Source organism: Actinoplanes subglobosus (assembly GCF_042650585.1).
GTDB lineage: Bacteria > Actinomycetota > Actinomycetes > Mycobacteriales > Micromonosporaceae > Actinoplanes > Actinoplanes subglobosus.
On record NZ_JBHSBL010000017.1, the window covers coordinates 557,070 to 669,390 of the forward strand.

A 112,321-nucleotide genomic window follows, 5' to 3' on the forward strand; every position below is an offset into this window, starting at 1 on the left:
GTGGCGGCGATCGCGGTCCGTTGCGCTCTCGGCGGCGACGCGGCCACCGCGTCGGTGCTGTTCGGCGGAGCGGAGGCGGCCCGCGGCGCCCGGCGGACCGCCTCGTTCGGCGCCTTCTGGTCGTCGCAGCAGGCGTCCCTCCGGTCCGCGCTCGGCGACGCCGCCTTCGACGCGGCCTACGCCGACGGCGCCGGCCTCGGCTTCGACCGGATAGTCGCCCTGGCCCTGGCCGTCGAACATCCCGACCTCGAGAACGGCGCCGCCCGCTTCGCCCAGATAGTCAGATGATCATTTGGTACGCCGTCGGCCGCCCCCGACCGCACCCACTCCTCCCGTAGCCGCCCCGCGACGAGGGCGACCACTCCAGACCGCGACGCGACCGCCGGGCTGAATGCGGTGGCAGAGCGTGAGCCGTCACCCAGCCCGGCGGTCGCGCTGTCGGCCGGGAGTGGTCGCCCTCGTCGCGGTGTGGTGGCGGGACGGGAGAGGTGCGTTCGGGGACAGTTACCTGCGTACCGGATGATTCATGGTCTCGGCTGTAACCGGATCGCCTCGTAGTAGGTGAACGCGATCCCGTTGCAGAACGGCTGCGCGTAGAGACGGTGACCGTCGCAGATGCGGCGCAGGTCGGCGCGGAACACCTCGTCGATGCGTGCCTTGTGGCGGGCGAGATCATCGGCGTAGTTGCGGTATCCGAAGTCGTGGTGCCGGCACGCGTCGCCGAAGTCGAAGCCCGCCGGGGTGTCGGGTGCGTGCGTGCACACATCGCTCGACCAGTCGAAACGGTAGGCGGCCCAGCGATCCCGGTCCCGGCGGGCGGCCTGCCAGGCGGCGGTGCTCTCCGCGGTCGGTTGTGTCCAGCCGGCCAGGACCTCGTCCCGGGCGGCGGGAGCGGGAGCAGCGTTCGCGGGAGCCGCCGGGAGCAGGGCCGCGGCGAGGAGGGCGGTTACCGCCATGTGGCGCATGTGGGACCTCCGACGCGCGGCCGGTGACTGATGTGATGTCCTGGGATACGTCCTTCAGCTTGACCGTTAAGGTGATCGCGTGCGGGCGGTTCCATGATTCATCTACCTCTGGTCCGGCAGGGACCGCTGAAAGCCCTCGGGCTCCGGTTGTTGATGGCGACCTCGTTGGTCCTGCTGGCGGTCATGGTGATCTACATCGACCGGGACGGCTACCGGGACGTCAACGAGGACGGCCTCACCCTGCTCGACTGCTTCTACTACGCGGTCGTCTCCCTCTCCACCACCGGCTACGGCGACATCACGCCGCAGACCCAGTCGGCCCGCCTGGTGAACGTCCTGTTCATCACGCCCGCCCGGGTCCTCTTCCTGATCATCCTGGTCGGCACCACACTGGAGGTGCTGACCGACCAGTACCGCAAGGGCCTTCGGGTCAGCCGGTGGAGGCGCAAGTTGAAGGACCACGTGATCATCTGCGGTTACGGCACCAAGGGCCGGGCCGCGGTCGCCGCGCTGCTGGAGACGGGGTATGAGAAGTCCCGGATCGTCATCGTGGAGAACCGTGAGGTCGGTGTCCGGCAGGCCGCCGCGAGCGGATTCGTCGTCATCGAGGGCGACGCCACCCGGTCCTCGGTGCTGAACGAGGCGGATGTGAAGAACGCCAAGTCGGTCATCATCGCCACCGACCGGGACGAGGCGTCGGTGCTGATCACGTTGACGGTGCGCCAGTTGACGGCCGGCCAGGTGCGGATCATCGCGGCGGTCCGCGAGCAGGAGAACGCCGCACTGCTGAAGCAGAGCGGCGCCCACCACGTGATCGTGTCGTCGTCGACGGCGGGCCGGCTGCTGGGCCTGACCACGACGGCCCCGCCGCTGATCGACGTGGTCGAGGATCTGCTGACCCCGGGCCAGGGCATGGCGCTGGCGATGCGGTCCGCGGAGCGGGCCGAGGTCGGCCGTAATCCACGTGAGCTGTCGACCCTGGTGGTGGCCCTGATCCGCCGGGGCAAGGTGCTGCCGCTGGGTGGCGAGCAGACCGTCACGATCGAGACCGGCGACCTGCTCGTCTACATCCGCGATGACGAGACCGTGTCCAACGGGGTCAGCGTCTAGAGGATCGTCCAGGTGTCGCCGCTGCCGAGGAGACCGTCGAGCATCTCCTCGGGTGTGCCGCTGGCCTGCGCCCGGGCGTCGAGCACCTGCTTGCGGACGATCTCGTCGTAGGACGGGCGCCGCACGTTGCGGAACACCCCGATCGGTGTGGTGTTCAGGTCCGACCCGGAGAGCCGGCTGAGCGCGAACGCGTACGCCGGATCGTCCACGGTCGCGTCGTGGATGATCGGGGTGCCGCCCTCCTGCACCTTCAGCCCGAAACTGCCCTCAGGGTGCACCACGTTGAGGTTGCCGACGGTGATCGGCTCACCCTGCTCCAGCCGGATCAGATGGGCGTCCCGCGTGTCGGAGTCCTTGATCAGGTCGAAGGCGCCGTCGTTGAAGATGTTGCAGTTCTGGTAGATCTCCACGAACGCCGAGCCCTGGTGCTCGGCGGCGGCCCGCAGCACCGACTGCAGGTGCTTGGCGTCCGAGTCGATGGTCCGGGCGACGAAGGTGGCCTCGGCGCCGAGTGCCAGGGAGAGCGGGTTGAACGGGGTGTCGGCCGAGCCGGTCGGTGTCGACTTGGTGACCTTCCCGATCTCGGAGGTGGGCGAGTACTGACCCTTGGTGAGGCCGTAGATCCGGTTGTTGAAGAGCAGGATCTTCAGGTTCACGTTGCGCCGCAGCGCGTGGATCAGGTGGTTTCCGCCGATCGACAGCGCGTCGCCGTCGCCGGTCACCACCCAGACGTTCAGGTCGGGGCGGGACGTGGACAGGCCGGTCGCGATCGCCGGGGCCCGCCCGTGGATCGAGTGCATCCCGTAGGTGTTCATGTAGTACGGGAAGCGGGACGAGCAGCCGATGCCGGAGACGAAGACGATCTTCTCGCGCGGGATGCCCAGCTCGGGCATGAACCGCTGCATGGCCGCGAGGATCGAGTAGTCACCGCAGCCGGGGCACCAGCGGACCTCCTGATCGGACTTGAAGTCCTTGGCGGTGAGTTTCAGAGCGACCGTCTCAGCCATTCTTGACCACGTCCTCCAGCATGTTCTCCAGCGTGGCCGCGGTGAACGGCAGCCCGCTGATCTGGTTGAACGGAACCACGTCGACCAGGTATCTCGCCCGGATCACGGCGGCGAGCTGACCGAGGTTCATCTCCGGGACGACGACCTTGTCGTAACCGGCCAGCACCTCGCCGAGGTTCGCCGGGAGCGGCGACAGGTGCCGCAGGTGCGCTTGCGCGATGGTGAGGCCGCGCTGGCGCAGCGCGCGGCAGGCGGCGCCGATCGGGCCGTAGGTGGAGCCCCAGCCGAGCACGAGCACGCTCGCGGCCTCGGACGGGTCCTCGACGTCCACATCGGGCACCGGGATGGCGTCGATGCGGGCCTGCCGGGTGCGGACCATGAACTCGTGGTTCGCCGGGTCGTAGGAGATGTCGCCGGTCTTGTCGGCCTTCTCCAGACCCCCGATGCGGTGCTCCAGGCCCGGCGTTCCGGGCACGGCCCATGGCCGCGCCATCGTTTCCGGATCGCGGAGGTACGGCAGGAAGCGCCCGTCCTCGGTGTTGGGCGCCGTGGCGAACGTGACCCGCAGGTCGGGCAGTTCGTCGACGGACGGCAGCAGCCACGGCTCCGACCCGTTGGCCACGTAGTTGTCCGACAGCAGGATCACCGGGGTGCGGTAGGTCAGCGCGATCCGTGCCGCCTCCAGTGCCGCGTGGAAGCAGTCGGACGGTGACTTGGGTGCGATCACCGCGAGCGGGGCCTCGCCGTGCCGGCCGAACAGTGCCATGTTGAGGTCGGCCTGCTCGGTCTTGGTCGGCATGCCGGTCGACGGCCCGGCCCGCTGCACGTCGACGACGACGAGCGGCAGCTCCAGAGCGATGGCCAGCGAGATGGTCTCGCCCTTGAGCGCCACGCCGGGACCGGAGGTGGTGGTGACGCCGAGCGCCCCGCCGTAGGAGGCGCCGAGCGCCGCCCCGATCGCCGCGATCTCGTCCTCGGCCTGCATCGTGGTGACGCCGAACCGCTTGTGCTTGGAGAGCTCGTGCAGGATGTCGGAGGCCGGTGTGATCGGGTAGGCGCCCAGGAACAGCGGCAGTCTCGACCGGACCGCCGCGGCCACCAGCCCGAGCGCGAGCGCCTGGTTGCCGGTGATGTTGCGGTAGGTGCCGGGCAGCATTTTGGCGGGCTTGATCTCGTAGCGCACCGAGAAGGCCTCAGTGGTCTCGCCGTAGTTCCACCCGGCGCGGAACGCCGCCTTGTTCGCCGCGACCAGGTCCGGACGCTTGGCGAACTTACGCTCCAGGAACCGCAGCGTCGACTCGTAGGGGCGCGAGTACATCCAGCTGAGCAGCCCCAGCGCGAACATGTTCTTGGCCCGCTCGCCGTCCTTCTTCGAGACGCCGCTCTCGGCCAGCGCGCCTAGGGTCAGGGAGGTGAGGGCCACCGGGTGGACCGCGAACTCGTCGAGCGAGCCGTCATCGAGGGGACTGACGGCGTAACCGACCTTGGTCAGGTTGCGGCGGGTGAACTCGTCGGTGTTGACGATGATGTCGGCACCGGCCGGCAGGTCGGCCACGTTGGCCTTGAGTGCCGCCGGGTTCATCGCCACGAGCACGTTGGGCGCGTCGCCGGGGGTCAGGATGTCGTAGTCGGCGAAGTGCACCTGGAAGCTGGAGACACCCGGCAGTGTCCCGGCTGGTGCGCGGATCTCCGCGGGGAAGTTGGGAAGCGTCGAGATGTCGTTGCCGAGCTGAGCGGTCTCCGACGTGAACCGGTCACCGGTGAGCTGCATGCCGTCACCTGAGTCACCGGCGAAACGGATGACAACCCGGTCCAGTTGCTCGACTCGCTTCGCGGGAGCGGCCACGATTCAACCTCCAAAAGGCGCGGTCCGGCAGCATGAGGGTGTCGATGAGCCGGCCCGCTGATCGTCACTTCCACACTACGTCGCCGCTCCTTACGAAGGGGCCGCGGACCGTTGCCCACAGTAGCTATCGGGTGCCGGAGCGAGCTAGTGCTCTTCGGTAGGCTGCACGATCGTGGAGGGATATCTGGGCTCGTATGCCGTTCTCGGTCTGGTGCTGGCCGCCGGTGTCCTGCTGTTCGTCGCGGCGTTCGGTGCGAACCGGCTGCTCCGGCCGGGCCGACCGGCTGAACCGGCGGGTAAGCGGATCTCCTATGAGAGCGGCATCGATCCGGTCGGGGGCGACTGGGCGCAGGCACAGATCAGGTATTACGTCTATGCGTACCTTTATGTGCTTTTCGCAGTTGAAGCCGTATTTCTCTTCCCGTGGGCGGTGATCTTCGATCGTCCCGGGTTCGGCGGGCTCTCCATCGCGGAGATGGGCATCTTCGTCGCCGTGCTCGCCCTCGGCATCGTGTACGCCTGGCGCAAGAAGATCCTCAACTGGACCTGACGCCGGACGGCCGGCCGGATGATCCGGACGGGTGGCGGGCTCGCCCTCGGAAAGCGGACATGTCAACATCGTGCGCATGGGTCAGCTTCTGCTCTTCATTGTCGTGGCTCTGGTCGTCGCGACGATCGTCTTCGGCGTGACCGTGTTGCTGAGCGGGGGCGACCCCGGACTGACCCCGGTCGAGCCCGACGGCCGCGCGGTCCCGTTGCCCGGCGACCGTCCTCTCGGCGAGGAGGACGTCTCCCGGACCAGGTTCGACACGGTCTGGCGGGGATACCGGATGGCGCAGGTCGACCAGGCTCTGCAGCGTGCGGCGTACGACATCGGCTACAAGGGTGAGCTGATCGGCGTGCTCGAGGCCGAGGTGGCCGCGCTGCGCGAGGGCCGTACCGACGACGCCGACGCGCTGCGCAAGGCCCGTGAGGCCGCGCTCGCCCCGGCCGCCGCCGTCCCGCCCGCCTTCGAGACACCGGTCATCCCGATGGAGCCGTCCGTCGATGCCGACCGCCCGGCGGCCGAGGCGCAGGAGCCGGTGGAGAAACGATGAGCAGCGACTCGGAGGCGGGCCCAGGTGAGTTCACCGCCACGGTGATCGTCAACGCTCCCGCGCCCAAGGTCTTCTCCGCGTTCATGGACTGGGAGAAGCAGTCCGACTGGATTCCGTTCACCCGGGTCCGGGTGGTCGAGGGCGACGGCGGCGAGGGCAGTCTGGTCGAGGCGGTCACCGCGCTCGGCCCGGCGACGCTGCGCGACGAGTTGCGCGTGGTCAAGGTCAACGCGCCGTACGAGGTCCGCGTCGTGCACTGCGGCAAGGTGCTGAAGGGTCCCGGGGCGATGCGCTGCACCGCGATGTCGGGCGACCGGACCCAGGTGGTCCTGCACGAGTGGTTCCAGTTGCCCGCAGGCGCCGTCGGCAAGATCGCCTGGCCGGTCCTGTGGCCCGGCTCGAAACTGGGCTTCACCGGCGCTCTCAAGCGGTTCGCGCGCCTGGTCGAGCAGGGTCGCCTCCCGTGACCGACATCGTGATCGGCGCCGACGGCCGGGCCCGCTGCTTCTGGGGCGGCAGCACACCCGACTATGCGCCCTACCACGACGAGGAGTGGGGCCGGCCGGTCCGCGGTGATGACGCCCTCTTCGAGCGGCTCACCCTGGAGGCGTTCCAGTCCGGCCTGTCGTGGATCACGATCCTGCGCAAGCGCCCGGCGTTCCGGGCCGCGTTCGCCGGGTTCTCGATCGAGAGGGTCGCCGAGTTCACCGAGGCCGACGCCGTCCGCCTGATGGCCGACCCGGGCATCGTCCGCAACCGGATGAAGGTCGACGCCGCCCTGCACAACGCCCGGGTGGCGGCCGGGCTGGACCTGACCGGGCTGCTCTGGTCGTTCGCCCCCGCGAGACGGGACCGGCCGAAGACCCGCGCGGACGTCCCGGCGGTCACCCCGGAGTCCACGGCCATGGCCAAGGCGCTCAAGAAGCAGGGCTTCAAATTCGTCGGACCCACCACGGCGTACGCGTTGATGCAGGCCACCGGCATGGTCGACGACCACCTCACGGACTGCTGGGTGCCCGTGATGAGATGACACCATGGCTCAGTTCGTGGTGATCATTCCGGAAGGGCAGTGGGCGACCGAGCGGTTGTTCCAGCACGACGCGGTGACGGTGCCGTCCTCATCGGGCGCGTCGGTCGGTGACGAGGTGCTGCTGGTCGCCGAGGAGCAGGTCGTCGCCCTGGCCCGGGTGGAGAAGGCAGACGGCGAGCTCGCCCTGACATACCTGCGCCGCGCCTTCGACGAGCCGGTTCCGGTCGCTCTCTCCGAGGGGCCGGTCGACGAGGCCACGTTCCGCCGGTTCGCCGAGCGGCTCGGTGCCCCCGCCGATCGGAAGCCGTGGCTGGTCAGCGTGGCCATGCCGATCGAGGCGGCGAACCCGGCGGAGGCGGTGCGCCAGTTCTGGTCGCACGTGCTCGAGCTGGGCCCGGCCGAGCTGCCGACCTACGTCTGGCCGTCCGGCGACGAGCTGGCGATGCAGGCCTTCGTCCTCGGGGCCGAGGCGAACCAGGACCCCGAGGAAGAGGACGAGGACGAGTAGGGCTCAGCGGCCCTGGTACTCGGGTTTCTGCTTGTTGAGGAAGGCGTTGACCGCGGCCGAGTGGTCCGCGGTCGCGCCGCAGATCGCCTGGGCCTGCGCCTCGGCAGCCAGGGCGTCGGAGAGGGTGCCGGCGTCGCCGATGGACAGCTCCCGCTTGATCGCGCCGTAGGCGATCGTCGGGCCCGCGGCCAGCCGTGCGGCCAGCTCCTGCGCCCGCGGCAGCACCTGCTCGTCGTCCTCCAGCAGCTCGGTGAGCATGCCGATGCGGGACGCCTCGTCCGCCTTCACCGGCCGGGCCAGGAGCAGCAGCTCGACCGCCCGGGCGTGCCCCACGATCCGCGGCAGCGACCAGGAGATGCCGCTGTCACCGGCCAGGCCGACGTTGGCGAACGCCATCAGGAAGCTGGTCTTCGGCCCCCCGATCCGGAAGTCGGCCAGCAGCGACAGCGACGCGCCGGCGCCGGCGGCCATCCCTCGGACCGCGGCGACCACCGGTTTCGGCATGCTGGCCAGCCGCTGGGCGATCGGGTTGTAGTGCACCTGGACGGTGTTCAGGTCGGTGGAGCCGGCCTGGAGCAGCGTCGCGTGCTCCTTGAGGTCCTGGCCGCCGCAGAAGTTGCCACCGGCGCCGGCCAGCACGATCGCCCGGCACGACCGGTCGCTCTCCAGCTGGGCGAGGGTGTCCCGCAGCGCCTCCTTGAGGTCGACGGTGAACGAGTTCATCGCCTCGGGGCGGTTCAGGGTGAGGGTGACGACCGCGTCAGTGCGGTCGACGAGCAGCGCGTCGGTCATGCATCTGAGAATCCCACACGTGCTCCACGCGTGGCCGATTGCAGGCAACGTTCCACGTGCCGGTCGGCCGCCGGTCGCAGCCTGGTGGCGTGCTTGTCGAAGAAGAGCGCGGCCTTGACACCCGGCCAGCCCGGTGGCAGCAGCGCCGCCGGGAGCTGCGGATCCTGGAAGAGGAACGAGCGCCACGCGTGGACCAGGCGGAAACGGGCGGCGTACGCCTCCTCATCGGTGCTGCGTGGCGTGATCGCCTTGACGACGGGGTGCAGCGAGCCGACGAACTCCTCGTACGACTGTCCGATCCGGCTCAGGTCCCAGGCCCGTCCGACGATGTCCGAACCGGAGGTGTGGGTGGCGCTGAACCGGGCGTGGTCCACGTCCTTGAGAGCCGCCTCGACCTCCTCGGAGGCCTTGGGTGCCACCCATACCTGATCGCTGAGCGGCCCGTAGCCCAGATAGGTGAGACGCAGCGCGTCCTGCCGCCTGAGGGGCTCGTGGAGAAGGATCATGTCGAAGCGGCCGTCCCAGCCGCCGCGACCGGTCCGGTACACCCGGGCGGCCGCCTCGTCGAGCCTGCGCGCGGCTTTCGGGGTGAGCAGATAGCCCGGTCCGGAGGCCAGGCGTAGCGGATGCAGCCATCCCTGTCGCACCATTCGCGACACTGCGGTACGGACCGCCGGGGCCGCGATGTCGAGCGGGGCCAGCAGTCTCACGAGGGCGGCTACCGGGGCTCGGGAACCGCGAGCGCGCAGGTAGTCGCCGTACAGGTCGAAGAGTGCGGACCGCGCCTGCATGACCGCACATTGTGACAGCCCGAAAGACGATATGCTAGACGCTGTCACATCCGCCCGGGCTGGGTTTGGGTTCGCCGGTGTTCATCAGGGAAAATGTTTGATCGGCACGGTGGGCCGCAACGCGTGAACACGTGAAACGGCCTGAGCGGGCCGCCGGTCGGAAACGAGCACCGCGTCACGTGGGGCTGAGCACGTGACGAGGCTGCTGGCATTCCAGGAGCAAGTGGCTGTGGGGCAACCCACCGACCCTGACGTAGGTCTGAGGGGAGACAAGATGGCGGCGATGAAGCCGCGGACGGGCGATGGTCCGCTGGAGGTCACCAAGGAGGGTCGTGGCATCGTCATGCGCGTCCCGCTGGAGGGTGGTGGCCGTCTCGTCGTTGAGATGACTCCGGACGAGGCCAACGCGCTGGGTGACGCGTTGAAGTCGATCGCCGGCTGACGTTTCACGCGAGCCCGCCGGTACGGTACCGCCCGTACCGGCGGGCTTTCCACGTCTTACGGAAAGGTCATCCTCCCGTGTTCGACATCCGATTGACGGACGTAAACGACGAAACGTCCACCTGGGTCGTCCCGGTCGGGCCCGAGCTGGACGCCGAGATGTCCGCACTGGCCAGTGCCACCGAGGACGCCGGAGCCCCGGGCCGGATCACGGTGTTCCCACGTCCGCTGCGGAGCCCGTCCCGAGTGCTGCTCGCCGGTACCGGCGACGGCGGCGAGACGGACTGGCGTGCGGCCGGTGCCGCGGCGATCCGGGAAACGGCCGACGACGAGGACCTCGAGATCCACCTGCCCGCCGGTCTCGCCGCCGCCTCGGTGCGCGGCCTGGCGGAGGGCCTCTGGCTGGGCGGGTACCGATACCGCGACGCGCCCCGGGGCCCGCGCACGCGGGAGGTCCGGATCTGCGGCACCTCCCATGCGGCGAGCCTCGCCGAGGCGCGGGTCGCCGCCCGGGCCGCCTGGCTCGCCCGGGACCTGACCAACACGCCGTCGTCGGTGAAGAACCCGGAGTGGTTCGCCGCCCAGGTCGTCGCCGAGGCCGCGACACGCCCGGGCGTCACGGTGACCGTCCGCGCCGGCGACGAGCTGCGGCGGTTCGGCGGCCTGCTGGCGGTCGGCGGCGGCTCGGTGTCCCCGCCCCGGTTCGTGGAGCTGTCCTGGAATCCGCCGGGCGCGACCACCCACGTGGTCCTGGTGGGCAAGGGCATCACCTTCGACACCGGCGGCATCTCGATCAAGCCGCGCGACGGCATGAAGCTGATGAAGAAGGACATGGGCGGGGCTGCCGCGGTGGTCGCCGCGACGCTCGGCGCCGCCGACCTGGATCTTCCGGTACGGGTGACGGCCCTGACCCCGCTGGCCGAGAACGCGGTGAGTGGCTCCGCCTTCCGTCCCGGTGACGTGATCACCCACTACGACGGCTCGACCAGCGAGAACACGAACTCCGACGCGGAGGGCCGGATCGTGCTGGCCGACGCGCTCGGCTACGCCGCCGACGTGCTGCGCCCCGACCTGGTGATCGACCTGGCCACCCTGACCGGGGCGAACGCGGTCGCCCTCGGCAAGCGCACGGCCGCCCTGTTCAGCCCGGACGACGAGCTGGCGGCGGCACTGACCGCGGCCGGGACGGCGGCCGGCGAGCAGATGTGGCGACTGCCGCTCTCCGACGACTACCTGGACAATCTGCGCAGCGACATCGCCGACCGGATCAGCGCCCCGGCCGGGCCGGGCTCGGTGATGGCCGCCCTGTTCCTGCGCGACTTCTTCGGCGACGCCCGCTGGGCCCACCTGGACATGTCCGCCCCGAGCTGGGCCGAGGCGCACGACCTGGAGCTGACCAAGGGCGCCACCGGCTGGGGCGCCCGGACCCTGATCAGATATCTGTCAGCGTTTGACGGCGGCCAGCAGGCCGGCGCCTGACGAGATCACCGCGGGGATCCAGTCGTCGGACTCGCGGATCGCCTTCACCGTCGCACGGACGGTGAGGGTGTCCACGTCACGGGCGGACGGGTCGGTGATCCGGCCGTTGGCGTGCGCGCCGTTCACGATCAGCACCCCGCCCGGCCGCAGCAGGCGCAGGGCGGCCTCGGTGCAGGCGGCGAACTCGGTGGTGTCGGCGTCCACGAAGATCAGGTCGTAGGCGCCGTCCGAGAGCCGGGGCAGCACGTTCAGGGCCCGGCCGCTGATGATCCGGGTCCGGGACGACGCGTACCCCGCCTCCTGGAAGATCCGCCGGGCGATCCGCTGGTGCTCGTGCTCGACGTCGATGGTGGTGAGGACCCCGTCCGGGCGCATGCCGCGGAGCAGCCAGATGCCGCTCACGCCGGTGCCGGTGCCGATCTCGACGACGGCCTTGGCGCGGCCCGCGGCGGCCAGGAGGCTCAGCACGGAGCCGGCGCCGGGGGAGACACAGGGCAGGCCGAGCTCGTGCGCGAGAGCACGCGCGGTCTGCAGGACCGGGTCCTCGGTGGCGAAGGTCTCGGCGAACGGCATTGACTGCGCCGCCGGCTGACCGAATGAACGAGCAGGACCGATGATGACGACCTCCGTACGGCGATGGATGCCCGCGGCGAAACGCGCACATCGGATAAGAGAGTAGAGCGATGTTCTCCGGTGATGCACTGCGCCGTCGATGGATAAACAGCGCACTCGGCGCAGGTGCGAACCCGTGGCAAGGTGTGAACCGGTGAATCCGTGTCATCCTGGAGGCGCGGAGCCGGGCTAGACGGAGTGGAGGCACCGACGTGACCGACGGCTGGAACTGGAGCCGGCCACCGACGTCCTCTGCGCACCCGGCGCCCGGTGAGCCGCAGCAGTCGTCACCATGGTGGTCCGGTGGGCAGGCCGATCCGTGGCGTGACCCCTATGCCCCCTCGGCGGTGCTCCTGCCGCCTCCGCCGCCGGGTGCCGGCCCTCCGCTGGAGAGCCCGCCCAACCCCGACGAGCCACGGCGCCCGCTCGGCCCGATCCTGATGATCTGCCTGGTCACGGCGCTGCTCGCGGGCGGTGTCGGCGGCACGCTGGGCTTCCTCTTCGCGGTCAAGGGCGGCTATGCCGAGAGTGGCCGTACGCAGCTCGGAGCGACCGGCCAGAGCGTCCCGGAGTCGGCCCAGCGGCCCCCGGAGTCGACGAGTGGTGTGGTCGACCGGGTGCAGCCGAGCGTCGTGACGGTCCGCGTCAGCGGGGCGATCGGCTCCGGTTTCGTGGTCTCCACGGACGGTTACGTGATCACCAACGACCACGTGGTCGAGGGTGGCGACGACACCCTGTCGGTCTCCTTCCACGACGGCTCCACGGCCACCGCGAAACTCATCGGGCGCGACCCGGAGTCCGACATCGCAGTGATCAAAGTCGCAAAAGAGGGCCTGATCCCGGTCGCGCTCGGCAACTCCGACGAGATCGCCGTGGGTGACCCGGTGCTCGCTTTCGGTTCACCGCTGGCCCTGGTCAACACCGTGACCCAGGGCATCGTGAGCGCTCTGGACCGCACCATCCAGGCCGGTGAGGAGAGCGGGACCCGGCGTTACTACGCGGCCATCCAGACCGACGCCGCGGTCAACCAGGGCAACTCCGGCGGCCCGCTGGTCGACGGCGCCGGCCGGGTCATCGGGGTCAACTCGGTGATCCGCTCGGTCGGTGGCACCACGGCCGAGGCCGGCAACATCGGTCTCGCCTTCGCCATCCCGATCAACCAGGCCAAGCGGATCGCCGAGGACATCATCGACACCGGCAAGGCCCGGCGCACCGTGATCGGCGCCGAGGTGATGACCGGCGAGTCGGCGGCGGGCGCCCGTCTGCGCAGTGTCGAGCCGGCCGGTCCGGCCGCCGCCGCGGGGCTCAAGGCCGGCGACGTGATCACCAAGCTCGACGGGCATCCGCTCGACGACGGGATCAGCCTGATCGCCATGGTCCGGAAATACGCTCCTGGCTCGGTCGTCGCCGTGGAGTACCGCCGCGGCGGCAAGATCACCTCCGCGTCGGTGACACTCGCCGCCGACACGAACTGAAGCCGTCGGATGATGCCCGCCTCTGGTACGAACTGAGGCCGTCGGATGATGCCCGCCTCTGGTACGAACTGAGGCCGTCGGATGATGTCCGCCGTGGATACGAACTGAAGGCTCCGGGCGGGCTGCGTTCGCACAGGGAGCGTGCGTAGGCTTGGCGCGGGAAGCCTGGGAGGCCGGACGTGTTCGAGAATCTGAACTGGTGGGAGATCGGCGCGCTGCTCATGCTCGCGCTGCTGATCTTCGGTGAGCGCTTGCCCAAGGTGATCGGCGACGGGCTGAAAATGCTGCGTGGCCTGCGCAACATGGCTCAGGGCGCGACCGCCGACCTGAGCCGCGAGCTGGGCACCGACATCCAGCTGGAGGATCTGCACCCGAAGGCGTTCATCCGCAAGCATCTGCTCAGCGAGGAGGACGAGCAGGCGCTGCGCAAGCCCCTGCAGAACCTCTTCGACGACGTCAAGCAGGACCTCAACGGGGTCAAGTCGGAGCTGAACGACGTGGCCGCCGCCGTCGACATCCGGAAAGGCGTCGCGCCGGCCGAGAAAGCCCCTGAGGCTCCCCGACCGGCGCAGCGTTACGACCTCGACGCGACGTAGGACCGATCCGCGGCAACTCGCCTTGTAACCGCCGAGACGGCGAGTGGATCAACCGCGTTTGGCGTTGACCATGAGGCCCAGCGGCTTGCCGACCAGCGACTCGCGGCGGATCGCCAGTTTGTCGGCGACGCCGTCGAGCGCCCTGGCAGCCGGGGCCTCCGGGTCGGCCAGGACGATCGGCGTGCCGCCGTCGCCGGCCTCACGGACCCGGGTGTCCAGCGGGATCTGACCCAGCAGCGGGACCCGGGCTCCGATGGTCTTGGACAGCGAGTCGGCCACCGTCTCGCCACCGCCGGCGCCGAAGACCTCCATCCGCGAGCCGTCCGGCAGCTCCAGCCACGACATGTTCTCCACCACGCCGACCAGGCGCTGGTGAGTCTGCAGCGCGATCGCGCCGGCCCGCTCGGCAACCTCGGCGGCGGCCATCTGCGGGGTGGTGACGACCAGGATCTCCGCGTTGGGCAGGAGCTGGGCCAGCGAGATGGCCACGTCACCGGTGCCCGGCGGCAGGTCGAGGAGCAGCACGTCCAGGTCGCCCCAGTAGACGTCGGCGAGGAACTGCTGGAGCGCCCGGTGCAGCATCGGGCCGCGCCAGACGACCGCGGCGTTTCCCGCGGTGAACATGCCGATCGAGATCACCTTCACACCGTGCGACTGCGGCGGCATGATCATGTCCTCGACGCGGGTCGGCTTGCCGTCGACACCGAGCATCCGCGGCACCGAGTGGCCGTAGATGTCCGCGTCGATCACGCCGACCGACAGGCCCCGCTTGGCGAGCGCCGCGGCCAGGTTGACGGTGACGCTCGACTTGCCGACGCCGCCCTTGCCGCTTGCCACCGCGTACACCCTGGTCCTCGAACCGGGCTGGGCGAAGGGGATGACCGGCTCCGCGGCAGCGCCACCGCCCCGCAGGGTGGTCTGCAGCGCCTTGCGCTGCTCCTCGTTCATCACGCCGAAGTTGATCTCGACCCGATCGATGCCGGGGATCTTCGTGACGGCGGCGGTGATGTCGTTGTTCAGCTTGTCCCGCAGCGGGCAGCCGGCGACGGTGAGCAGCAGGTCGACCTTGACCAGGCCGTCGCTCACGGTGAAGCCCGAGACCATGCCGAGGTCGGTGATCGGGCGGCGGATCTCGGGGTCGTCCACGGTCGCCAGAGCGGCCTGGATGGCGTCCTCGAGCGTGGATGCAGGAGCGGACATGCAGCCCATGCTACGTCGAGGTCAGGAGCGCTCCTCCTCCCGGTGAGGCTTGTTCGCGACGGTGGAGACCAGGTGATTCACTCCGGATGAGCGTGGGTCGAGGTAGGTCGCGAACAAGCCTCATCTGTTCGTGCCCGCTTCTCCCGCCGCAACGCCGCCTCATCCAGTTCGTCGGCCAGCCGGGACAGCTCGGAGCGAAGGAAGTCCCTGGTCGCGACCTCGCCGAGAGCGATCCGCAGAGAGGCGATCTCCCGGGTCAGGAACTCGGTGTCGGCCTTCTGCATCGCCGCACGACGACGATCCTCGTCCATGGCGAGCCGGTCGCGGTCGGCCTGCCGGTTCTGCGCCAGGAGGATCAGCGGCGCGGCGTACGACGCCTGGAGCGACAGGACGAGGGTGAGGAACTGGTGGGGGTAGGCGTCGAACTGCAGAGGTCCCGGCGGCGCCAGGAGGTTCCACGCGAACCAGGCGGCGATCACCACCGTCATGTAGACGATGAACTTCGCCGTACCCATGTACCGTGCGATGCTCTCCGACCAGCGGCCGAACGCCTCCGGATCGAATTTCGGCAGCTGCACCCGCCCCGGCTCGCGCGGTTGGTCGAGCCGGTCCCTGCGCTCGCTCACGGCGCCTCCTCGTCGTGGGCGTCCCGATCACGCCAGTCCCGCGGCAGCGAGTGGTCCAGCACGTCGTCGACCGTGACCGCACCCAGCAGCCGGTTCGTCGAGTCGACCACCGGCATCGCCACCAGGTCGTACGTCGCCATCCGCCGGGTGATCTCGAGCAGCCCGGTCTCGGTCCGCAGCGGATCGATCCCGCTGTCCACCAGGCCGCCCACGATCGACGCCGGCGGCTCCCGCAGCAGCCGCTGGAAGTGCACCATGCCCAGGTACTTACCCGTCGGCGTGGCGGCCGGCGCCCGGGCCACGAAGACCTGGGCGGCGACCACCGGCGACAGCTCCGGGTTGCGGATCCGGGCCAGCGCCTCGGCGACCGTGGTGTCCGGGGTGAGGATCACCGGCTCCGAGGTCATCACACTGCCCGCGGTGCCCGGCCGGTAGCTCATCAACTGCCGCACCGGGGCCGCCTCGTCCGGCTCCATCAGGTCCAGCAGCACCACCTGCTCGGTCTGCGGCAGCTCGGCCAGCAGGTCGGCGGCGTCATCCGGGTCCATCCGCTCCAGCACGTCGGCGGCGCGCTCCCGATCGAGTCCGACCAGGATCTCCACCTGATCGTGCTCGGGCAGTTCCTCCAGCACGTCGGCGAGCCGCCGGTCGTCCAGGGCGGCGGCCACCTCGTTACGGCGGGCGTCCGGCAGGTCCTGGAGCGCGTTGGCCATGTCGGCCGGCCGCATCTGGTCGAGCAGCGCGATCAGGTTGGCCGTGCCCTGCGTGTCGGTGGGCCCGATCAGGCCGTGCACCCGGTCGTACTCGGCCTGGTAGACGTGCCCGCGCCGGGTCAGCCGGCTGTGCTCCCGGACCGCCACCCGCGTGATGATCCACTCGGTGTTCCGGTTCAGCTCCATGCCGATGTCCAGCACGGTCCCGGCGTGGCTCACCCCGTCGTCCTGCTCCGGCAGCACTGTCACCCGCCGGTCCAGCAGGTCCTCCAGCACCAGCAGCTCGTTCTGCCGTTTCTCGAACCGCCGCAGGTTGAGCGAGCCGGTGCCGAGCACGACCGCCTCCGCGTCCATGCTGGTGATCCGGCCGATCGGCAGGAAGATCCGGCGTCGCAGGGCCATCTCGGCGACAAGACCCACGACCTGCGGCGGACGGTTCGTGGTGCGCAGCCGGACGACCGCGTCACGAATCCGCCCGACACGATCGCCGTTCGGGTCGAACACCGGAAGACCGGCGAGGCGAGCCAGATAAACCCTCGTCCCCATGGTCACGAACTCAGATTAGGTTAGGGTCCGGACATGTCCACCGTGGCGTACGAGATCGTCGACGTGTTCACGGATCGGCCGTTCGCAGGCAATCCGCTGGCTGTGGTGTTCGGGGCGGACGATCTGGCCACCGATCAGATGCAGGCGCTGGCCCGCGAGTTCAACCTTTCGGAGACGGTCTTCCTGCTCCCGGCGGTGACGGCCGGGGCCACCCACCGGGTCCGGATCTTCACGCCGACGGCCGAGCTGCCGTTCGCCGGTCATCCCAGCGTCGGCTCGGCGGTCACCGCGATGCGGCACGGTCTGCTCGACGCCGGTGAGGTGGTCCAGGAGTGCGGCGCCGGCCTGCTGCCGATCACCGTGACCGCCGGGGGTTCGGCCACCCTCACCGGCGCGTCGCCCACCCTCGGCGATCCCCTCGACCCGGCGCCCCTGCTGGCCGCGGCCGGCCTCACGGCCGCCGATTTCGCCGGCGATTTCCCCGGGGTGGCTGCCCCACGCACGGCAGGCTGTGGTCTCGATTGGGTCTTCCTTCCGGTACGGCGGGAGGCGCTCGCCCGCGTCCGGGTCGACCCGCGGGCCGCCGAGGAGGCCGGCTGTGCCGACCTGAGCGTGTTCGCCTGGTCGGGTACCGAGGCGCACGCCCGCGTCTTCTCCTCCACGTGGACCGTGGACGAGGACCCGGCCACCGGTTCGGCCGCCCTGGCTCTCGGCGTCTGGCTGGTCGCCGCCGGCTGGCTCCCGCCCGACGGCCTCGCCACCTACCGGATCCACCAGGGTGTCGAGATGAAACGCCCGTCCCGTCTGGAGTGCACGGTCACCGCCGCCGGGGGCGCGGCCGTCTCGACCACCGTGACCGGCCACGTCCACCCGGTCGCCACCGGCCGGATCGCCGTCCCGCCATTCATCGGCTGATCCCGCCGGCCCCCGTCCACGGTGACGACCGGCCGGGCAAGGCGGTCAGCGCTTGGTGACCCGATGGAGGCGGAACGGGCGGCGGGTCTCGACCCGGGCGGGCGTGTCGCGGGGAGGCGATGCGTGCGACCCGGACGGCAGGTCTGCGGCACCCACCGCGGACTCGGTCACCGGGGTGAGCCGGACCAGGGCGCAATCGTCGGCCACCCAGCGGGCGACCAGGTCCTCGGCCGAACCGCTGGCATTGAGACGTTTGCCGGCGAGCTGTGGCGCGATCTCGGTCCACTCCTCGGAACCCGGGACCAGCCGGGAGACCACCGCTTCGGACTGCACGATCAGCCCGCCGTGATCACCGCGGAGCCGGACGACGGCCCGCTGCGCCTCGGCCAGCCCGGGAGCGAACTGCTCACCCGGCCCGCTCACGACGACCAGTGACGCCTCCGCCGGCATGCACCAGAGTGCCCAGGCCGGCCCGTCCCCGACGGAGATCCAGGCGATGGCCGCCTTCTTGATCGCCTCATCCAGCACTCCAGAACTCACCGAGCCATCCTCCCACGCGTCCGGCCGTGACTCGGTGCTGTCCGGACGCGCGCGGGCCGGGCGGATCCCGGTGACCACGCAACCAGCCCGGCGGCCGCGCCGGGCGCCGGGACCGGGCAGCCACCTCGCGGGGTGGCCCCGGCACTCCGTGGACTGCGGTCGGCCGGCCCGTGGCCGTACCGGATCAGAGAAGTGCCGGGACCGGGTCCAGGAGGGCCAGGACCTCGGTGAGGGAACGCACCGTCCGCCCGGCGAAGTTGGTGTCGGCGTCGAAGACCAGGTGGTTGGCGAGATCAGGAGCGGCCAGCCGGACCGGGGTCATGCCGACGGCGGCGGCGCCGGTGAGTTCGTGGCTGCCGCCGTCGCCGACGTAGAGGCAGTCCTCCGGATCGACACCGAGCCGATGACACGCGGCCAGGTAGATCTCCGGATCCGGTTTGCAGACACCCAGCTCGACCGAGTAGATCTGAGCGTCGAGCAGGGGAGCCACCGGGAGACCGGGCAGGAAGGCGGGGAGTTCGTGGGTGCAGTCACTGACGACCGCGGTGCGCACGCCACGACTCCGGATGGCGGTCAGCGCACTGATCGCTTCCGGTCGCAGCTGCGTGTCGGCGCGGAGCGCGTCGACCCGGGCCGGCATGGCGGCGCGGATGGCTCCGGGGCGTGGCCGGCCACCGGCCTGTTCGATGACCCAGCGCAGCGTGGCCTCGGCGGAGCCGTAACGGCCGCACGCGCGGGCGCGGAAAGTGCGGTCGAGGACGCCGGTGACGGCCTCGGGATCGGCACCGAGAGACCTCGCGATCGCCGCGTGCTGGGGGCCACGCTGGACAGACCGGGTCAAAGTGCCGAAAAAGTCAAACACGACCGCACGGTACGCGGGCATGTAAATCGTCCTCCAGGACATCGAGGGATGGAAACGGGCGGTAAGCCGTCGGTGACTGTAGCGAGTCCATCACTGTCAGCCAATAGACAGTTACCAAGTGCACTGGTCGGCCGCGCAAGAAGCGATGGCCGGGGATGAATGTGCGCTCATCGGCTCAAGTGGCCGTGCCGACGGCGGCCGCGCTGACCGTCGCGGTGCTGGCGGTCTCCTCGTCCGCGCCGCTCATCGCGTTCGCGGCCGCCCCGGCCCTGGCGATCGCCTTCTGGCGCAACAGCCTCGCGAGTCTCGTGCTGACCCCGATCGCGCTGGGCCCCCGACGGGCCGAGGCGTCCCGGGCGGTCCGCGGCCCGGCCGGGATGTTCTGCGTGCTTGCCGGTGTGGCGCTGGCCGCACACTTCGCGACGTGGATGCCGAGCGTCCAGCTCGGTTCGGTGGCCACCGCGACCGCGCTGGTCGCGACCCAGCCGGTGTGGCAGGGCCTGATCGCGGCCGCGCAGGGGCGACGCCCGTCGACGGCCGGGTGGATGGGTATCGGGCTGGCCGTGGCGGGCGCGGCGTGGGCGACCGGCGCGGACCTCGGGGTGTCGTCGCAGGCGGTGTTCGCCGACGTGCTGGCGCTGCTCGGGGCACTCGCCGCGGCGGTGTACACGGCGCTGGGCGAGCGGGCCCGCACCGAGCTGAGCACCACCACGTACACCTGGATCTGCTACGGCACCTGCGCGGTCCTGCTGCTTGCGGTCTGCCTGGCCTTCGGCGTGGACCTGGCCGGCTACGACGGGCGGACCTGGGCGGCGATCCTGGCCCTGGTCGCCGGAGCACAACTGCTCGGGCACTCGATGTTCAACTATGCGCTCGAGCGCACCTCGGCGACGACGATCAGCATGCTGATCCTGCTGGAGGTGCCGGGTGCCGCGTTCCTCGCCTGGTGGTGGCTGGGCCAGACGCCGCGGGCCGAGTCGCTGCCCGGCCTGTTCCTGCTGGTCGCGGGTGTCGCGGTGTTCATTCTCGGCCAAGCCTCTTTCAAGCTAATTCGCCGGTGATGTAACGGATCCTCCCCGTCGATGGCGGAACGTCGACAGTTGCCGCTCGTTGTCCCGGGCGGGTATTGAAGGGGGATGCCATGCATCGCGAACGAGTGGTCCGGCTGCTCCTCGCCGGGACGCTCGTCATGACGGCTCCCGGCTGCGGCTCCGAGGACGGCGCCGATCCGTCGCAGCCGTCCGCTCCGACCGGCGGCTGGCGGACCGCGGGCTGCGAGTTCAGCCGTGCACCCCATTTCACGACGGTGGGTTCCCGGCGGCTCCCGGCGACGCCGCCGCGGCTCGCCGCCGCGATGGAGAAGATCGACCGGGGCGGGCGTGAGCGGTTCGCCGACAGCTTCGCGGGCCTCGAGGTCGATCAGGGGAGGGTACGGGCTGTCGTGTACCGGGTTCCCTCGGAGGCGTTCGACGACTTCATCCGGTACAGCGCGGAGGACAACTGCGTCGTGGTCCGTGACGCGGCCCACGCCGTGGCGGAGCTCACCGAGTGGCACGACCGGGTGGTGGCCGACCTGCCCTACTGGTCGGCCCAGGGCATCCGGATCACCTCGGTCGGCAGCCGGCACGACGGGGCCGGAGTCGAGATCGGCACCCGCGATCTGGAGGCGACCCGCCGCGGATTCCGGTCCCGATACGGTGACGGCGCCCCGTTGGTGCTGGTCGAGGAGGAGCCGGTCCGACCGTTGAGCACCGGCCCCTGACCGCGGCTTTTGCCGTGTCGGATGGCGGTCGTCGGGAACGCCACAGTGACGCGATGTTTGCCCCGGCTTGCCGGAGCAGGCAGGATCGCCGCATGGTCTTCGACGCCCGTTCCACCGGGGGCAGCCCGTCCCGGCGCGACACCACACGCCCCGCCGCCGGCCGACCACCTCGCTCCGGCACGCCCGGCGCCGACACGGATCGCCCGTCCGGCTCCGACATGCAGGACCTGGTCGAGGCCGAGCTGGTCGAAGTGTCCGGCGACGCGCCCGTAACGCTCCGTCTCGACGGTAAGGTCGCGCTGGTCACCGGCGCCGGCAGCCCCGACGGTATCGGGTATGCCACGGCCCGCCGCCTGCGTGATCTCGGCGCCCGGGTGGCGATCGTGTCCACCACCCGCCGCATCCACGACCGCGCCACCGAGCTCGGTGTGACCGGCTTCGTGGCCGACCTCACCGACGAGTCGGAGGTCGGCGCCCTCGCCGACGCCATCTCCGACCAGCTCGGCGACGTGGAGGTGCTGGTCAACAACGCCGGCCTGGCGAGCCGGGCCAGTCCCGAGGTGCTCCGCCCGGTCGCCCAGCTCACCTACGACGAGTGGAAGGCGGAGATCGACCGCAACCTCAGCACCGCGTTCCTGTGCAGCCGCGCGTTCTGCGGCAGCATGTCGGAGCAGGGCTGGGGCCGGATCGTGAACCTCGCCGCCACCGCCGGTCCGGTGAACGCGCTGCCCACCGAGGCGGCCTACGCGGCGGCGAAGGCCGGCGTGGTGGGTCTCACTCGCGCGCTCGCGATGGAGCTGGTCGCCGACGGCATCAACGTCAACTGCGTGGCCCCTGGGACGATCTACACGGCCGCCTCCACGGTGACCGAGATCAAGCAGGGCCTCGGTACGCCGATCGGCCGCCCCGGCACCCCCGACGAGGTGGCCGCGGCCGTCGCGTTCCTGTGTTCGCCGGCCGCGTCGTACATCACCGGCCAGATGCTGGTCGTCGACGGCGGCAACAGCGTCCGCGAGGCCCAGTTCCGCTGACCGGCGCTCAGGGGACCGGCCCGTCCGGTCCCCTGACATCCCGCTCAGCCTGCTGCGGCACCGTGCCTAGGCTGGCGTCGTGCCTGCTCCGGCACCGTGCCTAGGCTGGCGTCGTGCCTGCTCCGGCACCGTGCCTAGGCTGGCGTCGTGCCTGCTCCGGCACCGTGGCGGTCCCAGTGCCGCGGCGGTCCCGCTCAGCCTGCTCTGGCGTCGTGCCTGCTCCGGTGCCGTGGCCGTCCCAGTCAGCTCGGTCCTCGGGCGTTCGTATCCTGTCCGGCGCCGTGGCGTTCCCGCGCAGCCGGGCGCCTCGGCTTCACGCCCGGCCGGCCCTCCGGTGTCGAGGTCGGACCGGCCTTCCCACGTCGCGCTCAGCTGGCCTTTCCACGTCGCGCTCGGCTGGCCTTTCCGCGTCGCGCTCGGCTGGCCTTTCCGCGTTGTGCTCGGCTGGCCTTTCCGCGTTGTGCTCGGCTGGCCTTCCCGCGTCGTGCTCAGCTGGCCTTTCCGCGTTGTGCTCGGCTGGCCTTCCCGCGTCGCGCTCAGCTGGCCTTCCCAAGTCGTGCTCAGCCGGCCTTTCCGCGTTGTGCTCAGCCGCTGGTGGTTCCGCTGTTGTTGATGGCGAAGACGACCGCGATGACCCAGACGACGCCGAACGCCAGGCCGATGATGGTCAGCAGATAGCCGACCCACAGACCGGCCGTGGCGAGCCCTTCACCGGCCTCGCGGGTCTCCCGGATCTGCTTCTTGGCCAGGTGGCCCAGCACGATGCCGACCGGCGCGCTGATGCAGGTCAGAACGCCCGCGATCGAGCACACCAGGGACGCGATGGCCAGCGCGTTGGTGTTCTGCGGTGCCCCGTAGGGCGAGTACGGCGCCCCGTACCCGGGAGTCCCGAACGGCGACTTGTCCGGCGGCGGCGGGTATCCCGGCGGCGGGCCGTAGCCCGGAGCCCCATAGGGCGGGGGCGACGGCGTGTAACCCGCACCAGACGACGGCGGGTAGCCCGCTCCGGACGACGGCGGGTAGCCCGCTCCGGGCGGCGTATAACCCGGGGCCGGTGGCGTGTAGCCCGCTCCACTGGACGGCTCCGGACTCGCCGGCGTGTAGGGCGGCGGATACGGCAGCGTCGGGTCGACTGGCGGCGGTTGTGACGGCTGATAAGGATCCGAAGGCTGGTAGGGATCCGACGGCCGGTTCGGGTCCGGCGGCTGATACGGATCCGGTGTGCCGCCGGCCGGGGGATATGTCATGGAACGTCCTCCTCGAGTCCTCGCACCGTACAGCGGGGCGAAGACGCAGACAGCCTACGAGCGCGTGTCACCTGCAATTTCGGCCCCCAGCGGATCCAGGTGAGTCTGAGGAGTCCCAGACCGGCCACTCCGGTCCTGATCCGGTCGGCTCAGCCTCGGTGCAGGTCGGCTCAGCCTCGGTCCGTACGGCCGGGAGAGCTACCGGGCGGGTGCCCGATCAGCATCCGCGCCGCCGCTCAGAGCCAGGGGCCGCTGGCGGGTGTCAGAGCCGACCGACGGTCAGCGACAGCGCGGCGGGTGATCACACAGCGGCGGGTGAGCCAGGGCGGCGGGTGAATCAGGGCGGCGGGTCGCTTATGAGGCGGGTCGCTTACGTAGCCGGTCGCTTGCGTAGCGGGGTCGCTTGCGTAGCGGGGGTTGCTTGCGTAGCGGGGGTTGCTTATGTAGCGGGTCAGTCTCGGCGGGTCGGACTCAAGGGAGCCGGGTCAGGCGGCCCACCGCACGCTCGACGGCGAGGCAGCGGTCCTCGACATAGTCGATTCCTGCCTCCTGAGCGATCCGGCGCGCCTCGGCCGAGACGATGCCGCTCTGCAACCACACTGCGGGCGCCTTGATCGCGACCGCCTGCCGCACCACATCCACAGCGTCACGCGCCGGCCGGAAGATGTCCACCAGATCGACCGGCTCGTCAAGATCAGCCAGAGTGGGCACCGCCCGAATCCCGAAGACCTCGTCGACGAACGGATTGACCGGCAGAATCCGCCACCCGTGCCGAATCATCTGCAACGGCACGGTGTGCGACGGCTTGTATGGATCCCGAGACGCTCCGACCACCGCGATGACCTTCGCCTCGGCCAGGATCTGCTGGGCACTCCGCATACATCAACTCTATGCCGATCACCACCGCCCACCGGAGGCCCAGCCGAGCGGCGCTCCTCACAGGAACCGGCCCAGCACCACGGTCAACGACCCCCACCATGCCACGCGCGGTGATGGTCGCCGGCGTCGTGGGTCGGGTGCCGCGGGTCGATGGACCGACCCTGCCGCGCGACGCCAGCTGCCCCGGCCGGATGGGTGTCGCTGGTCGGGTCGGGTGTCGCTGGTCAGATGGGGTGTCGCTGGTCGATGGACCGGCTTTGCCTCGACGCCGGTTGCCGGTGGTCGGCTCGGGTGCCGGCGGTCGGGACGGGTGCCGCTGGTCGATGAAGCTGCGCCGTGCGACGTCGGCGGCCCCAGGCTGGGCCGGGGACCGCCGATCGGGCCAAGTGTCGCGGGTCGATGGACCGGCTCTGCCTCGACGCCGGTTGCCGGTGGTCGGCTCGGGCGCCGGTGGTCGGGACGGGTGCCGCTGGTCGACAGACCTGCCCTGCCCTTGCACTGCCGTGCGACGCCGGTCGCCGGCGTCGTGGGTCGGGTGCCGCGGGTCGATGGACCGACCCTGCCGCGCGACGCCGGTCGGTGGCGGTTGGGTTGAATGCCGGCGGTCGGCGGAGCCGGCATGTCTTGCGGTGTTCGGCTCCGCCCTCGTGCCCCCGAGTCGTCCGTCAAAGCAGGGTCAGCTGGTCGGAGACGGCCGGGGCCGGGTCGGACGCCACCTGGCGTGCGGTGACCGGGGACGGGTTGTGCAGGCCGTGCCGACGTGCCGCCATCCGCACCCGGGCGCCGATCTCGTCCTGGTAGGCCCGTGGCAGGTATGAACCGTTGCCGAACAGCTCCCGGTAGCGCGGCAGCAGCTGTGGATGCTCCCGCCCGATCCACGATGCATACCACTCCCGGGCGCCGGGGCGCAGGTGCAGCGGGAGGGGTGTGACACCGGTGGCTCCGGCTGCCGCGATCCCCGCCACGGTCGCGTCGATCGACTCCTCGGTGTCTGTCAGGCCCGGCAGGATGGGCGCCATCAGCACGCCGACCCGGAAGCCGGCGTCGGTGAGTTTGCGGACCGCCTCCAACCGGCGGCGCGGGCTGGGAGTGCCCGGCTCGACCGATCGCCAGACAGCCTCGTCCACGAAGCCGACCGATAGCGACAATCCGACCCTGGTCACCTCGGCGGCCTGTCGGAGCAGGTCGAGGTCGCGCAGGATCAGCGTGCCCTTGGTGAGGATCGAGAACGGGTTGGCGTGGTCGCGCAGTGCCGCCAGGATCTCCGGCATCAACCGGTAGCGCCCCTCGGCCCGCTGGTAGACGTCGACATTGGTGCCCATCGCGATCGGCGCACCGGACCAGCGGGGACTGCCCAGCTCCTGACGGATCAGCTCGCCCGCGTTGACCTTCACCACCACCCGGGTGTCGAAGTCGTGACCGGCGTCGAGGTCGAGGTAGGTGTGGGTGTTGCGGGCGAAGCAGTTGTGACTGACCACCCCGTCGGCGATGAAGTCGCCGGTGCCGGTGGAGATGTCGAACAGCGGCAGGGTGAGCCCGAGGTCCTCGATGTCGGCCACGGCGAGTCGGCGCTCCCGGCGCACCCCCACCCCGGACGCGTCGAGCGGCTCCATCGACGCGCCGGTCAGATGCCGGAAGCGCAGTGCCGCCTCGAGGTGCCGCTCGGTCTCGACCCGGCCGGTCCCGCCGGGCCGGATCACTCCGGGGCCTCGGGCGACCAGGCCAAGATGGATCAGCGCCTGCGCCACCCGCCGCAGGTACGGCGCGTCGCCGCACTCGAAGGTCACGGCCAGCCGGTCGGTGCGGCCGACCGCGCCGAAGGCGCCGGCCAGGAAGCCCCGGAACCAGTCAGCGCTCGGCAGCTCGGGCCAGCGCACCGCCTCGGTCAGGGAGACGTCGTCGAGATAGCCGTCGGCCCGCACCCAGGCGTCGCTCTCGACAGCCGTGCCACCGTCGGCGGCGTCACCCCGGACCAGGCCGCAGACGAACCCGGCCTGATAGTCGGGCGACTCCTTGGGCGGATCGGCGAACCGGCCCACCCCGAACATCAGATCGCCGACGGCCAGGGCCGGCTGGTGCGGCTCGGCCGGGCTGATGTGCCGCCAGCCCCGGTCGGTGAGGAACCGGTGGTCTCCGCTGCCGACCAGCCGCGTGCCGTCGGCCAGGGTGACCCGGAACGCCGGTTTGGTCGTCTGCCAGTGGTCGAGCACCGTGGTCGGCACGTAACGGCGGTGCGCCCCGGCGCCCATGGTGCCCATCACCGCGTCGCCGGGGCGGATCTGCGCCAGTGGCCGTGTGGAACCGTCGGCGAGCAGGATCGGCGTGTCACCGGCCAGGCAGTAGGTGCAGGCGTGGGAGCACCCGCGATAGGGGTTGACGGTCCACTCGAACGGCACCCGTGACCCGCCTGGCACCCGGTTGATCAGGGATTTCGCCCGGACCTCGTAGAAGGTCATGCCCGCGAACCCCGGAGTGTCGAAGGTGCGGACGGTCGCGCCGGGCAGCGCCAGCGGCAGGGGTGGAGCCGCCGGCGCCGCCCTGTCCAGGAGCGTGGCGTCACCGGGCCGGGCCGACAGATGGGACCATCGCATGGCGGATATTCGAACACACGTTCTAGGTCGTGTCCATGACCTTCCTCGAACAGGTGTACACAACGGAGCGTACGCCGGAGGCCCGCGGATCGGGTGATCCGCGGGCCTCCGGGTTCAGTTCGGGGTCAGCTGCGGGCTGCCGTGGCCTCTTCCTTGGCCGGCTCCTCGGCGGGCTCTGCGGCCTTCTCCGCCTGGGGCTTCTCGGCGGTCTCGCCGTGCGCGCCCTTGCGGTGTGCCGCCATCTGCTCGCGCACCTCGTCCATGTCGAGCTCCTGAACCTTCTCGATCAGGCTCTCCAGGGACGACTCGGGAAGCGCGCCGGGCTGGGCGAAGACCACGACGCCGTCGCGGATCGCCATGATCGTGGGGATCGAGCGGATGTCGAACTTGGCCGCGAGCATCTGCTCGGCCTCGGTGTCGACCTTTCCGAAGGTGATCTCCGGGTGCTTCTCCGAGGAGCGCTCGTAGGTCGGCGCGAAGCGGACGCAGGGCCCGCACCAGCTGGCCCAGAAGTCAACCAGGACGATGCCGTCCTTGTTGGTGACCTCGTCGAAGTTAGCTGTGGTCAGCGTAACCGTCGCCATGATGCCTCCGTCTGCGGGAATCGCTTTCGTCGGGTGAAACTCCGGGTACCCGTTAGTCATTCCCGTACTCGGCGCCGCGACACGTGGCGTGCAGCACCTTCCGGGTTTCATACCCACAAACGACACGGGCGCCTCATGGTAACTGAAAGTAGGCGCTTGGTGTCTGGTTGCTGACACGATCGAGGTGGCGTTTCGCTGCCGGATCGAGTGATCTAGGTGATTTGCCCAGGCTGTGCGACGACAGTGGGAGCGATCCCGCGTGTGGAGCGAAATAGTTAACTAACCTAAATGTGAGCTGCCTCACAAACGAAAGTCCTTCACATGGATACGGACGGTGAGGCAAACTCTTTCCCAACAGAGCGTGGGCGGCGGGTGCCGGGGAGGGCCCCGCCGCTCATTGCGTCTCCTGCCGATTAGTCCGGCATTCTTTCTCGTCTATGCGGATTTCCGCGGACTCTCGTCACGGCGCTTGATCACCTGTCGGCGGCCCGTGGCCGAATCGGTAGCCTAACGCCCCATGACCGCGGGCGAGGACCAATCCACCGAGGTCGGCGTGGGCCCGTGGGCGGGCGAGCGGCCGGCCGGCGACCACTGGGATCCCGAGTTGCTGGAGAACGGCGACCGGCGCAACGTGGTGGACCGGTACCGCTACTGGAGCCGAGAGGCCGTGGTGGCCGACCTCGACACCCGCCGGCACGGGTTCCACGTCGCGATCGAGAACTGGCAGCACGACTTCAACATCGGCACCGTGGTGCGCAACGCCAACGCCTTCCTCGCCGCCGAGGTGCACATCGTCGGGCAGCGCCGCTGGAACCGTCGCGGCGCCATGGTCACCGACCGGTACCAGCACGTGCGCCACCACCCGACGATCGAGGAGTTCGTGGCCTGGGCGGCCGCCGGGAAGCTTCCGATCATCGGGATCGACAACCTTCCGGGCTCGCGCCCGATGGAGACGACGACGCTGCCGCGCCGGTGCGTGCTGCTCTTCGGCCAGGAGGGCCCCGGCCTCTCCGAGCCGGCGCGGCGTGCCTGTGCCGAGCTGTTCTCGATCGCCCAGTACGGATCCACCCGCTCGATCAACGCCGGGGTGGCCAGCGGGATCGCCATGCACGCGTGGATCCGGGCGCACGCCGGAGCGCCTCCGGACTGACCTGGATCGGCCCGTCTTCGGCCGATTCGCTTGACGGCGCGCCGCCCGACCACCACGGTATGGAGTGTGGGTGTCACGGTGAGTTGCCCTAGGTGTGCTGCGCAGGTCCGCAAGCCGGATCTGATGCACAGCAGCTGGCGGTGCGACAACTGTGGCGACGTTCCGCCGTTCCACGTCGCCGAGCACATCAGCGCGGAGATAGTCGGAACGGTGCTACGGGAGTCGGCGTCGAGTGCGGAGCGGATACCGCTCTGGTGTCCCTGGCCGCTGCCGTCCGGGTGGATGGTCACCGGGGCGGGCTGGTCGGGTGACGACCGGTTCGGGGTCCGTGCCACGGTCCTCGCGTGCAGCGGCCCTGAGCCGCTCGGCGGTGGGCCGGCGGATCTGGTCCTGATCGCCGAGCAACCCGGCGTCGGACTCGGCACGCGGTTCGCCGGCATCCCCGGGATCGACCCTGGGCACCTGCTCTCCGAGGCGCTCGCCGATCCCGGTTCCCATGCTGGTCCACATGCGAAGATCAGGGCGGCGGGGCACCCCACTCCACTGTGGTGTGTCAAGTCACCCGAGGATCGCAGCGCGTACGTGAGTGAGGCAAAAGGAATGTGGCTCTATGCGGTAGCGTGGCCCGCGAGCGCGGGCTATCTTCTCGCGGAGCATGTCGTCCTGCACGACCTCTCCGAGGGCGTGCCGTCCGAGCTCGTGTTCGGAGCGCCGTCGCCCTATCTGCACGGTCGTGCCTGATCTCCTAGGCGTGACCTGCCGCTATGGCAATCGACTTTCTGGCCACTTTGTTCACACGAAGCGACGAAGCTGATACCGTCAGTGTTGCCGCGGAGCTGAACGTAACCCGCACCGGAGGAGAAGGCCCCCATGGTCAAGAAGGTCCTCACCTGGCTTGGTATTGCATTCTTGATCTTCTTCATCGCCTTCAACCCGAGCTCGGCCGCGGCGGTGTTCGAGTCACTCGGAGGCACGATCGCCGACATCGCCGAGGGCTTCGGCACTTTCTTCACCGACCTCGTCGCATAGCATCTCTACATGGATCCTGGTGAGCCGCGCGACCCGCGAGGTGAGGGCGCTCGTCGCCCTCAGGACGACGACAGTTTCGGGTGGCGTGACCCGTTGCTCGACGGCGATCCTGATTACCCGGACGACGAGGCCTATGAGGACGACCCGGCGTACGGTCGTCGTCGGCACTCGCCTGACGACCGCTTCGGCGAGACGGACGAGTATGAGGCGCCCAGCTTCACCGCTGAGGAGCTCGAAGGACTCGACCGTGGCGGCGGCCCGCGCCGTTTCCTCCCGCTGGAGGACGAGCCGACCACGCTCGTCGCCCGATACCTGTTCCCCACCGAGCGCTATCGCGGTGAGTGGAAACGGCACTGGATCCACCTGGCCAAGCCGATCGGCATCGGTGCCGCCGCGACGCTCCTCCTCGGCTATCTCGCCGGCTTCCTGACCAAGCAGAACATCAACGGTCTCGTCACCGTCGCCGTGCTGATCTGGCTCGGCGTGATCAGCTGGGTGGCCTGGGAGGTCTTCGACTGGTATTTCGACCGGTTCATCCTGACCAACAAGCGGGTGATGGTGGTCAACGGGATCATCACCCGCAAGGTGGCGATGATGCCCCTCCTGCGGGTGACCGACATGAAATACGAGCAGTCCGCCCTCGGCCGCATGCTCAGCTACGGCACCTTCGTCCTCGAGTCGGCCGGCCAGGATCAGGCGTTGCGCGAGGTCAAGCACCTGCCCAACCCCAACGAGCTGTATCTGCGCGTGGTCGAGGAGATGTACGAGCCGCAGGCCGTCGAGGCCCGGCTCGGCAAGGACGACGAGGGAGACGACGCCTGACCTGGGCGCCGCCCGGTGCGGCGCCCAGCGGTAGCGTGACGGTGATGACCGGAATCGACCTGCACTGTCACTCGACCGCCAGCGACGGCACGCTCACCCCGGCCGACCTGGTCCGTGCCGGGGCGGCCGCCGGGCTGGACGTCATGGCGATCACCGACCACGACACCACCGGCGGCTGGGCCGAGGCCGCGGCGGCCCGGCCCGACGGCCTCGCGCTGGTCCGTGGCGCTGAGCTGTCCTGTCGCTGGCACGGTGCCGAGCCGGGCATCCCGCTGCACCTGCTGGCCTACCTGTTCGACCCGGCCGAGCCGGTGCTCGCGGCCGAGCTGGCCAGATTGCGTCTCGACCGGGAGCAGCGCGGCGAGCGGATCGTCGACAAGCTGCGGGCCGACGGCGTGCCGATCACCTGGGACGAGGTGCGGGGATATGCGGCCGGTGGCTCGGTGGGGCGGCCGCACATCGCACAGGCACTGATCCGGGCCGGCCTGGTCGCAACCACTAACGAGGCCTTCGAGTCCGCGTGGTTGGGGGCCCGTTACTTCGTACCAAAGTCGGATCTTGATGTTTTTGATGCGGTCCGTGCGGTGCGGGAGGCCGGTGGCGTCGCGGTCTTCGCCCATCCGCGGGCGACCAAACGCGGCCGGGTGGTGCCCGACGAGCTGATCGTCGCCCTGGCCGAGGCCGGCCTCTTCGGCCTGGAGGCCGACCACGAGGACCATTCACCCGCCGAGCGGGCCCAGGTCAGGGCGTTGGCGGAGCGGCTCGGGCTCGCGGTCACCGGATCGTCCGATTTCCACGGTACGCACAAGACCGTCCAGCTCGGCGCATTCCGGACCGACCCCGAGATGTACGAGAAGATCGTCGCCGCCGCGGCCGGAGCACCGGTCCTGGGGTGAGTTCGTGGGGCTCCGTTCCCGGCCGGGGTGACGCTCGCCGCACCCGACTGCGCCGGAGAGGGACGGCCCATAGCCTGCACGGGTGAATGTCAAGCTGTTCGGCGAGTTCTTCGTGACGCTTCTGGTGATCGTCGACCCGCCCGGCATGGTCCCGGTCTTCCTCGGCCTCACCGGATCCATGCCGGCGAAGGCGCGGAACAGGGCCGCCACCCAGGCCGTGCTGCTCGCCCTCGGCGTCATCGTCGGGTTCGCCGTCGCCGGGCAGACCCTGCTCGACTACCTGCACGTCCAGCTCCCCGCTCTCCAGGCGGCCGGCGGTCTGCTGCTCGTCCTGGTGGCGTTGCAGCTGCTCACCGGCAAGACCGACGAGCCCGCCGAACAGGGTGGCACCAGCAATGTCGCCCTCGTCCCGATCGGCACTCCGCTGCTGGCCGGGCCGGGCGCGATCGTCGCCACCATGCTGTACGTGCAGCGTGCCGAGAGCGCCGACGAATACCTGGTCCTGGCGGCCGCGATCCTGGCCGTGATGGCCTGCGTGTGGCTCGTGCTGCGGTTCTCCGGTGTCATCGTGCGGCTGCTCCGGCCGGCCGGCATCGAGGTGCTCACCCGGATCGCGGGCCTGCTGCTGGCGGCCATCGCGGTCCAGCTCATCGCCGACGCGATCAACGCTTTCGTGAAGTCGTACGCCGCTCTGCCCTGACGGAAGGTGTCGGGGGGTGCTGGCAGGATGGGAACGTGCCCCCCACTCGACGTGCCACCAAGCCTGTCGTCCCCGAGCAGCTCGGTTTCGCCGGCATGCCCGAGAAACTGTTCGTCTGCACACCGAGCAAGCTCGGGGCCTACGCCGACTGCCCACGGCGGTATCGGTATTCGTATGTCGATCGGCCCAGCCCGCCCAAGGGCCCACCCTGGGCGCACAACTCGCTCGGTGCCAGCGTGCACAACGCCCTGAAGGACTGGTACATGGTGCCGGCCGAGCGGCGCGGCACCGAGTCGCTGCCCACCCTGCTCAAGGCCACCTGGGTGCGTGAGGGTTACCGCGACGTCGACCAGGAGCGGGCCACCTACCAGAGGGCGCTGGACTGGCTGGAGAGCTACGTCGCCACCCTCGACCCGGAGGACGAGCCGCTCGGCGTCGAGCGTGTCGTCGCGGCCAAGACCGGCATCCTCGCGCTCAACGGGCGGGCCGACCGGATCGACACCAGGGTCGGGCCGTCCGGGCCGGAAGCGGTCATCGTCGACTACAAGACCGGCAGGTCCGGGTCGTCACCCGACGACGCGCGCGGCTCCCAGGCGCTGGCGCTCTACGCGTTCGCCGCCGAGCGGATGTTCCGGCGACCATGCCGCCGGGTCGAGCTGCACCATCTGCCCACCGGGACGGTCGTGTCGCACGAGCACACCGAGGAGTCGCTGGCCCGGCAGGTGCGGCGGGCCGAGGAGACGGCCCAGGACATCATGGCCGCGGAGAAGGCGGTGGCCGGCGGTGCCGATCCCGATGCGGAGTTCCCGGTCAATCCCGGGTCGCTCTGCGGGTGGTGCGATTTCCGCAAGGTGTGCCCGGCGGGGGCGTCGGCGCCGGTCAAGGAGTCGTGGACGGCGGTGGAGCACCTGACCGCCTGAGCCCGCGTTCTTCGGTCCTTCGCCGCTTTGCCTTCGCGCCGGGTGTTCGTTTTCGGCCGGTGATCGGTCTGCGGCCGGGGATCGGTCCTCGGGCGGGATCGGTTCAGCGTGCGGCCTCCTCCGGTCTGAACAGGCCGGCAGGCACACCAGCCCGCCACGCTCCGGTTCAGGAGGTGCGGTCGGCGCTACGGCGGGCGCGGCAGGCCGGACACAGACCCCAGAAGGTGATCTCGGCCTCGTCCAGCTCGAAACCGTGCAGATCGGACGGCATCAGGCAGGGGCGCTCACCCACCGCGCAGTCGACGTCGGCGATCGCCCCGCAGCCACGGCACACGATGTGATGATGATTGTCGCCGGCCCGGGCCTCGTACCGTGCGGGACTGCCGGCCGGCTCGATCCGCCGGGCCAGCCCCGCCCTCGACAACGCGCCGAGCACGTCATAGATCGCCTGCGTCGACACCGAGTCGAGACGACCCCGCACCCGGTGGGCGATCTCGTCGACCTCCAGGTGCCCGCCCCCGGTCAGGACATCGAGGACGGCCAGGCGCGGCCGGGTGACTCGCAACCCGTGCTCACGCAGCAGTTCCTCACCGGTCGACATCCGTCCATGACAACACGCCCGACCGGATTCACCAACCCGGATGGTGATCACATTCGTACCGCAGCCGCAGGTAGCCGCTGTTCACCACCGGGTTTCCGGGCATCGGCCGGGCGCGGTCCGAGCATCTGGGGACGCGTTTCGATCACGACTTGGCCGTCGGGGGATGTTTGCGCAGTCAGAGAACTCCTAAGCTGACCTTCACCCGGATCGCCACCGCCCGGAGCACCGCCGGGATCGAGGAGGAATGGTGTTAGACCAGGTCAACGGATTGCCGGTACACGTACTCGTGCTCCATGCCGCAGTCATCTTCGTGCCCCTGCTGGCTCTCGGCGCGATCGTCTACGGTTTCGCCGCGCCCTTGCGCCCCCGGATCGGCTGGGCCGTCGCGCTCCTCGCCGTCGTCGCACCGGTCGCCGCCCTGATCACGAAGCTCTCCGGCACCGAGTTCTACAACCGTCTGCTCAGCGAGGAGCGCGTCTCCCCACCGGGCAAGGTGATCCTCGACGGGCACATGTCCAACGGCACCACCACGTTCTGGCTGACCCTCGCCCTGGGCGTACTCAGCCTGATCCTGGTCGTCCTCACCACCCGCAACCCCCGCGCCCTGCCGAAGATCGCCGACCTGGCGTTCGCCGTTGTCCTGCTGGTCCTGGGCGGCCTGAGCGCCTACTACCTCTACCTGACCGGGGACTCGGGAGCGACCGCCGTGTGGGGCACTTACTGACCCTCCACCGGACGTGGCTGCCGGCGCGCTTCCTTTCAGGGACGCACTCATGCGGGCCGGCATGCTTCCGTCCGGGGATGCCATGCGGCCGGGGTTCGCACCCACCTGGGGCTGGCACGAACCCGAGCCTTGCACGAACACCCGGTGGACGAACTGGCGTAGCCGGGCAGCACGCGCTCTGAGCCTGCTCCTGAAGTCTCTCCATCGAGCAGGTCTCTAGAAGACGAGACGTGCGCAGAGCAGGCAGACGACGATGACGGCGATCGCACCGGCGACCAGGCCGATGCCGTAGGTGACGGTCCGTGCCGAGCCCTCGGCGTCGTCGAGTGCCTCGAAGTCCTGCGGAGGAAGCCGCCGCGGCGACGGTGGGTGCGCGATAGTCGGTGGACGCCAGTCAGCCGGAGGGGGATCGGCCTTTGGCGGCCCCTGATAGTCGGCAGGCCGCGCCGGGGGGACCGGATCGGGCCGGCCGAGCGGCTCGGCGGACGGATCGGGCCGCTGCCAGTACGCGTCGTCGTCCGGGACGCTGGTGGGGGAGCTCACGTTCACCGACGGTACAACCGGAGGGGGACGACGACCGCGCCGCTGTCGGCATACGCTCATAGTCGTGGACATCCTGGACGACCCTGAGCGTGACAACGACGCCGAGCGCGAGGTCGATTTCGAGTCCGAAGAGGCTCCGGTCCTGCCCGAGCAGACCCGTGACGACACCGAACGAGGCTGGGGCGAGCGGTCCTCCTCCAACGACGACCGCCTGCTGGAGGACCGCCCGCCACACTGGGGCTGACCTTTCGTCACGCTGGGCTGACCCGCGCTCACGGTTCCATCGTCGGCAAAAGGCCGACTCGGCTTGCTGTTTCGTGTCGCTGCCGTAGTGCTGGCTGACCCGCGTGATCGGGTTCGCGTCGATCATCGACGGGCTGCCTCCGAGGAGTCTGGGGCAGGCCCAGCGCCGCGTCGGGGCCGTGGCTTCGTTGCCGGACGACCCCGACGGGCCTCTCTGGGGAGCCGCCGACGGGTCAGCCTGGGCGGATCACTATGGCGAAGCCACGACCCGAGGCGGTGACGGCCTGCCTGGCGGCGTCCGGGTCGAGAGCCAGGAGCAGACCACCGGTCACCGGGTCGTCAGCACCGGTGACGTCCAGGACCAGGGCCGCGCTCGCCACCGGGGTGGTCCGGTCGCGGTCGCCGTCCAGTCGGAGCAGGTCGACCCGGTTGCCCGGGCGGACCACGGACAGCGCGGTCGGGTCGGCCAGCCGCACCGGTACGCCGACACTTCCCGGTGGGATCGGTCGTGCAGTGCCGGACGGTGCCGACGAGGCCGTGGAACGATCCGACGACCCGGACGGCTGCGGTGTGGAATCAGTCGGTACGCAGCCGGTCGGCTCGATCCAGAGGACCGCTGCGGCTGTGGTCAACAGCACGGCGACCGAGACCAGGCGGAGCAGTGCGCCACGGCTCGGCCGGCGCCAGCGGACCGGGTCGAGACGCTCGTCCGGCGGTGCCGGTCCCTTGCGGGGCATAAGACCTCCAGGTTTCGTCGCCTACCGTGCTGGACCGCTCCCGACCGAGACGTCCGGACTGTCCGGCCCCGACTGGCGTCGCCACGTCCGAACTTTCCGGACGTCCGGCCCCGACTGGCGTCGCCACGTCCGGCCTTCCGGACCCGGCTGGCGTCGCCATGTCCGGCCTTCCGGACCCGGCTGGCGTCGCCACGTCCGGGCTCTCCGGAGAACCGGCAGGTGCAGGTGCCGCCATGTCCGGAGCTTCCGGATCCGGCAGGCGCCGGCACCTCTGGACCCTTGGTCCCGGTGGGTGCCAGGAGGTCTGGACCCTTGTCCCGGTGGGTGCCGGCACCTCTGGGCCCTTGGGCCCGGCAGGCGCTGGCACGTCTGGACACTGCCGGGCTCGGCCAATGTCGCCATGACGTGCCTTGCCAGTGCCCGAGAACGGCCGCCACCCGGGTTGGCGCGAGCCGTGGGACCGGGGACCTGGAGCGAGGGCTGCCGGGGTCGTCGACGACTGATTCAAGCCGCGGATGGGACGACGCCCGGGACCGTCGGCGGGCGTCTCGGCCGCCGGGGAGACGGTCGTTCGGCTTCGGCGGAATGGCTGTGTCAGAAACGCCCGCCGACGGCTGCGATCGACGTTAGGTGGGTTCCGAGGCGTAGCGCGGAGAGCCTGTGGACAACCCGGCGTTGTGGATAACCTGCCGCCGCCCTGTGGATCTTGCTAGGGCCGAAGGGGGTGGGCAGAGACCGAGGCGACTGACTCCGGAAAGGGACGAGGCTGAGGCGTTGCGGACGGACGGTATGGGGCCGAGGTGTGACGGCTGGGCGTGGGGAGGTGGCCGTGGGGAGGTGGCCGCTGGCGGCCGGGGAGCGGAAGGGTGGCCGTGGGGAGGTGGCCCCTGGCGGCTGGGGCGTGTGAGGTGGCGCGGCGGCTGGGGTGTTGGGGAAGTCACCGTGGGGAGGTGGCCGCCGGGGGCCCGGGAGTGGGGAGGTGGCCGCCGGGGGCGGGGAGTGGGGAGGTGGCTGCAGGAGGCTGGGAGTGGGGAGGTGGCCGCTGGCGGTCGGGCCCGTTTGAGCCGTGCGCGTCGGCTGGTGCGGGGGAACTGCGGTGGGAACGAAAATGCGCCGAGCCGGGGACCGGCTCGGCGCACATGCGATCAGGAAGGAGGCTGACTCAGGGAGTCGCGGCCGCCTTGGTGCTGCCGCCGCCCGACGACGTCGAGGTGCTGGTCGTGGAAGAGCTGGTCGTCGACGGCGCCGACGTGGTCGAGGTCGAGGTCGACGGCGTGTCCGCCTTCTTCGGGGTGGCGTCGGCCGAGCCGGTCGTCGACTTCTCCGCGCTCACGCTGCCCGAGCGGGAGTCGTTGCGGTAGAAGCCCGAACCCTTGAAGACGATACCGACCGAGTTGAACACCTTGCGGAGCTTGCCCTGGCAGTTCGGGCACTCGGTGAGCGCCGGGTCGGAGAAGGACTGCACTGCTTCAAGCTGCTCACCGCACTCGGTGCAGGAGTACTGGTAGGTAGGCACGGCTCCTCCGGATCAATCGGCTGCTGGCACTCGCCAACTCCGAGTGCCAATGTTGCGGCATCGGAGGTCAATTCGTCCACTCGGCGCCCGGCCTGAGGGAGAACCAGACGGTGGGCGATGTCACAGCCGGGGATCACCGGGGAGGGCGGAGGGCGAAGCCGCCGGTCGGCGTGATCACCGCGTGCACCCGGCGGTCGTGGGGCTCGGCCGGTACGGAACCGACGTCCTCCCCGTCGTGCAGGAGCGCCACGATCAGCGGCCCCGGCTCCGGCAAGCGTGCCATCACCCGGTCGTAGGAGCCTCCGCCCCGGCCCATCCGGATGCCGTCGAGCCCGACCGCGAGTGCGGGCACCAGCAGCAGATCGACCGAGCGGACCGCGTCCACGCCGAGTCGCGGCCCGTCCGGCTCACGAAGTCCGCGGGGTCCGGCGACGAGTCCAGACAGAGCGGCAGGCGAAGGGAAAGGCGAAGGTGGGGGCGGGGGTGACGGTGGGAGAGAGGGCGATGCAGAAGGCCAAGGCGGAGGCGAGGGGGGCACCGGGGAAGGGGGCGAGGAAAGCGAAGAGGAGGGAGGGGAGGCCGGAGAGGGCCACGGCGAGGAAGGCGAAGAGGAGGGAGGGGAGGCCGGAGAGGGCCACGGCGAGGAAGGCGAGGGCGAAGGAGGGGGCGGTGAAGGCGAGAGGGCGGGGGGTGAGGGGGCGGGCGCGTACAGCGACCAGGTGAGGTCGTTGTCGGGGAGTAGGACCGGTAGCAGGAGGTGGCCGCCCGGCGGGAGTGCGTCCAGCAGGCGGTCCGGGAGGTCGGGGCCGCCGGGTTCGGAGCCGACCGGGACGTAGGCCGCGATCGAACGGGCGCCGGTACGCCGTACCAGCGCGAGGGTTTGATCTTGAATTTTTGCGGCCGCGGCCGAGCGCTCGATGACCGAAAGCGATCGACGCGCGGTGAGCAGTTGTGTGCGGAGAGAGATCTTGATTTGGTGTGATTTTTCCGCGTCAGGGGTTAAATCCGACATGCAACACCCCCTTTTGAAAACCGGCAAACGGTGCACACTATGTCAGCATCGCTCCAAAGAGGGCCAGTCCCGGGAGGATGTGTGACACTACGTGGCCGGCTGACCAGCGCATTTCTGGTCGTCGTGCTCGGTCCGGTCCTGCTCGGGTCGATCTTCGTCGCCTTGACCGTCGGCGCGGTCAGCCGGGAGCGGACCACCGAACGCCTCGACCACGCGGCCAGCACCGTCAGCATGGCGGTCGGCGCCATCTGCCGCCAGCTGCAAGCCTCTGCCGACGCGGTCGCCGTGGTCCCGGCCGGTGACCGGAAGGCGGTCGCCGATCAGCTGGTCGCCCGGGGACTGGCCACTGAGATCAACGTGACCGATCCCGATCAGCCGAACCTCGGGCGCGCCGCGACGACCGGTGACCCGGTCGCTAACGGCCGACAGGACTGTGCCAATCCCGCGACGGGTGTGAAAGACCAGGTCACGGCGTTGGCCGCGGCCGCGTACAGCCGAGAGGTCACGGTGATCGCCGCCCAGCAGGTGGACGCCGCATTGCTGGACCGGCTCGGAACGGCCGCCGGTGTCGCCGTCGCGATCGGCGCGGGCCCACCGCCGGCCGCCGGGACCGCGGGCCGGGAGCTGTCCGCCGAACCGGGCCGCCCGTTGCCGCTCACCCTGACCGTCCCGGCCGGCGAACCGCGCGCCCGCTACCTGATCCTGCTGCTGATCGTGCTGGTCACGGCGGTTGTCGCGGTTCTCGCCGCCCGCTGGCTGGCCCGGTCGACCACCCGCCCGCTCGGTGATCTGGCCTGGGCCGCGGACCGGGTGGCCAACGGCGACCTGGACACCCGCGTGCCGATCCCGCGCCCGGACGAGCTGGGCCGGCTGGCCGGCACCTTCAACCGGATGACGCGGGAGCTGCAGTCCTACGTGCAGGCGCTGACCGCCAGCCGGGACCAGCTGCGGCGGCATCTGGCGATTCTCGGCGACACCCTGTCCAGCACCCACGACCTGGACCGCATCCTGCCGGTGATCCTGCGGACCGCGATGACCGCGACCGGTGCCCGGGCCGGGCTGATCCTGCTCACCGACCCCACCGACGGGCGGCTCGCGGCCCGCTGCGGCGCCGGCCTGACCGGGGCGTGGGACCTGTCGCCGGCCGAGTTGTCGCAGCGGCGCCTGTCGCCGGGGCGCGGGCTGCTCGGCCGGGTCGCGGCGACCGGGATGCCGCTGCGGGGCACCGCCGGCCGGGCCCCGGACGAGCCGGCCTGTGATTCGTATCTCGCCGTGCCGATCTGTGCGCCGCCGGACGAGGACAGCGGACCGGAACCGGCGGTGCTCGGTGTGCTGGCGCTGTACGACCGGCTCGGCGGACCGGTGTTCGAGGACGCCGACCTGCGGACACTGCGCACCTTCGCCGGGCAGGCCGGGGTGGCCGTGCACAACGTCCGGGTCCACGAGGAGGCACAACGTCTCTCTTTGACTGATCCGCTGACCGGACTCTGGAACTACCGTTATCTCCGCGAGGTGCTGCGCCGCGAGGTGGAGCGGGCGAGCCGGTTCGGCCGGATGCTCACCGTCCTGGTCCTCGACCTGGACCACTTCAAGGAGGTGAACGACACGTACGGGCACACGGCGGGCGATCAGGTGCTGGGCGAGTTCGCGCGGCGGATCCGGATCGGGCTCCGTGAGGTCGACGTGGCGTTCCGTCAGGGCGGGGAGGAGTTCGTGGTGCTGCTGCCGGAGACGGACGCGTACGGCGGGGTGATAGTCGCCGAGCGGCTGGGCGCCGCGGTGCGCGACTGGCCGGTTCCGGTCGATCCGCGCCGTCCCGGCCTCGACGACCGGATCCCGATCAGTGTCTCGATCGGCATCGCGGTCTTCCCGGAGCACGGCGCGACCGCCCAGGAGGTCCTCGACGCGGCCGACGAGGCGCTGTACGCGGCGAAGAACGCGGGCCGGGACACCTACCGCCTCGCGGAAAGGGTTTCCCCGGCCGGTGCGGAGGGGCATCTGGACGCCGCGACCGCCACCACTGGTGGGCCGCACCCGCCGCGACACGGCCGTGGCCGATAGTCTCGCGGCATGTCCGGAACCAGCGAAGGTGAAGTGACTGAATGACGACGAAGCGCGCCGTCAAGGCGGTGATCCCGGCGGCGGGACTCGCGACCCGCTTCCTGCCGGCCACCAAGGCCGTGCCCAAGGAGTTGCTGCCGGTGGTGGACCGGCCGGTCCTGCAGTACATCGTCGAGGAGGCCGCGGCCGCCGGCATCACCGACGTGCTGCTGGTGACCGGGCGCGGCAAGACCGCCATGGTCGATCACTTCGACCGTCGCCCCGACGTGGAGGCGCGGCTCGCGGAGAAGGGCGACCAGGAGCGGCTCGCCGCGGTACGCCGTTCGAGCGAACTCGCCGACATCTACACCGTCCGCCAGGGTGAGCCGCTCGGGCTGGGCCACGCGGTCGGTACCGCGGCCTCGCACGTCGGCGACAACCCGTTCGCGGTGCTGCTCGGCGACGAGTTCGTCGAGGAGGACAAGCCGCTGCTCCCGGCGATGCTCGATCTCCAGGCGAAGACCGGCGGCATCGTGCTGGCGTTCATGGAGGTCGCACCGCACGAGACGTCCCGCTACGGGATCGCCTCGGTCAAGGCGACCGACGACCCGGACGTCGTCGAGGTGACCGGTCTGGTGGAGAAGCCGTCGCCGGAGGAGGCGCCGAGCAACCTGGCGGTGCTCGGCCGCTACGTGCTGCCCGGCTCGATCTTCGACGTCATCGCCGACACCAAGCCCGGCAACGGCGGCGAGATCCAGCTGACCGACGCGATGGCGACGATGCTCGCCGACGGCGTCCCGGTGCACGGCATCGTCTACCGCGGCCACCGCTACGACACCGGTATGCCGCTCGGCTACCTCCAGGCCGTCGTCCAGCTCGCCGTCCAGCGCGAGGACCTGGGCGAGGAGTTCCGGGCCTGGCTCACCGAGTTCGTCGGCGACCCGAAGTTCATCGGCGGCCCGAAGGGATGACCGCCACGGCCGATCGCGAGGCGGCCGCTTCCAACGAGCTGATGCCTCTCGCCGAGTACCTGGGCAGCGTGCTGCGCAGGCTCCGGGCGCTGCCTCCGCTCGACCTCGACCTCACCCAGGCGCACGGGAACGTGCTGGCGGCCGACGTGGTCGCCCCGCACCCGTTCCCGGCGTTCGACCAGGCCGCGATCGACGGGTACGCGGCCCGATGGGAAGACCTGGCCGGCGCCGGGCGCATCGGGTCGCACCCGTCGTTCGGGCAGTTCGAGAACACCGCCCGGACCGTCCGGCTGAACGTGGTAGGCGACATGGGCGCCGCACACTGGCGGCCGGTCCGGCTCACCCCGGGCACCTGCTTCTCGGTGGCGGCCGGTGCGCCGCTGCCGATCGGCGCCGACGTCGTCGTGCCGGTCCACTGGACCGACCAGGGCATGGCCGCCGTGGAGATCCTGCACGCCCCGAAACGCGGCTCCGGGGTCCGGCGGGCCGGCGAGGAGGTCGCCGTCGGGCAGCTCCTCGCCGCCGCCGGCTCCTACGTCACCCCGCCCACCGTGGCGCTGTTCGCCGCCGCCGGCATCGGGCACCTCATGGTCCGGCCCAGCCCGCGGGTGGTCGTCGTGGCCACCGGGGACGAGCTCGTCGACGTGGGCCGGCCCAGCCAGCCCGGCCAGGTCGTCGACGCCAACTCGCACGCCCTCACGGCTGCGGCGGTGGAGGCGGGCGCGCTGGCGTACCGGATCGGCATCTGCGACGACGACCCGGAGGGCCTGCGCGGCCTCCTGGAGGACCAGACGCTGCGCGCCGACCTGATCATCACGACCGGCGGTACCGGCACCGGACCCGGTGACATGCTGCGCCGGGTGCTGTCCCGGCCCGGCCCCGGCCGCGGCACCGTCGAGTTCACCGACGTCGCCCTCTGCCCCGGCACCTCGCTCGGCTTCGGCACGGTCGGCGGCGAGGAGGTGCCCGTGGTGTGCCTGCCCGGCGAGCCCGGTGCGGCGCTCATCGGGTTCGAGGTGCTGGCCCGGCCGGTGATCCAGATGCTCGCCGGGGCGGAACCGGTCTTCCGCCCCGGGATCAAGGCACACCTGCTGGAGACGGTCTCGTCGCCCGGCGGGCTGCGCGAGTTCCGGCCCGCCTACGTCGCGGAACGGCGCGGTGGTGGTTACACGGTGCAGCCGCTCGCCGGTGGGCCGTACACTCTGTCCGGTTTGGCCGAGGCGAACGGCCTGCTGGTGCTCGGCGAACGGGTCACCACAGCGGCCGCCGGCTCGACCGTCGACGTCCTGCTGCTCGACCGGAGGCGATGAATGCTGGGGGCCACCACGCCCGGATGGCCCGCTGTGCTGGCGGACGGGGCTGTGCTGCTGCGGCCGTACAAGCGGGGTGACGCGCGGGCCTGGTCCGAGGTGCGGGTCGCCAACCAGGCCTGGCTGGCCCGCTGGGAGTCGACACCGCCCGGCCCGTGGGCGGACATGAACTCGCCACGCGCCTACGGCTACGTCTACCGCGACATGAAACGGGCCGCCCGCAACGGCGACAGCATGCCGTTCGCCGTCTGTCTCGTCGAGAACGGCCGGGAACGGCTGGTCGGCCACGTCAACCTGGGCAACATCGTGCGGCGGGCGTTCGCGTCGGCCTACGCCGGATACTGGGTCGACCACCGGGTCGCCGGCCGTGGTGTCATACCGACCGCGCTGGCGCTCGCCGTAGACCACGCGTTCGGCCCCGGCGGCCTGCACCGGATAGAGGTCAACATCCGGCCGGAGAACGGGCCGAGCCGTCGCGTCGTCGAGAAGCTGGGGTTCCGCGAGGAGGCGTACCACCAGCGCTACATGCATATCGACGGCGGTTGGCGTGATCACCTCGGCTACGCGATGACCAGTGAAGAGGTCGCCGCCGAGGGAGGCCTGCTGGCGCGCTGGCGCCGCGTCCGCACCACTTCATGATCGGCAACGTCGCAACGCTACCGGCGCGGCGCGCGAGATATCACGGCTACCGCCCGTAACCTCGCATTCGTCGTGTCATTCCACGTGTCATTCGTCGTGGCGGATCGGAGCGGTGACGGTGCCGACCTCGGTACTCCTCGCCGTCCTCGCCGCGGCAGGCCTGCTCGCTCTCGCCCCGGCGCTGGTCCGCCGGTACGACGCCACCGAGCGCCTCGCCGCGGAACGGGCGTCGTCGACGGCGCGGGTGCTCCAGCGCCGGCGTCGTCTCCGCACCGTGCCCGGACGCCGACCGATCAACCCCGCCCGCCAGGTCACGGTTACGGTCCCCGCCCCAACGAGTGATCCGCGTCCCCCGGAGCGGCGCCTCCGCCTGGTCACCGGCAAACGCGCACCCCGGCGTGTGCCACGACGGCGCGGCACACCCGCGGTCGTCCGCCGCCGTCGCGTCTTCGCCGCGCTCGTCCTCCTCAACGCGATCGAGCTGGTCGGCGTGGTCGCGGTCGGTCCCGGCTTCTGGATCAGCTTCGCGGTCACCGGCAGTCTGCTCGGCGTGTACCTCGTACACCTGCGCAACCGTGCCATCGCCGACCGCCGCCGCCGTCGCATCCAGGCCCGCGAGGCGGCCTGGCTCGCTGCCCGCCAGGCCGAGGTCCGCCGCGAACAGGCCCGCCGCGCCGCCGCCCGCCGCGAAGCCCAGCGCCGCCTGGCCGCCCAGCGCGAAGCGGTCCGGAGAGCGGCCATGGGACTCGACCGCGAACCGTCCGACCTGCCCGTCGCCGCCAGCGGCGGCTCGGTCTCCTACCGGCGGCGAGGCGGTCTGCGCGGTCGTCCCTACGAGGCGGGTGGGCGTCATCACAACGCTTCTTAAGACCTTGCTCCGGTACGGCCAGCCAGCCTTTCGCCGAACCACCCCGTCCCGGAGCTCCCGGTGCGACGCAGGCGGAGGGCGCGGCCCCAGGGCCACCGTCCGGGCTGTTGCCCTCCCGGACGTTCTTGGGAGGGGCGGTTCGCGGCCCGCAGTGATGACCTGTTAGCCTTTCATCGGTTCCAAGGTGACCCAGTCACCGGACGACCAAGGGGCTGTGGCGCAGTCTGGTAGCGCACCTCGTTCGCATCGAGGGGGTCTGGGGTTCAAATCCCCACAGCTCCACCCTATAACTCCAGGTAAACGGGCTGATCGCTGATCCTAGCGACCAGCCCGTTGATCGTTTGACCGTCATTTGACCGTGGCGGAAATCACCGGCACGCCGAGAAGTTCGAGGATCGCCGGGACCGGTACGAGGTAGCTCCGGCCCACCCGGATGATCCGTACGGGGAAGTCGCCCTCCTGAGCCAAGGCGTAGGCCTTGCTGCGGCCGATGCCGAGGATGGACGCTGCCGTCTCGATGTCGGTGGTGAGGCCGAGCGCGCGAACCGCCTCCACGGTCCAAGGTGCCGTCCTCTTCAGGAGGCATCACCGCCCACCTCGCGGGCAGTTCTGAGGTCGTCCGCGATGCCCTCGGCGAACATCGCCTGCCCGACGGTGTGGCCGGTGTGGCCGTACCGCCAGCTCTTCTCGGTGATGGTGTCTGTGTCGTGTGGTGGCTCGCCGTTGCGGGCGCGGCGGTAGTCGGCGCGGGCGGCTCGGAGCGCTGTGTAGGTGGTGGAGTAGCGGCGGCTCTTGGTGGCGGTGTGGCCGCGGTATCCGAGCTGGTGTGCCCAGCGGCGGAGGTTGGCCGGCTTGTGTTCCGGGAGGCCGCCGAGGTTCCAGCAGGTCCGGATCATGGTGCGGGTGTGCTCGGTGACCGGGAGGATCGCGATGGTGGCGCGGTCGCGGATTGGCCGGTCCACGGTGACGCCGGTGACCTCCGGCTTGCTGACGTACTTGGCGATGTAGGAGGCGACGGCCCGTTCGGTGAGGTCATCGCCGGTCCGGCCCGGGGTGACCGGGCGGATGTCGAGCTGGGATCCGAACCGCAGCACAACGCCGGTGCCGGGCACGGTGAAGGAGACCCGGCGGGTCGCACTCCGCACGGTGGTGATCAGGAGGCCGGTGGAGGCCCATGCCGGAGGCGGGTCGACGGGGCCGTCGGGTCCGTCGAAGCGGATGACGGCGTGGAAGTGGATGGTGCCGCGTCGCTGCCACTCGGCGACCTTGGCGTAGGAGACCCGCAGGCTGCGGCGCATGAGGCTGCGCGAGATGCCATACGTGCTGGCGAGGTCCTCGTAGAGGTTGCGGTTGAGGCGTTGCCAGAGGTCGCGGGTGTGGGCGTTGAACAGCACTGCGGTCCGGTAGAGATAGCAGTCCGCGCACAGCGGGAAGCCGATGATCGGATCGTCGTCGGTGTGCTGTTCGGTGCAGCCCACCGGCCGGCCATGTGGGCAGAGCGAGCCCTTCTTGCGTGGCCGGCAGGGTTGGCCGGTTGTGTGGCGGTGGACGGCGCCGAAGCTGGGCGCGGTGAAGGTGGCGAAGACGCGCGGGTGGGTGCGGACCGTCTCGGGGACGTTCTTGCCACCTGCCAGGCCGGAGGCGACCAGGTGGTAGGTGTCGCCCTGGTGGAGTCGGGCGCAGGGCTCGCAGCGGGAGATCCGCCGGTTGCCGCAGGCGATGGTGAGCCGCTTGTGGGGCTGGGTCTCGGAGGTCAGCGCGGCCAGGAGGCGGCCGGTGCCGGCTTCGAGGGTCAGGGTGTGGCCGATGAGGTGGATCGGGTGCTGGCAGCCGCCGATGTGCTTGATGCGGGCCAGCCAGGCGCGGAAGTCAGGGTGGGTCGCGGTGGTCAGGATCTCGTGATCGGTGCTCATGGTTCTGGTCCTCACTGACGCGGCCCGAGCGGGCCGGATGAACGGTGGGGGAGGTCTTGCCGGTAGTCGTGGGACACATGGGTCCTCCTTCTCAGATCAGCGGTGTCAGAACAGAACGGGGTGATCGATGCCGGGCAGGCTCGGCGTGAGGTGGGCGGTGGCCTCGATCGCGGCGTCGAGAGCCTCATTCGGGAACTTGATCGAGCGGGCGCGGACCCAGCCGAACGCGTCGGCGGTGGTGATCGCGACGCCCTTCTCGTGTGGGCCGATGTGTTGGGCGGCTTCCACGGCGTCCGGGTAGAGGTCGCCGAGGGTCATGACCGCGGTCTCTTTGTCGTTGACCGCGAGGCAGATCCGGCCACCGAGCTGGGCGCGCAGTGCGGTGACACCGTTGCCGAAGTCGGAGCCGACCCGTTGGCCGGCGACGACGACATGCATGCCGAGGGTCGCGCCGAGCTGGGCCAGGCGCAGAAGGTTCGCGGTGGCGCTCAGGGCCGCGTCCTTCTCCGCCCGGGAAGCGACCAGGTACAGCTCGGCGAGTTCGTCGACGATGACGATCACCGGAACCGGGCGTACCGACCTCGGCAGCGACCAGATGCTGCGCTGCCCGTGTCGCCGGCAGAGCTGCATCCGGCGGGTTGCCTCGTCACGCAGCCGCTCCAGCAGGATCGCTGCCTGGTGGCGGTCAGTGGCGAGTGCGGACAGCCGTGGTGCGTGCGGCCCGAGTTCCATGCCGCCCTTGCAGTCGATCCCGACCAGGGCGAGCGGCCGCGACGCCCACTGGGACACCGCCGCATTGATCAGCGTGGACTTGCCGGACTGGGTGGCACCGGTGATCAGCCAGTGCGGAAACATGCCCAGATCGATGGCCCACGGCTCCCCGTCCTCACGAGTCCCCACCGTGGCGACCAGGTCTTCCACGGCCGGTGCCGCATCCGGCTCCTTCAACAGGGTGCGGAGTTTCCCAGGTGTTCCCCTCAGCGGGTCGTCGTGCAGGACGGTCATCTTGACCCGACCCCGCCCTGATCCGGCGACCCGGACCGCGTGGACCCGCCAGGCGTGCGCCATCGCATCGGCCGCCTCGATGAACTGCTCCGGGACCTGGCCCGCGTTGAAGGAGATCAGCCCGGTCGCACCGTTGCGACGAGGCCGGACCCGGAGCAGTAGCGGCATGATCGGCGGGCCGCCGGCCGCATACCGGGATCGGTGAGGTTGGCCGGCGGCGGTCAGGTTGGCGTTCAGACAGAGCCGCTTCCAGGACCTGGCCATCCGTAGCCGGAGGAACCAGAACCCGTACAGGTACCACCAGACGCGTGGCGCCTTCCAGGCCAGCAGGACCCCCGCGATGGTCCAGACCGCGAGCAGGCATCCGGCGAGGATTGCGTACGGGATGAGGGAGCGGCCGAGATCGGCGAGGTGATCGAGCCGTAGCCCAGGGACAGGAGTGGGGGTCATCAGACCTCCGTCTTGGCGCTGGTGCGGGACGGCTTGGAGGTCTCGGACGGCCGGGGGTAGATCGACGCGGCCTTGTAGGACAAGCCGTGCCGACCCTCGATCTCCCACAGCGACACGTCCAGCTCGGTGAGGCCGAGCATGGTTCCTTCGGTGACGCCGACGGGTTCGGCGGCGGTCTGGACGTCGATGACGGAGGCTTTCCGGGTGCCGGCACGGCGGAGAGCCACACCGGTCACCCAGAGGGTGTTGCCGTCACGGTCTTTGCGGACCTGGCCGTCCATGTCGGTGCGCTGCTCGGGAGCCGCGACGCACATCAGGCCGGTCAGGCGGGTCAGGTCGATGGGAATGTTGCTCTGCATTTGACTCAACTCCTGGAAAGGAAGGGTTCGCCGGGCCGCTACGGGCGATGACGGCGATTGGCGTGGAGCACTGGTCGGGAGCTCTCTGAGGCCGGGAGCCGATCCGAGTCTCCGAAGGCACGACCGATCAGCGAGGCGCCTCGCGGGATCGTCAGAGCCGGAGTGCGTACAACTTTCCCTACTTGGTCAAGGAGGGAAGTCCGCGGAACGGCATGGGTGTGGAGGGCGGTGAGGGGGCTGCGGCCTTCGGCCGGTCCCCCTCCCGCCCCGTAGGAAAGGAGTGCGTGGTCCACCGGACCGGAGCTTCCTGGGTGCGCGGATACGGCCCCGAATCAGAGCGCCTACGTCCGAGGCTGCTCGCCTACGTCGTGAGCCGCGCGATCGAGCCGGAGGCGGCCTTCACAGAATTGCTCATCGGAGTACCGCCTTTCTTGAAAGAAGGGTTTCATGGCCGTTCAGAAGGCCATTCCTGCGCCGCTTCAAAGAGTACGAATTCTCGACCGTGACGCAACCGAGTGCCACTGAGCATTGTCGCTCGACAAGGGGCAAACGAGTACCCTTGCGCGTACCCGAACGCAGTGATCCGTGTTGCTGGGTCCGCGCCCGTCCTTCTCCGTCCGGCCGAAATTGCAGGTCAGAGCCTCGCCGCCATTCGGTGAAACGCCTACCGGACTACGTAAGACGCAAGAGCTGATGAAAGCGGACGAATCTCGTCACTTCAGGGTGGGCGTGGGCTGATGTCGAGGCGCTGCCGCGTCGGGCAAGCCCGACTTGCCACTGAAATTGTGGTTGGGCGGGGTGCCGCCTCAGCTGGATGGCCCGCCGGCACTGTCGCGAGGCGCCCAGCCCAAGAACCGCTCGTAGAGGTCTGGCACGGAGCCTCGGCCCGGCCGGTGGAAGTCCTCGATCGCATCGAGCATCAAGTCCGCCAAGAAGATCAACAGGGCAAGTCGATCAGACAGGTATTCGTCGAGCAATGCGGTTCGGCGATCGAGGCACGGCCACGGCTCCCCGCAGTCCTCGCAGCCCCAGGCCGGGCGAGTGGCGCGATGCATCATCGCTCCGTCACCCACGACCGTCCTCCACTCTTCGCAGCCCTGCCACCTGCACGAAGATCTGCCTTCGGTCGACCGCCTCGCCGCCCACTCCGGCCAACACGTAGCAGTCCAGCCAGGCCCACCCGATGTATGTGGGGCGCGGATCCACCCGGATGACCCGCACGATGATCGCCGAAGGCGGCGAGAACTGGACGCTCGCCGCCGGCCCCACAAAGAACACATCCCCGGGACGCGGACCTGCCACCGCTCACCGCTGCTTCGCCAGCAAGCCCGGAACGCCGACACGCACAGCGCCGACCAGCTCAGGACGACTCGCGCCCGGCGACCGGGTGGGCAGGCGAAGGGTCCGCGAGAAGACGATCACCGCGTTCTCTCGCCTCCAGCACGGGCCGGGCGAGTCGCACGCCAGGCAGCGTCCGGTGGCACTCGATGTCACGTGTTCGTCGAGTGTGGCTTGGGCTTCGCTGAGCGGATCCCGAGCCGTTGCCGCGTAGTACGTGTTGCCCGTCATTCATGCCTCCCCGAAAACGTCGCCGATGAAGATCAGCTAAACGTGAGAAGCATTTGCGCTGCTCAACGGCACTTCATTCGGTCGATTAAATGAAGGTACGATCAATTCTCGAAGGGCAGAACTGACTGCCGGTACAGGTAGAGAATGCGAAAGCAGGAATGCCGGGGAGGCTTCCATGACACGCAGGCCGAGAACTCTGACCGCCAGTCAGAGTTCCAGGACGACGGGCGTCGTCTCGGGCTTCGTGCTGAAGCTGGCCCGCCAGTCGACCTCATTGACGCAGGAGAAACTCGCTGAGGCGCTCGGCGTCGACGTCACCACCGTCCAGGGCTGGGAATCCGGTCGGCGACCGCTGTCGGCTGTCAGCGCGGGTGAGTTCCTACGCCTCTGCGGACGGCTCGCCAGGCTGGGCGCACCCGCCGCGACGGGCCGACATCTCCGCGAGGCGATCGAAGCGGACCAGGTCCTGTCCACCGGAATCACCGCAGGCGCTGGCTGGGTCGAGCCGGACAGCCACCCACTCGCCGCCAGCGTGCACCGCTGGACCATCACCAACCTGATCCTCTGGCCCGTCCTCGGCCGGATGCCCCGGCACCTGCACGAGTTCCAGCCCCAGACCTCACGCCGCGGACCGACCCCGACCCAGCCGACGCTCGGTGCCGAAGAACGCACCCGCTTCCACGCGCACCTGTTCACCATCGCGGAACGCGCCCAGCGCGACGACGAGGCTCTTCTCCGCCGCCAGGCCGTCTACCTCCTGGGATTCGACGGCCGCCCCGAAGCCGTCGACTGGCTCCGAACCGAGTGGCACCGCGCCGGCCGAACCCGTCCACGAGACCGAGACATAGCCGGCCTGCTGGAAGCCCGTTCCGCCTCGGTGGCGTTGGCCGTCACCGGCGACAGCACCCACCTGTACGACTTCGTCGACCACATGACCGACCCGCCCGGCGAGGTGGCGAACCTCAACTACTGGGCCTACTGGATCGGCGAACTCAGCGACGAACAGACCGACGACGCCTTCATGCTCAGCGCCGACACCCGCTCATGGACAGGCACCAGACTGCTGCAACACTTGCTGGAACGCCTCGACCCGGCATCCCCACACCGCCCGCTGAACATCTGCACCCTCCACGCCTTGATCGCGTCCCGCCCAGCACTGCTCACCGAACGCCCCGCAGCTCGGTCCGCATTCGGCGAGGTCCTCGATAGGCTCGCCTCCACAGCCGACCTGAGCCGAACCGAGCGCACCCAACTCGCCGGCCTCCAGTACGCGGTACGCATCGCCGACCGGTAGGAAGGACCTCAGGTGCCAGAAGACGCCGAGGCAATCGCCGCCTTCGGATACGAACTCGGCCTGTTAAAGCGCATCCGCCGCACAGGCTGGTGGCACGCCGGAGTCCGAGACCCAGAGTCAGTCGCCGAGCACACGATGCGCACCGCCCAGTTGGCCGCACTCATCGCAGCCGAGGAGGGCGCCGACCCGGCTCGCGCGGCCTTCCTGGCGCTGTGGCACGACACCCAGGAGACCCGCACCGGCGACCTCCCGCATACCGCCACGGCCTATCTACCCAAGCCGGACCCACGCCAGATCACCGCAGACCAAACCGACCATCTGCCCGACCGTTCCCGCGACATGGTCCGCGCCGCCGTCAACGAGTACGAGTCCCGTCAGACACCCGAAGCGCTGTGCGCCAAGGACGCCGACAAGTTGGAAATGCTCCTCCAGGCCATTGAGTACCAGGACATAGGAGTGAGCCGCGTCGACGGCTGGATCGACTCAGCACGCAAGGACCTCAAGACCGAGACCAGTCGTCGAATCGCTGAAGCCGCAGTGGCCCTGTCTCCTCTGGCGTGGCGCGACCGATAGAGCCCTCTCAGCTGACCGATCTTGCTGGCAAGAGCGTGTCGAGCGGATCTTCTTCAGAAGATCGACGCACCTGCATCGGCCAGCGGGTCGTGGTCTTGGACGGTGGTGGCTAGCGAGGCGTCACTATGCAAACCGGATGATCCGCGGCCGCCACCGATTTCACCCATTATGCCGATTCGCGGTCCATGAACAGGGGATAGCATCGGCAGAATGCAAGCATTCGATTCAACGGGAGAATTTTGGCTTCCCGGACCGTATGGTGTGAAACAGTATGGCCGTCTCGTTTTCGACCCGGTTGACGGTGCGACGCTAACCCTCGCGGAGCCTCTGGTGGAACGCATGCCAAATGGGGAGGAGCATGAGAAGGAAGGTGGTATGCGCCGCCGCATACTTGGTCAAATCGACTACGGAAATCATCGCCAACAGGTCACGTTGATCGACAGTATCAACGGGAGCCGTAGGCTGTACAGGCCAAACAGCCTCCTTATTGGAGGGCACTTCGAAACCGATGAAGAGACTGTCTTTGAGTCTGTCATCGTTCGCCTACGAGACGCGGCGCCGTGGGTGAATAGGAAAGCAATCACGGTGGATGATGATCGCCCGGTTGGAGGCGTTGAGCGGCGTGACATTGCATGCCGTCTAGATGTTCCCGAGAGGAGCCATGCAAGATTCTCGCGCGGTGAGATTGACCTAGCCTTTCACTGGTCTCGACATGATGTTGAGCTTGAGAGCTTCGCTATCGAGTATTGGCCGGAATTTACGATCGAGTATGATGCGCAGACATCGTTGAGCGGAATTATCGAAGATGTGGGAAATCTGCAGAGTCTGTCCTCGCTGTGTGTAGATCGCTCAGACGTTTTCATAAGTCTGCGCCTCTATCGGTCGGATCACCCAGATACGAACCTTAACGGAGCTCCGATTGAAGGCACGCGTCGCCCAATAGAACTTAAGGCGCGTATGCACGAACCAGGGCAGCAGCTCAATGCTAAGCGGATGCAAGCCCATAGGGTTGTCGTCCCTCTGGACGAATTCGGTGGCGTTGCGGCGATCGCGACTTGGCTCGACCGAGTGCCTCGCGTTACGCCTATCGTCGGCTCGCTGCTGACTATGCGGGCGCAAAGTATCTATGCGGAGAATAGATTCTTGAACGTATCCTCCGCGGCAGAGGGTTTGCATCGAGCTATCGTTGGTCGAGGCAGGTTCATGCCGAAGACAAGCTTTGACAAACTCAGGCGGGCAATACGCGAGCAGATGGTACCGCCGGAGCATCAAGAGTGGTTCACTAACGTGATGGCGCACGCGAACGATTTCGATCTCGACCGCCGTTTGAACGACCTGGTGGCTGAACTGGGAAGTCTCGCCTCCTTCTTGGTTGGTGAGAACACCATGATGTGGGTGAAAGCTGTCAAAAAGGCGAGGAACAACCTCACTCATCTTGAGGATAATCGTCAGACCTTCGACGGATCAGACTTGTACTGGCTGGCAGAGAGCCTATTTCAAGTAACGAGGCTCTGCCTACTGATGCACACCGGCTTAGCTGCGGATCGACTACCGAAGATTGTGCAACATATTCATGGCTGGAGTGATACCGGGAAGCTGGAGCGTGCAGTTCAACGCATCGCAGGTCAGTCGACATGATCTGACGGCAACCAACGATTTTGTCAGCGTGGACCGATAGCGCATGGTGAGCCAGACTCACCTACCGCGGTTTGGGTTCGGCCTAGCTACTGCGGCGGCGGACTCGGGAGAAGGCATCCACGGCGGCGTCGTCGGCTTCGGGGAGGGTGTGTAGGTACTTCTGGGTTGTGGAGATGTTGGCGTGGCCGAGGCGCTCCTTCACCACCTGGAGGTCGGCGCCGCCGGCCAGTAGCCATGAAGCGTGGGCGTGGCGTAGGTCGTGGATGCGGACCTTGCCGATCTGGGCCTTCTCCAAGGCTGGGTACCAGATGTTCGTTCGGAACCAGGAGCGCGGGATGTGGCCGTCGGTGGTCAGGCCTCGCTTGGCACGCGGGGAGTCCTTGCCGTCGGCTCGGCGTTGGGCGCGGTAGATCGAGAACGCGGTCTTGCAGTGCTGGCAGCGGCACTTTCCGGCGGTGTACGCGCTCAACGTGCCGTGGCGGTACTGGCGGCCCTGGTCGTTCGGGTCGGTCAGGCCGAGCGTCTCCGGGTCGGGGACCACTCGGAGCTTCGGGGCGGTGGCGTTTGCCGGGTCGCGGATTGCGAACAGTAGGTCGTCCGGGCTGAGGTCGTTCTCCGCCACGTGCGCTTGGAGCTTCGTGGACATCTGCGGACTCAGCTTCAGGCGGCGGTGCTCCTCGTCCTTCGGATACTCCTTCACTAGGAAGCGGTCACCAGAGGGGTGGAAGCGCTTGGTCAACTCGACGGCCACCCGGCTCACCAGAAGCGTACGAGTGGCGAAGTTGATGTCCCGAGGCCGGAGCTCGGTCAGTTCGCCCCAACGGAGACCCGTCTCGATGTCGGTCTCGATCAAGAGCCGGAACTCGTTCTCCGGCAGCACCGCGTACAGGTCGTCGAACTGCTCCGGGGTGACGATCTCCCGGACCTTCTTCGGGATGGCTGGCGTGCGGACGCCCTTGCACGGGTGCAGGAAGGTGACCTGGTCGTTCAGGGCCGTCGTGAAGATCGCGCTCAGGACCGTCATGCAGTAGCGGATGGTCGGCGGGTTCACGCCGTCGATCACCATCCCGGAGATCCACTCGCGGACGTGGGACGGCAGGACCTCGATCATCTTCATCGGGCCGAAGTGCGGCACGATGACCTTGTCCAGGTAGTAGGTGTAGTTCTCCCTGGTCCGCAGCTCGATCATGTGGTTGGGCAGCCACTCGATGACGTACGCCTCGAAGCTCTGCCGTCCGCGCCGAGGATCGCCCGCACGGCCTTCGGCGACCTTGGTCTCGGCATGCTGCCAGGCCTTGTCCGCCACCTTCTTGCTGGAGAAGGTGCCCGCCGACCGTTCCTGCCCGCGGATGTCCAAGTAGTAGGCGGTGTAGCGCGGCTTGCCGTCGCCGCCGACCCGCTTCCGTGAGAATCCCATCGCGACCACCCCCGTACCCGATCAAGATCGTTTGACCGTCGTTTGACCGTGGACTGTGCGCTACCGGCCGGTATCGGCCAGCATCAGTCAACACGACGACAAGTGCTCTGACCTGCACTGTAGCGCCGAAATCGGGATCATGTATATCGAGAAAAACCCATGAAATCCCCGTTCGCATCGAGGGGGTCTGGGGTTCAAATCCTCACAGCTCCACCCAAGGCGATAGGCGATCTGTGCCCGCGGAAAGCGCGGATGTGGGGCGCCTTTGGCATATCTGCTCCGGGGGCCGAGCCCCCGGGACGCCCCGCATCACGGTGGGCGCGGTTCGCGGGCTGCTCGCCCCAGTGAGGTCGTCGCGAGAAACCTCGCGGCGAATCGCAGATCGGCGACGATCCGTCTCAGTTCGTCAGGTCCCGTAGGTCGACGACCTCGTTCTCCGCGGGCGGCGTGATCTCCGGGAACTCGGTGTCGAAGTTCGTGAGGTCGATCTGCGAGGTGGCGGTGGTCCAGTGATGTGGGTACGGCTTGCCCGTCGTGGCCACGCCTGCCCGCCATCTGGGGTCCGTGCCGCTCGTCATGTCGATCCAGTACTCGCCACCGCTGCCGAACACCTTGCCTTTGACGAGAGGGCCGTCCGGCTCCAGATCGGCGATGATGGCCCGCCGGCCCAGCAGACGCTCCACGGCCACGTCCGACGTGTTCATCCGCACCCACTGCCCGGCCGCCTTACGCTTCGCTTCGGCCATGCCGGGGCGAGTGGCGAGGATTTCCCAGAAGCCGTCGTCCGGGAGCAGGTACTGGTCCTCGCCGATGGTGAACCGGGTGATCCGTCCACCCATCGACATGGTGCCGGTGGTGGCGCCGTTCACCATCCGGTAGCGGCCGAGGACCTTCACTCCATCGACGGTCCGGGAACCCTCGAAGACATACGAGCGGGCGCCGGCGAACGCCACCCGCGCCTCCTCCATGATCTGCTCGCCGGTGAGTTCCTCGACACCGGCTGCGCTCGGCGCGGGCGTCGGCCCCGGCTGCGGGTCCGCCGCCGGCGTGCACCCGGCCAGCAGCAGGGCGGAGGCCGCTAGCGCAGCGGCGCCGACCCGTATGGACACGATCGCCATCCCATCCTCCCGGGCCATGATCTTCATCGAGCGACGGAACTCTATCCGGCGCTGTGGGAGGCCGGGGAGTGCAAGGGTTCGTGCTGATACCCGGTTCGGCAGCTGAGCATGGCGTGCCGGATGTCGGACGAGCCGGGCCGCGAACTCGGACCGGAAGAGCGGCGGGCTTTCTGGTGTGCTTCGGAAACGGCGGTGGTGACGCCTGGGTCAGTCCTACGCTGGGATTGTGCGCGTGAGTGCCGTACCTCTGGTGGTGCTGGTGTTGGGCGGGTGTGGGCCGGCCGGGGAGCAGGGTGCCGGTTCTGGGGGATCGCCGCCGATTGTGTTGTCTCCGGAGGAGACGGCGGCTACCGCCGCTGTGCAGAACATCGTCGCTGACGCGCAGTTGCTCGATCCAGAGAGTCCGTTGCGGCGGGCGGATCCGGAGTCGGAGTGGAAGGCCGGCCGATACCGGCTCATCGTGTCCTGCGCGGGTAACGGTGACCTCCGGGTGGGTTTCCGGATCGGTGCGGCGCTCGTCCAGCAGGATCTCCGGGCCTGTGCGCCGGGCGGCGGGTTCGGTGCGCTGGACCTCCAGGTTGCCGCTGACAGTGCGGGGCACTCGGTGGAGGTCACCTCGATCGGTGATGCGAACGGTGCTGTCGCCTATGCGGTTCGCCGCAAGGAGTAGGGGCGGACAGGATCGAGGGATGTGGTTACGCTCCGGTGCCGTGAACATCGGTGTGGTGCCGGACGGCGGGGAACTCGATCGGGCGGCTGTCGTGGAGGTTCTCGGGCGGCTCTTCGGGGACGACGAGGATCTGCGGGACGGTGTGGCCGCGGGGGAGTTCGCCGAGTTGCTCTGGGACGGTGAGCGGATCCGGAGCCAGTGGTTCGTGCAGCCGGGCTCCGCCGGGGTGACCGAGCTCGTCGTGGACATGGGTGACGCATTCCCCGGGCTTCCGCCGGAGGGCTACCGGGCCGAGGCTGCGCGGGTCGTCGAGATTCTGCGCGAGGTGGCCGCCGCGGCCGGTGGGCGGCTGATCGTCGAGGAGGCCGACATGACCGACGCGCCGGTCGGCGACGTCGTGGACGCGATCGTCTGACGCTTCCGGAATGGCACGAACGCAGGAGAATTAAAACGATTGCCGATCAGTTAAATACTCTGACCTGCGGGTAAGTGGATCGGTCAATGGCCTGGGAATTCTCCGCGGCCCAGATTATTGCTTAGATGATCATCACCTTTCATTTCACATGAATCTCACTCTCCTTCCGAAATCGTCCATGCGGATCGCCACCGCGACGGGAGGAAGAGAACAGAGTGGTTCGATATCGAAAGTGGGCCTGGGGCCTCAGCATCGCGACCGCCTCGGCGGTGACCGCGTTCGGGTTCGCCTCGTGGCAGGCGAACGCCGCGCCCACCCCGCCGACGCCGACGGTGGCGGCCGAGCAGCCGCACGTGTCCGATCCGAGCCCGGTTCCCGAGGCCGCCACCGGCAGCGGCAGTGACGCGCTGACGAGCGGCGAGGTCGAGAAGGCCCGTGCCGTCGCGCTCACCCCGCAGCTGGCCGCCGGGGCCGAGGACGTCACCGGCAAGACCGGACCGGAGTACCTGTCGGCTGAAGTGGACACCGAGGCCGGCGGCCGGCAGGCCGAGATCTACTTCTACGACTACAAGACGGAGAAGCTCGTCAAGCAGGTCGTGGACCTGACGACGGGCAAGCTGACCAAGTCCTTCTCCGCCACGGGCATGCAGCCGCCGGCGTCCGAGCAGGAGGCCCGGACAGCGCTCGAACTGCTGGTCGCCGACCCGCTGGGCAAGAGCCTCGCCGGTGTGGACGGGCTCGTGCCGACCGCCCACATCTACACGGCGAAGCCCGCCGACCGGGGCGCGAGCCAGTGCGGCAGGAACCGTTGCGTGCAGCTCATCGTGCAGACCGAGGACGGCCGGTTCCTCAGTGTCAGCGAGTTCATCATCGACCTCTCCGGGCGCACGGTCGCCCGCCTCAAGTGAGGGCAGGAATGACGTACCGAAAGACCGCAGGCGCGGTAGCGCTCCTGACCGCGGCCCTGCTCGGCGCCGTCGTGCCGGCCGGTGCTCAGGCGGCCGCTCCGGCGCTGCCCTGCAGCTCGCCGTCGATGGTCAAGGAGACGCTGCCCAACGGCACCACCTGGCAGCTCTGCTGGCGGATCCACGACAAGGCCGGCCTGATCCTGGAGAAGGTCTTCGTCTCCACCAAGCGCAACCCGCAGCCGGTGCAGGTGCTCGACTCGATCCGGCTGGCCCAGCTGCATGTGCCGTACGACACCGGTGACATGGAGTTCGACGACCTGACCGACCTCGGCATGGGCGGCTACTACCTGGAGACGCTCGACGGCGAGGACTGCAAGGGCGGCTCGGCCCGGATGGGCTCGGACGGCTCCGGTGCGCCGAAGCAGCGCAAGGTCCTCTGTGTCAGCGCCGAGCCCTCCGGCCTGGCCTACCGGGGTCGTGAGGAGTCCTGGGACGGAGAGAAGACCGTCCTCTCCTCCAAGCAGGGTCACGACCTGGTGCTGCGGACGATCAGCAAGCTTTCCTGGTACGAGTACGTGACCGAGTACCGCCTGCACGACGACGGTGAGATCTCGGCCCGTCTCGGGGCGACCGGTGACCTGGCTCCGGGCACCGAGGCGGACGCCGCCCGTGGCTGGCCGATCGGCAAGGGCGGCGACTACAAGTCGACGATGCACTACCACAACGCGTTCTGGCGGGTGGACTTCAACCTCGACGGTAAGGGCGGCGAGCGGGTCGACCAGTACGACACGGCGCTCGACGGCCGTGGCGAGGTGACCGCCAAGCTGAAGACGACGCGCACCACGATCGCCAAGGAGGGCACGTTCTCCAAGGTGAACCAGCGGTGGTGGCGGATGACCAGCCAGACGAGCAAGAACGCCGACGGGCACCCGCGCTCCTATGAGGTGGTCACCGGGGCCGGCGACCGGTACGACGGCCACCCGGAGACGAAACCCGATATCACCTTCACGCAGAAGAACCCGTGCGAGAAGTACGCGAGTGGCAACGCCTCCGACCCGGAGTGCCCGCCGGACCTCCGTACCGTGCTGGATTTCGTGAAGGACAAGCAGAAGATGACCGACCCGGTGATGTGGGTGCGGGTCGGTTTCCACCATGTCCCGCGTGACGAGGACCAGAGCCCGATGCCGATGCACTGGCAGGGCTTCGACCTGGTGCCGCGCGACTTCACCGCGATGAACCAGCTGACGCCGGACGAGCGCACCGGCGCCAACGGCAACCCGCAGCCGGAGCCCCAGCCCTCGGGCGTGGGCGGCTGAATCGCGGGCGGCCCGGTCGCAGGGCCGGGCCGCCCGCGCCTTCCGGAGGGAATCTTCGATGATCCGCCGTTTCGCCGCGGTGCTCAGCATCGCGGCCACCGGTCTGACCGTCTTCCTGCTGCGTGACACCGGCACCGCCGAGCCGGCGCAACCGGTGGCGGCGGTACCGGCCGTGGCAGCGCCCAGCGCCGTCGACGAGCACTTCGCACGGATGATGGTGACGCATCACGAGCAGGCGGTCGGGATGAGCCGCACGCTGATCGCCAAGGGCGACGTCCCGGAGCGGGTCCGCCTGATCGCCGAGTTCATCGCCCGTGACCAGCAGCGTGAGATCGACCTGACCAACGAGTGGCTGACCGCCTGGGGCCGGCCACCGATCGGCCCGGCGGAGGTGGGCGCGGAGCACGGCATGCTGACCGCCGCCCAGCTGGCCGAGCTGGACCGGGCCGACGTGCGGACGGCGCCGGCCGTCTTCCTGCGGCTGATGATCGAGCACCATCGGGGCGCCATCGCGATGTCCCGGTCCCTGCTCGACGCGGATGGCGGCAACGCGTACATCCGGAGCATGGCCAAGCATGTGATCAACGAGCAGTCCGCCGAGAACGACGCGATGACGGCCCTGTTAAGGCAGTGACAGGTCGCGGACGGCGACCGTCTCGCCGTCGGCGATCTCGCCGGTGGGGCGGAAACCGAGCCGGGCGTAGAACGGCGCCGGGCCGCCCTCGCGGGCGTGATAGGTGACGTAGGCCTCGGTGCCGCCGCGGGCGCGGATCTCGGCGCAGACAGCCTCGACGGCGAACGTGCCGTAGCCGCTGCCCTGGTGGCCGGCGGCGATGTTGAGGCGCCAGAGGCCGGAGCGCCGGTCGGGGTCGTCCGGCACGGTCCACGGGATGTCGAGGAACGCCATCACGAAACCGACGAGCTCGTCGCCGTCGTAGATCAGGCGCGGCCAGGCCTGCTCGCCGAAGACGTACGCCTCGGCCAGCGACTTGACGACGGGTGCGACGAGGTCGGTCTGGTCGGGGCGGACCGCGATCTCCAGGGCCGCCTCGTAGTTGCCGGGGTCGATGGTTCGCAGTTCCATCAGGGCAGGCTAGCGGTGCAGGTGGAAGGAGGCGATCTCCTCCACCCGGGCGCGGGTGACGCCGGCGAGCTGTTCGACGGCGAGCGGGTGCCCGGTGGGTTCGAGCTCGATGTACGGCAGCTGACCCACGGCTCGCGTGTGCACGTTGGTCCGCAGGTTGAGCGTCGACGGCTCGTACCCCGCGATGATGTTGGAAAGCCACCCGAAGTAGGGCGGCTCGGTCTCGCGGCCGGGCTGCTCCCAGACGTCGACCGCGCGGGTGAAGCTCGGGCGGCTCAGCGAGACCCACATGCTGTACGTGAAGATGTCGCCGGTGTCCCACACGGGGAGTTCGATCAGTCCGCGGACGAAGAACTGCTCGCCGGCGATGACGCAGATGTCGGCGTCCAGCAGGCAGCCCTCCTGCCCGGCCATCTCCGGCTGCCAGTAGTCCGGCGCCGGAGCGGCGAAGCTGAGCGGCGGGCCTTCGTGCGTGGTTCCGCACGTGCCGCAGGCGAACTGCTCGGTGCTCATGGCCGCGAAGCATAACCGCTCGTCAGGCGCCCGCGGGCAGCGCCAGTTCCGGGAGATTTGCGAGAATTGCTACTTTTGGGTGGTACCTCTTGGAGTAAGTCTCGGAGGTGACCGCATGAAAGCACCACTGCCCGACAACGAGATCGAGCGGCTGGCCGCCCTCTACTCGCTCGACATACTCGACAGCCCCCCGGAAAAGGACTTCGACGACATAGTCGCACTCGCCGCGGGTGTCTGCGAGGTGCCGATGTCAGCGGTCAGCCTGGTCGACGCCGACCGGCAGTGGGCGAAAGCACAGACCGGCACGGAGGTGGCGGAGACCTCACGCGACGTCTCGTTCTGTGCCCACGCCATCCTCGGCCGCGACCTGATGCTGGTGCCGGACGCCCGCGAGGACGACCGGTTCGCTGACAACCCGCTGGTTACCGGGGAGCACGGTGTCCGCTTCTACGCCGGAGCGCCGCTGCTCACCACCGACGGATTCGCCCTCGGCACGCTCTGCGTGATGGACACCAGGCCCCGGCGGCTGGACGTGGAGCAGCAGCAGGCACTACGGGCCCTGGCCCGCCAGGTGACCGCCCAGCTGGAGCTCCGGCGGTACGCGTTCGCCCTGGCCAACACGACGGCCCGGCTCCAGGAGCTGGAGCGCCGCAAGGACGACCTGGCCGGGCTGGTCGGCGGAGAGCTGCGGTCGTCGCTACGGCTGATGTCGGCGTACCTGGAACGGCTCGGCGACACCGGCTACCACGACGTCGAGATGGCCGATCTGGTCGCCCGGGCCACGTCGGCGCACGTGCGCGGTTTCCGGGAACTGATCGACCACCTGACCACGATGGCCGATGCCGGGCTCGGCGGGGAGAGCCTGCACATGCGGCAGTGTGACCTGACCCGGGTCACCCAGCGGGCGGTCGAGGCGGTCCGGCCGATCGCCGCCAGCAAGCACATCTGGATCCTCAACCAGGCGGGCGGCCCGTCGCTGCCGATCATCGCCGACCCGGTGCGCCTCGAACAGGTGCTGACGCACCTGCTCTTCGCCGCGGTCAAATACACCCCGGAGGGCGGCCGGGTCCGGGTCGGCACGGAGATGGAGTCCGGCCCGACGGTACGGCTGGACGACATGGACCTGCCGGACGGGATGCGACCCGACCTGTTCCCGCACCTGTATTACGGCGCGATCGCCAACCCGGCGGACGTGCCCGGCCCGGACCGCGGGCTGGCCGTGGCGAAGCGGATCCTGGACGCCCACCACGCCACGGTGGCCCTCTCCGACCGTCCGGGCGACGGCACCTCACTGCACGTCGTGTTCCCGTACGCGTCGATGGACCCGGCCGAGCTGATCCGGGATCTGGCGATCGCCTGAGTGCAACGCCCGCCCGTCCCCGGTCGGCTGCAGTTCGGCCGGGGACGGGCTTGCGGGCCTCTTCTGAGCCGGTACCCGGACCTGCACCGCGGCCGGCGGTGCCGCCAGTCCGGCCCGGTTGAGCTTGTGCCAGCGCAGCCGCCCGCCGGTCAGCGCCGTGGTCGCCGACTGGAGCAGGACCAGATACATCAGCTGCCGGTACGCGAACTGCTGCAGCGGGAGTTTGAGCAGAGGCTTGAGGGACTCCCGGTCCATCCGGAAGGCGACCGCGGCGGTGAACAGCTGGAGAGCCAGCATGCCCAGCCAGGCGATCGCGGTCTCCTCGAGTTCCCAGAAGACCAGGCCGTACACCAGCATGATGTCGACGACCGGGGCCAGCATCGGCAGAGCCAGCCCGAAAAGGGCGAGGAACGGCAGACCGACCCGGCCGAACCGGCCGGACGCCCCGGAGTCGGAGAGCGCCTTGCGGTGCTTCCACATCGCCTGCATTGTCCCGTAGCTCCACCGGTACCGCTGCCGGTACAGCTGCTCCATGGTGGTCGGCGCCTCGGTCCAGGCGCGGGCGTTCTCCTCGTAGACGACCCGCCACCCGGCCCGGCACAGCGCCATCGTGACGTCGGTGTCCTCGGCCAGCGTCTCGTCGCTGACCCCGCCGACCTCGGCGAGCGCCGTCCGCCGGAACGCGCCGATCGCGCCGGGCACCGTCGGCATGCAGTTCATCACCTCGTAGAGGCGGCGGTCCAGGTTGAAGCCGATCACGTACTCGATGTGCTGCCAGAGCGCGACGGTGGTCTCCCGGTTGCCGACCTTGACGTTGCCGGCCACCGCGCCCACCGCCGGATCGGCGAACGGCTGGACCAGCAGCCGCAGCGCCTCGGGCTCGAAGATGGTGTCGCCGTCGACCATGACGATCAGGTCGTGCCGGGCCATCGCCACGCCGGTGTTGAGCGCGTTCGGCTTGCCGCCGTTGGGGACCCGGACCACCCGCACGTTCGGCAGCCGCATCCGGTCGACCAGGTCGGCGGTGCCGTCGGTGGAACCGTCGTCGACCACCACCACCTCGATCTCGGTGTGGTCGCCGGAGGCCAGAGACCGGACGGCGGCCTCGATGCCCTCCTTCTCGTTGTAGGCGGGCACGATCACCGACACCGGCTCGGTGACCGGGGGACCCCACGTCCAGCCGGGCTTGCGGCGCTGCCGGGCGTGCCGGGTCGCGAGCAGGAGGAGCAGCAGGGTACGGCCGATGGTGAGGAGCCCGACCACGAGGAAGAGAACGGCGATCACGGCCACCATGCCGTCGGCGAGGCCCACGGTCCACAGCACGGCCAGGCCCCGCCACGCGTCGCCGGCCGGCGCGTCCGGGTTGAGCGGCAACGGGCTGAGCGCTTCCGTACCGGTCTGTGCGGCGATGCCTAGATTGAGGCCCTCGGTGACGGTGGTGAACCGGTAGCCGCGGGCCTTCATCTGCGGAATGAACCGGTCGAGGGCCGCGACGGTCTGCGCGCGGTCGCCACCGGCGTCGTGGAACAGGATGACCGCGGACTGGTCGCCGGCCGGCGTGGCATCGGCGATGATCTTGTCAGGCCCGGGGCGCTGCCAGTCGTTGCTGTCCGTGTCGTTGACCACGACCAGGTAACCGAGGGCGCCCGCCTCCTTGATCAGTCTCCAGTTGACCTCGTCGATCGCCGCGTTCTTCGACGAGTAGGGGAACCGGGCCAGGTTGGTGCGGACCCCGGTGGCCCGGGCGATCGCCATCTGGGTCTGCGACAGTTCGAGCTCCCGGCGCCAGGGAGCGAGCCGCTGCATGTTGGGGTGCGTGAAGGTGTGCAGGCCGAGCTCGTTGCCGTCGTCGACGACCTGCCGGGCGACCGCCGGGTTGCGGGCCACCTGGGAGCCGACCACGAAGAAGGTGGCGTGCGCGTCGTGCCGGCGCAGCACCTCGAGCACCTTCGGCGTCCACTCCGGATCGGGACCGTCGTCGAAGGTGAGCGCGATGGTCCGGTCCGGCAGCCGGGTGGTGCTCTCCTGACCGCCGGTGGTGTTGATGATCGGGCCGCCGCGCAGGATCGCCGGCGGGACCCCGGCCTGGTCGCCGACCTCGTCCTGGATGTGGTCGCCGGTGAACTCGGCGTTGATGTAGGCCTGCACGACCAGGACGGCGATGAAGAACCCGGCGAGCACCGAGCCGAGCAGCACCCGCGGGCGGGGCAGCACACGCCGCCGTGCCGGGCGGGCCGGGGCGGCGCTCACGGTACGGACGGCGGGACGGGCCCGCTGGAGGTCGGCGTGGGTTCGGGGTGCTGGCTCTCCGTCACCGAAGCGGTCGGTTTCACCGGCGCGCTGCTCGAACTGGCCGACGGTGTGGGTGTCGTCCTGGCCGACTTCGTCGGTTTGACCGACGCCGTGGCCGAGGTCGAGGTGACGGGCCGGGGCTGCTCGCCGCGCCCACGGGTGGCCGACTCGACGATCTGCCGGGCCGGCGTGATGATCGGGGTCGGCTCCGGGGTCGGCGATGGCCGTGGCTGCGGCTTGTCCTCGCCTTCCTCGTCGTCGAGCCCGGGTAACGGCAGGACGGCGCTGGAACTCACCGGCCCGCCGGCGAGGCTGATGCTGATCAGCCCGCCGTAGGCGACGAGGAGGATGCCGAAGGCCAGCGCGACCCGACGAAGGAGCCGGCTGCGCCGGCCGGTCGAGTCCACGAACACCGGAGCGGCTTCCGGTACGGCGATGATTTCCGTCTCGGGTGTGTCCGGATCGGTGTCGTGCGAGGTCTGGGGCTCCTGCGAAGTCACGCGGCGAGCTTATGAACATTTATTGCGATCTTGGCACGAATCACTCACAAGGGGGACCGGCGACTGATCACATGAAATGGGACTAAAGGTATTTGGCCCGGTGGGGCCGGGTGTGCTCGTCCCGCACCGCCATTTCGTTGAGCAGTGGTGCGGCGTGGGGGCGAAAGAGGTTACGTGGCTCTGCGGGCAATTTGCTGTCGCATTCCCGACTCATTTATCGAGCATTTTTCGCAAACCGATTTGCCCGCTTCAGGTGATTGAGCTGACTTGTCCGTATCGCTGGGATGGTGGGAGCGACACGACAATCTCGTCGGACCAGCCGTTGTGCCGGACATCTCAGCTCGTTAAGCTCTCCTTGCGCGCCCCAATCGCCCGCTTCCCCCGTGGCAGGCGATCGGGGCGCGCCCTTGCGTTCAGCGCCTTTCCGTGCAGTGCCGCCGCTTGCCGGCGCGCGGGATTGGTCGGCGGGTCTGCGAACCGCCGACGAATCCCGACCGCGGCGGCCGGCTAGATCCAGCGCCCGCCCAGCCACATCCGCACCGACCAGTCGTCGTAGGGCATGGTCGTGCCCACGAAGATCGGGTGGAAGTAGGCGAAGCAGAGCGCGACCAGGGCGACATAGGTAGCCACCACGACCGTGCCCACCAGTTGCCGGTCGGTCCGCGCGGTGCCCGAGGTCATCCCGCCCGCCGGTGTCATGATCGCCCCGAGGACGTAGACCACCGCCAGGATCAGGAACGGCAGAGCCGGCATGGCGTAGAAGGCGAACATCGTGCGGCCGTCCTTGACCGCGAAGTAGAACCAGGGCAGCAGGCCGGCCACCACGCCGGTCATGATCGCGTAGGCCCGCCAGTCGCGCCGGGCCACACCGAACCAGGCCATCACGCCCAGCGCGGGCAGGAACGACCACCACAGGATCGGCGTGCCGACGAGCAGGATCTCGGCGGCGCAGCTGGCCGCACCGCAACCGGCCGCGGAACTCCAGTAGAACGCCACCGGCCGCCCCAGCAGCAGCCACTGCCACGGCCACGACTGATAGGTGTGCTTCTGGGTGAGTCCGGTGTGGAACTTGAACGCTTCCTGGTGGTAATGGATCAGGTTCTGGATCGCGCCGATGACCGGCGGCTCGCTCCACCCGTTGTCGGCCCGGTAGTGCCGGAAGTAGCCGTGGTCAGTCACGAACCAGCCGGTCCAACTGGCCAGGTAGACCACGACGATCAGGGCGAAGGTGAGCAGCAGCCAGCCGATGTCCCCGAGGATCCCGGCGATGATCGGGCCGCGCACCCCGGCCGAGCGCCGGGCCTGGGCCCGCCAGACCATCACCATCACGGCGAAGAACGGCGCGAAGAACAGTGCACTCCACTTGACGCTGCACGCCATGCCGAACGCGACACCGGAGACGAGCAGCCACCACGGGATGATCCGCGGGATGTGCGGTGTCGCCGACGGGTCGTAGCCGTTCTCCAGGGCCCGCTGCCAGCTGCGCCGGTAGTGGTCGCGGTCGAGCACCATGGCGGCGAACGCCATCAGGATGAACAGCCCGACGAAGATGTCCAGCAGCGACGTGCGCGACAGAACCATCTGGAAGCCGTCGAGGGCCATCAGGAGGCCGGCGATCCCGGCCAGCACGATCGAGTGGAACAGCCGGTAGGCGACCCGGATGAAGATCGTCACCATCAGGGTGCCGGCCACCGCGGTGGAGAAACGCCAGCCCATCTCGGTGTTCTCGAAGATCATCTCGCCGAGCGCGATGAGCCACTTGCCGAGCGGGGGATGCACCACGTACGCGGCGCTGTCGATCTTCTCGTCCCACTCGACGCCGTGCTGGAGCATGTCCCACGCGTCCGTCGGGTAGTACACCTCGTCGAAGATGTAGCCCTTGGGCCGGTCGACCCCGGCGAACCGCAGGATCCCGGCGACCACCGTGATGATCACGGTGACCAGCCACGAGTAGGGGTCGAAGCTCCGGTCCAGCGTCGACAGGCGCCGCCGGACGATCTCTGGGATGGCACGCACACCCGGGGACGACTCCGCCTCGGCCGGGGAGTCCGCGGTGGTGAGTTCTGTCTCAGCTGTCGCCGCCGTCGTCACCCCGCGATCGTAGGCCCATCCCCTGAGAACGGATGCCCACCGTCGGCGCGTCCTGTCATGTGATGGACTTTTCGGATGCCTGATGCAGAAGAAGCCGGCGGACGGGTCGTGCTCGTGGGCGCCCCGCTGGGCAACACCGGCGACGCCTCGACCCGGTTGCGTGAGGTCCTGACCTCGGCGGATGTCGTCGCAGCGGAGGACACCCGGCGTCTGGCGAGGCTCGCCCGGGACCTCGGGGTCACCGTGGGCGGGCGGATCGTCTCCTACTTCGAAGGCAACGACGAACGTCGTACCCCCGAGCTTGTCGAAGCCCTGCGGTCCGGCGCCGTCGTCGCCGTGGTGACCGACGGCGGCATGCCGAGCGTCTCCGATCCCGGATATCGGCTGGTCCGCGCCGCGCTGGACGCCGGTTTCCCGGTCACCGCCGCGCCCGGGCCGAGTGCCGTGACCACCGCACTGGCGCTCTCCGGCCTGCCCAGCGACCGGTTCGTCTTCGAGGGTTTCCTGCCGCGGTCCGGTTCCGGGCGCCGCAGCCGCCTGCGTGAGCTCGCCGCCGAGCCGCGGACACTGGTCTTCTTCGAGGCGCCGCACCGGATCGTCGGCGCGCTGGAGGACCTGACCGCGATCTTCGGCGCGGACCGGCAGGCGGCGATCTGCCGGGAGCTGACCAAGACCTATGAGGAGATCCGCCGGGACACGCTGGCCGCGCTGGCGGCCGGTGCCGCCGCCGACCCGCCGCGGGGTGAGATCACCCTGGTGGTGGCGGGTGCGCCGGCCGGTCCGGCGGCTGTGCCGGACGACGACGAGCTGCGGGCCGAGGTGGCCGGGCGGGAGGCGGCCGGCGCGTCCCGGCGGGACGCCATCCAGCAGGTGGCCGACGCGCACGGGCTGCGCAGGCGTGAGGTCTACGCCCTGGTCCACGCGCCTCAGTAGGCGGCGATCAGGAACCCGCCCAGCATCGCCAGCGGGCCCAGGAAACTGGCGATCGTCGCCCCGCGCCGGGCCGGCCGGGACGGCAGCCGCCGTGCCCCGGTCGTCTCGGCGATGCCGTAACCGCAGATCAGTACGAAGAGGAAGCCGAGACCCCAGCGCAGGTGCACCAGCGGCCCGGTCGACGACGCGTAGGCCTGGTCGCTGCCCGGCCCCACCATCCGGGCCGGTGAGACCGCGCCCGGGTGGCGGCGGTCCCCGGCGACGCCGAGCAGCGTCACCGGGGCGACCGAGAAGTCCTCGGCGGCGAACTGCCCGACGCACCGCTGGGCCAGCCCGGTCCCCCGGCATTGCGCGGTGACGGCGTACCCCCGGTCGCCGTGCCCGACGGCCAGCCAGAACGGTTCCGCGCTGACCCAGCCGAAGAACGCCGCCACCAGGCTCAGCACGATCAGGCAGAGCAGCGCGCGCAGCGGATTGTCGGCCGGTGGGCGACGCCGGGGTACGGGTGCCGGGCCGGCCTGTTCGTCGGCGGCGGCCCGTTCCTCCTCGCTCATCCAGAACGGCGAGTTCTCCAGCCGCGCCTCGACCTCGGGCGCGGCCCGTACCTCGGCCGGTGGCGGGCTGCCGACGGGCCGGGCCGCCGGTTCGATGATCATGAGCTCGCCCGCCGTGGCCAGTCGCTCGGTGTCCTGCTCGGCGAGATGCGCGGTGAGGTCGCGGGCGCCGGCCGACCGGGCGGCGACGACCGGGAGCCCGGTGGGCGGGGTGGGGGCGCCGGCCGTGTCGCGCCACCAGGCGGTCTCCGGCTCGGGCGGCGCCCACGGGTTGCCCTGGTCGTGGGGCGTTTCCCCTGGCTGAGGCGGGTTTCCGGTCACCTTCCCATCTAACGCCGCGGGCCTGCGCGGATCACGTCAATGATCGGGCGTGTCGGGACAAATCGGCATGTAGGTGCGGCGGGCGGCAATCCGTTCGCGGGCCGCCGTGAGCGGTCACTACGCTTGTACGTCATGAGTCACGTTCTCGCCGCGGTCGCCTGGCCCTACGCCAACGGCCCGCGCCACATCGGTCATGTCTCCGGCTTCGGGGTGCCCTCCGACGTTTTCAGCCGGTACATGCGGATGGCCGGCCACGACGTGCTCATGGTGTCCGGCACCGACGAGCACGGCACCCCGATCCAGGTGCAGGCCGACGCCGACGGGGTCACCCCGCGTCAGCTCGCCGATCGGTACAACCGGGTGATCGTGGAGGACCTGCACGGCCTGGGTCTCTCCTACGACCTCTTCACCCGGACGACCACGCGTAACCACTACGCGGTCGTCCAGGAGTTGTTCGAGGGGCTGCACCGCAACGGCTACATCGTCGCCCGGACGACGCTCGGAGCGATCTCCCCGTCCACCGGCCGGACCCTGCCCGACCGTTACATCGAGGGCACCTGCCCGATCTGCGGTTACGACGGTGCCCGCGGCGACCAGTGCGACAACTGCGGCAACCAGCTCGACCCGGAGCAGCTGGTCGGCCCGCGGTCCCGGATCAACGGCGAGACCCCGCAGTTCGTCGAGACCGAGCACTTCTTCCTCGACCTGCCGGCGTTCGCCGAGGCGATCGGGGGCTGGCTGGACCGCCGGGAGAACTGGCGTCCCAACGTCCTCAAGTTCTCCCGCAACCTGCTCGACGACCTCCAGCCCCGGGCCATCACCCGCGACCTGGAGTGGGGCGTCCCGATCCCGCTGGACGGCTGGCGCGACCGCAACGACAAGCGCATCTACGTCTGGTTCGACGCGGTCATCGGCTACCTGTCGGCGTCGATCGAGTGGGCCCGCCGCACCGGTGACCCGGAGGCGTGGCGGCAGTGGTGGTCGGCCGACGCGCAGGGCAAGGACGCGCTCGGCTACTACTTCATGGGCAAGGACAACATCGTCTTCCACTCGGTGATCTGGCCGGCCCTGCTGCTCGGCTACTCCGGCGAGGGCGACAAGGCGGGCACCGCGGGTGACCTGGGCCGGCTCAACCTGCCCACCGAGGTCGTGTCCAGTGAGTACCTGACGATGGAGGGCAAGAAGTTCTCCTCCTCCCGCCGGGTGGTCATCTACGTGCGCGACTTCCTGGAGCGGTACGACGCCGACGCTCTGCGCTACTTCATCGCCGCGGCCGGTCCCGAGTCCAACGACACCGACTTCACCTGGGCCGAGTTCGTCCGGCGCAACAACGACGAGCTGGTCGCCGGCTGGGGCAACCTGGTCAACCGGTCGGTCTCGATGGCCGCGAAGAACTTCGGCGAGATCCCGGCGGCCGGCGAGCTGACCGATGAGGACCGCGCGGTGCTGGCGGTCGCGCGGGCCGGTTTCGCCACGGTCGGCGAGCTGATCGGCAAGCACCGGCAGAAAGCGGCGATCGGTGAGGCGATGCGGGTCGTCGCCGAGGCCAACAAGTACCTGTCGGAGCAGGCCCCGTGGAAGCTGAAGTCCGAGGAGGACAAGCCGCGCCAGGCCACCGTCCTGCACGTCGCGCTCCAGGTGGTCAGTGACGCCAACACGCTGCTGACCCCGTTCCTGCCGCACTCCGCGCAGAAGGTGTTCGAGCTGCTCGGCGGTGCGGGTGTGCACGCCCCGATGCCGCGGATCGAAGAGGTCGAGGACCTCGACGGCGGCCCGGCGTACCCGATTCTCACCGGCGACTACACCGTCGGCACCCGCTGGGAGTCGGTGCCGCTGGTCGCCGGCACCCCGCTGGCCGCGCCGAAGCCGGTGTTCCGCAAGCTCGATCCGTCCGTAGTGGACGAGGAGCTGGCCCGCCTCGGCGGCGAGGAGTCCTGACCCCGACGATCAAATGCATTGATCCCCCGTGGCGCGGCAGGTAAATTATCCGCGCCACGGGGGAACGGGGGCGTTTCATCGGTGCGGGTTCGTAACGACCGCTCAGCTCCTTCGTGTGGCGATCACCCCTCGAAGGAGTTCTGTGAAATCACGTTTCACCCTGCCCGTCGTGGCCGCCGTGGTCGGCGGCACGATGCTGGCGGGTTCGCCGGCTCACGCCATCCCGGGGGCGCCCGACGCGCCGACCGGCAAGAACCCGCAGACTGTCACCGAGCAGTCCGCGACCACTCTGGACACCGTCGACCCGGGGACGGGCACCACTGACCCGGGCACCGGCACCACCGACCCCGGGACGGGCACCACCGACCCGGGCACCGGCACCACCGACCCCGGTACCGGCACCGCCGACCCGGACACCACGGCTCCGACCGGCTCGTTCCGGATCAGCTGGACCTCGGTCTGGACCGGCCAGGCGGTCACCGTCGTCCAGGACGCCGGCGAGTTCAGCGACCCGGTCGACGCACAGAGCACCCTCTCGCGCGTGGTGAACTGGGGTGACGGCACCAGCACGGTTCTCAGCCCGACCACGTTCACCGCCACCAAGGCGTACAGCAAGGCCGGCAACTTCCAGGTCACCGTGACCGTCACGGACCCGGCCGGCAACAACTCGGCGATCCCGCCGCGGACCGTCGCGGTGACCGCGCCGGCCGGTGGGATCTCGCTGAACAAGAAGTCCGTCTACCAGGGCGCACCCTTCAACATCAAGATCACCAAGGTGCCCGCCGGTGCGAAGACGTACCGGATCGACTGGTCCGACGGCTCGGTCTCCACGCACTCCGTGGCGACGCGCGCGCTCAACGGTGCCTACCTCCACTACTACTGGAAGTGGGACGCGGCCAAGAAGAAGTGGGTCCGTAACGGCACCGGCCGGATCACCGGGGTCCGGGCGCTGAAGGTCGCGTGGGGCAACGACAAGGGCTACTCCACCTTCCAGACCGGCGCGTCCATCAACGTCGTGAAGGACGGCTGGAAGCCCACCGTCTCGATCAAGAAGCCGTCGCCGTCGAACAAGGCGAGCGCCTGGAAGACGATCCGCGGCACCGCCACCGACAAGGGCTCCGGCCTGCGTCACGTCGGCGTCACCGTCTTCCGGGTCACCTCGACCGGTAAGGCCTACTGCCTGACCCCGCAGAAGAAGTGGAAGCGTTACTACACCGACGCGGACGTCAACAAGTACTGCTACGCCACCGGTTACAAGGTCAAGGTCGTGAACGGCAAGTGGTCGCTCAAACTGCCGGCCGGCATCGCCCGCAACCAGTTCGTCGCGGCCGAGATCTGGGCGTACGACCGGGCGGACAACTACCGCACCACGTACCGCACCGGCAAGCTCACCCGTAGCTGAGCCGAAACGAGACGATGCCCGTCGAGCGAGAGCTCGGCGGGCATCGCCGTGTCAGAAGCCGGAACTCGGAAGCCGGAACTCGGAAGCCGGACTCAGAGGTCGTAGACGATCTCCGCGATGTGGTGGTCGGTGATCTCGCCGATCGGCGCCCACGCCTCGTAGATGCCCCGCTCGTAGCACCGCGCCCCGACCGCGTTGATCGTGTCCGCGTCCGGGCGCAGCAGCCGCAGCCGGGCCCACGTCTCGTCGCGCTGGAGCACCCAGCACGGCACACCCCGCCAGCGCGCCTGCTCGGCCCGCCGGGACAGGGTCTGCACCGGATAGCGCGCGGCCCGGGTCAGCGCCCGCACCCGGAACTCGCCGGGCGGGTCGGCGACTGCCTCGTACTCGTTGCTGTCGATCCGCCCGACCAGTCGCGACGACGCCGCCGCGGTGCACGGCACGTACTCCCGGTCCGGGCTGCCGCCGGGGATCTCGGACAGCAGGTCGCGCCAGCGCGGGCCGGCCAGCCGCAGCCATCCGTGCTGTTCCGGCTGGTACGTGTAGAGCACCACCTCGTCACCGCCCGGCAGGTACGCCAGCAACTGCGCGTTCGCCGGCAGCGGCAGGTCCGCGAACCCGGCCGTCACGTACTCCGGGATCAGGTCGTCGGTGCTCGGGCTGAACCCGGTGCCGAGCACCATGGCCCCGATCCGCGAGTGGCCCGGCAGTCCGGGCAGTCCCGGCTGCGCCGCACCGGCCGGCACCTCGTAGTCGATCGGGTCGACGGCCCGCCAGCGCAGCGCGAACGTGACGTGGTCGTCGGTCATCCCGTCGGTGCGCAGCAGGCCCAGATCACGGGGTTCGCGCAGGTGGGCGATGTCGCACGAGCGGTAGCAGAAGCCGTACGGCAGCCAGCCGCCGAGATGGCCCGCGACCTGGGCCGGGGAGAGCACCTTCGTCATCCGGGTGCCCCGGCGGATCGCGGCCGTCGCCCGGATCCGGCGCAATTCGGCGTCGTCCCGGTAGCCGACGGACTGGCTCATCGACTGCACCTGCTGCCAGTTGAGGTCCCGGCGGAGCGGTGCCATCAGGGGTGGGTCGAGCGGGTCGGCGCCCAGTTCGCTGTCCTCACCGGTCACGGTCACGGGCCGCAACCTAAGTGACCACGGTGGATATCGGATGAACTCCCGGTTACCGGAAAACTCGGCGTGCAGAATGTCTCACATGCCTTCAGCACCCTCCGGTCAGTCTCCTTCAGACCGCCGCCGCGCCAAGGAGTCCCGCCGAGCAGGCGAGTTCCCTCCGGCGCCGGAGCCGCTCGCGGTCCCGGTCTTCGACAGTCACACCCATCTCGACCTCACGATCCAGGAGGCCGGTGTCACCGGAGAGGGTGACCCCATCGATGTCCTGATCGCCGCCGCGGCCAAGAGCGGCATCGATCGGCTGATGCAGGTCGGGGTGGACGTCGACTCGTCCCGCTGGGGCGCCGACCTGGCCGACCGCAACGATGCGGTGCTGGCCGCGGTCGCCCTGCATCCGAACGAGGCGCCGCGTCTGTCCGACCTGGACGAGGCGCTGCGCCGGATCGAGGCGCTGGCCGCCCGCCCGCGGGTCCGTGGTGTCGGCGAGACCGGGCTCGACACGTTCCGGACCGGCGAGGAGGGCCGGGCCGCCCAGGAGGAGAGCTTCCGCGCACACATCGCGATCGCCAAGCGCCACGGCAAGGCCCTGATCATCCACGATCGGGACGCCCACGCCGATGTGCTCCGGGTGCTCGACTCCGAGGGCGCGCCGGACCGGGTCGTGCTGCACTGCTTCTCCGGCGACGCCGAGTTCGCAGCCGCTTGCGTCCGCCGCGGCTACTACCTCAGTTTCGCCGGCACCGTCACCTTCGCCAGCGCCGCGAACCTCCGCGAGGCGGCCGCGATCACCCCGCCCGAGCAGATGATGGTCGAGACCGACGCGCCCTACCTCACGCCGACGCCGTACCGGGGCCGTCCCAACGCCTCGTATCTGATCCCGATCACCATGCGGGCTCTCGCCGATGCCTCCGGCACCGATCTCGACACTCTCTGTGCCACGATCTCCGCGAACGGCGACGAGGTCTTCGGTCCCTGGTCCTGAGACCCCGATGTGGTACGGCCAGCCAGCACCGCCGAAAATCGGGACAGTCCCGGAACTACACCGCGACACCGCAACCATCCCGGCCGAAACGCGACCGCCGGGCTGGTTGCGTGGTCCCGCCTCAGTCGGTGATCACCCAGGCGGCCACCCCGAGGAGGCGACTGAGCTGCTCGAGCTGGGTGGCGAAGGTGGTGGGCGCCGCGTTCAGCGGACCGCGGGAGACCATCCGCACCGCCCACCGATGGCCGGGCGCCACGTTGTAGATGCGATGGACCAGCAGACAGCCCCGGGGATCGGGCTCCACCGAGGTGACACCCCGATACCACCACTCGCCCTGCAGGGACACCGAACGGGCGGCGCGGTCGACGGTCACCGTCATCCGGCTGCCCTCGAGGATCACCACGAACTCGTCGCCGTCGTCGTGGTCGATCGTGCCGGTGATCGCCAGCGGGGACCGGCCGCCGGGCCCGACGTCCAGCAGCACGGCGGCGACCGCGTCGGGGGAGGCCTCCACCACTCCACGCAGCTCCAGCAACTCCGTCATGAACCCTTCCTACCCGGCGGTGTCCAGTGGCCCGGGCCGGCCACCGTAGGCTCTGGCCATGGCGGAATCACTTCTCGGCCCGGCGGAGATCCGGGAGCTGGCCGCGCGCCTCGGCGTCGCGCCGACCAAGAAGCTCGGCCAGAACTTCCTGCACGACCCCAACACGATCCGGCGGATCGTCGCGGCGGCCGGGCTGCGCCCCGACGACGTGGCACTGGAGGTCGGGCCCGGGCTCGGCTCGCTGACGCTGGGCCTGGCCGCGGCGGCCCGGCACGTGCACGCCGTGGAGATCGACCCGGTCCTGGCCAAGGCGCTGCCCGAGACGGTGACCGTGCCCCACCTGACCGTGCATCTGGCGGACGCGCTCAGGATCAGCGGTGACGCCTTCGACCCGGCGCCGACCATGCTGGTGGCGAACCTGCCGTACAACGTGGCCGTGCCGGTCGTGCTGCACCTGCTGGCCGAGCTGCCGTCGCTGCGCGGCGGCCTGGTGATGGTGCAGAAGGAGGTCGCCGACCGGCTCGTCGCCGGCCCCGGCTCGAAGGTGTACGGCGTGCCCTCGGTCAAGCTGGCGTGGTATTCGGAGGCGAAAGCGGCCGGCAAGGTGCCGCCCGCGGTGTTCTGGCCGGTGCCCAACGTGGACTCCGGGCTGGTCGCCTTCACCAGGCGGGAGCCACCCGCCGGAGCGGCCCGGGCCGACGTGTTCGCCGTCGTGGACGCCGCGTTCGCCCAGCGCCGCAAGACGCTGCGGGCGGCCCTGGCCGGCTGGGCCGGTGGTCCCGCCCGGGCCGAGTCGGTGCTGCGTGCGGCCGGGGTGAGCCCGCAGGCTCGTGGTGAGTCACTGACCGTCGGCGAGTTCGCCGCGATCGCCGCGGCGGCGAAACTGTCGGTGCCCGGCGGTAAGCTCAGCCCGTCCGGCACCGAGCCTGAGGAGGTGGACTCATGACAGCCGAACCGGTCGGCCCTGTCGTGTGGGCCCCCGACCCTGTCAAGCAGAGGAATGCCGGTCACACGATCGAAGACGTTCTGGCATTGCCAGACGAGGCCCCGCGCGTGGAGTTGTCGGACGGAGTCCTGCTAGTGGTTCCTTCACCCTCCGCCCGCCACCAGAGACTCACCTGGCGACTGGCGAGTTGGCTGGAGCAGCACGTTCCCGAGGGTTTCGAGCCGCAGATGGCGGTGGGCGTGGTGGTCGACCACACCAGCACCCTCGAGCCCGACGTGCTGATTCTGCACAGCCCAGTCGACCCCGACCACCACTTCTTTCAACCCGAGCAGGTGGCTGTCGTTGTCGAGATCGTCTCCCCGGGGACGAGGAGGCGTGATCGGTTCGAGAAGCCGGGCATCTATGCCGCGGCCGGGATCCCACACTTCTGGCGCATCGAGTTGAACCCGGTGCATCTCCACGTCTACGACCTGGTCGACAGTCGATACGAGCTGGTCGCGGATTCGGCCGACGAGGTTTTGCTGACGAGGCCTTTCGAGGTCCGGCTCCCGATCCGGGAACTCGGTTCGTGACGGAGGCCTGGGGTCCGGACGATGACGAGCCTCGTCCGCATCGGGGCCCGGTCAAGGTGCGCGTGCCGGCCAAGATCAATCTGCATCTCGGCGTCGGTCCGCTGCGCCCGGACGGCTATCACGAGCTCAACACCGTCTATCACGCGATCAGCCTGTTCGACGAGCTGACCGCCCGCCGTGGGGACACCCTGACCCTGACCATGGAGGGCGAGGGCACCGGTGAGCTGGAGCTCGACGAGAGCAACCTGATCATCCGGGCGGCCCGCGCGCTGGCCGCCCGCGGGCGGGTCCCGGCCTATGCGCGGTTGCACCTGCGCAAGAGCATCCCGCTGGCCGGCGGCCTGGCCGGGGGCAGCGCCGACGCGGCCGCCACCCTGATCGCCTGTGACCTGCTCTGGGGCCTCGGCATGTCCCGTGACGAGCTGGCCGAGGTGGGTGCACAGCTCGGCTCGGACGTCCCGTTCCTGCTGCACGGCGGCACCGCCCTGGGCACCGGCCACGGCGAGGCGGTCAGCCCGATCCTGGCCCGGCCGACGACCTGGCACTGGGTGGTGGCGATCGCCGACGGCGGCCTGTCCACCCCGGCCGTCTATCGCGAGCTCGACCGGCTCCGGGCCACCGACCGGCCGGCCCCGCCGGTGCCGCTGGGCGGTCCCGATCAGTTGATGGCCGCGATGCGCCAGCGTGACCCCGAGGTGCTCGGCGCGGCCCTCGGCAACGATCTCCAGGCCGCCGCGCTGTCGCTGCGCCCTCAGCTCGCCGACGTGCTGAAAGCCGGCCAGGAGGCGGGCGCCATCACCGGGATCGTCTCCGGCTCCGGCCCCACCTGCGTCTTCCTGGCCGCCGACGCCGCACACGCGCAGGAGGTGGCCGCCGAGCTCACCGCGGCCAAGGTGTGCCGGGCGGCGGTCACCGCCCGCGGGCCGCAGCCGGGCGCGCGGGTAATCTAGGCGTCATCGTGGCCAACATCATCAACCTGGACCGGGTCAGCAAGGGTTATGGAGCTGCCGGTCAGCTGCTCACCGACGTGTCTCTGGGGCTGGACGACGACGCCCGCATCGGCATCGTCGGTCTCAACGGCGCAGGTAAATCGACCCTTCTCCGCATGCTCGCCAAATCCGAGGAGCCGGATTCCGGCCGGGTGACCCATCGCCGTGATCTGCGCGTCGCGTCGCTGCCGCAGTCCCTCACCCTCGCCGGCGAGGCGACCGTCCGTGACGTCGTGCTCGGCACCGCCTGGCTGCCGCAGAGCATGGGCGCCGAGCACGAGTGGGCCGGCGACGCCGGGGTCCGCACGATCCTCGACGGCCTCGGCATGGGCTACCTCGGCCTGGACACGCCGGTCGGCCCGATGTCCGGTGGCGAGCGCCGCCGTGTCGCGCTGGCCGCGCTCCTGGTCCGGGAGAGCGATCTGCTGATCCTCGACGAGCCCACCAACCACCTCGACGTCGCCGGTGTCGACTGGCTCGCGAAGCACCTGCTGACCCGCCGGGGCGCGCTGCTCGTGGTCACCCACGACCGCTGGTTCCTCGACGCCGTCTGCACCATGACCTGGGAGGTCGTGGACGAGCAGGTGCACACCTACGAGGGTGGCTACGCCGCCTGGATCCTGGCGCGCGCCGAGCGTCAGCGGGTGGCCGCGTCCATCGAGGCCCGCCGGCAAAATCTGCTGCGCAAAGAGATCGCCTGGCTGCGCCGAGGCCCGCCGGCACGGACGTCGAAGCCGAAATTCCGGATCGACGCGGCCAACGAGCTGATCGCCGACGTGCCACCGGTGCGCGACCAGGTCAGCCTGCAACGCCTGGCCACCACCCGGCTCGGCAAGCAGGTCTACGACCTGGAGACGATCGAGCTCAAGGCCGGCCCGAAACCGATCTTCCAGGATCTGACCTGGCAGGTCGGCCCGGGCGACCGGATCGCGATCCTGGGCGCCAACGGGGCCGGCAAGACCACCCTGCTGCGCCTGCTCGCCGGGATCACCGAGCCGGCCGGCGGCCGGCTGGTCACCGGTTCGACGGTGCGGCCGGCGTTCCTCTCCCAGGAGTTGAAGGAGCTGCCCGGCCACCTGCGCCTGCTGGAGGCGGTGGAGGAGGTGGCCAAGCGGGTCAAGCTGGGCGACCGCGAGCTTTCCGCGGGCCAGCTCGCCGAGGTGTTCGGGTTCACCGACAAGCGGATCTGGACACCGGTCAGCGATCTGTCCGGTGGCGAGCGGCGCCGTCTGCAGATGCTGCGCCTGCTCGCGACCGAGCCCAATGTGCTGTTGCTCGACGAGCCGACCAACGACCTGGACACCGACACCCTGGCCTCGCTGGAGGACCTGCTGGACTCGTGGCCCGGCACGATGGTGGTGGCCAGCCACGACCGCTATCTGGTCGAGCGGGTCACCGACAAGGTGTTCGGCATGTTCGGCGACGGACGGCTGGTGCATCTCCCCGGTGGGATCGACGAGTACCTTGCCCGCGTCACCACTCCGGGTGCTCCGGGCGTACCGGCGAAGGTCTCTGCCGGATCGTCGCCGGCCGCAAGCGGGCTCTCCACCGGTGAGCTCCGCCAGGCGAAGAAGGATCTGGCCCGGCTGGAGCGGCAGATGGAGAAACTGTCCGACCGCGAGGCCAGGATCAACGAGAGTCTGGCCGAGCACGGGAGCGACTACGACAAGCTCGTCGAGCTGGAAGCCCAGCTGAAAGCCGTTCAGCAGGAGAAAGCCGAAACCGAGGAGGCCTGGCTCGAACTCGCCGAGCAGGTGTCCGAAAGCTGATCCGGGGGGTGTGCCTGCGCCGCTTGTCGGGGATACGCGAGAATCTGCTCGAAGAACACCTGACCTTGGAGACGGAACCATGGCGCACACCCCGGTCAATCACCCGCTTCGGCCGATCTACCGGATCGTCGGCTTCGTCGTCGGCGCCTACCTGGTGGCGTTCGGGATCATCGGCTTCATCTCGACGTCGGGCGAGGCCTTCAGCGGCCCCGGCGTGCGGGCGCTCGGCCAGGGCAGCAACGTCCTGTGGTCGATCATCTCGCTGGCGCTCGGCGCGCTGGTGCTGCTCGGCACCGTGGTCGGCCGCAACATCGACGCCGCCGTCGATCAGTACCTGGGGTGGGGCCTGCTGGTGCTCGGCAGCTACTCGCTGTGTGTGCTGCGCACCGACGACGTGAACATCTTCGGGTTCACGATGTCCACCGTCGTCGTCACCTACCTGGCCGGTCTGCTGCTGATCACGGTCAGCCTCTACAGCAAGACCGCGCCGCAGTCGCAGGCCGGCGCGCCGCGTCAGGTGCGCGAGGGCCGTACGGCCTGATCGAGGGAATTCTCCGGCCGCGCCGGGTCCGCTCTCAGCGGACCCGGCGCGTCTGCAATCCGGGCCGGGGTTCCAGGTGGGACAACCCGTTCCAGGCGAGGTTCACCAGGTGCGCGGCGACCATCTCCTTCCGGGGCTTTCGTGCCTCCCGCCACCACTGCCCGACGAGGGCGACCATTCCGACCAGCGCCTGTGAGTAGAGCTCGGCGAATTTCGGGTCCAGCCCCCGGCTTTTGAACTCGGCGCCCAGAATGTGTTCCACCTGATGGGCGACATCGTTCATCACACTGGAGAAGTTTCCGGACGCGGAGAGCACCGGCGAATTGCGGACCAGCACCTGGAATCCGTGCGGCTCCTCGTCGATGTAGTCGAGCAGCGCCAGCGCCGCCTGCTCCAGCAACTCCCGGGGGTGACCGGCGGTGAGCGCGGTGGCGATCCGGTCCAGCAGTGCTCGCACCTCACGGTCGACGACCACCGCGTAGAGGCCTTCCTTACCGCCGAAGTGCTCGTAGACGACAGGTTTCGACACCTTGGCCCGGGCCGCGACCTCCTCGACGCTGGTGGCGTCGAACCCTCGCTCGGCGAACAGCTGCCGGCCGACGGTGATCAACTGCTCCCGGCGCTGGGCGGCCGGCATCCGGACCCGTCTCTGCCTGTCGTTCGCGTCGCCGTGCTCTGTCACCCGGCTCATCCTGCCAGCCCCGGCTTGTCGTCAAGGCGACAGGCTTCGTCCGCTTATCGCGATCGTGGAGCGGGACGCTAGTCTGTCCCCAGCAGCTTTCGGCCGTGGTGTAATTGGCAACACCTCTGGTTTTGGTCCAGATGTTCCGGGTTCGAGTCCTGGCGGCCGAGCAATTTCTGTGGTGAGCCCCGATGGCCTCGGGTGGAGATCACACCACCCACGCAAAGATTCCGATGCGATCGATGGAGAACCGCGTGAGCCAGGCCCCCAGCCGTACCGTCGTCGTCCTCGCCGCCGGTGAGGGCAAGCGGATGAAATCGGCGACGCCCAAGATGCTGCAGCCGCTGCTCGGGCGTACTCTGCTCGGTCACGTGCTGGCCGCGTCGGCGGCGATCAAGACCGACCGGACCCTGGTGGTCGTCGGGCACAAGGCCGACGAGATCACCGCGTTCCTGGCCGGGGCCGCGCCTGACGCGACCCCGGTCCTGCAGGCCGAGCAGAACGGTACGGGGCACGCCGTGCGTATCGCGCTGGACGCGGCACCCGACCTGGCCGGCACGGTGGTGGTGCTCAGCGGGGACGTTCCGCTGCTGCGCCCGGAGACGCTGGAGGCGCTGCTCGCCACCCACGAGCGGGCCGGTGCGGCGGCGACCGTGCTGAGCGCCGAGGTCGAGGTGCCGGGCGGGCTGGGGCGGATCGTGCGGGGGGCCGACGGCAACCTGGAGCGGATCGTCGAGGCCAAGGACGCCACCGAGCCCGAGCGCCGGATCCGTGAGATCAACTCGGGGATCTACGCGTTCGACGCGGCGCTGCTGCGGGAGGCGCTCGGCAAACTGTCCACCGACAACGCCCAGGGCGAGGAGTACCTGACCGACGTCTTCGGGATCATGGCCGCCCAGGGGCATCCGGTGGCGATCGAGGTGGCCGAGTTCGCGTGGGAGACGCTGGGCTGCAACGACCGGGCCGAGCTGGCGAAGCTTCGGGTGCTGATGCGCGATCGGGTGAACGGGGCGTGGATGCGGTCCGGTGTGCTGCTGCTGGACCCGGCGACCACCTGGATCGATGTGACGGCCACGCTGGAGCCCGATGCGGTCGTCGACCAGAATTCGCAGATCCTCGGCTCCAGCTCGGTGGCGACGGGTGCGGTGATCGGTCCGGACACCACGTTGATCGACACCACTGTGGCCGCCGGCGCGACGGTGCTGCGGACCCATTCGATCGGCGCGTCGGTGGGACCGGCCGCGACCGTCGGGCCGTTCTCGTTCCTGCGCCCCGGTACCCGCCTGGCGGCGAAGTCCAAGATCGGTGGCTTCGTCGAGGCGAAGAACGCCGAGCTCGGCGAGGGTGCGAAGGTGCCGCACCTGACCTATGTGGGCGACGCGACGATCGGCGCGAAGGCCAACATCGGGGCGGGGACGATCTTCGCCAACTACGACGGGGTGCGGAAGAGCCACACCACCGTCGGGGAGGCCGCGTTCGTCGGGTCGGATTCGGTGCTGATCGCGCCGGTGGAGATCGGCCCGGGGGCGTACGTGGCGGCGGGCAGTGCCGTCACCAAGGATGTTCCGGCCGGGAACCTGGGTGTCACGCGGGCGCAGCAGCGGAACATCGACGGGTGGACGGTGCGTAAGCGGCCGGGCACCGCGTCGGCGGCTGCCGCGGAGGCCGCGGATATCACCTCTGACCAGGAGTGATCCAGCCGGGGTGAGCCATCCCACCCGAGGGCCTCGAAACGTGGCGGTTACGTGGCCGCAAGGGATACTTCACTGCGAACCCAACCCCCTACCACGGGAGCAGCGAGTCGATGGGCAGCATCGTCGCCGAGAACCGTAAGAGTCTGATGCTTTTCTCCGGCCGGGGTTTCCCCGAGCTGGCGGAGGAGATCGGCCAGGTGCTCGGCGTGGCGCCGACGCCGTCTGATTCGTATGAGTTCGCCAACGGTGAGATCTTCGTCCGGTTCAAGGAGTCGGTGCGTGGCTCGGACGCGTTCGTCGTCCAGTCGGTGACCGAGGGTGTGAACCGGTGGGTCATGGAGACCCTCATCATGATCGACGCCTTGAAGCGCGGGTCGGCCAAGCGGATCACCGTGGTGCTGCCGTTCTATCCGTATTCGCGGCAGGACAAGAAGCATCGCGGCCGGGAGCCGATCTCCGCCCGTCTGGTGGCCGACCTGCTGAAGACGGCGGGCGCCAACCGGATCCTCACGGTGGACCTGCACACCGCGCAGATCCAGGGTTTCTTCGACGGCCCGGTGGACCACCTGTTCGCGATGGACACGCTCGCCGACTACGTGCAGAAGAAGTATGCGGGTCGCCCGATGACCGTCGTGGCGCCCGACTCGGGCCGGGTGCGGGTGGCCGAGCGCTGGACGGACCGGCTCGGCGGCTGCCCGCTGGCGTTCATCCACAAGACCCGTGACCCGCTGAAGCCGAACCAGGTGGTGGCGAACCGGGTGGTCGGTGAGGTCGAGGGCCGGGTGTGCCTGATCGTCGACGACATGATCGACACCGGCGGCACGATCGCGAAGGCGGCCGACATCCTCTACCAGGAGGGCGCGGCCGATGTGATCGTGGCCTCCACGCACGCGCTGCTCTCCGACCCGGCGACCGAGCGGCTGAAGAACAGCCGGATCAGCGAGCTGGTGGTGACGAACACGTTGCCGCTCTCCCCGGAGAAGCGACTCGACAAGATCACCGTGCTGTCGATCGCGCCGCTGCTCGCCCGGGCGATCCGCGAGGTGTTCGACGACGGCTCGGTGACCACTTTGTTCGGTGGTCTCAGCTAACAAGATTTACCGAAAGGCGCCCGCCGATCGGTGGGCGCCTTTCCCGTGTGGTGCAACTTGCATCACCAGAGGTGTTTTTTCGCAGGCGTCGCCAGCCGGGCGGACCCGCTGACCGATGCACGATCGTGGCAGGTAAGCTAGTGCGGTTGCCACGGCGAGGGTGCTTCGTGGGCTGTTGAGGTTCGCAGCCCGCTCGAGGCGCCGTCATCGACGCGGTGCTCCGGGCCTGTGCCCAGCGCGCCCCCTTGCCCGGCAGCGCCGAAACACCGTTACCTCTGACGGCCCGCACCGCCAGAGGTCGCCACCGCAGCACTGCCGGATACCGCAGCCGCAGACTTAGACGCAGCCCGCATCGAAGAGTTTCAGGAGTTTCCCCGTGTCCGAGGTAAAGATCAGCGCCGAGCCCCGCACCGAGTTCGGCAAGGGTGGTGCTCGCCGCACGCGCCGGGCCGGCCTCGTGCCTGCCGTGCTGTACGGCCACGGCGAGAAGCCGCAGCACATCGCCCTTCCGGCCCGTGAGTTCGCCGCCGCCATCCGCCACGGCGGCATCAACCAGATCTTCACGATCGACATCGCCGGCAACTCGGGTGCCACCCTGGCCCTGCCGAAGGCGATCCAGCGTGACCCGATCCGTGACACGTTCGAGCACGTGGACCTGCTCATCGTGAAGCGCGGCGAGAAGATCCAGGTCGACGTCCAGGTGACGCTGACCGGTGAGGCCGCCAAGAACACCCTGATCGTCCACGAGTCGAACACGGTCGCCGTGATCGCCGAGGCGCTGCACCTGCCGGCCGAGCTGGAGGCGTCGATCGACGGTCTCGAGGCCGGCTCGCACGTCACCGCCGGCGACGTGAAGCTGCCGAAGGGCGTCGAGCTGGCGGTCGACGCCGAGACGGTGCTCGCGGTCATCAACGCGGCCCAGTCGAACGAGGAGGCCCCGGCTGAGGGCGACGCCCCGGCGGAGGGCGAGAGCGCGGAGTAAGTCCGTCTCGCAGCAGCGGTAAGCCAGATATCAGGGAAAGTGCCGAGCGGCACTTTCCCTGATGTGCATGTGGAGGCAGGGGAAGTGAGCGACGAGGCGCCGTGGCTGGTGGTCGGTCTGGGGAACCCCGGCCGGGAGTACGCCGGTAACCGGCACAACGTGGGTTTCATGGTGGCCGATCTGCTGGCCTCGCGGACCGGCGCGAAGTTCGGCCGGGCGAAGCGGGCGCAGACCGAGGTCGCCGAAGGCCGTCTCGGGTTCGGGGGTCCGAAGGTGATCCTGCTGAAGCCGCTGACGTACATGAACCTGTCGGGTGCCCCGGTGGTGTCGCTGGCGCAGTTCTTCAAAGTCCCGGTGGCGAATGTGATCGCGGTGCATGATGAGCTGGATGTGCCGTTCGGGCAGGTAAGGGCGAAACGGGGCGGAGGCGAGGGCGGCCACAACGGGCTCCGCTCGATGTCGAAGTCACTCGCGAGCAAGGAGTACGCGCGGGTGCGGTTCGGTGTCGGCCGGCCACCCGGGCGTCAGGAACCGGCCGACTTCGTGCTCTCCGACTTCTCCGCTGCGGAGCGCAAGGAACTCGACTTCCTGATCGACCGGGCGGCCGACGTGGTGGAGGCGATCGTCGTCGAGGGCGTCGAGTGGGCGCAGAACAGGTATCACGGGATTTGATCTTCATTTGAGGATGCCGTGACGCTCTCGCGGCCCGTCCGTTGGTCACTCGGACGCACGAATTCAGTGCGTGGCCGGCGTGACGGGAGGGGTTCGAGGATGTCGCAGGACGTGTCCGAGGACCGGGCGGGCGCGTTGACCGAACCCGCGGCGACTCTGCCGGCGGTGGTCGGCGGGGTCGCGCGGAAGACCGCGAACCAGGGGTCGCAGCGTCCTGCCGAACGCCGTAGCGGGCGCAACACCCGGATCCCCGTCCCCGCGATGGGTGTGGAGAACGCTCCGCCGCAGGCGGTACAGGGTGAACCCGACCCCACCCGTAACCAGGCGGCCGAACGGCACGTGTCGCCCACCCCTAACCGGTCGATGGCGACGCGCCCGGTCACCCGGCCGTTCATCCGGACCCGGGGCCGGCACGCCGCCATGTCACGTCGGCAGGACTGGGAGCGCCGTTACGTGCGGACGCTCGTCCTCGCCGACCTGGCCGCGGGGGTCGCGGCCGGAGCGGGCACGTTCGTCGTCCGATTCGGCGAGCACGTCACCGCCTGGAACCGGATGTACCTGATCTGGTCGGCGCTGCTGCCGGTGGTCCTCCTGCTGGTGCTGGTGGCGGCACGGGCGTACGAGCGGCGGTATCTGTTCGTCGGCTCGGACGAGTACCAGCGGGTGCTGCGCGGCGGGGCGGGTCTGGTGGGCGGGGCGGCCGTCGTCTCGTACGCGCTGAATCTCGATCTCGCCCGGTCCTATGTCCTCGTGGCGTTCCCCCTGGCGATAGCCGTGATCGTGGTGCTGCGGTTCCTGCTGCGCAAGCGGCTGCACGTGTCCCGGGCGCGTGGCCAGAATCTCCGACGGGTGATCGTGGTCGGTCACGAGCTGTCGGTCATCGGTATCACCCGCCAGCTGCGGCGCGAGCGCTATCACGGGCTGGAGGTGGTCGGCGCGTGCCTGCCGCCGGGCGCCGACGGTATCGGGGTGGCGGACCTGCCGGTCTACGGCACCTTCGACGACGTGGCGACCGCGGTGGAGCGGGCCGACGCCGATACGGTGGTGGTGCTCAGCTGTCCGGAACTGGACGGCGCGTCCGTGCGCAGGCTGGCCTGGCGGCTGGAGCGCGACGAGGTGGATCTGGTGGTGGCCAGTGCCCTGGTCGACGTGGCCGGTGCGCGGACCACGATCCGCCCGTTCGACGGCCTGCCGATGCTGCACGTCGAACATCCCCGGCTGCACGGGGGATCGCGGCTGGTGAAAGAGCTGGTGGATCGGGTCGGTGCGCTGGTGCTTCTGATCCTTCTCGGCCCCGTGCTCCTGACCGTGGCGCTCTGTGTGGGCCTCGGGTCACGGGGCCCGGTACTCTTTCGCCAAGTGCGTGTGGGACGTGATGGCCGTTTGTTCCGGATCTTCAAGTTCCGCAGTATGTATGTCGACGCTGAAGCCCGGCTTGCCGAGCTGAGGCACCTCAACGAGCACGACGGTGTGCTCTTCAAAATCCGCGACGACCCGCGTGTCACCCCGGTCGGGCGTTGGCTGCGCAGGTTCTCGCTGGACGAGCTGCCGCAGCTGCTGAACGTCCTGTCCGGGCGGATGTCGCTGGTCGGGCCACGGCCGCCGCTGCCCACCGAGGTGGCCGCCTACGCCGACGATGTGCGACGCCGGCTGGCCGTCAAGCCGGGGATGACCGGTCTCTGGCAGGTGTCGGGGCGGTCGGACCTCTCCTGGGAGGAGGCGGTCCGGCTCGACCTGCGCTATGTCGAGAACTGGTCACTGAGTCTGGATCTGGTGATCCTGCTCAGGACGGTGACCGCCGTGGCGCGGTCGTCGGGAGCGTACTGACAGGCGCGTACAGGAGTGAGGGAGCGAGAGATGAGCGAGCAGACGAAGGCGTCGGCACGCATAACGGGTCCGCGGGACGCCGGCGAGGGCGGCACACCGCCGGTCAACGACTCCGCTTTCGCTCGCTGGCTCGCCGACCGGGCCGGGCAGATCCTGCTGCAGGTCCGGGCGGAGACCGGTCACGAGGACGGTAAGGCCCTCAAGGCCGCCGGTGACCTGGCCGCGCACGACCTGCTCCGGGCCGAGCTGGCCCGCTGGCGCCCGGCCGACGCGGTGCTCTCCGAGGAGGACGAGCACTCCCGCGTCGCGTGGACCGAGGGCAACCACCCGGACCGGCTCGGTGCCAACCGGGTCTGGATCGTGGACCCACTGGACGGCACCCGCGAGTTCTCCGAGGAGGGCCGCGACGACTGGGCCGTGCACGTGGCCCTGTGGACGGCCGACTCCTCGGCACCGGCCCGGCTGACCGCCGGTGCGGTGGCGATGCCGGCCCGGCACTGCACGCTCGCCACCGACCAGCCGCCCGCGTACCCGCCGATGCCGCTGGAGTCGGCGACCGGCGGGGCGATCCGGATCGCGGCCAGCCGTACCCGTCCGCCGGCGTTCGTCACCGCGCTGGCCGAGGACCTGGGCGCCGAGCTGGTGCCGATGGGCTCGGCCGGGGTGAAGATCGCCGCGGTGATCAACGGCGAGGCGGACGCGTACGTGCACGCCGGCGGCCAGTACGAGTGGGACTCGGCCGCCCCGGTCGCTGTGGCGTTGGCCACTGGTCTGCACGCGTCCCGTGTCGACGGCAGCCCGCTGGCCTATAACCAGGCCGATCCGAAGTTGCCTGACCTGGTCGTTTGTCGTAAAGATCTCGCTCCTCGGTTGCTTGCTGCGTTGCAGAGGCATCTTCCGTAACAATGACGTCTGCCCTGCCCGGCCGACACCGGAGAAAGGTCTGGGGACAGAACCCATGAGCCAGACGAAGCCCTATCGCGTATCGCATCTGGATGCACTCGAAGCGGAGAGCATCTTCATCATGCGTGAGGTGATGGCCGAGTTCGAGCGCCCCGCGCTGCTCTTCTCCGGCGGCAAGGACTCGATCGTCATGCTGCGCCTCGCGGAGAAGGCGTTCGCGCCGGCGCGCATCCCGTTCCCGGTCATGCACGTCGACACCGGCCACAACTTCAGCGAGGTGCTGGAGTACCGGGACCGCCGTGTCGCCGCCCTCGGCCTGAATCTGGTGGTCGCCAGCGTCCAGGAGGCGATCGACGCCGGCCAGGTGCGCGAGCTGCCGGACGGCACCCGCAACCGGATCCAGACGCCCGTGCTCCTCGCCGCCCAGGAGAAGTACCGCTTCGACGCCCTCTTCGGCGGCGCCCGCCGCGACGAGGAGAAGGCGCGCGCCAAGGAGCGGATGTTCAGCTTCCGCGACGACTTCGGCCAGTGGGACCCGAAGAACCAGCGGCCCGAGCTGTGGGCGCTCTACAACGGCCGGCACCACCCCGGCGAGTCGATCCGGGTGTTCCCGCTCTCCAACTGGACCGAGCTGGACGTCTGGCACTACATCGCCAAGGAGGAGATCCCGCTGCCGAGCATCTACTACGCCCACGACCGTGAGGTCGTCGAGCGCAACGGGATGTTCTACGCGGTCAACGAGTTCATCAAGCTGCGCGACGGTGAGACCTCCGAGATCCGCCGCGTGCGGTACCGGACGGTCGGCGACGCGTCGCAGACCGCGGCGGTGCTCTCCGAGGCGGACACCGTGGAGAAGGTGATCGACGAGGTCGCCGCGACCCGGATCACCGAGCGTGGCGCCACCCGCGGTGACGACAGGGTCAGCGAGGCCGCGATGGAAGACCGTAAGCGAGAGGGTTACTTCTGATGAGCCAGGCAGTTCTCGAGCCTGACGCCGCTTCCTCCCGGGGCATGGACCTGCTGCGGTTCGCCACCGCGGGCAGCGTCGACGACGGCAAGTCCACCCTCATCGGCCGACTGCTGTACGACACCAAGACGATCTTCGAGGACCAGCTCGAGGCCGTGGAGAGCGCCAGCGCGTCCCGCGGCGACGAGTACACGAACCTCGCGCTGCTCACCGACGGCCTGCGCGCCGAGCGGGAGCAGGGCATCACGATCGACGTGGCGTACCGCTACTTCGCCACGCCGCGGCGCAAGTTCATCATCGCCGACACCCCGGGCCACATTCAGTACACCCGGAACATGGTGACCGGCGCGTCCACCGCCGACCTGGCGCTGATCCTGGTCGACGCGCGCAAGGGCCTGGTCGAGCAGTCCCGCCGGCACGCCTTCCTGACCAGCCTGCTGCGGGTGCCGCACCTGGTCCTGTGCGTCAACAAGATGGACCTGGTCGACTGGGACCAGACGGTGTTCGAGCGGATCGCCGACGAGTTCACCTCGTTCGCCGCGAAACTCGACGCCCCGGACCTGACGATCATCCCGATCTCGGCGCTCAACGGCGACAACATCGCCAGCCGGTCGGAGAACACCCCGTGGTACGAGGGCCCGTCGCTCCTGCACCACCTGGAGCACGTGCACATCGCCAGCGACCGCAACCTGGTCGACGTGCGCTTCCCGGTGCAGTACGTGATCCGCCCGCAGTCCACCACGGTCACCGACTACCGCGGTTACGCCGGTCAGGTCGCCTCCGGCATCCTCAAGCCGGGCGACGACGTGATGGTCCTGCCCTCCGGCCTGACCAGCACGATCGCGGCGATCGAGACCGCTGACGGCCCGATCGACGAGGCGTTCCCGCCGATGTCGGTGACGGTCCGGCTGGCCGACGAGATCGACATCTCGCGTGGTGACATGATCTGCCGGCCGCAGAACAAGCCGGCCGTCGCCCAGGACATCGAGGCGATGGTCTGCTGGATGGACGAGACGGCCCCGCTGCGGGTCGGCGGCAAGTACGCGATCAAGCACACCACCCGGACCGCCCGGACCGTGGTGCGCGGCCTCCAGTACCGCCTCGACGTGAACACGCTGCACCGGGACGAGACCGCCGGCGAGCTGAGCCTCAACGAGATCGGCCGGGTCAAGCTGCGCACGACGGTGCCGCTGCTCGCCGACGAGTACCGGCGCAACCGCACCACCGGCGGCTTCATCCTGATCGACGAGAGCACCAACCGGACGGTCGGCGCCGGGATCATCATCGAGGCGCGCTGACCACTGTCGCCCAGACCACCTTGCCGGTCTCGGTCGGGACGGCGCCCCACTGCGCCGCCGTCTCGTCCACCGTCCGCAGCCCGCGGCCCCGCTCGTCGAGCGGCAGGTCCGGGCGCGGGCGGGAGACCGGCAGGATCCGGGGCAGGCGGGGATCACCGTCGGCCACGGACAGGTGCAGCCCGGCGCCGCGGCGGCTCGCCGTCACCCGTATCTCGGTGCGGGCGTGCTCGATCGCGTTCGTCACCAGCTCCGACATCACCAGCCGGCTCGGGTGCAGCAGATGGACCAGTCCCCAGCTCAGGCAGGCGTCACTGACCAGGTTGCGGGCCAGGCTCGGCGCCTCCGGGTCGGGACACAGTGTCAGGCTCAGCCGCTGGTCGCCGGGGATCCGGCCGGACAGGGCCACCCGGGCCTGGCGCACCTTGGCGTAGACCGGCAGGTACCGTCCCGCGCCCAGGGCCTGCATGTGCCCGGCGAGCGGCATGTCCGGGGGGACGCACAGGGCCAGATGGACCGGCGGGTCCAGGCTCGCCGCGAAGCTGCGGGCGGTCATCCAGGTCGAGGCGCTCTCGCTGTGCGGATCGCTCAGTCCGGAGAGATCGACGATCAGCCCGTCCGGGTGTTCGGTGAAGCATCGCCGCAGTGTCACCGACGCGTGGAGACTCAACTGGGCGTCCCACGCCCCGCGGACCGTGAGAACGGAGACGGCCGCGTCCTCGGCGGCTTCGACGCTGACGCTGACACCTCGCTCGGTGTCATCGTGAAGATACGGTGGGCTTACCCCCATGACCGTCACGATAGTCGGGCGCCGGTCGATGAGCCTCTGGTCTCGCTCCTGCGGGTGATCAGGTGAAAGGCTGACGGCCACCCCTGCTGAGGGGTGGCCGTTACGGCACTACAACCGGGCCGCGCCGGGGCCGGCGGTGGCCACCCAGCTCGTCGGTGCGGTGAATCCCCGCTGTTCGTAGGCGGCGGCGACAGCGGCCGCCGTCGCGTCCGCCCGGTCGGCGTCGATCAGGGCGAGCACGCAGCCGCCGAACCCGCCGCCGGTCATCCGGGCGCCGTACGCCCCCGCCTCCAGCGAGGCCTGCACGGCCACGTCGACCTGGTCCACAGTGATCTCGAAGTCGTCGCGCATGGACGCGTGCGAGGCGGTCAGCAGCGGGCCGATCTCCCGGACCCGGCCGGAGCGCAGCAGCGACACGGTGTCGAGCACCCGCTGGTTCTCGGTGATGATGTGCCGGGCGCGGCGGCGCAGCACGTCGTCGTCGAGACGCTCCATGGCCTGCGGCAGGCCGTCGGTGGAGACGTCGCGCAGAGCGAGCACGCCGAGGACGGCGGCGGCCGCCTCACAGCTCTTGCGGCGCTCGCCGTACTCGCCGTCGACGTGCTGGTGCGGCGCGTTGCTGTTGATCACCAGGATGGCCAGGCCCGCACCGGCGAGGTCGAACGGGATCTGCTCGACCTCGTAGGAACGGCAGTCCAGGAACAGCGCCCGGCCTTCCTGACACCTGATCGACGCCGACTGGTCGAGGATGCCGGTCGGCGCACCCACATACACGTTCTCGGCGCGCTGCGCGATCGCCGGCCGGCGTTCCGCCGGAACATCGAGGCCGCCGATGTCGATCAGCGCGGTGAGCACGGCCGACTCCAGCGCGGCCGACGAGGACAGACCGGATCCGAGGGGTACGTCCGACGCGATCGCGATCCGGGCCGGCGGAACCTCGAATCCCGCGTCCTGCAGAGCCCAGACGATACCGGCGACGTAGGCGCCCCAGCCCGTGACGTCACCCGGATCGGTGACCCCGAAGACGACCGGTTCCGGAGCCAGCGTCGAGCAGACCGACCAGCGGCCGTCCGTCGCGGGCCCGGCCGCCGCCACGGTGCGCTGCGGCAGCGCGAAGGGCAGCACGAACCCGTCGTTGTAGTCGGTGTGCTCGCCGATCAGGTTGACCCGTCCGGGAGCCGCCCACAGCCCGGCCGGCTCGGACCCGTACGCCTCGAGGAAGGCCGCCGTGGCGGCCTGCGCGACGGTGCTCATGCCACATGCTTCCGGTAGAAGGTCCAGGCGTCGCCGATCATGTCGTGCAGGGTGTTCTTCCGCGGCGTCCAGCCCAGGTCCTCGCGGGCCCGGTCGGACGAGGCGACCAGGGTGGCCGGGTCGCCGTCCCGCCGCGCGGCGATCTCCACCGGGATCTCGGCACCGGTGACCTCGCGGGCGGCCTCGACGACCTGCCGGTTGGAGAACCCGTTGCCGTTGCCCAGGTTGTAGATGCGGTGCTCGCCGGCGACCGTCGCGTCCAGCGCCAGCAGATGCGCCCGCGCCAGGTCCTCCACGTGGATGTAGTCGCGCACGCACGTGCCGTCCACGGTCGGGTAGTCGTCACCGAACAGCTGAAGTTTCTCCCGCTTGCCGGCGGCCACCTGCAGGGTGATCGGGATCAGGTGCGTTTCCGGGTCGTGGCGCTCGCCGATCTCGTGGCCCTCGGCGATGTAGGCGCCGGCCACGTTGAAGTACCGCAGCGAGACGGCGGCCAGGTTGTGCGCGAACGCCTCCGAGGTCAGCGCCAGGTCGAAGGTGAGCTTCGTCGACCCGTACGTGCTGGTCGGTGCCTTGATCGCGGACTCGGTGATGGGCAGCTCGACCGGGTTGCCGTAGACCGCGGCGGTGGAGGAGAAGATGACACGCGGTACCTTCGCGGCGCGGATCGCATCGAGAAGGGCCAGCGACTTGACCACGTTCTCGTGCCAGTAGAGCTCGGGTTTGGCCATCGACTCGCCGGCCGCGATCAGGCCGGCGAAATGCAGAACGGCGTCGAACCCGGCGTCCGGGGTCAGCACCTGCCCCGCGTCGGCGATGTCGGCCTGCACGAAGGTGGCGTCGGGGGCGACCGCCTCCCGGAACCCGGTGCGCAGGCTGTCGAGCACGACCACCTCGTGGCCTGCGTCCAGCAGTAGCCTGCTGGTGACGCTGCCGACGTAGCCGGCGCCGCCGGTGACGAGCAATTTCACGGGAGCGAACCTCTTCCGCGGAGATGGCTGATCAGGTCAGCCACGAGCGTACGCAGCATGGCGCTACTCGTTGAGTGTCGCTCCAAATCACTCACGAGTCAACAATATTCAACACAAACGTTCACGCGCTCAGTCGATGAGCTTGTCCCCGCCGATCAGCGCCAGGGAGATCGAGTCTGTTCTGAGGGTCAGGTTCGCGGTGAAGCCGGCGAGCTTCCGCCCCTGGGTTCTCTCGTCGAGGTCAGCCTTCTTCAGCCAGGAGCGCACCTCGGTGAAGGTCTTCTCGTCGAAGGCCGGTTGCAGGCAGCCCTCGGCCAGCTCGGTGATCGCCGCGTGGTCAGCGGGTGCCTTCCGGCTGGGCTGGAAGCACATGATCGTCCAGACCTCCTCCGGTGCGGCTGGTTTCCCGGTCACCGTCATCTGCAGGGCGGACCTGCCGGCGGCGCTCGGAACCAGCAGCTTCCAGTTCAACTCGTCCACCGCGACGGCCTCGGTCTTCCATCGCTCGGACCATGCGGCAGTGACCTGGGTGACCCGCAGTTTCGGGATGGTCGCCGCGAAGGCCGGATTGCGGGTGTCCCCGCTGGAGTTGGAGGCGCCGGGATGGGCCGTCCCGTCCGCTGCGGAGGATGCCGAGCCGGACGCGGGAGGGGTGCCGGGTGTCGAGTCGTCCCGTGCGGACGGCGCGGTCGAGTCGCACGCGGCCGCCGACCCTGCCATTAGAGCCATTGCCAAAGCAATCGAAAGTGATCGATTTCTCATTCGGGGTCTTGCTCCTGTTGATGGGTGACCTCGCACGGTTTGATCATTTTACATATGACGATCTGAACAAGGCGTTTCGCGCTGCGTGACGGCGTCATCGTTCACGGGGAGGAACAGTTGTGAAAGGACCAAGATTGCTGGCGGCTCTGCTGCTGGCCATCCCGATCGTTCTGGTACCGGGTGCTCCGGCACTGGCCGCCACGCCCCGGTGCCCTTCGTCCGGGTGCGACGGAGCGTGGGTGTCGGAATCCAACTGTGGCGCGGCCGAGGCGGAGGCTTACCCGATCGCGTCGCTGTGGGTGATGCATCACAACCGGCCCCAGGTCATGCGGGAGTGGATGTTCTACAGCCCGCTCTGCGACACCTTCTGGGGCCAGGTCGAGCACCACTACGGCGGCTGGGACATCCCCCTGCAGATGTGGCGGCAGCCCGAGTACGGCGGTCGCAACGTCCTTGCGTACGGGGCCGTCCACGTGGGCTCGATCGAGGTGGAGGACACCCTGGAGACGCGCATGGTGTCGGCGAAGAAGGGCGCGGTCAAGTTCTGCGTCGGGGGCTTGGACCAGGACCCGGACACGGAACCGGAGAACCAGGAATACAGCGACTACCAGACCGAAGACTGCACGACGTTCCGCTGATCTCGTCATGGCCATCGAACTACAAACCGGGGGAACTGTGTCCGCAACCGCGGCGCGAATCAAAGCCGCCACCATAGGTGCGCTCGCCTTCACCACGACCCTTGCCGGCCTTCCGGCTGCCGCCCATGCCGCTCCCCGCCCGTCGTCACCGCCGCCCGCTCCGCAGGTGCAGGCCTCGGTCGCCGACCCGGACAAGGCGCTCGGCGCCGGCTGGCGGAAGTCCTCGGACATCACGGTCACCGGAACCGGTGACACCGACGGCTACCACCTGCACATCGCCCGGGAGAAGGACGCCTTCGCCTGGAGCACCCTGGCCACGCTCAAGTCTTCCGAGATGAACGGGGCCCCGTGGGGTGGCGCGGTCTGTGTGACCGGCTCCGGCCGCTACGCCGTCGCCGTCTTCGCGCCGAAGATCGCCGCCAACAAGCCGTCCGCCATGCAGGCCGGCGCGCTCGCCGCGGTGGTGGACACCACGACCGGAAAAGCGGTCCACGTCGCCACCGGTGTGCAGTACTCCTACTACAACCCGGCATGCGGCCCGGGCGACCGGGCGTTGCTCGTCCGCGGCATCGGCGGCGACCTCGACAAGCAGCGCACCGACCTGCTGACCGTGGACGCCGCGGCTGGGCGGGTGACCAGCACGAGGCGCATCGACGCCCAGCTCAGCAATCCGGTGCCGGCACCGGACGGTGACTACGGCATCGTCGGCGGCAACCTCGTCAAGGTGGCTGCCAACGGCAGGTTGACCACGGTCGCCAAGCCCAACGGCCGCACCTTCGACATCCGCGCCACCGCCGGCTCGGGGATCGACCTCATCTCTCTCAACGGAGAGACGGCCGTCGCTCAGCGCTTCCACGGCGGCAAGCTGACCACGACGGCCACCGGCCCGCGCACCAACCTGCAGCTTTTCGGTCTGCGTGGGGGTAGCAACGCGCTGGTCGGCCAGGTCACGCTGAAGGGCGGCAAGACGCCCGCCGGCCTGACCACCCTGCGCAGCGACAAGCCGGTCACCACCATCTCCACCGAGGGCCACCTCCTGGTGGAAGAGGCCTACTCCCAGCAGACCGCCGATTCCCTGGCCAAGCCACTGACCGCGGCGGACCCGACCCGGGTGGGCCAGTCCGCTGTCACGGTCAGACCGGCCGGAAGCGAGCAGCGGTCAACCGGCGTGATCACCACGACTGCGGCACCCGTCCTGGATGCGCAGGCGACCGCGGTCTCCGCGGCGCCGACCGTCGCCGCCGCGCCGAGTTACATCACCAACCCCAAGTGCGCGGTGCCGCGGAACGACCCGACGGTCCAGCCGTTGCAGCCGAGCCCGGACATGGTGGAGTGGGCGGTCGACCTGGCCGTTCACGAGGAGTTGTTCGTCAACCGCCCGGCCAACTACCTGAAGACGGGCCTGCCCGCCTACCAGCCGCAGTCGATGTTCCCGATGCACTCGCTGGTCGGTGGCGGCCGCGTTCCGGCGAACCTTCTGCTGGCCATCATCGCCCAGGAGACCAACCTCTCCCAGGCGTCGTGGCACGTGGTGCCGGGTGACACGGGCAACCCGCTGCTGCCGCTGTACTACGGCAGCCACTCGGTCGACACGATCTACTACCCGGACGCCGACTGTGGCTACGGCGTCGGCCAGGTGACGACCGGGATGAGCGTGGGAGACACGGTCTACACCGCGAATCAGCGTAAGGCCATCGCGGTGGACTACGCGGCCAATGTCGCGGCTTCGCTCAACATCCTGATCGACAAGTGGAATCAGATGAAGAACGAGCCGTCCGCGGCCAGGAGCCAGATCAACGACGGCGACGCGAAGCACATCGAGAACTGGTTCCTCGCTGTCTGGGCGTACAACTCCGGGTTCTACACCTACGCCGACCGTGCCAAGAACAACGGCCGTTACGGTGTCGGGTGGCTGAACAACCCGGCCAACTCGATCTACAAGCCGAACCGGCTGGGCTTCCTTCGCGACTCGCTGGCCGACGCGGAGACCCCCAACCTGTGGAGCTACCCCGAGCGGATCATGGGCTGGGTGGAGACGCCGCAGCTGAAGGGGAGCGGTACGGCGTACAGCGAGCCCACCTTCGGTGACAACGGCCCGACCTTCTGGCGCGTCTCCTGGCACAAGCCGGAGATCAGCTGGAACGACGGTGTCTCGCTGCCGGGCCTCTACACGTTCTGCAGTCCAGCGGTGAACAGCTGTTCCCAGGCACAGAACGGCTGCCCCGCGGTCTCCTCGGCCTGCTGGTGGAACGGCCTCGCGACCATCGGCAACTGCGAGAACCTGGAATGCACCACGGAGAAACGGGTCTACAGCGCGGGAGACTCCGAGCCCGGGGTCAAACGGATCTACGACCGGAACTGCTCGGAGCTCGATGACTACGGCGTCAACGACTACGACTCCAGCCGGCCGACCGCCATCGTCTACACGTTGAACGACACGGGGCAGTACAACCTCGGGTGTACCAACGTGAAGCCGCAGAACGGGCGATTCAACCTCCTGATGGGTGACCCCTCCGGAGCGACCGACGACAGCTACTACGCCGCAATCGACCTGCACCAGGTCGGCGCCGGCTTCCAGGGTCACGTCTGGTCGACCTACGGCTACAGCGGCGACCGGCTCAAGAAGCACAAGATCGTCGGGCAGTGGACGCCGGACCTGGGGCTCGGGCCGCAGAAGCGCGGGCGATACAGCGTTCTGGTGCACATCCCCAGTCACGGCGGCACCGGCAACGCCGAGTACCACCTGCAGCCGAGCACCAGGGACAACGACGAGTACGTCGACTTCAAGTGCACGATCAACCAGGACGAGGTCGGTGAGGGCAACTACAGCTACGACCATTGGATGATTCTCGGCAACTTCGACCTGGGCCGGGGTGCGCGCCTGTGGATGTCCAACGCCGGCGTCTCGAGTAGCGACTCGGTCGGCTGGGACGCGGTGGCCTTCGTGCCGACCACCGTTGACAACGGCGATTTCTGCGGTAAGTACCACTAGCCCTCGGTTCTGACGGGACACCCCCGGTCGACGGCTCTCCGGGAGCCGGGGCCGGGGGTGTTGGGCATCCTGCCCCCGGCACTGACACAATGGCGGCCATGTCCGACGTTGCCCGCCGCCCGCGAGTGCTTTCCGGCATCCAGCCGACCGCCGATTCCTTCCACCTCGGCAACTACCTGGGCGCGGTGCGCAACTGGGTGGCCATGCAGGACACGCACGACGCCTTCTACTGCGTCGTCGACCTGCACGCCATCACCATGGGACACGATCCGAAGGTCTTGCGTAACCGGAGCAGGATTTCCGCGGCCCAGCTGCTCGCGGTCGGGCTCGACCCGGAGCGGTGCACCCTCTTCGTCCAGTCCCACGTGCCCGAGCACGCGCAGCTCGGCTGGGTGCTCAGCTGCATCACCGGGTTCGGCGAGGCCGGCCGGATGGTCCAGTTCAAGGACAAGTCGGCCAAGGCCGGGCAGGACAGCACGACCGTCGGGCTGTTCTCCTACCCGATCCTGCAGGCCGCCGACATCCTGCTCTACCAGGCCGACCAGGTTCCGGTCGGCGAGGACCAGCGGCAGCATCTGGAGCTGACCCGCGACCTGGCGCAGCGGTTCAACACCCGGTTCGGCAGGACCTTCAACATGCCCTCGCCGTACATCGTCAAGGACACCGCGAAGATCTTCGACCTGCAGGATCCGACGATCAAGATGTCGAAGTCGGCCTCCTCGCCGAACGGCATCATCGAGCTGCTGGAGGACCCGGCCCGCTCGGCGAAGAAGATCAAGTCGGCGGTCACCGACACCGGGCGGGAGATCCTCTACGACGAGGAGAACAAGCCGGGTGTCAGCAACCTGCTGACCATCTACGCGGCGCTCACCAACCGGGCCATCGACGAGCTGCTGGAGGCCTACGAGGGCCGTGGCTACGGCGACCTGAAAAAGGACCTGGCCGAGGTGCTGGTGGAGTTCGTCAAGCCGTTCCAGGAGCGGACCAAGCTCTACCTCGACGACCCGGCCCAGCTCGACAAGGTGCTCGCGGTCGGCGCCGAGAAGGCTCGTGCCGTCTCCGCGGTGACGCTCGCCCGGGCGTACCAGAACGTGGGTTTCCTCAGCCCCGCCCGCGAAGCCTGAGCCGCATGTCCCAGCCCGGTATCACCCGCATCGGCGTGGCGATCGACATCCCCGAGCCGTGGGGCTCGGTGCTGACCCGCCGGCGCGCCGAGGCGGGTGACCCGCAGGCGGCGTGGACACCGGCGCACGTCACCCTCCTCGGGCCCACCGAGGTGGCCGCCGACGCGCTGCCGGCGATCGAGAAACATCTCGAGGCGATCGCGTCGGCCCAGCGGCCGTTCACCGTCCACCTGCGGGGGACCGGTACGTTCCGGCCGGTCACCGAGGTGGTGTTCGTGACGCTGGCCCAGGGGATCAGTGAGTGCGAGCTGCTGGCCGAGGCGATCACCCGCTCGGAGGACGTCAACCGGGACACGCGGTTTCCGTACCATCCGCATGTCACCGTGGCGCAGGATGTGCCGCCGGCGGCGCTGGACGCGGTCTTCGAGGATCTGGCCGGCTTCTCGGCTCTTTTCGAGGTCTCCTCGTTCACCCTGTTCTCCCATGGCGGCGAGGGACCCTGGCGGCCACGCCGGGACTTCCCACTCGGAAGCTGACGTGTCCGATACGGTCGGCCGGTGAATCCGATCGACCGGGCCTATGACGCGACCGCGGCCCGGATTCTGGCGGTGCGCTACCGCTCGCCGTACTTCGACCACTTCTGTCGCGCGATCCTGCGCTACGACAGTGTCCAGGGTGGCCGGTTGGCCGCGGCCATCGCCTACTACGGCTTCTTCGCGGTGTTCGCGCTGCTGCTGATCGGCTACTCCATCTTCGGCTGGTTGCTGACCGCCAACGTGGAGTTGCTCGACCTGGTCCGCGACTTCCTCCACCAGAACCTGCCGTTCCTCGACATCCAGGCCATCCTGGAGAGCAAGGGCAGCGTCGGCATCGTGGGCCTGATCGGGCTGACCTTCACCGGCATCGGCTGGGTCGAGGCGATCCGGTCGTCGCAGCGGCTGATCTGGCAGGTGCGGGAGCAGCCGGGTTACATCGGGATCCGCCAGGCGGTCGATCTGATGGTGCTGGTCGGGCTCCTGCTCCTGCTGGCCCTCTCCCAGCTGGCCGTCTACGGCCTGGAACGGTCCCTGCACTGGCTGGCCGGGGGCGGTTTCGCGACCACCCTGTCGGTGGTGAGCTGGGTGCTCACCCTGGCGGTCAACATGCTGCTGGCCGCGGCGCTGCTGGCGGCCGTGCCCCGGCTCCGGATGACGGCCCGCCGGATGGCCCCGCCGGTGCTCCAGGTCGGTATCGGGATCATGCTGCTCAACACGGTCGGCAAGTCGTTCGTCGGCCTGGTCGAGCGCAATCCGGCGTACGGCCTGGTCGGCTCGGCCGTCGGCGCGCTGGTCTACCTCTACGTCTTCAACCAGCTGTTGCTGTTCGGCGCGGCCTGGGCGGCGACCAGCCCGCACGGCCGGGTGGTCGATCTGTCGGCTGACGACAAGACCGCCCCCGTGGGGCAAAACACCTGGATTCGGCACGACCGCCCGCGATGATGGGCCGATGGGCACCCTCGTGACGTTGCACCTGCCACCCGGCTCGCCGATCGCCGAGCAGCCGTGGGTCATCACCTTCGGGTCACTCGACGAGTCGGAGGACTGGGAGCCCATCGTCTGCGGGCCGTACGAGCATCAGCACGCGCTCGCGCTGGCCCGGGCCGTGGTGATCGACGACGACCTGATGGCCGTGGTGGAGCCGATGCTGCCACTGGCCGGGGTGGAGGCGATCCGCAAGGAGATCGACCTGGCCCGGGACGCCGCCGAGGACCCGGGGGAGGATTTCGAGCCGCTGGTCGCCCAGGAGTACCCGGGTTCCCCGCCGGAGCCGGACGAGGTGCTGGCCGGCTGGCGGCGGATAGCCGGGAAGCTGACCGCCTGAGCGCACTGGGATACTGGCCCGGTGTTGATCAACAAGCGCTGGGCGGCGTTCCTGATCGCGGTGGGTGTGTGGACGTGGCTCATCTGGCCCCGCTTCGGGCTGGCCATCTGGAAAGACGACCGCTCCTTCGCCGGCGGCTCACCGACGGCGTTCCTCTGGGTGCACGCCCTGCTGATCGCCGCCTCCCTGGTGATCGGTACGACGGTCGGCGTCCTCGGTGTCAAGGCGTGGCGCCGCGCTGAACGTTAACTCAGTGTTTCCTGTCACGGGAGCAATTCCCTCCCGAACCAGCCGAAAGCGACGTGCCACCTCCGGGGTGATTGCGGCGGTATAACGGTGCGCCAACAGTCCGTACCGATGTCCGGTCTCGGTCCTGGCCCGGGGATACGCTCCCGACCTGAGATTCACCCGAGTAACAGGACCTCGGTGTGCAGCGGAAGGAGGGCGTCTTGCGCCCAGTACGTGGGAAGCGGATCGTGGCGATTCTCGCGGCAGGTGGGCTGACGCTCGCTGCCGCCGCTTGTGGTGAGGCGCCGTCGGAGACCACTCCCGGCTCCGGCTCCAGCGCGAGCGCTGCCGCCGCTTACAAGGCCTGCATGGTCACCGACCTCGGTGGCATCGACGACAAGTCGTTCAACGCGTCGGCCTGGGCCGGCCTGCAGGCCGCCCAGAAGGAAGCCAGCAACGTCGACCCGAAGTACGTCGCGTCCTCCTCCGAGGCCGACTACGAGCCCGGTCTGCGTGGCTACGTCTCGCAGGGCTGCAACTTCATCCTCGCGGTCGGCGGCCTGATGGGCGAGGTGACCACCAAGGTCGCCAAGGAGAGCGCGAGCTCCCAGTTCGCGATCGTGGACAGCAACAGCGGCAACAGCAACGTGTACCCGATGCAGTTCGCGACCCACCAGGCCGCGTTCCTCGCCGGTTACCTGGCCGCGGGCTACTCGAAGTCCGGCAAGGTCGCCACCTACGGTGGTCTGAAGATCGCCCCGGTGACCATCTTCATGGACGGTTTCGCCGACGGCGTCGCGCACTACAACTCGGTCAAGGGCACCAAGGTCGAGGTCCTCGGCTGGGACAAGGCCGCTCAGAACGGCAACTTCGCCGAGAGCTTCATCGACCAGAACAAGGGCAAGAGCATCACCCAGACCCTGGTCGGCCAGGGCGCTGACGTGATCATGCCGGTCGCCGGCGGCACCGGTCTGGGCACCGCCGCGGTGGCCAAGGAGTCCGGTGGCAAGGTCTCGGTCATCTGGGTCGACCAGGACGGCTGCAAGAGCGCCGCGCAGTACTGCGACGTGTTCCTGAGCACCGTGGTCAAGAACATCGAAGAGGCCGTCAAGGAGGCCGTGGTCAAGGGCGCCAAGGGCGAGGCCCTGGCCGCCGCACCCGGCTACGTCGGTGACCTCTCGAACGAGGGTGTCTCGCTGGCCCCTTTCAACCAGTTCGACAGCAAGGTCGACGCGGCCCTCAAGGCCGAGCTCGAGAAGCTGAAGGCCGACGTCATCGCCGGCACCGTCAAGGTCGAGTCGGCCAGCGCGCCGAAGTGACCCTCGGGTAGGTAACATCTGGCCGCCGCCCGGCCGCGGGTCACCACCCGCAGCCGAGCGGCGGCTCGCATTCCACCGTCCACCAGGCTTAGCACCCGACGTCGGGAGATTCCGCTGAAACTGGAACTGCGCGGCATCACCAAGCGCTTCGGCGACCTGGTGGCCAACGACCACATCGACATCACCGTCGAGCCCGGCGAGGTGCACGCCCTGCTGGGCGAGAACGGCGCCGGCAAGTCGACCCTGATGAACCAGCTCTACGGCCTCTTGCAGCCGGATGAGGGGCAGATTCTCGTCAACGACGAGCCCCTCGTCTTCAAGAGCCCCCGCGACGCCATCGCCGCCGGCATCGGCATGGTGCACCAGCACTTCATGCTGGTCCCGGTCTTCACCGTGGCGGAGAACATCGCGCTCGGCGCCGAGGAGGTGCGCGGCGGCCCGCTCGGCTGGCTCGACCGTCGCCGCTCCCGCAAGGACGTGATCGAGACCTCCCAGCGTTACGGCCTCCCGGTCGACCCGGACGCGCTGGTCGAGGACCTGCCGGTCGGCGCACAGCAGCGCGTCGAGATCGTGAAGGCGCTGACCCGTGAGGTCGACCTGCTGATCCTGGACGAGCCGACCGCCGTCCTCACCCCGCAGGAGACCGAGGAACTGCTCGCGGTGATGCGCTCGCTCACCGCGATGGGTAAGTCCATCGTCTTCATCACCCACAAGCTCAAAGAGGTCAAGGCGATCGCCGACCGGATCACCGTGGTCCGCCGCGGCAAGATCGTCGGCACCGCTAGCCCGGACACCAGCGAGGACGAGCTGGCCGCCCTGATGGTCGGCCGCGCGGTGAGCCTCGAGGTGGACAAGACCCCGGCCGAGCCCGGCCGGAGTGTCCTCAAGATCTCCGGGCTGGTGGCCGACGACGACCGGGGCATCCGCGCGGTCGACGGTGTCGACCTGGAGGTCCGGGCCGGCGAGGTGCTGGGTATCGCGGGTGTGCAGGGCAACGGCCAGACCGAGCTGGTCGAGGCCGTGATGGGCCTGCGCGAGGTCCGGGCCGGCTCGATCCACCTCGAGGACGACGACCTGGTCGGGATGAGTACCAAGAAGGTGCTGCGGGCCGGTGTCGGCTACATTCCCGAGGACCGCAGCCACGACGGTGTCGTCAAGGAGTTCTCGGTCGCGGAGAACCTCATCCTCGACATGTACGACCGGGCGCCGTACGGCAACGCGTTCAGCATCGACCTGAGCAAGGTGGGCGGCAACGCCAAGGAGCGGATCGAGCAGTTCGACATCCGCTGCCAGTCACCGGCCACTCCGGTCGGCACGCTGTCCGGCGGTAACCAGCAGAAGGTCGTGGTCGCCCGGGAGATGTCCCGGCCGCTGCGGCTGTTCATCGCGTCGCAGCCCACCCGTGGTGTGGACGTCGGCTCGATCGAGTTCATCCACAGCCGGATAATCCACGAGCGTGACCAGGGCACCGCGGTGCTGGTGGTCTCCAGTGAACTGGACGAGGTGGTCGGCCTCGCGGACCGGATCGCGGTGATGTACCGCGGCCGGATCCTGGCCATCGTCTCGCCGGACACGCCACGCGAGGAGATCGGTCTGCTCATGGCCGGCATCACCGGCGCAACGCCGGAGGGAGAGAAGTGACCGGGTTCCTGCGGAAACTCTGGTCCGCGAACAACGTCGTGCTCACGGTCCTGTCGATGTTCCTGGCCGTGCTCATCGGCGCGGTTCTGATCATCATCTCGGACGCGGACGTACTGGCGAAGTTCGGTTACTTCACCGCCCGTCCGGCCGACGCGATCGACGCCAGCTGGATTCTGGTCAGCACCGCGTACGGGGACCTGCTCAAGGGCGCCCTCGGTGACCCGCAGGTGTTCTCGGCCTGGTTCGCCAGCACCGCCACCTGGCAGCAGGCCTTCGCGCCGCTGTCCGAGACGCTCACCTACGCGGCGCCGCTGGTCTTCACCGGTCTGTCGGTCGCGCTGGCGTTCCGCGGCGGCCTGTTCAACATCGGCGCGCAGGGCCAGGCCGTGCTCGGCTGCATGGCGGCCGGTGTGGCGGGCTTCTCGTTCGGCCTGCCGATCGTGCTGAACCTGATCGTCGCGCTGATCGCCGGTGTCCTCGGCGGCGCGCTGTGGGGCTTCATCCCGGGCTTCCTCAAGGCTCGGACCGGTGCCCACGAGGTGATCACCACGATCATGCTCAACTACACGGCCGGCCTCTTCCTGTCCTGGCTGGTCATCCAGAAGGGCATCCAGGCGCCGGGCAAGACCGACGCGATCAGCAAGCTGGTCGACGAGTCCGCGATGCTGCCGTCACCCGGTGGCCAGATCCGGGTCAACCTCGGCATCATCCTCGCGGTGCTGGTCACGATCGGTGTCGCCTGGCTGCTGAACCGGTCGGCGTTCGGCTTCGAACTGCGGGCGGTCGGTTCCAACCCGCACGCCGCGAAGACCGCCGGCATCAGCGTCAGCAAGACGTACGTGCTGCTCATGGCGATCGCCGGTGGCCTCGCCGGTCTCGGTGGCGCCGTTCAGGTGCTGGGCACCGCACACCAGCTGACGCCCGCGGTGGCCGGCAACATCGGCTTCGACGGCCTGCTGGTCGCGCTGCTGGGCCGCAACCGGCCGTGGAGCACCTTCTTCGCCGCGCTGCTGTTCGGCGCCCTGCGGGCCGGCGGCAACCGGATGCAGTCCTACTCCGGCATCTCACTGGAGCTGGTCACCGTGCTCCAGGCGCTCATCGTCATCTTCATCGCCGCCCCCGCTCTGGTGAAGGCGATCTTCCGTCTGCGTGCCGCCCGTGCTGCCGGGCTCGGCGCCTCCCTGGCGAAGGGCTGAGGACATGTCGACCGCGACTGTGCAGGAGCCGACCGAGGTCGTCGCGCCGGAGCCGTTCTGGACCCGGCAGCGCCGCCTCGGCCTGGCTCTCATCCTGATCGGCGGCCTGGCCGCCGCGGTGTTCGGCGCGCTCGCGCCGAGTGAGACCGCCCGGTTCACGCTGAGCGAGGACGCCGAGGGCGCCGCCCTCGCCATCAACGGCCAGTTCGGTGCGGTGCTCTTCGGTCTGCTGACCGTGGCCGCCGGTGCCGTCCTCTTCGCCGGCCTGCTGAAGCGATGGTCGAACGCGCTGCTCGGCGTGGGCATCCTGACCTTCGTGCTCTCCTTCCTGTGCTGGCAGGTGGCGGGCGAGTTCATGCCGCTGGTGGACACCACCGACGGCACGCTCCAGCTGGCGCTGCCGCTGATCCTGGGGGCGCTCGCCGGTGTCCTCGGCGAGCGGTCCGGTGTGGTGAACGTGGCGATCGAGGGCCAGTTCCTGATGGGCGCCTTCGCCGGTGCCCTGGTCGGCACCATGGCCACCAGCATCTGGGCCGGCCTGATCAGCGCGGCGATCGGTGGCGTGATCATCGCCGCGATCCTGGCCGTGTTGTCGATCCGCTACCTGGTCGACCAGACCGTCGTCGGCATGGTGCTGAACCTGTTCGCGCTCGGCATCACCGGCTTCCTCTACGAGCGGCTGATGCAGCCCGACGCGCAGACCTACAACACCCCGCCGCAGCTGCCCGAGTGGCGGATCCCCGGCCTGGCCGACATCCCGGTCGTCGGTCCGGTGCTGTTCGAGGCGAACCTGCTGGTCTGGATCGCGCTCGCGCTCGTCGTGGTGATCCATTTCGGGCTCACCCGGACCCGGTGGGGCCTGCGGACCCGGGCGGTCGGCGAGCACCCGACCGCGGCCGACACGGTGGGCATCCGGGTACGCGGCCTGCGTTACCTGAACGTGCTGCTCGGTGGTGTGGTCGCGGGTATCGGTGGCGCCTACTTCACGCTGGTGGCGACCGGTAACTTCACCAAGAACATGACCGCGGGTGCCGGCTTCATCGCCCTGGCCGCGCTCATCTTCGGCCGGTACACCCCGTTCGGTGCGCTGGGGGCGGCGCTGTTCTTCGGCTTCGCCCAGAAACTGGCGATCTATCTCGGCGCGATCGACAGCCCGGTGCCGAGCCAGTTCCTGAACATGCTGCCCTACCTGGCGACGCTGATCGCCGTGGCGGGTCTGGTGGGCCGCGTCCGTGCTCCGGCGGCGGACGGTCTGCCGTACGTCAAGGGCTGACTTTCATGATCATCACCGCGGCGCCGGTAACGGTGCCGCGGTGAAAACCTTCCTATCGGTACGGCAGAATCGGCTTCATGGAGATCGACTGGGCGGCCCTTCGCGCTGCCGCCATCGAGACGATGCGGCGGGCCTACACGCCGGTTTCGGACTTCCCGGTCGGTGTGGCCGGTCTGGTCGATGACGGTCGCACGGTGGTCGGCTGCAACGTGGAGAACGCGTCGCTCGGCATGACCCTGTGCGCCGAGTGCGGTCTGGTCAGCTCGTTGCACGCGACCGGCGGCGGCCGGCTCGTGGCGATCTCGTGCGTGGACGCCACCGGCGCCCCGTTGATGCCGTGCGGGCGCTGCCGTCAACTGCTCTGGGAGCACGGTGGGCCCGAGCTGCTCGTCGAAGCGCTCCCCAGGCCGCTGCGGATGACCGAGCTGCTGCCGCACGCGTTCGGCTACGAGGACATGGAGCGGGTCACCGGCCCGGTCGGTGCCGCCGACGTGCCGGCCGAGCTCGCCCGCTGGCGGGGCCGGGGGACGGTCTTCGTGCATCCGGACATCTCCGGCGGCGCGACGATCTGGACGGGTTATTGGGAGCGGTCGTCGGGTGAGCCCGGTGCGGCCGAGGAGAAGGGCATCCTGGAGGAGGGGCCGAACCTGGCGACCGTGGCCGCCGCGGTGGCCTGGGGCCTGGCCCGCACTCCGCGGGTCGTGGTGGTGGATGCCGAGGGCGGCCTGTCCTGGGCCGGCGAGGGAGAAGCCCCGGAGGGCATCCCGCAGCGTTGGGAAGAGGAAAAACCGTGAGTGCTTTCGCAGCGGTGGACGTGATCCGGGCCAAACGGGACGGCCACGTGCTCACCGACGCCCAGATCGATTGGGTCGTCGACGCCTACACCAAGGGTGTCGTCGCCGACGAGCAGATGTCGGCGCTGGCCATGGCGATCCTGCTGCGCGGCATGACGCCCGCCGAGATCGCCCGCTGGACCGCCGCGATGATCGCCAGTGGTGAGCGGCTGGACCTCTCGTCGGTGACCCGGCCGACCGCCGACAAGCACTCCACCGGCGGCGTCGGCGACAAGATCACGCTGCCGCTCACCCCGCTGGTCGCCGCGTGCGGCGTGGCGGTGCCCCAGTTGTCCGGCCGTGGTCTCGGCCACACCGGCGGCACGCTGGACAAGCTGGAGTCGATCGCCGGCTGGCAGGCCCGCATCTCCAACGAGCAGTTCAAGAGCCAGCTGCAGGAGATCGGCGCGGTCATCTGTGCGGCCGGCGAGGGGCTGGCCCCGGCCGACCGCAAGCTGTACGCGTTGCGCGACGTCACCGGCACCGTCGAGGCCATCCCGCTGATCGCCAGTTCGATCATGAGCAAGAAGATCGCCGAGGGCACCGGCGCGCTGGTCCTGGATGTGAAGGTGGGTACCGGCGCGTTCATGAAGGACCTCGCGACCGCGCAGGAGCTGGCCCGCACGATGGTCCAGCTCGGCAAGGACAGCGGCGTCACCACCGTCGCTCTGCTCACCGACATGAGCACCCCGCTGGGTCTCGCGATCGGCAACGCCAACGAGGTCGCCGAGTCGGTCGAGGTGCTCGCCGGCGGCGGACCGTCCGATGTGGTGGATCTCACCCTGGCTCTGGCTCGCGAGATGCTGGCCGCCGCCGGGGTGGACGCCGACCCGGAGAAGGTCCTGGCGAGCGGGCAGGCGATGGACACCTGGCGCGCGATGATCCGGGCGCAGGGCGGCGACCCGGACGCGCCGCTGCCGACGGCCGCGCACACCGAGGTGCTGCGGGCCGCCGAGGACGGCGTCGTGACCTCGATCGATGCGTACGGGGTGGGCATCGCCGCCTGGCGCCTGGGTGCCGGACGGGCTCGAAAGGAGGACCCGGTGAGCTTCGGCGCCGGTGTCCAGCTGCGGGTCCGGCCGGGCGACCGGGTCAAGGCCGGTGACGTGCTCCTGGAGCTCCGCGCCGACGACGAGTCGCGTATCCCCGCCGCCCGGGACGACGCCGCCGGGGCGATCGTCGTCGGCACCGAGCGGCCCGCCCCTTCCCCGCTCCTGCTCGACCGCATAGCCTGAGCCGCCATGCAGAAGGCCGCCCCCGACCCCCGCGCGGTCCGCGAGGCAAGTCTCGACGAGCTGGCCCGTCTCGGCCTGCCCCTGCCGCCACTGGCGTTCCCGCTGGTCTGGGAGGCCGGTGACACGGTCGAGCTGCGCCAGACCGCGGAGCTGGAAGCCCGTGCCGCGGTGCTGCACGTCGTCGTCGCCCGCTGCTTCGGCATGCCCACCGAGGCTGCGATGAGCTGGCTGCTCGGCTCACACCTGGTCGAACAGGTCACCCCGCCGGAGTGGCAGTTCGTGATCGGGGCGAAAGGCGACCACCGTTCCTTCGTGCTGCACCACGACGCGGTCTTCGCGCTGGCCTGGCTGCTCGGCCTGAGCCGGCACCTGGACCCCACGGTGGCGCCGGACGACCGGATGATGCTCCAGATGCCGGACCTGCCGGCGGGGGAGACCTTCACCAGCTGGCGGTCCCGGTCGCTGGTCGCGGTCCGGGACCCGATCGAGGCCGCGGTTCTGCTGGACCTGTACTACTGCCTGGACTGGGCCTACCAGGAGGCGGAGCAGAGCGGGCGGTCGCTGCCCGGTGAGGTGGACAGCAACGCGATCGGCCAGCGCCGGTGGGCCCTGGAGTGGGCGGTGGTTTTCAAGGGGCCGTACCACGACGATCCCCCGGAATGGGAAGAGGTCGATCTGTCCGTCTAGGTGAGCGGCCGGTAGGCCGCCAGGTCGACGGCGGCCGTCACCGTGAGGTCGCGGGTGGGCAGGAGGTCCGCCGGCACGTGCCGGGCGCTGGGGGTCATCCCGATCAGTGTCCGGGCCTCGGCCGCGGTCAGCGTCAACTCACGGCGCAGGGTGATGCTCGACGTCTGGGCGAAGTGTGTGCCCAGACTGCTGTCGACCCGGGCAGCCTTGTCCGGGTCGACCTGGATCATCCCGTGTGCGGCGACCAGCTCGGACAGATGGTCGGCGGCCGGGGTCACCACCAGCAGCACGCCACCGGGCCGCAGCACCCGGCGGAACTCGGCACCGTTGCGCGGCGCGAAGACGTTCAGGATCACGCTCGCCACCGCGTCGGCGACCGGTAGAGGCCGCCACAGGTCGGTCAGCACGGCCGCGGCTCGGGGATGTGCCTTCGCGGCCCGCCGCAGCGCTGGCTTGGACACGTCCAGACCGAGACCGATCGCCTCCGGGGACCGCTCCAGGAAGGCCGCCAGGTAGTCGCCGGTCCCGGTGCCGGCGTCGATCACCAGCCCGTCCGCCCGGTGCCCGGCCAGCTCGTCCGCTATGAACCCGTAGTGCCCGGCGGCCAGGAAACCGGCGCGGTCGGCCACCATCTCGGCGCTGTCGCCGGTGTGCGGCAGGCGCCCGGCGCTCAGGTCGGCGTACCCCTGCCGGGCCATGTCGAAGCTGTGCCGCAGCGGGCAGCGCAGCGCCCGCTCCTGGCGGGCGAGTGGTTCCCGGCACACCGGGCATCGCAGATACGGAATTGCTCCGTCGATCATCGAGCGCTTCCCTCTAGGCTCTTGTGATGGCTGGCATCGAACACTCCGACATCATCAAGGCCCCGAAAGTCCTGCTGCACGACCACCTGGACGGTGGACTGCGGCCGGCCACCATCGTCGAGCTGGCCGAGAAGGTCGGACACCAACTGCCCTCCACTGATCCGGAACGGCTCGGCGAGTGGTTCGTCGCGGCCGCCGACTCCGGCTCGCTGGAACGGTACCTGGAGACCTTCGCGCACACCGTCGCGGTGATGCAGACCGAGGAGGGCCTGCACCGGGTCGCCAAGGAGTGCGCTCTCGACCTGGCCGCCGACGGCGTCGTCTACGCCGAGATCCGGTATGCCCCCGAGCAGCACCTGGAGCGTGGTCTCACGCTGGACCGGGTGGTCGAGGTGGTGCACGCCGGGTTCCGGGAGGGCTGCGCCGAGGCGGCCGCGAAGGGCACACCCATCCGGATCGGCACCCTTCTCACCGCGATGCGGCACGCGGCCCGTTCGCAGGAGATCGCCGAGCTGGCGGTCCGCTACCGGGACACCGGCGTGGTCGGCTTCGACATCGCCGGCGCCGAGGCGGGCTTCCCTCCCACCCGGCACCTGGACGCCTTCGAGTACCTCCAGCGGGAGAACTTCCACTTCACCATCCACGCCGGCGAGGCCTTCGGCCTGCCGTCGATCTGGCAGGCCATCCAGTGGTGCGGCGCCGACCGTCTGGGCCATGGGGTACGGCTGGTCGACGACATCACGGTCACCGCGGACGGCCCGAGCGCCCCGTCGGTGACCGGCGGCACCCAGGCGGCCCCGCCGGTGCTGGGGCGTCTCGCCGCCTATGTCCGGGACAAGCGGATCCCGCTCGAGATGTGCCCGTCGTCGAACGTGCAGACCGGTGCCGCGGCGTCGATCTCCGAGCACCCGATCAAGCTGCTGCACGATCTCCGGTTCCGGGTCACGGTCAACACCGACAACCGGCTGATGAGCGGTACGTCGATGTCACGGGAGATGACTCTGCTGGCGGAAGCGTTCGGCTGGGGCTGGATGGAGTTCCAGTGGCTGACCATCAACGCGATGAAGTCGGCGTTCATCCCGTATGACGAGCGCCTGGTCCTCATCAACGAGGTGATCAAGCCGGCGTACGCCAAACTGCTCGCCTGAGATCCCGCTATATCAGGTCAAATTCGGATGCGGTCGAACGTACGTCAAAAGAAATCGACCGTCTGCCTTGTGCTCCCCGCCGTTCGGCTAGACTGCCGCCTGCAAAGTCGGCATACTCTGGCACCTCGCCTTGCCGATCGCGGGGAACCGAGTCATCGTCACTTCTAACGCGATCGACTACGATCGGGACCCGGTCGGCCTGCACCCACCCCCCAACGCTGCGCCGATCGAGTAAGTGACCTTGAGAGATGTGCTGCTCCACAGGCTGTGATATTGAGACCGGCGATGTCCAACTACGAGGTTGCAACATCGCGTCACACAACCGGTCCGTGTCCGCCTGCTCTTTCTCTTTGACACTTGTCGTGATGGAATCTCGGGGGCCCGACGTCGGCGAGTCGGCCATGTGCGGTGCCTGGCGAGCCGAATGCCGGGCCCGAATCAGGAGGACGGTGACGTGAGCAAGCGCCCCAACAGCGCGAATGGCGTCATGTCGCGTCTCAGTCGACCTGCGGGTCGACTCCGAGACCTACCGATCTGGTCCAAACTTGGCCTGATCATGCTGGTGCCGACGGTGGCAACGATCGTCGTCGGCGTCAACGGCCTCGTGGACCACATCGACGAAGCCAGTAACGCGGAGCGCGCGCGCACCCTCTCGGTGCTCTCCGAGGCCGCCGGTGGTCTGGTCGACCACCTGCAGGCCGAGCGGACCTACGGCGTGATGATCGCCAACAGCCCGAAGAACAGCGACCCGATGAAGGCCGCTGCCAAGCTGTACAACGAGGAAGCCCCCGAGGTCGACGACGCCAAGGCGCCGTACGTTCAACAGAAGGGCGCTCTCGAGGACGTCCCGGAGAACGTGGGCACCCTCCTGCTGCGCCTGGACCGCAACCTCGAGGACCTGCCGGCCTTCCGCAGCCGGGTCGCGCTGGGCAACGAGGACGAGGACAACGTCCTCACCACCTACAACCGCCTCATCGACGACCTGCTCCAGGTGCGCGACATCTCCGCGCAGCTGGCCAACAACCAGGAGCTGAGCGACCACCTGCGGGTCGTCGCCGCGGTCGCGCGGGCCAAGGACTACATCTCCCAGCAGCGCTTCCTGGGCCAGGAGATGGTCGCCGACCAGCGCTTCGACAACACGCACCGCCGTGACCTGCTGGAGACCGTCACCGGTTACAAGCTGGCCGTGGAGACCCTCAACTCGGTGGGCACCACCGAGGAGGTCAACTACTTCGCCAACACCGTCACGGGTGAGAAGCGTCAGGCCGCGGAGAACTACACCAGTCCTCTCGACTTCCGCCCCACCCAGGGCGCCGGCCCGCTGCCGTTCAACGCCACCCAGTGGGAACAGGCTCTGGCCGGCTACAACGAGCTCTTCCGGCAGGTCGAGGTCGAGTTCGACAAGAAGATCGTCGCCGACGCCACCACGCTGCGCAACGAGACCAACCAGGACGTCTTCCTGGAGACCAGCCTCCTGCTCGGCATGCTGCTGCTGGCCATCCTCTTCGCGTGGTTGGTCGCCCGGTCGATGGCCCGTTCGTTGCGTGAGCTGCGTCAGGGTGCACTCGCGGTCGCCCAGTTCGGTCTGCCGCACGCGGTGTCCCGGCTGCGCGACCCGGCGCTCTCCGCGTCGCTCACCCCGGCACAGGTCGCCGACCAGATCGCCGAGCCCCTCCCGGTCCGTAGCCGGGACGAGTTCGGTCAGGTGACCGAGGCGTTCAACGCGGTTCACCTCGAGGCGGTCCGCACCGCGGCCGAGCAGGCCGCACTCCGTGCCTCCGTCGCGACGATGTTCGTCAACCTCGCCCGCCGTTCGCAGATCCTGGTCGACCGGCTCATCGGTCACCTGGACCGTCTGGAGCGCGGCGAGGAGGACCCGGACCGTCTGGCCGAGCTCTTCCAGCTCGACCACCTGGCCACCCGAATGCGGCGTAACGACGAGAACCTCCTGGTTCTCGCGGGTGCCGACTCGACCCGTGTCCAGCGTGAGCCGGCCGCCCTGATCGACGTGCTCCGTGCCGCGCAGTCCGAGGTCGAGCACTACACCCGCATCGAGTTCGGCATGATCGACCGGGACATCGAGGTCGCGGCACACGCCGTGAACGACATGGTCCACCTGGTCGCCGAGCTCTTCGACAACGCGACCGCGTTCTCCCCGCCGAACTCCAACGTTCTGGTCGAGGCCCGGCGCGTCGGTGAGCACGCCATCCTGACGGTCGAGGACCACGGCATCGGTATCAGCCGTGAGCAGCTCCGCGACCTCAACGAGCGTCTCGCCAACCCGCCGACGGTGGACGTGGCCGTCTCCCGCATGATGGGCCTGGTCGTGGTCGCCCGGCTGGCGAACCGGCACGCGGTCCGGGTCGAGCTCCGCCCGGCCGACCGCGAGCG

At 69.5% G+C, this 112,321-nt stretch carries 110 protein-coding genes, 2 tRNA genes and 2 pseudogenes (1 of these 114 running past the window's edge); 74 read left to right on the top strand and 40 right to left on the bottom strand.

The window, feature by feature from the left end:
• Positions 1 to 288, top strand: a pseudogene (locus ACFO0C_RS20520) (adenylate/guanylate cyclase domain-containing protein); the annotation flags it as partial.
• Between the two features lie 236 nt (positions 289 to 524).
• On the opposite strand, the gene ACFO0C_RS20525 reads toward ACFO0C_RS20520, so the two are convergent.
• A complete protein-coding gene (locus ACFO0C_RS20525; RefSeq protein WP_378068246.1) occupies positions 525 to 956 on the bottom strand; it encodes a phospholipase in 432 nt (143 codons plus the stop codon).
• A gap of 102 nt (positions 957 to 1,058) precedes the next feature.
• On the opposite strand from ACFO0C_RS20525, the gene ACFO0C_RS20530 reads away from it, so the two are divergent.
• Positions 1,059 to 2,075 (top strand): potassium channel family protein, encoded by a 1,017-nt coding sequence (locus ACFO0C_RS20530; protein WP_378068247.1) that lies wholly within the window; start codon positions 1,059 to 1,061, stop codon positions 2,073 to 2,075.
• Here ACFO0C_RS20530 and ACFO0C_RS20535 read toward each other — a convergent pair.
• Positions 2,072 to 3,082 carry a 2-oxoacid:ferredoxin oxidoreductase subunit beta gene (locus tag ACFO0C_RS20535; RefSeq protein ID WP_378068248.1) on the bottom strand — a complete coding sequence of 337 codons (1,011 nt, stop codon included), beginning with the start codon at positions 3,080 to 3,082 and terminating at the stop codon, positions 2,072 to 2,074. The two genes, ACFO0C_RS20530 and ACFO0C_RS20535, sit on opposite strands and share 4 nt — an antisense overlap.
• The gene (locus ACFO0C_RS20540; protein ID WP_378068249.1) at positions 3,075 to 4,928 is read right to left on the bottom strand and encodes a 2-oxoacid:acceptor oxidoreductase subunit alpha; all 1,854 of its coding nucleotides are present in this window, start codon (positions 4,926 to 4,928) and stop codon (positions 3,075 to 3,077) included. The genes ACFO0C_RS20535 and ACFO0C_RS20540 overlap by 8 nt, the downstream gene beginning before the upstream one ends.
• Positions 4,929 to 5,100: 172 nt before the next feature.
• Between ACFO0C_RS20540 and ndhC the strand changes: the two genes are divergently transcribed.
• From ndhC to ACFO0C_RS20565, 5 genes are all read left to right on the top strand, one after another.
• The gene (ndhC, locus tag ACFO0C_RS20545; protein WP_378068250.1) at positions 5,101 to 5,478 is read left to right on the top strand and encodes an NADH-quinone oxidoreductase subunit A; all 378 of its coding nucleotides are present in this window, start codon (positions 5,101 to 5,103) and stop codon (positions 5,476 to 5,478) included.
• Positions 5,479 to 5,554: 76 nt separating this feature from the next.
• Positions 5,555 to 6,025: a DivIVA domain-containing protein gene (locus tag ACFO0C_RS20550; protein WP_378068251.1), complete on the top strand. Its 471-nt coding sequence runs from the start codon at positions 5,555 to 5,557 to the stop codon at positions 6,023 to 6,025.
• Positions 6,022 to 6,492, top strand: a complete 471-nt coding sequence (locus ACFO0C_RS20555) for an SRPBCC family protein (protein WP_378068252.1) — start codon at positions 6,022 to 6,024, stop codon at positions 6,490 to 6,492. The genes ACFO0C_RS20550 and ACFO0C_RS20555 overlap by 4 nt, the downstream gene beginning before the upstream one ends.
• Positions 6,489 to 7,055 (top strand): DNA-3-methyladenine glycosylase I, encoded by a 567-nt coding sequence (locus ACFO0C_RS20560; RefSeq protein WP_378068253.1) that lies wholly within the window; start codon positions 6,489 to 6,491, stop codon positions 7,053 to 7,055. Before ACFO0C_RS20555 ends, ACFO0C_RS20560 begins: the two co-directional genes overlap by 4 nt.
• 4 nt (positions 7,056 to 7,059) lie before the next feature.
• On the top strand, positions 7,060 to 7,563 hold the full coding sequence (locus ACFO0C_RS20565) for a hypothetical protein (protein ID WP_378068254.1): 504 nt from the start codon (positions 7,060 to 7,062) through the stop codon (positions 7,561 to 7,563).
• A 3-nt stretch (positions 7,564 to 7,566) separates the two neighbouring features.
• Here the strand turns inward: ACFO0C_RS20565 and ACFO0C_RS20570 are convergent, their stop codons facing one another.
• Both ACFO0C_RS20570 and ACFO0C_RS20575 read right to left on the bottom strand, forming a co-directional pair.
• The gene (locus tag ACFO0C_RS20570) at positions 7,567 to 8,355 is read right to left on the bottom strand and encodes an enoyl-CoA hydratase-related protein (protein ID WP_378068255.1); all 789 of its coding nucleotides are present in this window, start codon (positions 8,353 to 8,355) and stop codon (positions 7,567 to 7,569) included.
• The gene (locus ACFO0C_RS20575; RefSeq protein ID WP_378068256.1) at positions 8,352 to 9,146 is read right to left on the bottom strand and encodes a PaaX family transcriptional regulator; all 795 of its coding nucleotides are present in this window, start codon (positions 9,144 to 9,146) and stop codon (positions 8,352 to 8,354) included. The genes ACFO0C_RS20570 and ACFO0C_RS20575 overlap by 4 nt, the downstream gene beginning before the upstream one ends.
• 274 nt (positions 9,147 to 9,420) lie before the next feature.
• On the opposite strand from ACFO0C_RS20575, the gene ACFO0C_RS20580 reads away from it, so the two are divergent.
• Together ACFO0C_RS20580 and ACFO0C_RS20585 are read left to right on the top strand one after the other, a co-directional pair.
• On the top strand, positions 9,421 to 9,588 hold the full coding sequence (locus tag ACFO0C_RS20580; RefSeq protein ID WP_014447667.1) for a DUF3117 domain-containing protein: 168 nt from the start codon (positions 9,421 to 9,423) through the stop codon (positions 9,586 to 9,588).
• A 77-nt stretch (positions 9,589 to 9,665) separates the two neighbouring features.
• Complete coding sequence (locus tag ACFO0C_RS20585; protein ID WP_378068257.1) at positions 9,666 to 11,066, top strand: leucyl aminopeptidase family protein; 1,401 nt, start codon at positions 9,666 to 9,668, stop codon at positions 11,064 to 11,066.
• On the opposite strand, the gene ACFO0C_RS20590 is transcribed toward ACFO0C_RS20585, so the two are convergent.
• Positions 11,031 to 11,639: an O-methyltransferase gene (locus tag ACFO0C_RS20590; RefSeq protein ID WP_378068258.1), complete on the bottom strand. Its 609-nt coding sequence runs from the start codon at positions 11,637 to 11,639 to the stop codon at positions 11,031 to 11,033. The two genes, ACFO0C_RS20585 and ACFO0C_RS20590, sit on opposite strands and share 36 nt — an antisense overlap.
• 251 nt (positions 11,640 to 11,890) lie before the next feature.
• On the opposite strand from ACFO0C_RS20590, the gene ACFO0C_RS20595 reads away from it, so the two are divergent.
• A complete protein-coding gene (locus ACFO0C_RS20595) occupies positions 11,891 to 13,153 on the top strand; it encodes a S1C family serine protease (RefSeq protein ID WP_378068259.1) in 1,263 nt (420 codons plus the stop codon).
• Between the two features lie 179 nt (positions 13,154 to 13,332).
• Entirely contained in the window at positions 13,333 to 13,749 is a 417-nt protein-coding gene (locus tag ACFO0C_RS20600) for a preprotein translocase subunit TatB (RefSeq protein ID WP_378068260.1), read from the top strand.
• 48 nt (positions 13,750 to 13,797) lie between these two features.
• Here ACFO0C_RS20600 and ACFO0C_RS20605 read toward each other — a convergent pair whose 3' ends face one another.
• From ACFO0C_RS20605 to ACFO0C_RS20615, 3 genes are all read right to left on the bottom strand, one after another.
• Positions 13,798 to 14,949: an Mrp/NBP35 family ATP-binding protein gene (locus ACFO0C_RS20605; protein ID WP_378068261.1), complete on the bottom strand. Its 1,152-nt coding sequence runs from the start codon at positions 14,947 to 14,949 to the stop codon at positions 13,798 to 13,800.
• 77 nt (positions 14,950 to 15,026) lie between these two features.
• On the bottom strand, positions 15,027 to 15,575 hold the full coding sequence (locus ACFO0C_RS20610) for a DUF1003 domain-containing protein (RefSeq protein ID WP_378068262.1): 549 nt from the start codon (positions 15,573 to 15,575) through the stop codon (positions 15,027 to 15,029).
• On the bottom strand, positions 15,572 to 16,840 hold the full coding sequence (locus ACFO0C_RS20615) for a magnesium transporter MgtE N-terminal domain-containing protein (protein ID WP_378068263.1): 1,269 nt from the start codon (positions 16,838 to 16,840) through the stop codon (positions 15,572 to 15,574). The genes ACFO0C_RS20610 and ACFO0C_RS20615 overlap by 4 nt, the downstream gene beginning before the upstream one ends.
• A gap of 27 nt (positions 16,841 to 16,867) precedes the next feature.
• Here ACFO0C_RS20615 and ACFO0C_RS20620 point away from each other — a divergent pair, with 27 nt between their 5' ends.
• Complete coding sequence (locus tag ACFO0C_RS20620) at positions 16,868 to 17,749, top strand: PhzF family phenazine biosynthesis protein (protein ID WP_378068264.1); 882 nt, start codon at positions 16,868 to 16,870, stop codon at positions 17,747 to 17,749.
• Between the two features lie 45 nt (positions 17,750 to 17,794).
• Here the strand turns inward: ACFO0C_RS20620 and ACFO0C_RS20625 are convergent, their stop codons facing one another.
• A complete protein-coding gene (locus tag ACFO0C_RS20625; RefSeq protein ID WP_378068265.1) occupies positions 17,795 to 18,289 on the bottom strand; it encodes a hypothetical protein in 495 nt (164 codons plus the stop codon).
• Positions 18,290 to 18,473: 184 nt separating this feature from the next.
• Positions 18,474 to 19,172 (bottom strand): HAD family hydrolase, encoded by a 699-nt coding sequence (locus ACFO0C_RS20630; RefSeq protein ID WP_378068266.1) that lies wholly within the window; start codon positions 19,170 to 19,172, stop codon positions 18,474 to 18,476.
• Positions 19,173 to 19,306: 134 nt separating this feature from the next.
• On the opposite strand from ACFO0C_RS20630, the gene ACFO0C_RS20635 reads away from it, so the two are divergent.
• From ACFO0C_RS20635 to ACFO0C_RS20645, 3 genes are all read left to right on the top strand, one after another.
• Positions 19,307 to 20,212, top strand: a complete 906-nt coding sequence (locus ACFO0C_RS20635; RefSeq protein ID WP_378068267.1) for a DMT family transporter — start codon at positions 19,307 to 19,309, stop codon at positions 20,210 to 20,212.
• A gap of 80 nt (positions 20,213 to 20,292) precedes the next feature.
• A complete protein-coding gene (locus tag ACFO0C_RS20640) occupies positions 20,293 to 20,913 on the top strand; it encodes a hypothetical protein (protein WP_378068268.1) in 621 nt (206 codons plus the stop codon).
• Between the two features lie 92 nt (positions 20,914 to 21,005).
• Complete coding sequence (locus tag ACFO0C_RS20645; protein WP_378068269.1) at positions 21,006 to 21,944, top strand: SDR family NAD(P)-dependent oxidoreductase; 939 nt, start codon at positions 21,006 to 21,008, stop codon at positions 21,942 to 21,944.
• Positions 21,945 to 22,528: 584 nt separating this feature from the next.
• Here the strand turns inward: ACFO0C_RS20645 and ACFO0C_RS20650 are convergent.
• The 4 genes from ACFO0C_RS20650 to trxA all read right to left on the bottom strand — a co-directional run bounded on the left by ACFO0C_RS20650 (position 22,529) and on the right by trxA (position 27,245).
• The gene (locus ACFO0C_RS20650; RefSeq protein WP_378068270.1) at positions 22,529 to 23,191 is read right to left on the bottom strand and encodes a DUF4190 domain-containing protein; all 663 of its coding nucleotides are present in this window, start codon (positions 23,189 to 23,191) and stop codon (positions 22,529 to 22,531) included.
• Between the two features lie 471 nt (positions 23,192 to 23,662).
• A complete protein-coding gene (locus tag ACFO0C_RS20655; RefSeq protein WP_378068271.1) occupies positions 23,663 to 24,070 on the bottom strand; it encodes a CoA-binding protein in 408 nt (135 codons plus the stop codon).
• Positions 24,071 to 24,735: 665 nt separating this feature from the next.
• Positions 24,736 to 26,661, bottom strand: coding sequence for an intein-containing Rv2578c family radical SAM protein (locus ACFO0C_RS20660; protein WP_378068272.1), 1,926 nt, complete (start codon positions 26,659 to 26,661; stop codon positions 24,736 to 24,738).
• A 125-nt stretch (positions 26,662 to 26,786) separates the two neighbouring features.
• A complete protein-coding gene (gene trxA, locus ACFO0C_RS20665; RefSeq protein WP_378068273.1) occupies positions 26,787 to 27,245 on the bottom strand; it encodes a thioredoxin in 459 nt (152 codons plus the stop codon).
• 517 nt (positions 27,246 to 27,762) lie between these two features.
• On the opposite strand from trxA, the gene ACFO0C_RS20670 reads away from it, so the two are divergent.
• The 7 genes from ACFO0C_RS20670 to ACFO0C_RS20700 all read left to right on the top strand — a co-directional run bounded on the left by ACFO0C_RS20670 (position 27,763) and on the right by ACFO0C_RS20700 (position 32,762).
• Entirely contained in the window at positions 27,763 to 28,395 is a 633-nt protein-coding gene (locus ACFO0C_RS20670) for a TrmH family RNA methyltransferase (RefSeq protein WP_378068274.1), read from the top strand.
• Between the two features lie 78 nt (positions 28,396 to 28,473).
• Complete coding sequence (locus tag ACFO0C_RS20675; protein ID WP_378068275.1) at positions 28,474 to 29,136, top strand: DUF6758 family protein; 663 nt, start codon at positions 28,474 to 28,476, stop codon at positions 29,134 to 29,136.
• 129 nt (positions 29,137 to 29,265) lie between these two features.
• A complete protein-coding gene (locus ACFO0C_RS20680) occupies positions 29,266 to 29,424 on the top strand; it encodes a hypothetical protein (protein WP_378068276.1) in 159 nt (52 codons plus the stop codon).
• A gap of 9 nt (positions 29,425 to 29,433) precedes the next feature.
• Positions 29,434 to 30,246, top strand: a complete 813-nt coding sequence (locus ACFO0C_RS20685; protein ID WP_378068277.1) for a PH domain-containing protein — start codon at positions 29,434 to 29,436, stop codon at positions 30,244 to 30,246.
• Between the two features lie 41 nt (positions 30,247 to 30,287).
• On the top strand, positions 30,288 to 31,142 hold the full coding sequence (locus ACFO0C_RS20690) for a PHP domain-containing protein (RefSeq protein WP_378068278.1): 855 nt from the start codon (positions 30,288 to 30,290) through the stop codon (positions 31,140 to 31,142).
• A gap of 82 nt (positions 31,143 to 31,224) precedes the next feature.
• Entirely contained in the window at positions 31,225 to 31,842 is a 618-nt protein-coding gene (locus tag ACFO0C_RS20695; RefSeq protein WP_378068279.1) for a MarC family protein, read from the top strand.
• 95 nt (positions 31,843 to 31,937) lie between these two features.
• Positions 31,938 to 32,762 carry a RecB family exonuclease gene (locus ACFO0C_RS20700; RefSeq protein WP_378068524.1) on the top strand — a complete coding sequence of 275 codons (825 nt, stop codon included), beginning with the start codon at positions 31,938 to 31,940 and terminating at the stop codon, positions 32,760 to 32,762.
• A gap of 166 nt (positions 32,763 to 32,928) precedes the next feature.
• On the opposite strand, the gene ACFO0C_RS20705 is transcribed toward ACFO0C_RS20700, so the two are convergent.
• Complete coding sequence (locus ACFO0C_RS20705; RefSeq protein ID WP_378068280.1) at positions 32,929 to 33,363, bottom strand: Fur family transcriptional regulator; 435 nt, start codon at positions 33,361 to 33,363, stop codon at positions 32,929 to 32,931.
• A 244-nt stretch (positions 33,364 to 33,607) separates the two neighbouring features.
• Between ACFO0C_RS20705 and ACFO0C_RS20710 the strand changes: the two genes are divergently transcribed.
• Positions 33,608 to 34,087, top strand: a complete 480-nt coding sequence (locus ACFO0C_RS20710; protein WP_378068281.1) for a DUF2231 domain-containing protein — start codon at positions 33,608 to 33,610, stop codon at positions 34,085 to 34,087.
• 216 nt (positions 34,088 to 34,303) lie between these two features.
• On the opposite strand, the gene ACFO0C_RS20715 is transcribed toward ACFO0C_RS20710, so the two are convergent.
• The gene (locus tag ACFO0C_RS20715; protein ID WP_378068282.1) at positions 34,304 to 34,630 is read right to left on the bottom strand and encodes a translation initiation factor 2; all 327 of its coding nucleotides are present in this window, start codon (positions 34,628 to 34,630) and stop codon (positions 34,304 to 34,306) included.
• 64 nt (positions 34,631 to 34,694) lie between these two features.
• On the opposite strand from ACFO0C_RS20715, the gene ACFO0C_RS20720 reads away from it, so the two are divergent.
• On the top strand, positions 34,695 to 34,874 hold the full coding sequence (locus ACFO0C_RS20720) for a hypothetical protein (RefSeq protein WP_378068283.1): 180 nt from the start codon (positions 34,695 to 34,697) through the stop codon (positions 34,872 to 34,874).
• Positions 34,875 to 35,106: 232 nt separating this feature from the next.
• Here the strand turns inward: ACFO0C_RS20720 and ACFO0C_RS20725 are convergent, their stop codons facing one another.
• The 3 genes and pseudogenes from ACFO0C_RS20725 to ACFO0C_RS20735 all read right to left on the bottom strand — a co-directional run.
• Positions 35,107 to 35,610, bottom strand: coding sequence for a hypothetical protein (locus ACFO0C_RS20725; protein ID WP_378068284.1), 504 nt, complete (start codon positions 35,608 to 35,610; stop codon positions 35,107 to 35,109).
• 1,162 nt (positions 35,611 to 36,772) lie between these two features.
• Positions 36,773 to 37,126 (bottom strand): FmdB family zinc ribbon protein, encoded by a 354-nt coding sequence (locus tag ACFO0C_RS20730; RefSeq protein WP_378068285.1) that lies wholly within the window; start codon positions 37,124 to 37,126, stop codon positions 36,773 to 36,775.
• A 133-nt stretch (positions 37,127 to 37,259) separates the two neighbouring features.
• A pseudogene (locus ACFO0C_RS20735) lies at positions 37,260 to 37,562 on the bottom strand (5-formyltetrahydrofolate cyclo-ligase); the annotation flags it as partial.
• A 47-nt stretch (positions 37,563 to 37,609) separates the two neighbouring features.
• Here ACFO0C_RS20735 and ACFO0C_RS20740 point away from each other — a divergent pair.
• The 7 genes from ACFO0C_RS20740 (at position 37,610) to ACFO0C_RS20770 (ending at position 44,248) form a co-directional block, all read left to right on the top strand.
• On the top strand, positions 37,610 to 37,849 hold the full coding sequence (locus ACFO0C_RS20740) for a hypothetical protein (RefSeq protein ID WP_378068532.1): 240 nt from the start codon (positions 37,610 to 37,612) through the stop codon (positions 37,847 to 37,849).
• 370 nt (positions 37,850 to 38,219) lie between these two features.
• Positions 38,220 to 40,199 (top strand): GGDEF domain-containing protein, encoded by a 1,980-nt coding sequence (locus ACFO0C_RS20745; protein WP_378068287.1) that lies wholly within the window; start codon positions 38,220 to 38,222, stop codon positions 40,197 to 40,199.
• A gap of 41 nt (positions 40,200 to 40,240) precedes the next feature.
• Positions 40,241 to 41,149 carry a UTP--glucose-1-phosphate uridylyltransferase gene (locus tag ACFO0C_RS20750; RefSeq protein WP_378068288.1) on the top strand — a complete coding sequence of 303 codons (909 nt, stop codon included), beginning with the start codon at positions 40,241 to 40,243 and terminating at the stop codon, positions 41,147 to 41,149.
• Positions 41,146 to 42,459: a molybdopterin molybdotransferase MoeA gene (locus ACFO0C_RS20755; protein WP_378068289.1), complete on the top strand. Its 1,314-nt coding sequence runs from the start codon at positions 41,146 to 41,148 to the stop codon at positions 42,457 to 42,459. The genes ACFO0C_RS20750 and ACFO0C_RS20755 overlap by 4 nt, the downstream gene beginning before the upstream one ends.
• Positions 42,460 to 43,098: a GNAT family N-acetyltransferase gene (locus ACFO0C_RS20760; RefSeq protein WP_378068290.1), complete on the top strand. Its 639-nt coding sequence runs from the start codon at positions 42,460 to 42,462 to the stop codon at positions 43,096 to 43,098.
• A 118-nt stretch (positions 43,099 to 43,216) separates the two neighbouring features.
• Positions 43,217 to 43,966 carry a divisome protein SepX/GlpR gene (sepX, locus tag ACFO0C_RS20765; RefSeq protein ID WP_378068525.1) on the top strand — a complete coding sequence of 250 codons (750 nt, stop codon included), beginning with the start codon at positions 43,217 to 43,219 and terminating at the stop codon, positions 43,964 to 43,966.
• Between the two features lie 208 nt (positions 43,967 to 44,174).
• A tRNA-Ala gene (locus tag ACFO0C_RS20770) sits at positions 44,175 to 44,248 on the top strand.
• Positions 44,249 to 44,314: 66 nt separating this feature from the next.
• Here the strand turns inward: ACFO0C_RS20770 and ACFO0C_RS20775 are convergent.
• From ACFO0C_RS20775 to ACFO0C_RS20790, 4 genes are all read right to left on the bottom strand, one after another.
• A complete protein-coding gene (locus tag ACFO0C_RS20775) occupies positions 44,315 to 44,521 on the bottom strand; it encodes a helix-turn-helix domain-containing protein (protein WP_378068291.1) in 207 nt (68 codons plus the stop codon).
• Positions 44,522 to 44,541: 20 nt separating this feature from the next.
• Positions 44,542 to 45,879, bottom strand: a complete 1,338-nt coding sequence (locus ACFO0C_RS20780) for a replication initiator (protein ID WP_378068292.1) — start codon at positions 45,877 to 45,879, stop codon at positions 44,542 to 44,544.
• Positions 45,880 to 45,984: 105 nt separating this feature from the next.
• Positions 45,985 to 47,334 carry an FtsK/SpoIIIE domain-containing protein gene (locus ACFO0C_RS20785; protein ID WP_378068293.1) on the bottom strand — a complete coding sequence of 450 codons (1,350 nt, stop codon included), beginning with the start codon at positions 47,332 to 47,334 and terminating at the stop codon, positions 45,985 to 45,987.
• Positions 47,334 to 47,693, bottom strand: a complete 360-nt coding sequence (locus tag ACFO0C_RS20790; protein ID WP_378068294.1) for a hypothetical protein — start codon at positions 47,691 to 47,693, stop codon at positions 47,334 to 47,336. Before ACFO0C_RS20790 ends, ACFO0C_RS20785 begins: the two co-directional genes overlap by 1 nt.
• Before the next feature lie 1,744 nt (positions 47,694 to 49,437).
• Between ACFO0C_RS20790 and ACFO0C_RS20795 the strand changes: the two genes are divergently transcribed.
• From ACFO0C_RS20795 to ACFO0C_RS20805, 3 genes are all read left to right on the top strand, one after another.
• Positions 49,438 to 50,556 carry a helix-turn-helix domain-containing protein gene (locus ACFO0C_RS20795; RefSeq protein ID WP_378068295.1) on the top strand — a complete coding sequence of 373 codons (1,119 nt, stop codon included), beginning with the start codon at positions 49,438 to 49,440 and terminating at the stop codon, positions 50,554 to 50,556.
• 12 nt (positions 50,557 to 50,568) lie between these two features.
• Positions 50,569 to 51,129: an HD domain-containing protein gene (locus ACFO0C_RS20800; RefSeq protein WP_378068296.1), complete on the top strand. Its 561-nt coding sequence runs from the start codon at positions 50,569 to 50,571 to the stop codon at positions 51,127 to 51,129.
• A 210-nt stretch (positions 51,130 to 51,339) separates the two neighbouring features.
• Complete coding sequence (locus ACFO0C_RS20805; RefSeq protein ID WP_378068297.1) at positions 51,340 to 52,767, top strand: ApeA N-terminal domain 1-containing protein; 1,428 nt, start codon at positions 51,340 to 51,342, stop codon at positions 52,765 to 52,767.
• Positions 52,768 to 52,849: 82 nt separating this feature from the next.
• Here the strand turns inward: ACFO0C_RS20805 and ACFO0C_RS20810 are convergent, their stop codons facing one another.
• Both ACFO0C_RS20810 and ACFO0C_RS20815 read right to left on the bottom strand, forming a co-directional pair.
• Positions 52,850 to 54,184: a tyrosine-type recombinase/integrase gene (locus tag ACFO0C_RS20810; RefSeq protein WP_378068298.1), complete on the bottom strand. Its 1,335-nt coding sequence runs from the start codon at positions 54,182 to 54,184 to the stop codon at positions 52,850 to 52,852.
• Between the two features lie 398 nt (positions 54,185 to 54,582).
• Complete coding sequence (locus ACFO0C_RS20815) at positions 54,583 to 55,329, bottom strand: hypothetical protein (RefSeq protein ID WP_378068299.1); 747 nt, start codon at positions 55,327 to 55,329, stop codon at positions 54,583 to 54,585.
• A gap of 205 nt (positions 55,330 to 55,534) precedes the next feature.
• Here ACFO0C_RS20815 and ACFO0C_RS20820 point away from each other — a divergent pair, with 205 nt between their 5' ends.
• The 5 genes from ACFO0C_RS20820 to ACFO0C_RS20840 all read left to right on the top strand — a co-directional run bounded on the left by ACFO0C_RS20820 (position 55,535) and on the right by ACFO0C_RS20840 (position 59,245).
• On the top strand, positions 55,535 to 55,972 hold the full coding sequence (locus ACFO0C_RS20820; RefSeq protein ID WP_378068300.1) for a hypothetical protein: 438 nt from the start codon (positions 55,535 to 55,537) through the stop codon (positions 55,970 to 55,972).
• A 40-nt stretch (positions 55,973 to 56,012) separates the two neighbouring features.
• Positions 56,013 to 56,387 (top strand): hypothetical protein, encoded by a 375-nt coding sequence (locus tag ACFO0C_RS20825; protein ID WP_378068301.1) that lies wholly within the window; start codon positions 56,013 to 56,015, stop codon positions 56,385 to 56,387.
• Positions 56,388 to 56,602: 215 nt separating this feature from the next.
• Positions 56,603 to 57,295, top strand: coding sequence for a hypothetical protein (locus ACFO0C_RS20830; RefSeq protein ID WP_378068302.1), 693 nt, complete (start codon positions 56,603 to 56,605; stop codon positions 57,293 to 57,295).
• Between the two features lie 8 nt (positions 57,296 to 57,303).
• Positions 57,304 to 58,611: a copper amine oxidase gene (locus ACFO0C_RS20835; protein WP_378068303.1), complete on the top strand. Its 1,308-nt coding sequence runs from the start codon at positions 57,304 to 57,306 to the stop codon at positions 58,609 to 58,611.
• Positions 58,612 to 58,669: 58 nt separating this feature from the next.
• The gene (locus ACFO0C_RS20840; protein WP_378068304.1) at positions 58,670 to 59,245 is read left to right on the top strand and encodes a DUF305 domain-containing protein; all 576 of its coding nucleotides are present in this window, start codon (positions 58,670 to 58,672) and stop codon (positions 59,243 to 59,245) included.
• Here the strand turns inward: ACFO0C_RS20840 and ACFO0C_RS20845 are convergent.
• Both ACFO0C_RS20845 and ACFO0C_RS20850 read right to left on the bottom strand, forming a co-directional pair.
• Positions 59,234 to 59,695: a GNAT family N-acetyltransferase gene (locus tag ACFO0C_RS20845; protein WP_378068305.1), complete on the bottom strand. Its 462-nt coding sequence runs from the start codon at positions 59,693 to 59,695 to the stop codon at positions 59,234 to 59,236. The genes ACFO0C_RS20840 and ACFO0C_RS20845 overlap by 12 nt on opposite strands.
• Positions 59,696 to 59,704: 9 nt before the next feature.
• Positions 59,705 to 60,208: a DUF2199 domain-containing protein gene (locus tag ACFO0C_RS20850; protein WP_378068306.1), complete on the bottom strand. Its 504-nt coding sequence runs from the start codon at positions 60,206 to 60,208 to the stop codon at positions 59,705 to 59,707.
• A 115-nt stretch (positions 60,209 to 60,323) separates the two neighbouring features.
• On the opposite strand from ACFO0C_RS20850, the gene ACFO0C_RS20855 reads away from it, so the two are divergent.
• A complete protein-coding gene (locus tag ACFO0C_RS20855) occupies positions 60,324 to 61,568 on the top strand; it encodes a GAF domain-containing sensor histidine kinase (protein ID WP_378068307.1) in 1,245 nt (414 codons plus the stop codon).
• On the opposite strand, the gene ACFO0C_RS20860 is transcribed toward ACFO0C_RS20855, so the two are convergent.
• The 3 genes from ACFO0C_RS20860 to ACFO0C_RS20870 form a co-directional block, all read right to left on the bottom strand.
• Positions 61,497 to 63,818 carry a bifunctional polysaccharide deacetylase/glycosyltransferase family 2 protein gene (locus tag ACFO0C_RS20860; RefSeq protein ID WP_378068308.1) on the bottom strand — a complete coding sequence of 774 codons (2,322 nt, stop codon included), beginning with the start codon at positions 63,816 to 63,818 and terminating at the stop codon, positions 61,497 to 61,499. The two genes, ACFO0C_RS20855 and ACFO0C_RS20860, sit on opposite strands and share 72 nt — an antisense overlap.
• The gene (locus ACFO0C_RS20865) at positions 63,815 to 64,360 is read right to left on the bottom strand and encodes a hypothetical protein (RefSeq protein WP_378068309.1); all 546 of its coding nucleotides are present in this window, start codon (positions 64,358 to 64,360) and stop codon (positions 63,815 to 63,817) included. Before ACFO0C_RS20865 ends, ACFO0C_RS20860 begins: the two co-directional genes overlap by 4 nt.
• 507 nt (positions 64,361 to 64,867) lie before the next feature.
• A complete protein-coding gene (locus ACFO0C_RS20870; protein ID WP_378068310.1) occupies positions 64,868 to 66,451 on the bottom strand; it encodes a dolichyl-phosphate-mannose--protein mannosyltransferase in 1,584 nt (527 codons plus the stop codon).
• Between the two features lie 75 nt (positions 66,452 to 66,526).
• Here ACFO0C_RS20870 and rsmI point away from each other — a divergent pair, with 75 nt between their 5' ends.
• Positions 66,527 to 67,384 (top strand): 16S rRNA (cytidine(1402)-2'-O)-methyltransferase, encoded by an 858-nt coding sequence (gene rsmI, locus ACFO0C_RS20875; RefSeq protein ID WP_378068311.1) that lies wholly within the window; start codon positions 66,527 to 66,529, stop codon positions 67,382 to 67,384.
• Here rsmI and ACFO0C_RS20880 read toward each other — a convergent pair.
• Positions 67,378 to 68,259 carry a hypothetical protein gene (locus ACFO0C_RS20880; RefSeq protein WP_378068312.1) on the bottom strand — a complete coding sequence of 294 codons (882 nt, stop codon included), beginning with the start codon at positions 68,257 to 68,259 and terminating at the stop codon, positions 67,378 to 67,380. The two genes, rsmI and ACFO0C_RS20880, sit on opposite strands and share 7 nt — an antisense overlap.
• A 132-nt stretch (positions 68,260 to 68,391) precedes the next feature.
• On the opposite strand from ACFO0C_RS20880, the gene metG reads away from it, so the two are divergent.
• Both metG and ACFO0C_RS20890 read left to right on the top strand, forming a co-directional pair.
• Positions 68,392 to 70,197 carry a methionine--tRNA ligase gene (metG, locus tag ACFO0C_RS20885; RefSeq protein WP_378068313.1) on the top strand — a complete coding sequence of 602 codons (1,806 nt, stop codon included), beginning with the start codon at positions 68,392 to 68,394 and terminating at the stop codon, positions 70,195 to 70,197.
• Positions 70,198 to 70,339: 142 nt separating this feature from the next.
• Positions 70,340 to 71,599, top strand: a complete 1,260-nt coding sequence (locus tag ACFO0C_RS20890) for a PKD domain-containing protein (RefSeq protein WP_378068314.1) — start codon at positions 70,340 to 70,342, stop codon at positions 71,597 to 71,599.
• A gap of 92 nt (positions 71,600 to 71,691) precedes the next feature.
• Here ACFO0C_RS20890 and ACFO0C_RS20895 read toward each other — a convergent pair whose 3' ends face one another.
• A complete protein-coding gene (locus ACFO0C_RS20895; RefSeq protein WP_378068315.1) occupies positions 71,692 to 72,726 on the bottom strand; it encodes a hypothetical protein in 1,035 nt (344 codons plus the stop codon).
• A 79-nt stretch (positions 72,727 to 72,805) separates the two neighbouring features.
• Between ACFO0C_RS20895 and ACFO0C_RS20900 the strand changes: the two genes are divergently transcribed.
• Positions 72,806 to 73,705 carry a TatD family hydrolase gene (locus ACFO0C_RS20900; protein WP_378068316.1) on the top strand — a complete coding sequence of 300 codons (900 nt, stop codon included), beginning with the start codon at positions 72,806 to 72,808 and terminating at the stop codon, positions 73,703 to 73,705.
• Between the two features lie 121 nt (positions 73,706 to 73,826).
• Here ACFO0C_RS20900 and ACFO0C_RS20905 read toward each other — a convergent pair whose 3' ends face one another.
• On the bottom strand, positions 73,827 to 74,249 hold the full coding sequence (locus tag ACFO0C_RS20905) for a hypothetical protein (protein WP_378068317.1): 423 nt from the start codon (positions 74,247 to 74,249) through the stop codon (positions 73,827 to 73,829).
• Positions 74,250 to 74,307: 58 nt separating this feature from the next.
• Between ACFO0C_RS20905 and rsmA the strand changes: the two genes are divergently transcribed.
• From rsmA to ACFO0C_RS20930, 5 genes are all read left to right on the top strand, one after another.
• On the top strand, positions 74,308 to 75,195 hold the full coding sequence (rsmA, locus tag ACFO0C_RS20910) for a 16S rRNA (adenine(1518)-N(6)/adenine(1519)-N(6))-dimethyltransferase RsmA (RefSeq protein WP_378068318.1): 888 nt from the start codon (positions 74,308 to 74,310) through the stop codon (positions 75,193 to 75,195).
• The gene (locus ACFO0C_RS20915; RefSeq protein ID WP_378068319.1) at positions 75,192 to 75,767 is read left to right on the top strand and encodes a Uma2 family endonuclease; all 576 of its coding nucleotides are present in this window, start codon (positions 75,192 to 75,194) and stop codon (positions 75,765 to 75,767) included. Before rsmA ends, ACFO0C_RS20915 begins: the two co-directional genes overlap by 4 nt.
• Entirely contained in the window at positions 75,764 to 76,717 is a 954-nt protein-coding gene (locus tag ACFO0C_RS20920) for a 4-(cytidine 5'-diphospho)-2-C-methyl-D-erythritol kinase (RefSeq protein ID WP_378068320.1), read from the top strand. The genes ACFO0C_RS20915 and ACFO0C_RS20920 overlap by 4 nt, the downstream gene beginning before the upstream one ends.
• An 8-nt stretch (positions 76,718 to 76,725) precedes the next feature.
• A complete protein-coding gene (locus ACFO0C_RS20925; protein WP_378068321.1) occupies positions 76,726 to 78,525 on the top strand; it encodes an ABC-F family ATP-binding cassette domain-containing protein in 1,800 nt (599 codons plus the stop codon).
• 79 nt (positions 78,526 to 78,604) lie between these two features.
• Positions 78,605 to 79,066: a DUF4383 domain-containing protein gene (locus ACFO0C_RS20930; protein ID WP_378068322.1), complete on the top strand. Its 462-nt coding sequence runs from the start codon at positions 78,605 to 78,607 to the stop codon at positions 79,064 to 79,066.
• 34 nt (positions 79,067 to 79,100) lie between these two features.
• On the opposite strand, the gene ACFO0C_RS20935 is transcribed toward ACFO0C_RS20930, so the two are convergent.
• Positions 79,101 to 79,703, bottom strand: a complete 603-nt coding sequence (locus ACFO0C_RS20935) for a TetR family transcriptional regulator (protein WP_378068526.1) — start codon at positions 79,701 to 79,703, stop codon at positions 79,101 to 79,103.
• Between the two features lie 143 nt (positions 79,704 to 79,846).
• Between ACFO0C_RS20935 and ACFO0C_RS20940 the strand changes: the two genes are divergently transcribed.
• The 9 genes from ACFO0C_RS20940 (at position 79,847) to cysN (ending at position 89,182) form a co-directional block, all read left to right on the top strand.
• A tRNA-Gln gene (locus ACFO0C_RS20940) sits at positions 79,847 to 79,918 on the top strand.
• Between the two features lie 84 nt (positions 79,919 to 80,002).
• On the top strand, positions 80,003 to 81,442 hold the full coding sequence (gene glmU, locus ACFO0C_RS20945; protein ID WP_378068323.1) for a bifunctional UDP-N-acetylglucosamine diphosphorylase/glucosamine-1-phosphate N-acetyltransferase GlmU: 1,440 nt from the start codon (positions 80,003 to 80,005) through the stop codon (positions 81,440 to 81,442).
• 110 nt (positions 81,443 to 81,552) lie between these two features.
• Positions 81,553 to 82,533, top strand: a complete 981-nt coding sequence (locus tag ACFO0C_RS20950) for a ribose-phosphate diphosphokinase (protein WP_378068324.1) — start codon at positions 81,553 to 81,555, stop codon at positions 82,531 to 82,533.
• 376 nt (positions 82,534 to 82,909) lie between these two features.
• Complete coding sequence (locus tag ACFO0C_RS20955) at positions 82,910 to 83,515, top strand: 50S ribosomal protein L25/general stress protein Ctc (RefSeq protein ID WP_378068325.1); 606 nt, start codon at positions 82,910 to 82,912, stop codon at positions 83,513 to 83,515.
• Between the two features lie 84 nt (positions 83,516 to 83,599).
• The gene (gene pth / locus ACFO0C_RS20960) at positions 83,600 to 84,187 is read left to right on the top strand and encodes an aminoacyl-tRNA hydrolase (RefSeq protein ID WP_378068326.1); all 588 of its coding nucleotides are present in this window, start codon (positions 83,600 to 83,602) and stop codon (positions 84,185 to 84,187) included.
• 99 nt (positions 84,188 to 84,286) lie between these two features.
• Positions 84,287 to 86,014, top strand: coding sequence for a sugar transferase (locus tag ACFO0C_RS20965; protein ID WP_378068327.1), 1,728 nt, complete (start codon positions 84,287 to 84,289; stop codon positions 86,012 to 86,014).
• A 30-nt stretch (positions 86,015 to 86,044) separates the two neighbouring features.
• The gene (locus tag ACFO0C_RS20970) at positions 86,045 to 86,917 is read left to right on the top strand and encodes a 3'(2'),5'-bisphosphate nucleotidase CysQ (protein WP_378068328.1); all 873 of its coding nucleotides are present in this window, start codon (positions 86,045 to 86,047) and stop codon (positions 86,915 to 86,917) included.
• A gap of 55 nt (positions 86,918 to 86,972) precedes the next feature.
• Positions 86,973 to 87,884, top strand: coding sequence for a sulfate adenylyltransferase subunit CysD (cysD, locus tag ACFO0C_RS20975; RefSeq protein WP_378068329.1), 912 nt, complete (start codon positions 86,973 to 86,975; stop codon positions 87,882 to 87,884).
• Positions 87,884 to 89,182, top strand: coding sequence for a sulfate adenylyltransferase subunit CysN (cysN, locus tag ACFO0C_RS20980; protein WP_378068330.1), 1,299 nt, complete (start codon positions 87,884 to 87,886; stop codon positions 89,180 to 89,182). The genes cysD and cysN overlap by 1 nt, the downstream gene beginning before the upstream one ends.
• Here cysN and ACFO0C_RS20985 read toward each other — a convergent pair.
• The 4 genes from ACFO0C_RS20985 to ACFO0C_RS21000 form a co-directional block, all read right to left on the bottom strand.
• Positions 89,166 to 89,969, bottom strand: a complete 804-nt coding sequence (locus ACFO0C_RS20985; protein ID WP_378068331.1) for an ATP-binding protein — start codon at positions 89,967 to 89,969, stop codon at positions 89,166 to 89,168. The genes cysN and ACFO0C_RS20985 overlap by 17 nt on opposite strands.
• A 108-nt stretch (positions 89,970 to 90,077) precedes the next feature.
• A complete protein-coding gene (gene galK, locus ACFO0C_RS20990) occupies positions 90,078 to 91,223 on the bottom strand; it encodes a galactokinase (protein WP_378068332.1) in 1,146 nt (381 codons plus the stop codon).
• On the bottom strand, positions 91,220 to 92,194 hold the full coding sequence (gene galE / locus ACFO0C_RS20995) for a UDP-glucose 4-epimerase GalE (protein WP_378068333.1): 975 nt from the start codon (positions 92,192 to 92,194) through the stop codon (positions 91,220 to 91,222). The genes galK and galE overlap by 4 nt, the downstream gene beginning before the upstream one ends.
• 129 nt (positions 92,195 to 92,323) lie before the next feature.
• Entirely contained in the window at positions 92,324 to 92,923 is a 600-nt protein-coding gene (locus ACFO0C_RS21000; protein WP_378068334.1) for a hypothetical protein, read from the bottom strand.
• A gap of 272 nt (positions 92,924 to 93,195) precedes the next feature.
• Between ACFO0C_RS21000 and ACFO0C_RS21005 the strand changes: the two genes are divergently transcribed.
• The 14 genes from ACFO0C_RS21005 (at position 93,196) to ACFO0C_RS21070 (ending at position 107,982) form a co-directional block, all read left to right on the top strand.
• Complete coding sequence (locus ACFO0C_RS21005) at positions 93,196 to 93,594, top strand: hypothetical protein (RefSeq protein ID WP_378068335.1); 399 nt, start codon at positions 93,196 to 93,198, stop codon at positions 93,592 to 93,594.
• A gap of 37 nt (positions 93,595 to 93,631) precedes the next feature.
• Positions 93,632 to 96,586, top strand: a complete 2,955-nt coding sequence (locus tag ACFO0C_RS21010) for a hypothetical protein (protein ID WP_378068336.1) — start codon at positions 93,632 to 93,634, stop codon at positions 96,584 to 96,586.
• 98 nt (positions 96,587 to 96,684) lie between these two features.
• Positions 96,685 to 97,710, top strand: a complete 1,026-nt coding sequence (trpS, locus tag ACFO0C_RS21015; RefSeq protein WP_378068337.1) for a tryptophan--tRNA ligase — start codon at positions 96,685 to 96,687, stop codon at positions 97,708 to 97,710.
• Between the two features lie 5 nt (positions 97,711 to 97,715).
• Positions 97,716 to 98,246: a 2'-5' RNA ligase family protein gene (locus ACFO0C_RS21020; protein WP_378068338.1), complete on the top strand. Its 531-nt coding sequence runs from the start codon at positions 97,716 to 97,718 to the stop codon at positions 98,244 to 98,246.
• 21 nt (positions 98,247 to 98,267) lie between these two features.
• A complete protein-coding gene (locus tag ACFO0C_RS21025) occupies positions 98,268 to 99,188 on the top strand; it encodes a YihY/virulence factor BrkB family protein (protein WP_378068339.1) in 921 nt (306 codons plus the stop codon).
• Positions 99,189 to 99,195: 7 nt separating this feature from the next.
• Positions 99,196 to 99,570 (top strand): hypothetical protein, encoded by a 375-nt coding sequence (locus tag ACFO0C_RS21030; RefSeq protein WP_378068340.1) that lies wholly within the window; start codon positions 99,196 to 99,198, stop codon positions 99,568 to 99,570.
• Between the two features lie 21 nt (positions 99,571 to 99,591).
• The gene (locus tag ACFO0C_RS21035) at positions 99,592 to 99,819 is read left to right on the top strand and encodes an SCO4848 family membrane protein (RefSeq protein ID WP_378068341.1); all 228 of its coding nucleotides are present in this window, start codon (positions 99,592 to 99,594) and stop codon (positions 99,817 to 99,819) included.
• Positions 99,820 to 100,019: 200 nt separating this feature from the next.
• Positions 100,020 to 101,117: a BMP family lipoprotein gene (locus ACFO0C_RS21040; RefSeq protein WP_378068342.1), complete on the top strand. Its 1,098-nt coding sequence runs from the start codon at positions 100,020 to 100,022 to the stop codon at positions 101,115 to 101,117.
• 159 nt (positions 101,118 to 101,276) lie between these two features.
• Positions 101,277 to 102,758, top strand: coding sequence for an ABC transporter ATP-binding protein (locus ACFO0C_RS21045; protein WP_378068343.1), 1,482 nt, complete (start codon positions 101,277 to 101,279; stop codon positions 102,756 to 102,758).
• Positions 102,759 to 102,814: 56 nt separating this feature from the next.
• The gene (locus ACFO0C_RS21050; RefSeq protein ID WP_378068527.1) at positions 102,815 to 103,954 is read left to right on the top strand and encodes an ABC transporter permease; all 1,140 of its coding nucleotides are present in this window, start codon (positions 102,815 to 102,817) and stop codon (positions 103,952 to 103,954) included.
• 4 nt (positions 103,955 to 103,958) lie between these two features.
• Positions 103,959 to 105,227, top strand: coding sequence for an ABC transporter permease (locus ACFO0C_RS21055; protein WP_378068344.1), 1,269 nt, complete (start codon positions 103,959 to 103,961; stop codon positions 105,225 to 105,227).
• Between the two features lie 77 nt (positions 105,228 to 105,304).
• A complete protein-coding gene (locus ACFO0C_RS21060; protein WP_378068345.1) occupies positions 105,305 to 106,021 on the top strand; it encodes a cytidine deaminase in 717 nt (238 codons plus the stop codon).
• A complete protein-coding gene (locus tag ACFO0C_RS21065) occupies positions 106,018 to 107,295 on the top strand; it encodes a thymidine phosphorylase (RefSeq protein ID WP_378068346.1) in 1,278 nt (425 codons plus the stop codon). Before ACFO0C_RS21060 ends, ACFO0C_RS21065 begins: the two co-directional genes overlap by 4 nt.
• 6 nt (positions 107,296 to 107,301) lie before the next feature.
• On the top strand, positions 107,302 to 107,982 hold the full coding sequence (locus ACFO0C_RS21070; protein ID WP_378068347.1) for a DUF4272 domain-containing protein: 681 nt from the start codon (positions 107,302 to 107,304) through the stop codon (positions 107,980 to 107,982).
• Here ACFO0C_RS21070 and ACFO0C_RS21075 read toward each other — a convergent pair.
• Entirely contained in the window at positions 107,979 to 108,782 is an 804-nt protein-coding gene (locus tag ACFO0C_RS21075) for a putative RNA methyltransferase (RefSeq protein WP_378068348.1), read from the bottom strand. The genes ACFO0C_RS21070 and ACFO0C_RS21075 overlap by 4 nt on opposite strands.
• Positions 108,783 to 108,808: 26 nt before the next feature.
• On the opposite strand from ACFO0C_RS21075, the gene ACFO0C_RS21080 reads away from it, so the two are divergent.
• Both ACFO0C_RS21080 and ACFO0C_RS21085 read left to right on the top strand, forming a co-directional pair.
• Positions 108,809 to 109,930: an adenosine deaminase gene (locus ACFO0C_RS21080; RefSeq protein ID WP_378068349.1), complete on the top strand. Its 1,122-nt coding sequence runs from the start codon at positions 108,809 to 108,811 to the stop codon at positions 109,928 to 109,930.
• A 454-nt stretch (positions 109,931 to 110,384) separates the two neighbouring features.
• On the top strand, positions 110,385 to 112,321 hold the 5' portion of the coding sequence (locus tag ACFO0C_RS21085; protein ID WP_378068350.1) for a sensor histidine kinase. The gene runs 1,495 nt beyond the window's last position; only the first 1,937 of its 3,432 coding nucleotides appear in the window; the start codon lies at positions 110,385 to 110,387; the stop codon falls past the right edge of the window.

Coding starts and splice junctions, on each gene's coding strand:
- ACFO0C_RS20525 (WP_378068246.1), bottom strand. CDS start 956: ATGGCGGTAACCGCCCTCCTCGCCGCGGCCCTGCTCCCGGCGGCTCCC.
- ACFO0C_RS20530 (WP_378068247.1), top strand. CDS start 1,059: ATGATTCATCTACCTCTGGTCCGGCAGGGACCGCTGAAAGCCCTCGGG.
- ACFO0C_RS20535 (WP_378068248.1), bottom strand. CDS start 3,082: ATGGCTGAGACGGTCGCTCTGAAACTCACCGCCAAGGACTTCAAGTCC.
- ACFO0C_RS20550 (WP_378068251.1), top strand. CDS start 5,555: ATGGGTCAGCTTCTGCTCTTCATTGTCGTGGCTCTGGTCGTCGCGACG.
- ACFO0C_RS20555 (WP_378068252.1), top strand. CDS start 6,022: ATGAGCAGCGACTCGGAGGCGGGCCCAGGTGAGTTCACCGCCACGGTG.
- ACFO0C_RS20565 (WP_378068254.1), top strand. CDS start 7,060: ATGGCTCAGTTCGTGGTGATCATTCCGGAAGGGCAGTGGGCGACCGAG.
- ACFO0C_RS20570 (WP_378068255.1), bottom strand. CDS start 8,355: ATGACCGACGCGCTGCTCGTCGACCGCACTGACGCGGTCGTCACCCTC.
- ACFO0C_RS20575 (WP_378068256.1), bottom strand. CDS start 9,146: ATGCAGGCGCGGTCCGCACTCTTCGACCTGTACGGCGACTACCTGCGC.
- ACFO0C_RS20580 (WP_014447667.1), top strand. CDS start 9,421: ATGGCGGCGATGAAGCCGCGGACGGGCGATGGTCCGCTGGAGGTCACC.
- ACFO0C_RS20590 (WP_378068258.1), bottom strand. CDS start 11,639: ATGCCGTTCGCCGAGACCTTCGCCACCGAGGACCCGGTCCTGCAGACC.
- ACFO0C_RS20605 (WP_378068261.1), bottom strand. CDS start 14,949: ATGTCCGCTCCTGCATCCACGCTCGAGGACGCCATCCAGGCCGCTCTG.
- ACFO0C_RS20620 (WP_378068264.1), top strand. CDS start 16,868: ATGTCCACCGTGGCGTACGAGATCGTCGACGTGTTCACGGATCGGCCG.
- ACFO0C_RS20630 (WP_378068266.1), bottom strand. CDS start 19,172: ATGCCCGCGTACCGTGCGGTCGTGTTTGACTTTTTCGGCACTTTGACC.
- ACFO0C_RS20635 (WP_378068267.1), top strand. CDS start 19,307: ATGAATGTGCGCTCATCGGCTCAAGTGGCCGTGCCGACGGCGGCCGCG.
- ACFO0C_RS20640 (WP_378068268.1), top strand. CDS start 20,293: ATGCATCGCGAACGAGTGGTCCGGCTGCTCCTCGCCGGGACGCTCGTC.
- ACFO0C_RS20645 (WP_378068269.1), top strand. CDS start 21,006: ATGGTCTTCGACGCCCGTTCCACCGGGGGCAGCCCGTCCCGGCGCGAC.
- ACFO0C_RS20650 (WP_378068270.1), bottom strand. CDS start 23,191: ATGACATATCCCCCGGCCGGCGGCACACCGGATCCGTATCAGCCGCCG.
- ACFO0C_RS20655 (WP_378068271.1), bottom strand. CDS start 24,070: ATGCGGAGTGCCCAGCAGATCCTGGCCGAGGCGAAGGTCATCGCGGTG.
- ACFO0C_RS20660 (WP_378068272.1), bottom strand. CDS start 26,661: ATGCGATGGTCCCATCTGTCGGCCCGGCCCGGTGACGCCACGCTCCTG.
- trxA (WP_378068273.1), bottom strand. CDS start 27,245: ATGGCGACGGTTACGCTGACCACAGCTAACTTCGACGAGGTCACCAAC.
- ACFO0C_RS20670 (WP_378068274.1), top strand. CDS start 27,763: ATGACCGCGGGCGAGGACCAATCCACCGAGGTCGGCGTGGGCCCGTGG.
- ACFO0C_RS20680 (WP_378068276.1), top strand. CDS start 29,266: ATGGTCAAGAAGGTCCTCACCTGGCTTGGTATTGCATTCTTGATCTTC.
- ACFO0C_RS20685 (WP_378068277.1), top strand. CDS start 29,434: ATGGATCCTGGTGAGCCGCGCGACCCGCGAGGTGAGGGCGCTCGTCGC.
- ACFO0C_RS20700 (WP_378068524.1), top strand. CDS start 31,938: ATGCCCGAGAAACTGTTCGTCTGCACACCGAGCAAGCTCGGGGCCTAC.
- ACFO0C_RS20705 (WP_378068280.1), bottom strand. CDS start 33,363: ATGTCGACCGGTGAGGAACTGCTGCGTGAGCACGGGTTGCGAGTCACC.
- ACFO0C_RS20710 (WP_378068281.1), top strand. CDS start 33,608: ATGGTGTTAGACCAGGTCAACGGATTGCCGGTACACGTACTCGTGCTC.
- ACFO0C_RS20725 (WP_378068284.1), bottom strand. CDS start 35,610: ATGCCCCGCAAGGGACCGGCACCGCCGGACGAGCGTCTCGACCCGGTC.
- ACFO0C_RS20750 (WP_378068288.1), top strand. CDS start 40,241: ATGACGACGAAGCGCGCCGTCAAGGCGGTGATCCCGGCGGCGGGACTC.
- ACFO0C_RS20755 (WP_378068289.1), top strand. CDS start 41,146: ATGACCGCCACGGCCGATCGCGAGGCGGCCGCTTCCAACGAGCTGATG.
- ACFO0C_RS20760 (WP_378068290.1), top strand. CDS start 42,460: ATGCTGGGGGCCACCACGCCCGGATGGCCCGCTGTGCTGGCGGACGGG.
- ACFO0C_RS20780 (WP_378068292.1), bottom strand. CDS start 45,879: ATGAGCACCGATCACGAGATCCTGACCACCGCGACCCACCCTGACTTC.
- ACFO0C_RS20785 (WP_378068293.1), bottom strand. CDS start 47,334: ATGACCCCCACTCCTGTCCCTGGGCTACGGCTCGATCACCTCGCCGAT.
- ACFO0C_RS20790 (WP_378068294.1), bottom strand. CDS start 47,693: ATGCAGAGCAACATTCCCATCGACCTGACCCGCCTGACCGGCCTGATG.
- ACFO0C_RS20795 (WP_378068295.1), top strand. CDS start 49,438: ATGACACGCAGGCCGAGAACTCTGACCGCCAGTCAGAGTTCCAGGACG.
- ACFO0C_RS20805 (WP_378068297.1), top strand. CDS start 51,340: ATGCAAGCATTCGATTCAACGGGAGAATTTTGGCTTCCCGGACCGTAT.
- ACFO0C_RS20810 (WP_378068298.1), bottom strand. CDS start 54,184: ATGGGATTCTCACGGAAGCGGGTCGGCGGCGACGGCAAGCCGCGCTAC.
- ACFO0C_RS20815 (WP_378068299.1), bottom strand. CDS start 55,329: ATGAAGATCATGGCCCGGGAGGATGGGATGGCGATCGTGTCCATACGG.
- ACFO0C_RS20835 (WP_378068303.1), top strand. CDS start 57,304: ATGACGTACCGAAAGACCGCAGGCGCGGTAGCGCTCCTGACCGCGGCC.
- ACFO0C_RS20840 (WP_378068304.1), top strand. CDS start 58,670: ATGATCCGCCGTTTCGCCGCGGTGCTCAGCATCGCGGCCACCGGTCTG.
- ACFO0C_RS20845 (WP_378068305.1), bottom strand. CDS start 59,695: ATGGAACTGCGAACCATCGACCCCGGCAACTACGAGGCGGCCCTGGAG.
- ACFO0C_RS20850 (WP_378068306.1), bottom strand. CDS start 60,208: ATGAGCACCGAGCAGTTCGCCTGCGGCACGTGCGGAACCACGCACGAA.
- ACFO0C_RS20855 (WP_378068307.1), top strand. CDS start 60,324: ATGAAAGCACCACTGCCCGACAACGAGATCGAGCGGCTGGCCGCCCTC.
- rsmI (WP_378068311.1), top strand. CDS start 66,527: ATGCCTGATGCAGAAGAAGCCGGCGGACGGGTCGTGCTCGTGGGCGCC.
- metG (WP_378068313.1), top strand. CDS start 68,392: ATGAGTCACGTTCTCGCCGCGGTCGCCTGGCCCTACGCCAACGGCCCG.
- ACFO0C_RS20900 (WP_378068316.1), top strand. CDS start 72,806: ATGCCTTCAGCACCCTCCGGTCAGTCTCCTTCAGACCGCCGCCGCGCC.
- ACFO0C_RS20905 (WP_378068317.1), bottom strand. CDS start 74,249: ATGACGGAGTTGCTGGAGCTGCGTGGAGTGGTGGAGGCCTCCCCCGAC.
- rsmA (WP_378068318.1), top strand. CDS start 74,308: ATGGCGGAATCACTTCTCGGCCCGGCGGAGATCCGGGAGCTGGCCGCG.
- ACFO0C_RS20915 (WP_378068319.1), top strand. CDS start 75,192: ATGACAGCCGAACCGGTCGGCCCTGTCGTGTGGGCCCCCGACCCTGTC.
- ACFO0C_RS20930 (WP_378068322.1), top strand. CDS start 78,605: ATGGCGCACACCCCGGTCAATCACCCGCTTCGGCCGATCTACCGGATC.
- ACFO0C_RS20935 (WP_378068526.1), bottom strand. CDS start 79,703: ATGCCGGCCGCCCAGCGCCGGGAGCAGTTGATCACCGTCGGCCGGCAG.
- ACFO0C_RS20950 (WP_378068324.1), top strand. CDS start 81,553: ATGGGCAGCATCGTCGCCGAGAACCGTAAGAGTCTGATGCTTTTCTCC.
- ACFO0C_RS20965 (WP_378068327.1), top strand. CDS start 84,287: ATGTCGCAGGACGTGTCCGAGGACCGGGCGGGCGCGTTGACCGAACCC.
- ACFO0C_RS20970 (WP_378068328.1), top strand. CDS start 86,045: ATGAGCGAGCAGACGAAGGCGTCGGCACGCATAACGGGTCCGCGGGAC.
- cysD (WP_378068329.1), top strand. CDS start 86,973: ATGAGCCAGACGAAGCCCTATCGCGTATCGCATCTGGATGCACTCGAA.
- cysN (WP_378068330.1), top strand. CDS start 87,884: ATGAGCCAGGCAGTTCTCGAGCCTGACGCCGCTTCCTCCCGGGGCATG.
- ACFO0C_RS20985 (WP_378068331.1), bottom strand. CDS start 89,969: ATGGGGGTAAGCCCACCGTATCTTCACGATGACACCGAGCGAGGTGTC.
- galK (WP_378068332.1), bottom strand. CDS start 91,223: ATGAGCACCGTCGCGCAGGCCGCCACGGCGGCCTTCCTCGAGGCGTAC.
- ACFO0C_RS21000 (WP_378068334.1), bottom strand. CDS start 92,923: ATGGCTCTAATGGCAGGGTCGGCGGCCGCGTGCGACTCGACCGCGCCG.
- trpS (WP_378068337.1), top strand. CDS start 96,685: ATGTCCGACGTTGCCCGCCGCCCGCGAGTGCTTTCCGGCATCCAGCCG.
- ACFO0C_RS21020 (WP_378068338.1), top strand. CDS start 97,716: ATGTCCCAGCCCGGTATCACCCGCATCGGCGTGGCGATCGACATCCCC.
- ACFO0C_RS21030 (WP_378068340.1), top strand. CDS start 99,196: ATGGGCACCCTCGTGACGTTGCACCTGCCACCCGGCTCGCCGATCGCC.
- ACFO0C_RS21050 (WP_378068527.1), top strand. CDS start 102,815: ATGTTCCTGGCCGTGCTCATCGGCGCGGTTCTGATCATCATCTCGGAC.
- ACFO0C_RS21055 (WP_378068344.1), top strand. CDS start 103,959: ATGTCGACCGCGACTGTGCAGGAGCCGACCGAGGTCGTCGCGCCGGAG.
- ACFO0C_RS21060 (WP_378068345.1), top strand. CDS start 105,305: ATGGAGATCGACTGGGCGGCCCTTCGCGCTGCCGCCATCGAGACGATG.
- ACFO0C_RS21070 (WP_378068347.1), top strand. CDS start 107,302: ATGCAGAAGGCCGCCCCCGACCCCCGCGCGGTCCGCGAGGCAAGTCTC.
- ACFO0C_RS21075 (WP_378068348.1), bottom strand. CDS start 108,782: ATGATCGACGGAGCAATTCCGTATCTGCGATGCCCGGTGTGCCGGGAA.
- ACFO0C_RS21080 (WP_378068349.1), top strand. CDS start 108,809: ATGGCTGGCATCGAACACTCCGACATCATCAAGGCCCCGAAAGTCCTG.